Origin of the sequence: Streptomyces spinoverrucosus, from assembly GCF_006539505.1 — a bacterium.
Taxonomy (GTDB): domain Bacteria; phylum Actinomycetota; class Actinomycetes; order Streptomycetales; family Streptomycetaceae; genus Streptomyces; species Streptomyces spinoverrucosus.
This window is the reverse complement of the sequence record NZ_BJND01000047.1, coordinates 1-81,395: the sequence shown is the minus strand read 5'-3', so window position 1 is coordinate 81,395 and position 81,395 is coordinate 1. Positions and strand designations below refer to the sequence as shown.

The window sequence follows — 81,395 nt, the reverse complement described above, 5'->3', positions numbered from 1 at the left end:
GTCATCCGCTCCTGGCTGCTGGACCTCGCGGTCAACGCCCTCGACGAGGACGAGCACCTGGAGAAGCTGCGCGGTTATGCACAGGACTCCGGCGAGGGCCGCTGGACTGTGGAAGCCGCCATCGACAACGCCGTGCCGCTGCCCGCGATCACGGCCTCCCTCTTCGCGCGGTTCGCCTCGCGCCAGGAGGACTCGCCGCAGATGAAGATGATCGCGGCGCTGCGGAACCAGTTCGGCGGCCACGCGGTCGAGAAGAAGTAATCCACACCCTGGGGAAACCCAGGACCACGTTGGGGGAGGTCGGCGCACCACCATGCACGTCACGCATCTGTCGCTCGCCGACTTCCGCTCGTACGCCCGGGTCGAAGTCCCGTTCGACCCGGGCGTCACCGCCTTCGTCGGCCCCAACGGCCAGGGCAAGACGAACCTGGTCGAGGCCATCGGCTACCTCGCCACCCTCGGCAGCCACCGCGTCTCCTCCGACGCCCCGCTCGTCCGGGTGGGCGCCGAGCGGGCGATCATCCGTGCCCAGGTCCGGCAGGGCGAGCGGCAGCAACTGGTCGAGCTGGAGCTGAACCCGGGCAGGGCCAACCGCGCCCGCATCAATCGGTCCTCGCAGGTCAGGCCCCGTGACGTGCTCGGCATCGTACGGACGGTGCTGTTCGCCCCCGAGGATCTCGCCCTGGTCAAGGGCGACCCTGGCGAGCGGCGCCGCTTCCTCGACGAGCTGATCACCGCCCGCTCCCCGCGCATGGCCGGTGTGCGCTCCGACTACGACCGGGTCCTCAAGCAGCGCAACACCCTGCTGAAGACGGCCGCACTGGCCCGGCGGCACGGCGGCCGGACCATGGACCTGTCCACACTCGACGTCTGGGACCAGCACCTCGCGCGCGCGGGCGCCGAGCTGCTCGCCCAGCGTCTCGAACTGATCGCCGCGCTTCAGCCGCTCGCCGACAAGGCGTACGAACAACTGGCCCCCGGCGGCGGTCCGGTCGCCCTGGAGTACAAGCCGTCCTCCCCGGGCGACGCCCATACGCGCGAGGCCCTCTACGAGCAGCTCATGGCCGCCCTCGCGGACGCCCGCAAGCAGGAGATCGAGCGAGGCGTCACCCTTGTGGGGCCTCATCGGGACGATTTGCATCTCAAACTCGGTGAGATGCCCGCCAAGGGATACGCCTCCCACGGCGAGTCCTGGTCCTACGCGTTGGCGCTGCGCCTCGCCTCGTACGACCTGCTGCGCGCCGAGGGCAACGAGCCCGTGCTGATCCTCGACGACGTCTTCGCCGAGCTGGACACCCGTCGCCGGGAGCGGCTCGCCGAGCTGGTCGCGCCCGGCGAGCAGGTGCTGGTGACGGCCGCGGTCGACGACGACGTACCGCATGTGCTGGTGGGGGCGCGGTACACCGTGGCGGACGGGACGGTCGAGCGCGCATGACCACGGACGAACCGGGCCCGAAGAAGACCCCTCAGCCCTCGGGCGTCGACCTCGCGCGTGTGGCGCTGCGGGCGGCGAAGGAGGCCGCACGCGCGCGTGGGGACGCGGTGCAGCAGAAGAAGCAGGCGCGTCGCGGCGGTCTGCGCTCCGGCGCGCGCGCCGACGGCCGCGACCCCATGGCGCTCGGCGCCGCCATCAACCGACTGATCAGCGAGCGCGGCTGGGAGGCTCCGGCCGCGGTGGGCGGTGTGATGGGCCGCTGGCCGGAGATCGTCGGCGACGACGTGGCCAAGCACTGCGTCCCGGAGAAGTACGACGAGGACGAGCGGGTGCTCGTCGTGCGCTGCGACTCCACCGCCTGGGCCACCAACCTGCGGCTGCTCGCCCCCACGCTGGTGGCCCGCCTCAACGAGGACCTCGGCCATGGCGCGGTCAAGGCGATCAAGGTGTACGGCCCTGGCGGCCCCGTCCGTCGCTACGGCCCTCTGCGCGCCCCGGGGAGCACCGGGCCCGGCGACACCTACGGGTGAGCCACGACAGGTGCAGGGTGAGCTGCATCACATGCCACGGGTGACTCACGTCACCTTGGCGGCGGCCGACGGTCGCCGTTGTCCACAGGCGCGCACTGATCGTCGTACAACCGCACGCGGTTGCGAATCCTGACCTGACCCCGGAGTAGCGATGGGTTGACACCCGGAAGCGCTGAGTGCCTCTGTGAGCCTCTTGGAGCCCCCATCCGCATATCGGGACCCGGCCGAGGATGGTTCAGGGCGGCACATGCGGACTCAGGTACCGGCAAACCCCCATCACTGTCGGCGCTACCGGTAGACTGGGAGACAATCCCGCCCCGATCGTGGGGACCGTCCGGGAAAAGCTGAGCAACGCTGAACAAGGCTTACCAACGCAACATGCCGCAGCCGCTCCGGCAACCCGCCGACGAGCCCGGCTCGTGCTGTGCCAGAAAGGGCGCTTCGTGGCCGATTCCGGCAACCCCAACGAGAACATCCCGTCCACCGAAGCCGGCGTGAACGCCGTGGCCAACGCCTCGAACGGCGAGGTCACGGCTTCGTACGACGCCAGCGCCATTACCGTCCTCGAGGGTCTGGACGCGGTCCGCAAGCGACCCGGCATGTACATCGGCTCGACCGGTGAGCGCGGCCTGCACCACCTCGTGTACGAGGTCGTCGACAACTCCGTCGACGAGGCGCTGGCCGGGCACGCGGACACCATCGACGTCACGATCCTCGCCGACGGCGGGGTCCGGGTCGTGGACAACGGCCGAGGCATCCCGGTCGGCATCGTCCCGTCCGAGAACAAGCCGGCCCTCGAGGTCGTGCTGACCGTGCTGCACGCGGGCGGCAAGTTCGGCGGTGGCGGCTATGCGGTCTCCGGCGGTCTGCACGGCGTCGGCGTCTCCGTCGTGAACGCCCTGTCCTCCAAGGTCGCCGTCGAGGTCAGGACCGACGGCCACCGCTGGACGCAGGACTACAAGATGGGCGTCCCGACGGCCCCGCTCGCCAAGCACGAGGCCACCGAGGAGACCGGCACGTCGGTCACCTTCTGGGCCGACGGCGACATCTTCGAGACCACCGACTACTCCTTCGAGACGCTCTCGCGGCGCTTCCAGGAGATGGCGTTCCTCAACAAGGGTTTGACGATCAAACTCACTGACGAGCGCGAGTCGGCCAAGGCCACGGCGGGCGCGGACGAGGCGGGCGCGGACGAGAAGCAGGAGCCCAAGACCGTCACGTACCACTACGAGGGCGGCATCGTCGACTTCGTGACGTACCTCAACTCCCGCAAGGGAGACGTGGTGCACCCCTCGGTCATCGACCTGCAGGCGGAGGACAAGGAGAAGAACCTCTCCCTCGAGGTCGCCATGCAGTGGAACAACGGCTACACCGAGGGTGTCTACTCCTTCGCGAACATCATCCACACCCATGAGGGCGGTACGCACGAGGAGGGCTTCCGCGCCGCGCTGACGTCGCTGATCAACAAGTACGCGCGCGACAAGAAGCTGCTGCGTGAGAAGGACGACAACCTCACGGGTGACGACATCCGTGAGGGCCTGACGGCGATCATCTCGGTCAAGCTGAGCGAGCCGCAGTTCGAGGGCCAGACCAAGACCAAGCTGGGCAACACGGAGGCGAAGACCTTCGTGCAGAAGGTGGTCTACGAGCACCTCAACGACTGGCTGGACCGCAACCCGAACGAGGCCGCGGACATCGTCCGCAAGGGCATCCAGGCGGCCACCGCGCGCGTGGCGGCCCGCAAGGCGCGCGACCTGACCCGCCGCAAGGGCCTGCTGGAGAGCGCGTCGCTGCCGGGCAAGCTGTCCGACTGCCAGTCGAACGACCCCATCAAGTGCGAGATCTTCATCGTCGAGGGTGACTCCGCCGGTGGCTCGGCCAAGTCCGGCCGCAACCCGGAGTACCAGGCGATCCTCCCGATCCGCGGCAAGATCCTCAACGTCGAGAAGGCGCGGATCGACAAGATCCTCCAGAACCAGGAGATCCAGGCGCTGATCTCCGCCTTCGGCACCGGGGTGCACGAGGACTTCGACATCGAGAAGCTCCGCTATCACAAGATCATCCTGATGGCGGACGCCGACGTCGACGGCCAGCACATCAACACCCTGCTGCTGACCTTCCTGTTCCGCTTCATGCGGCCGCTGGTCGAGGCGGGCCATGTGTTCCTGTCCCGTCCCCCGCTGTACAAGATCAAGTGGGGCCGGGAGGACGTCGACTACGCGTACTCCGACCGCGAGCGTGACGCGCTGATCGAGATGGGCCGTCAGCGCGGCAAGCGGATCAAGGAGGACTCGATCCAGCGCTTCAAGGGTCTCGGTGAGATGAACGCCGAGGAGCTGCGCATCACCACGATGGACCAGGAGCACCGCGTCCTCGGCCAGGTCACCCTCGACGACGCCGCGCAGGCCGACGAGCTGTTCTCGGTCCTGATGGGCGAGGACGTCGAGGCCCGCCGCCAGTTCATCCAGCGCAACGCCAAGGACGTCCGCTTCCTCGACATCTGAGTCGGTCTCGGCTGACCGCACCAGGAAGGATCTTCACCAGCTATGGCCGACGAGAACACTCCTGTCACGCCTGAGGACGAGGGCCAGACCCTCCGCGTCGAGCCCGTCGGGCTCGAGACGGAGATGCAGCGCTCGTACCTCGACTACGCGATGTCCGTCATCGTCTCCCGCGCGCTGCCGGACGTCCGGGACGGCCTCAAGCCCGTCCACCGCCGCGTCCTGTACGCGATGTACGACGGCGGCTACCGCCCCGAGCGCGGCTTCTACAAGTGCGCGCGTGTCGTGGGCGACGTCATGGGTAACTACCACCCCCACGGCGACAGCTCCATCTACGACGCCCTGGTCCGCCTCGCCCAGCCCTGGGCGATGCGCATGCCGCTCGTCGACTCCAACGGCAACTTCGGCTCCCCGGGCAACGACCCGGCGGCGGCCATGCGGTACACCGAGTGCAAGATGGCGCCGCTGTCGATGGAGATGGTCCGGGACATCGACGAGGAGACCGTCGACTTCACGGACAACTACGACGGCCGCTCCCAGGAGCCGACCGTCCTGCCCGCCCGCTTCCCGAACCTGCTGATCAACGGCTCGGCCGGGATCGCGGTCGGCATGGCGACCAACATCCCGCCGCACAATCTGCGCGAGGTCGCGGCCGGCGCCCAGTGGTACCTGGAGCACCCCGAGGCCAGCCACGAGGAGCTGCTGGACGCGCTCATCGAGCGCATCAAGGGCCCCGACTTCCCGACCGGCGCCCTGGCGGTGGGCCGCAAGGGCATCGAGGAGGCGTACCGCACCGGCCGCGGTTCGATCACCATGCGCGCGGTGGTCGAGGTCGAGGAGATCCAGGGCCGCCAGTGCCTGGTGGTCACCGAGCTGCCGTACCAGGTGAACCCGGACAACCTCGCGCAGAAGATCGCCGACCTGGTGAAGGACGGCAAGATCGGCGGCATCGCGGACGTCCGGGACGAGACCAGCTCCCGCACCGGTCAGCGTCTGGTCATCGTGCTGAAGAGGGACGCGGTCGCCAAGGTCGTACTGAACAACCTCTACAAGCACACCGATCTGCAGACGAACTTCGGCGCCAACATGCTGGCGCTGGTGGACGGTGTGCCCAGGACGTTGTCGCTCGACGCGTTCATCCGGCACTGGGTGACGCACCAGATCGAGGTCATCGTCCGCCGTACGCGCTTCCGGCTGCGCAAGGCCGAGGAGCGGGCGCACATCCTGCGCGGCCTGCTGAAGGCGCTGGACGCCATCGACGAGGTCATCGCGCTGATCCGGGCCAGCGACACGGTCGAGATCGCGCGTACGGGCCTGATGGAGCTGCTGGAGATCGACGAGATTCAGGCCAACGCGATCCTCGAGATGCAGCTGCGGCGCCTGGCCGCCCTGGAGCGCCAGAAGATCGTCCAGGAGCACGACGAGCTCCAGGCGAAGATCACCGAGTACAACGAGATCCTGGCCTCGCCGGTCCGCCAGCGCGGCATCGTCAGCGAGGAACTCGCCGCGCTCGTCGAGAAGTACGGCGACGACCGCAAGACCCAGCTGATCCCCTACGACGGTGACATGTCCATCGAGGACCTCATCGCCGAGGAGGACATCGTCGTCACCGTCACCCGCGGCGGTTACGTCAAGCGCACCAAGACGGACGACTACCGGGCGCAGAAGCGCGGCGGCAAGGGCGTACGCGGTACGAAGCTGAAGGAAGACGACATCGTCGACCACTTCTTCGTGTCGACCACGCACCACTGGCTGCTGTTCTTCACCAACAAGGGCCGTGTCTACCGGGCGAAGGCGTACGAGCTTCCCGACGCCGGCCGCGACGCGCGCGGGCAGCACGTGGCGAACCTGCTGGCCTTCCAGCCGGACGAGGCGATCGCCGAGATCCTCGCGATCCGCGACTACGAGGCGGCGCCGTACCTGGTCCTGGCCACCAAGGGCGGCCTGGTGAAGAAGACCTCGCTGAAGGATTACGACTCCCCGCGGTCGGGCGGTGTCATCGCGATCAACCTGCGGGAGCGGGAGGACGGTTCCGACGACGAACTGATCGGAGCCGAACTCGTATCGCCGGACGACGATCTTCTGCTGATCAGTAAGAAGGCACAGTCGATCAGGTTCACCGCGACGGACGAGTCCCTTCGCCCAATGGGACGTGCGACATCAGGCGTGAAGGGCATGAGTTTCCGCGAGGGAGACCAACTGCTCTCGATGAATGTTGTTCGACCCGGTACGTTCGTGTTCACTGCCACCGACGGCGGGTACGCGAAGCGGACCGCCGTCGACGAGTACCGCGTCCAGGGTCGCGGCGGCCTCGGCATCAAGGCCGCCAAGATCGTCGAGGACCGTGGTTCGCTCGTCGGCGCGCTGGTGGTCGAGGAGACCGACGAGATCCTCGCCATCACGCTGTCCGGCGGTGTGATTCGTACGCGAGTCAACGAGGTCAGGGAGACGGGCCGTGACACCATGGGCGTCCAACTGATCAATCTGGGCAAGCGCGATGCCGTGGTCGGTATCGCTCGAAACGCCGAGGCGGGACGCGAGGCGGAGGAGGTCGACGGCGATCTGGCCGCCGACGAGACCGCCGAGGGTGCCGTCACGACCGGCACGGACGAGGGTGAGGCGCCCTCGGCCGAGTAGCACGAGGAGTGAGTCAGCGTGAGCGGAGCCACGGGCGCCGGATCGACCGGTACCCCGGCCGGTACTTCGACCGGCACGGAGACGGACGGCGGCGGCCGTGGCTCCGCCGCGCCTGCGCCGGACCCGCACACCACCCAGCTGCGGGCCATCAAGTCACCCGCGAAGGACGCCAAGACGTCCTCCAAGTCGCCTGACACTCATGGATCCCAGGGGGGAACTGTGACGGACACCCGAGGCCCGCAGGCCCAGCAGTACGCGGCTGGAGCGGGCTCGGCCGCTCCGGGCGCCCAGCCGCAGCCGGCGGGGGCGCAGCAGACGGCTTCCCCGCTGCCCGGTGAGCGACAGCCCGAGCAGCAGCCCTCCGGGCCGTACCACCCGCCGCAGGCCTACCAGACGCCCGCTGCGCCCGCCTCCGGCGGCGCGGTACGCCGGCCGCGCACCGGGGCGCGCACCACGCCGCGGGTGCGCAAGGCGCGGCTGCGGGTGGCCAAGGCCGACCCGTGGTCGGTGATGAAGGTCAGCTTCCTGCTCTCCATCGCGCTCGGCATCTGCACGATCGTGGCGTCGGCGGTGCTGTGGATGGTCATGGACGCGATGGGCGTCTTCTCCACGGTCGGCGGCACCATCTCCGAGGCGACCGGTTCGAACGAGTCGAACGGCTTCGACCTGCAGGCGTTCCTGTCGCTGCCCAACGTCCTGATGTTCACGGCGATCATCGCGGTCATCGACGTCGTCCTGGCGACGGCGCTGGCGACGCTCGGCGCGTTCATCTACAACCTCTCCGCGGGCTTCGTCGGCGGGGTGGAGCTGACGCTGGCCGAGGACGAGTGACGGGGTCCTTTAAACATCCAGCGACTATCGATTTTGGGACTGCCCCAGTCGTGCGCTAATCTTCAGGAGTCAGCGCGCGGGACACGCACCGCAGAGCGCGGCGGGGCTATAGCTCAGTTGGTTAGAGCGCATCCCTGATAAGGATGAGGCCACAGGTTCAAATCCTGTTAGCCCCACCAGCGAAAAGACCCCCAGTCCAATAGGGCTGGGGGTCTTTGCATCGTAGGGGACTTCGCGTCGCTGGGGCCCTGACATCCACGGATGACATCAAGGGCTAGCGGCTTCCTGTGGTCAGGCGTTTCACGCGGGCGGCCGCCGCTTTCGCCCGGCGGCGGGCCTCGGTCACGCGGCGGTCGACGAAGCGGGCGCGCTCCCGGGCCTGGCGTTCGGCGGCGACGGCCTGGCGGTGCTCCTCCTCGGCCCGTTCCAGCTCCTCGGCCAGGCTGCCGACGCGCTGTCGCAGCTGGTCCGCCTGCTTCTTGGCGCCTTCCGCGTCGTGGGCGGCCGCCGTCGCCTCCTCCTCAGCGGCGCGCAGTTCGCTCTCGGCGCTCTCGGCTTCCTCCCGCGCCTTCGCCAGGCGCTCGCGCCGGGTCTCGTCCGCCGCGCTCTCACGGCGGGCAGCCGGAGGTGGCGCCGCGGATACGGCAGGAGCGCGTCGTACGGCATCCTGTGCGATCGCGGGGAAGCCCACCGCGGCGTCGAGCGGCTTGACCAGCCGCCCCGCTGCCCAGTGCTCCGCCGCGTCGGGGTCGGCGAGTACGGCCTGCAGGGTGCTCTCGACCTCCCGCTGGGCCTCCGGGGTGATCGGGCGACCCGCCTGTGCGGCGAGTTGTCCGGCCTGCCGCGACAGGGCGCTGATCAGGACGCGTTGCTGACGGATGAGTTCGCGCAGTTGAGCGCCGTCCAGGTCGTGGTGTGCCTGGCGCAGGCCCTCTCCGAGCCTCAGCAGTGGTTCGACCTGGTCGGGCTGTTCGCGGACCAGGAGGTTGCTCGCCCACGCCGACAGGCTCGGGCGGCGCAGCTTGCCGATCTTCTCGGCGAGGGCGCGGTCGCCGGCCTTGCGAGCTGCCGCCGCGTGTGTGTCGCGGGCGGTGGTGAAGTGCTCCGGCCGCAGCCTGTACAGCTCGTCGGCGACAGCGTCGAAGTCCACGGGGGTGCCTCTCCGCGCAGCGGGGCGTCGTATGGGGCGGGGTTCCGATTTTCTCAGAGATGGCCTGGAACGGCGCCCTCGATCAGAGATGGCCTGGAATGGCGCTCGATCGCGACGAGCCGCCCTCCGCCCGTCCTGCCCGTCGCCGCGAGCGGGGCATTGTCAGTGGCGTCTGCGATGGTGTGGTTACGAGGCGGTGCGAGCCGTCACGGTCAGTGCTGGAGGGGGCATGGTGACAGGTCGGAGTGACGGGCGGGTCGGTGAGGGGTGGGCCAGGGTCCGCTGGGAGGACTGGCGGGACTATGACGCCATCCGGCGGCGTCTTGACCAGGGCGCCGATCCCGAAAAGTGGGGCGGAGGGCGTCCGCTGCACAAAGCGGCGGTGTTCGGTTCACCGGAGGTCGTCGCGGAGCTGGCCCGGCGCGTCGCGGACGTGGACGCGTTGGAGGAGGGGGTGAGCGCGTTGTGGGCGGCCGTCCTGGCCGGGCGAGCGGACAATGCCCGCGCGCTGGCCGCCGCCGGTGCCGATCCCTGGCGGGTGTTCATGGGCGGATGGTCGCCGGGGCGGCTCAGTCTGGCGGGGCCGACGCCGGACCTGTTCGACGTGCCCGAAGAGGGGCCAGGCCTGACAGAGACGGAGCGTGCGGCGGCCGAGGAAGGCAGACGGCTCATCGCGGCGCTGGGGAACTTCTACTACGACGGCACGGGTCTGGCCTGCGTGGCCGGGATCGACGCCGAGGAGGCGATACGCCGCCTGGAGGCGACGCCGGTCGACGGGGCGAAGGTGGACACGCTGCTGGAGGACCCCTACTCCTACGACATGGACGAGAGTCTGCAGGTCATCGGCGTGACCACCGTGCCGGGCGGCTGCGTGGTCACCCAGCCGTGGGGGTACGCGCCGCAGATGCCCGGCGTGCTGAAGCTGCTCTCCGCCGGGACCCTCTGCTACGGCCTGTACGCCAACCCCAAGAGCGGCAACCAGGGCAGCATCGCCCGCGACGGGGTCATAGAGGGCTGGGATCTCCACCCGGGCGGTGGGCCGAACCCGGAGGACCCGCCGGAGGAGGTGCTGGCGTCCTACCTCTACCGCTCCAACGCGGTGGCGTATTCGTGTGCGTACGCGGGACTGCGGCTTACGGACGCGCGGGCGGTCGTCGGGCCGGTCGCCGCGTGGGTGGAGCTGCCTCGGCGGGACTACTGGGGCCACCACTGAGGCGTGGCAGTACGCACGTGATGATGGCCGCATGCGCAGACATCGCGACGACAGCCGTTTGAGTAGACGTATCAGTGTGTGGGTTTCGGCCTTGGGGCTCCTGCCTGCCTTGTTGCTCGCCGTTGGAGGCGTGCAGGAGTACCGGGCGGGTGGGTCGGTGCTCTGGGCCGCAGCGGGGGTCGGGCTGGTGCTGGTGGCGGTATGGGTCCTCGTCCGGGACGTACGGGCGCTGCGGGCGGCCAGGGACGGGGCACGGTAGCGGACGTCTGCGGCCCTGCGGTGCCTCGGGGGGATTCACGTACCGGGAGCTCGAACAGCGGGGCGATGCGCTGGCGGGCAGCCCTCTGGCCAACGCCCTCGCGTCGGATGCGCTGCCGGGACGGAGCTGGTGGCCGCGTTCGTGGCCTGCTGGAACTGTGGGAGATGTGCGCCGTGGCGACAAGAGAACCGGGGCGACCGTCCGGCCCCTGCGACGGTGGCCGTGGCCGGGGAACGCGGAGACCCGGCCACTGTGGGAGTGGCCGGGTCTCAAGGTGAGGGCGTTGTACGCAAGTCCGCCGTGACGACAGGGATGAAGAGGGACGAAGAGAGGTAAAGGGACGAAGAGAGGTAAAGGGAGGAGACGCAAGGCTGGGATTCAGCGCTGGAGAGGCAGTGATACATGGCCGGCGGCGGTGACGGGCGGCTCCGTGTCGCAGTCGTCGGTTCGCGCAGCAGCGGTCTGGCTGGTCTCGGCGAGCGGGTGGTGCCGGCAGCTCGGGGACTTTCCGTGCGCCTCGGCTCGGATGCGCTGTTTCATCGTGGGGGGCAGGGTCCGGGCGTGAGCCCAGGCCCAGGGGGACATCGTCGGCACCGTGAGGCGCGGGCTGGTGCTGTTGCGGGCCGGCTCGGTCTGAGGTACCGCCGCGGAGGCAGACGTGGCGATGAATCCGAGCGCCGTGAGCAATGCGAGGAAGGCGGTGACGATGACGTTCCACAGGTTCATGACCTTGTTCCGGGCCATGGCCCCTCACTTTCGGGTTGGGCGATTTGCGTACTTTCCTCATGATGTGTATGGGGCTCGCGAAGTGGTGGACCAACGCCCATGGCGCGGCGATCTTCAGATGAACACCACCCGGATGGACGCAAGAAGTCCGAAAACCTCGGAAGGAGGGAGGAGAGTGGCGAAGGCTGGCAAATCTCACCCTCCGTAGGGGTGTGATCACCCTCGGATCGGAGTGGTGCCGTCCGCTGTGGGTTCGCTGCCGGTGCCGCTTCTAGTGCGGGATGCCGGTGGGGAGTTGGGGCAGCGCGCAGGTCACCGATCGATATCGGTCGGTGTGTATAGTCGGGCGGCAGAGGTCCCCTACGTCAAGGAAAGACGAGGTCGCGCGGTGAAGAAGCTTCTCCTGGTCGCACTGGCCGCCATCGGCGGGCTCCTCGTGTACCGCCAGATCCAGGCGGATCGCGCCGAGCAGGATCTGTGGACGGAGGCGACTGACTCCGTGCCCACGGGTTCGTGAGTACCGACAACCGAATCTGAACAGACCCCGGCCGCGTCGCGGTCGGGGTTTTGCGTGTATGCGGGTGCCGGCCGAGGGGCCCGCGGGGCAGGATGAGCCAGGGCACGGACGGTTCGAGGTCGGAACTCCCGGGGGTGGGGACGCATGATCGGGCGGCGGCGTACGGCGCGGGAGCGTGCGGTGGCTGTGCTGTTGCCAGGGGCTTTGGTACTGGCGGGGCCCGTGGTGCTGTCGGGGGTTGCCGTGGCCGCGCCCGTGTCGGCTTCGGCGGCGTCCTCCTCTTCCTTCGCCTTAGCCGAGGACGCCCAGCCCATCCCCGCCGCCGCGGGTACCACCGACGCCGTACGCCTGGAGCCCGGACGGACGTACCGAAGCACCCTCCCGGCCGGTGGAAAGGCGTACTATCGCCTCCTCCTCGACGCCACCTCGAACGGGTACGTCTCCGCCACCGCCGTACCCGACCCGGACACCACCGTCACCGCGGTCGAGGGCATCAAGGTGTCCGTGCAAGACGCCGACGGCAGGTCCTGCTCGTTCGACACCACGACCTTCGGCGCCGCCCGCAGCCCGCATCCGATCGCGGCAGCGGCCGCGCGCGAGGCGGGCGGGAACCGCTGCCAGGGCGCGGGCACGTATTACGTCGTCGTCGAACGCGCCGGTACGACGGACCCCGCGCCGGCCGCCTGGGAACTGGAGCTGGCCACGGTCGAGGAGCCAGGACTGACACGGGCCGAAGCCACGAAGGCACCGGAGGCCTGGGACTCCGCCACGCCCGCACCGCCCACGGACGAGCCCGAACAGCGCCCGGGCGGCGCCGGTTTCGCGAGCGCGACCTCCGTGGGGCAGGGCGTCTGGACGGACGACATCGCACCCGGGCAGACGCTCTTCTACAAGGTCCCGGTCGACTGGGGCCGGCAACTGTCCGCCACCGCCGAACTCGGCACGGCCACGACCGGCTCCGGCTACGCCAGCAGCGCCTTGGACGTCTCCCTCTACAACCCCGTGCGTGCTTTCGTCACGGACAAGGGCGTCGGCTATGACGGCAAACAGCGGACGGCCGCGCTCGCCCCGCTCCCGCCGGTCGACCACGCCAACCGTCACTCCTTCACCGACCGGGTGAGCGGGATGCGCTTCGCCGGGTCCTATTACCTCGTCGTACACCTCTCCGCGGAGGTGGCCGAGGAGTTCGGCGACGGGCCGTTCGGGCTGACGTTGCGGGTGGGGGTGAAGGGGGCGGCGCAGGAGGGGCCCGCCTACGCCGGGGAGTCCGTGCCGGAGGGCGTCTTCCACGTGCGGGGAGGGGGCCTGGGTGGAGGCTTGGGGGCGGTTGCCGGTGGTGCGGGGGAGGCCGGGGGCGACGGGGCGATGACCGCGGTGGCTGTGGGCGGGATCGGCGCGGGCAGTGTGATTCTCGTGGGGCTCGGTGTGTGGACGGCCGTGGCGCGGCGGAGGGCCGGGCTCGTCGGGTAGGGGTTCCCGCGCACGGCTTCGACCCCGCGGCGGCTCAGATGCGGGTCAGTGCCCAGAACCCGACTGCGTAGCAGACCAGCGCCAGCAGGAGCAGCGGCATGACTGCCTTGGTGGGTGGGCCTGGTCGGTGGGTGGAGCGTCGGCCGGTACGGCGATGCTGCCCGGCGGGTGGCCGTGAAATGGGGGGCGGCGAGGGTGGAACTTGCGGGTCCTGAGCGGTGTACGAAGCAGTGGAGGCATCCGCGCGCTGGGGCATCGCCGGGGCCGCCTGTGCCGACGGCGGGGTGGGGTAGAGCGGTGCTTGCGGCCGGGGGGTGGCAAGGAACGGTTGGTGTGGTTGCGGGGGGTGGTGGGGGCTGAGGTGGTGCTGTGAGATAGGTGGCTTATGCGGCTGTGGAGTGTCTGAAAGCCGCCGGGGCTCTGTGGGGGAGCGCCGTGTGGTGACCGTGGGCTGTGGTGGCGGTAGGTGGAAACTGCCGGTGTCGGACATGTTGGCCGCCTGCGGGGGCCGGGCGGGCTGATGTCGTGGATCGGGGGTTACGTCCGTGGCGTCGGGCCCTGCGGCTACGGAACCCGTGCTCGCTGCTGACGGGTCCTCGGGCGGTATCCCGCCGCTTCCCAGTCGCGCGGCGTCGGGCAACATCCCACCGCCCCCTGCCGGCGAGGCCTCGGGCAACAGCTCATTACCCCCGACCCGGGGCGCCTTGGACAGCGCGCCGTCTCCCTCCACCCGCGAGGCCTCGGGCGGCACCCCACCACCCCCGACCCGGGACGCCTCGGACACCGCGCCGTCTCTCCCGACCCGTGACGCCAGGGACGGCCCGCTGCTCCCGCCCCCCGACGCCTCGTCCGACCCCGCCTCCCGAGTCCCGGCACCCCGCGTGAGCGGCCCGTCCGGACCGAACCCCGATGGCAGCGGCCCGAGTTGATCGAAGATCTCGATCTGCTCGTCATCCGGCCCGGGCTCCGGCAGCAGCTCCGCCGCAGCGGCAAGCGCCTTGCGCGCCCCCGTGGCCGTGCGGAACCGGGCCACCGGATCCGGCTGCAACAGCGTGGCCACGACCTGCCACAGCGGTTCGGGGATGCCCTTGGGCGCACCCGGAGTGCCGTGCTCGGCGAAGTACTGAATGAGCGCCTTGGCGTCCGGCTTGGCACCCTCCAGCAGATACAGCGCGACCAGCCCCACGGCGAACAGGTCCGCCGGGAAGTCCGGTTCCGCACCCATCATCTGCTCGGGCGCCAGATACCCGGGCGTTCCCACCACGAGGTTGGTCTCGGTCAGGCGCGGCTCGCCCAGCCGCATGGCGATCCCGAAGTCGGACAGCCGCAGCCGCGGCCGCCCGGTACCGGTGGCCTCCAGCAGCACGTTGGCGGGCTTGACGTCACGGTGCACGACGTCCTCCGCGTGCACCGCGGCGAGGCCCGACAGGAGCTGGTCGAGGAGAGTGCAGACGAAAGACGGCGGCAGGGGACCGTAGTCCCCGACGAGGTGGGCCAGCGAACCGCCGGCCACCAGGTCCATGGTGAACAGGACCTTGTCATCGTCGGCCGCCCAGCTGGCCGGTGCGAGCACATGCGGGTGATCGATCCGCAGCGCCTGTTCGCGGACGAAGCGCAGCAGGGAGTGCGCGTCGCGCTGTTGCAGCACCTTGGCGGCCACATAGCGGCGCCGGCGGTGGTCCCAGGCGCGCCAGACGGCGCCCACTCCTCCGCGTCCGATCGGGTCGACCAGCTCGTACCGCCCGGCGAAGACCTCACCCATCGCTGTACGCCGCTCCTCCCCCCTCGGTCCCTTCAGTCCCCCTCAGTTCCAGGGCATCCCCCGTTGCTTGCCCCGGTTCAGCTCTGGTGCGACTGGTAATGCGCGACGGCGTCGGACGTGCGCCCGGCGCCGTACACCCGGAGGAACTCTGCCAGCTCCGGGTGGGTCGGGGCGAGGGTGTCCGCGGCGTCGATGATGTCTCCCGCGGCGGCCACCGAACGCAGCAGGGACTGGATCTCACGGACCACCCGCTTGACCGTCGGCGCTCCCGAACTGTTCGTCGTCTGCGTGGTGTTGCTGAGCACCGATCCCCCCTGCGACTTCTTGATCTCCTCCATCCGGTCGGTGGCCTCGGCCGCGCTCACACTGCCGTCCGCCACCTGCGCGGCCAGCTCCTGCAGCAGCTGAACCCGCTGGACCACGGCCGGATTGCCGATCTTCGCCCGCTGGCCGCTCATCAGCTGCGACAGCATCGGTGCGGACAGTCCCAGAACCCCCGCGAGACGAGCCTGGTTGAGACCAAGATCGTCTATGAGCTTACGGAAGAGCGCCCCCAACGGCTCCCCGTACCAGTTCCGCTGCAGTTCCCGCGCTCTTGCGGTGGCTTCCTGCTGTGCGGCGTCCATTGCGTCTCCCCATCGCTTCCCCAAACGGCGGTTCGCTGTAGCGAACCACGCCGAGCATCTTACGGAGAGTGGTCGTTCACGGGGACCCCCCAATCTTTTTGCGAGATACCGGGGGTGACCCGCTACTCTGGTCTGCGGCGCCTGCCGGTACGCGATTCTTCCGGCGGACGTCCCTCTTCCCGGGGCCTTAGCTCAGTTGGTAGAGCGCTGTCTTTGCATGGCAGATGTCAGGGGTTCGACTCCCCTAGGCTCCACACCCCGAGAGCCCCTCTCACCTGCGGAAACGCGGGTCAGAGGGGCTCTTCGCGTGCAACAGGTGGTGGCCTGGCACCCCCTGGCCGGACACTCGTAACAGGACCAGATTCACACGTCCCGGTATGCGTGGAGGCAGCCGTGGAGTCGGATTCGGATCGCCCCATGCTGCTGCGTGACCTGTGGCAGCGGCTGCCCAGCAAAACGCGCTCGGAATTCCTGCGCCGCGTCGCCGAGGGCGACTGGTGGACCTTGCGGGTAGGAGAGACCGGGGCGGGCCGCTGGGAGGCCATGCGCCCGCTGGTCTTCGCCGAAGCGGGCTACTACCGGTTCGCCGAGCTTGCGGCAGGCGTGCTGCGATGCGCTCTGCTCTCCTGCCGTCGCCGGGCGGACACGGCGGGCGAGCTGTACCGCGCCCTGAACGACGACCGTGACTTCCGCCTTCTGGAGCCGTCGCAGCGCCTGTCTGCCTCCACGCTGCTACGGATGGCTCGGCCCGACGCGCTCCTGGTCGGCGGGACACCCTGGTTCATCGAACTGAACATCGGGCCCAACATCTATGGAGTTCCTGACCTGGAACAGCGGGGAGCGGCCTTCGCCCGCTGCTGGCCCGACGGCCGCCTCACAGAGCCCCCCTCGACACTTCACGCTCGGGCGGCTGCCCTGGCCGACGCCGCACCGGCGTCCCGCGGTGCGCGCCGCAGGGCCCTCATCCCGGCATGGCAGGCGACCTCGGGCATAGCAGCGAGACTGGGCAGCATCTGCGCACTCCACCGCTACCTGCAGCCGGCCGCCGAAGCCGCCAAGGCAGCGGGACTGGATGCCCGCGTCGCGGACCTGTCCCAGGTGCGCGGCGACGCGGGCGGCCTGTGGGTGGGCGGTGACCACATCGACGTGGTCTTCAACCAGTTCAGCAGCCTCGTCGTGGCGGACAGCAGATCTCTGGACGCCCTGCGTGATGCAGCCTTGAGCGGCACCGTCCAGCTGTTCATACCGGAGGCATCCTGCCTGGTGAGCGCCAAGCAGGTGCTGGCCTGGATGCATGAGGATCTTGAACTGTTCGACCCAGCGGAACGCCGCCTGATCCTCGGCCACGTGCCCTGGACCGCCTGGCTGGGCCCGCAGCAATCCCCAAGGCGGCGACAGCACCTCTTGAACCAGGCCGTGCGGCACCAGGCCCATCTGGTCGCCAAACCCTCCTGCGGTCACGGAGGTGCCGGCTTCGTCGCCGGTCACCAGGTTGACGACGAGCAATGGCTCGAGCTGCTGACGAACCAATCGAGCGAGCACACAGTTGTCCTGCAACGCCGTCTCGTGCCCGACAGCACCTGGATGCCCTTCCGACGCTCCGACGGCGTCTGCAAAGAGGCCCGCGTGCCCTTCGTCGTCTCACCGTTCCTCCTGAACAGACGCGCCGCCGGTGCACATGTCCGCCACCCCGGTCCCGAAACCGACCAGCACATCGCACCCGTGAACGCCGCCGCAGGAGCCGTTTCGAACACCATCCTGCTCCTCCCACACGGGGAGCCACTCTCGAAACGTTAGGGGCAGCGCCCGTGCGGCCACCGCCAAGTCACCGGCCCCTCAGCCCAGTTGGTTTCACGTGAAACACCGCTGTGGGGCGGATGACCCCAAGTCACCCGCCCCACAGTCGCGTAGCCCGGCCTCAGTCGCGGTCGTCGCGGTCCGCGGCCTCCTCCTCGGCCTCCTTGGCCTGCACCTCGGGGTCGAGTACGGACTGACCGCTGCCGTCCACCGACGTGAGCCGACCGGACTCGGGAACCTCCGTCGCGGCGGGAGGCTCGACCAGCCAGTCGGGGTTGGCCTGCTTGTCCCACCACTTCCAGGCGGCGAAGGCACCGCCCGCGAGGACGCCCAGGACAGCCAGCACCTTCACGGCCCGGCCGGCCTTCGCCCGGCGCTCATGCTTACGGACGAGCTTCTGGATCTCCTCGGACGAGACCTGGCCACGCAACGCGGCCAGCACGGCGGCGCCCCGAGCCGCGGCCTCGTCCTTGACGGGCCCGGCCACGGCCACGGCGTGCTCGATCCTCGGCCGGGAGTAATCAGCGGCCTGCCGTGCGGCCTCGCGGGCGCGAGCAGCGGCCTCCTGGGCTCGGGCAGCGGCCTCGTGGGCGGCGTGGTCGACCTTCGGCGGCACATGGGTGCGGGCCTGGTAGCGAGCCTGCTCCAGGCGCGGCGCGAGATGCGACGCGTACTGGACGCGGGCCTGCCCGGTGGCCTGCGACACCTTGGGCGCGAGCCGTACGCGTGCCTCGTGTGCGTAGTGCGCGGCCCGGTCCTTGGCCGTGTCGGCGTAGGGCGCCACCACTTCCGCGGCGTGCAGCACGCTGTCCTTCGCCGAGCCGGTCGCGGCGCGCACGCTGTCGATGCGGGTCACGGGATCCTCCTCCTCGGTGGCGTACGGTATTTCGACTTTCCACCCTTTTACGGATCATGCCTGCCAGAGAGCGATGCGGCATGTGAGGGCGGGCATCCGGGTCACGATTGCGGTGGAACAGCGGATGAATACGGGGCAACAGGAGCCTGTCGTCGACAATGCCACGGATCGGCGCCCCGCGCCTGCGACCCAGGACGACTCATCCGGATTTCCGCAAGCGATACGCCCGGAAACGCGCCTGTCAGTGGGCGTCGGGCGACGCCGCGCGTGGACCGTGCGAGGATCGTGGAGTCACAGGAAGACAACGGAAGGCAGATCGTGGCTGAGCAGCTCTACGCCACCCTGAAGACCAACCACGGCGACATCCAGGTTCGGCTGTTCCCGAACCAGGCGCCGAACACGGTCAAGAACTTCGTCGAGCTCGCCAAGGGCGAGCGTGAGTGGACCAACCCCGCCACGGGTGAGAAGTCCACGGCCAAGCTGTACGACGGCACGGTCTTCCACCGGGTCATCAGCGGCTTCATGATCCAGGGCGGTGACCCGCTGGGCAACGGCACGGGCGGCCCCGGTTACCAGTTCGGCGACGAGTTCCACCCGGACCTGCGGTTCGACAAGCCGTACCTGCTGGCCATGGCGAACGCCGGCCCGGGCACCAACGGCTCGCAGTTCTTCATCACCGTCTCCCCGACGGCATGGCTGAACCGCAAGCACACCATCTTCGGCGAGGTCACCGACGCGGCCAGCCAGAAGGTCGTGGACTCCATCGCGACCACCCAGACCAACCCGCGCACCGACCGCCCGCTCAACGACGTCGTCATCGAGACGGTCGTCGTCGAGTCCCGCGAGGCCTGAGCCCCGCAAGCCCCAAGCGGGGTCCGAGACCTCCCCGTGGGAACCAAACGCCCCGCTCGTCCGTAAAGATGAGCGGGGCGTTGGAGTACCACGACGACTGAGGGGACCGCATGGACCAGGCGCAGGGCAGTCACCAGGACGCGCAGAGCGCGCCCGTCTGCTATCGCCACCCCGGCCGCGAGACCGGCGTGCGCTGCACCCGCTGCGAGCGCCCGATCTGCCCCGAATGCATGGTCAGCGCCTCCGTCGGCTTCCAGTGCCCCGAATGCGTCCGCGGCGCCGTCGGCACCGGCCACGCACCGACCGCCTCACGCCCCCGCACCATCGCGGGCGGCACGGTCACCGCCGACCCCCGGCTGCTCACCAAGATCCTGGTCGGGCTCAACCTCGCGGTGTTCCTCCTGGTCCAGATCCGCCCGTCGGTGCTGAGCGACCTGGTGTTGATCGGCGGGTGGCCGCCGGCGCCCTGGGGGCCGACGGAAGGGGTGGCGGAGGGCGAGTGGTACCGCCTCGTCACCTCGATGTTCACGCACGAGGCGATCTGGCACATCGGCTTCAACATGCTGAGCCTGTGGTGGCTCGGCGGCCCCCTGGAAGCGGCCCTCGGCCGAGCCCGCTACCTGGCGCTCTATCTCATCTCCGGTCTGGCGGGCAGCGCACTGGCCTATCTGCTGACGCCGCCGACCACCGCCACCCTCGGCGCCTCCGGCGCGATCTTCGGACTGTTCGGCGCGACAGCCGTCCTCATGCGCCGGCTCAACTACGACATGCGGCCGGTCATCGCCCTGCTGGTGATCAACCTGATCTTCACCTTCAACCCGGGGTTCAACATCTCCTGGCAAGCCCACATCGGCGGCCTCGTCGGCGGCCTGGTGATCGGCTACGCCATGGTGCACGCCCCGCGCGAGCGACGCGCCCTGGTGCAGTACGGCGTCTGTGCGCTGATGCTGGCCGTGGTAGTCGGTGTGACGCTGCTGCGAACGGCCCAGCTCAGCTGAGCCGAGGGGTTATCCACTGAGCTCGTGAGTTGTCCACAGCGTGTGGCGGATCTTGTGCACGCTGTGCGGGAACGCATGTGCCCCCTGTCATCGACCCACGTTTCCGCTGGTCAGACAGGGGGCGAACAAGGTATCGAGGGTTCTTGTGACGGTCGTATCGGCGTCAACGCTCGATGGGTTATCCACAGATCGTAGTCTTTTCCCCAGGTCAGGTGTGGAAATTGGACCAGGCTGTGGATAACTCAGCGGACAGCCATGGGCAGAACTCGGTTCACCGCCCGGTGGCTTGCCGTTCGGCCGGCTACTTCCACTGCGTGGAGACGCCGAACCCGGCCGCGATGAAGCCGAAGCCGACCACGATGTTCCAGTTGCCCAGGGATTCGATGGGCAGCGAACTGTTGGTCACGTAAAACACGACGATCCAGGCCAGACCGATCAGGAAGAGGGCGAGCATGACCGGTGCGACCCAGGCGCGGTTGGTCAGCTTGATGCTGGTCGCCTGCTTCGACGGCGGCGGCGTGTAGTCGGCCTTCTTGCGGATACGTGACTTCGGCACGAGGGTCTCTCCTGTCGATGCGCTGCGTGGCCGCGCAGGGAACTGGGTCGGGCTCGGGGCAGCGTACAAGGGGACACTGAGCGCTCCCCCGGGCGTCCGTTAGCGTAGTGCTTCCGTGGCGCCGAAGGAGATAAGGGTACGTTGAGCAATTCTGCCGACTCCCCCGGGGCGGGATCCAGTGCCGGCCGCCGGTGGGCCTTCCGGCCCGTGCGGCTGCTCACGGTGGCCGTCTTCGCTCTCGCGGGTCTCATTTTCGTCACCAGTTTCCATACGGCCAAAGGCACCAATATCCGTACGGACGACTCCTTGCTGAAGCTCTCGGACCTGATCCACGAGCGCAGCCGCAGCAACGGCGAGCTGGACGAGGCCAACGCGGCCCTGCGTGAGGACGTCGAGTCGCTGGCCGAGCGGGACGACGGCAGCACCAAGGCGGAGGACGACAAGCTCGCCGCACTGGAGAAGAAGGCCGGCACCCAGAAGGTCACCGGCGAGGCGATCACGGTGACTCTCGACGACGCCCCGCCGAACGCCACCGCCAAGCTCCCCGGGTACCCCGAGCCCCAGCCCGACTACCTGGTCATCCACCAGCAGGACCTCCAGGCCGTGGTGAACGCCCTCTGGCAGGGTGGGGCCCAGGGAATCAAGGTCATGGACCAGCGGTTGATCTCCACCAGCGCCGTGCGCTGCGTCGGCAACACGCTGATCCTTCAGGGCCGTGTCTACTCACCGCCGTACAAGATCACGGCGGTTGGTGATCCCGAGAAGCTCCAGCAGGCGCTGACCGCGTCTCCGGCGATCCAGAACTACATGGTGTACGTCAATGTGTACGGGCTCGGTTGGAAAGTCGAGGAGGACGGGACGGTGACTCTGCCCGGTTACTCGGGCACAGTGGATCTGCGGTACGCCCAGCCCGTGGAGTGAGCGCCTTCTCAGGAGCCGCCGGTGCGCTTAGTCGTCAGGACCGTCAGCGAACTGTGCATCACCGTCGGCACCGTGATCGTGCTTTTCGTCGTCTACGTGCTGTTCTGGACGGGCGTGCAGGCCGACTCCGTCATGGGCGACCAGATCGACCGGCTCCAGGAGCAGTGGGCCCAGGGTGGCGTGCGCCCGACGGGTACCGCGGACCCGGGTGCCTCGGTCGCGCCCCCGAAGCCGCCGCCGTACGAGAACGGCAAGCCCTTCGCGATCATGTATATCCCGCGTCTTGGTTTCACGTGGAACAAGCCCGTCCTCGAGGGCACCGACACCGGCACTCTGAAGAAGGGCCTCGGCCACTATTCCGGTACCGCGCAGCTGGGGCAGCAGGGCAACTTCTCCGTCGCCGGGCACCGGCGTACGTACGGCGATCCCTTCAAGGATTTCCCGCGGTTGCGGCCCGGTGATGCGGTGGTGTTGACGGACGGGACGACCTGGTTCACGTACCGGATCGACAAGGGGCCGTACAAAACCGTGCCGACGGACGTCGAGGTGATCGACCCGCTGCCACGTAAGTCCGGGTACACGCGTGCGGGCCGTTATCTGACCCTGACCACCTGCGAACCGGAGTGGGGGCACAGCCACCGCCTCATCGTCTGGGCGCATCTGGATTCCACACAGCCGGTGGAGGCCGGGAAACCAGCCGCCCTGCGCCGTTAGTCTGGTGCAGTACGGCGTGAGTTTCTGGTGCCGTGGTGCGACGGAAGGGACGGCATGTACGGCTGGATCTGGCGGCATCTGCCGGGGAACGCGTGGGTCAAGGCGCTGATCTCACTGGTACTGATCCTGGCCGTGGTCTACGTCCTGTTCCAGTACGTCTTCCCATGGGCCGAACCGCTGCTGCCCTTCAACGATGTGACGGTGGACAACCAGTGAGCGCGCGCATTCTCGTCGTCGACAACTACGACAGTTTCGTCTTCAACCTGGTCCAGTACCTGTATCAGCTGGGCGCCGAGTGCGAGGTCCTGCGCAACGACGAGGTCTCGACCGCGCATGCCAACGACGGTTTCGACGGCGTGCTGCTGTCGCCCGGCCCCGGTGCGCCCGAGCAGGCCGGCGTCTGTATCGACATGGTCCGGCACTGCGCCGCCACCGGGGTGCCCGTCTTCGGGGTCTGCCTGGGCATGCAGTCGATGCAGGTGGCGTACGGCGGTGTCGTGGACCGTGCGCCGGAGCTGCTGCACGGCAAGACCTCGCTGGTCGAGCACGAGGGCAAGGGCGTCTTCGCGGGCCTGCCCTCGCCGTTCACGGCGACCCGCTACCATTCCCTGGCTGCCGAGCCGCCCACCGTGCCGGCCGAGCTGGAGGTCACAGCGCGCACGCACGACGGCATCATCATGGGCCTGCGGCACCGCGAACTCCCGGTCGAAGGCGTGCAGTTCCATCCCGAGTCGGTGCTGACCGAGCACGGTCATCGGATGCTGGCCAACTGGCTGGTGGAGTGCGGCGACGAGGGTGCGGTGGCGAGGTCGGCGGGGCTCGCCCCGGTGGTGGGCAGGGCCACGGCGTGACCGCGCTGCGCCCCGAGCGCGAGTCCGGCGCGGCCGGGTACGGCGACGCCGGCGACCAGGGCACCTCGTACGGGCAGCCGTACGAGGTGCCGGATGCGCTCGGGGAGTGGTACGGGCAGCAGGCGTACGACGCGGCGGTGGGCGAGGCGCCGCTGGGCGGGGGCCCGGTGGACGAGGAGACGATGGCCCTGCGGGTTCCGGCTCCGCCGGGTGAGTCACTGGCAGCGGGGGCCGCGGCAGGCACAGGAACCGCAGGGACCACAAGGGCCACAGAGGCCACAACAGGCAATGGAGCCACCGGGACCACCCCGGGTGGCCGTGCGGCCCGCAGAAAGGCCGCCAAGCGCCGCCACCGGCGCCATGCGGGCCACGTGGGCCACGGAGACCATGGTGCACACGCCGGTCCGCCCGCCGAGCCGTCGAAGGACGACGACCAGCGCCGTCCGCTCTCCCGTGTCGAGGCCCGTCGGCTCGCACGGGCCCGCAAGCCCAGCCCCGCGGTCGTCGCCAGTCGGCTGATCGGCGAGGTGTTCATCACCACCGGCGTGCTGATGCTCCTCTTCGTCACCTACCAGCTGTGGTGGACGAACGTGCGGGCGCACGCGCAGGCCGGCAATGAGGCCAGCCAGCTCCAGAACGACTGGGCGAGTGGCAAGCGCAACCCCGGCGCCTTCCAGCCCGGGCAGGGCTTCGCGTTGCTGCACATCCCGAAGCTGGACGTGGTCGTGCCGATCGCCGAGGGCATCAGCAACGACAAGGTGCTCGACCGGGGCATGGTCGGTCACTACGCCGAGGGCGCGCTGAAGACGGCGATGCCCGACGCCAAGACCGGCAACTTCGGGCTCGCCGGTCACCGCAACACGCACGGCGAGCCGTTCCGGTACATCAACAGGCTTCAGCCCGGCGATCCGATCGTCGTCGAGACGCAGGACATGTACTACGTCTACGACATGGCGTCGATTCTGCCGGTGACCTCGCCGAGCAACGTGGGCGTCCTCAACCCGATCCCCAAGGGGTCGGGGTTCACCGAGCCCGGCCGGTACATCACCCTGACGACGTGCACGCCGGAGTTCACCAGCAAGTACCGGATGATCGTCTGGGGCAAGATGGTCGAGGAACGGCCGCGCAGCAAGGGCAAGCCGGATGCGCTCGTCAGTTAAGGGCAGATGACACGTGGCAGCGACCACCGATCGTGAAGAGCACACCGACGCCGCCCCCGAGGCGCCCGAGCCACGGCGCCGCGGACCCGGCCCGATCGCCATGGCGGTCAGTGTCTTCGGTGAACTCCTCATCACCGCGGGCCTCGTCCTCGGCCTGTTCGTCGTCTACTCGCTGTGGTGGACGAACGTCCTCGCCGACCGCAAGGCGGACCAGGAGGGCGACAAGGTCCGTGACAACTGGGCCACTTCGGAGTCCTCCGGTCCCGGCGCGCTGGACACCAAGGACGGCATCGGCTTCCTGCATGTGCCCGCGATGAACAAGGACGAGATCCTGATCAAGAAGGGCACGTCGACGGAGCTCCTCAACGACGGCGTCGCCGGCTACTACACCGACCCCGTCAAGGCGACGCTCCCCACCAGCGGCAAGGACGGCAACTTCTCGCTCGCGGCCCACCGCGACGGCCACGGCGCGAAGTTCCACGACATCCACAAGCTGAAGAAGGGCGACCCGATCGTCTTCGAGACGAAGGACAAGTGGTACGTCTACAAGGTCTACGCCGTCCTTCCCGAGACCTCGAAGTACAACGTCAAGGTCCTCGACGCGATCCCCAAGGAGTCCGGCAAGAAGAAGGCCGGCAAGTACATCACGCTGACGACGTGCACGCCGGTGTTCACCAGCCGGTATCGGTATGTGGTGTGGGGGGAGTTGGAGCGGGTGGAGAAGGTGGATGGGGAGCGGACGGTGCCGGAGGAGTTGCGGTGAGCTAACTGGCCCTCTTTAGGAGGGGCAGTCACCTAACATGGCGGAGGCCCGAAGCCGCAACCTTCTCTTGCGACTTCGGGCCTCTTTGCGTCAGGCCATGCCTACTCCAGGACCTTCAGCGGTGGCGGTGGTCGTCCCGTACTCCTTCGAGCCGCTTCAGCCGGGCGTGGTGCTGGTGGAGCCGTTGCTCGATGCGCTGGACGCCTGCGCGGAGCGCGATCAGCTCCCTGCGGTGCTCGCCCGACGTTTCGATCAGGGCGTTGAACATCGGCACGACCGTCTTGCCGAGGACGTGGGCGATGCGCTGGTCGATGCGGTCGTCGAGAGATACGACGTCTGTGGGGTCAGTGGGGGCTGGGTTTTCCACAGGCTGTGTACGCGCGAGGGACCGGGAGCGTGACTGAATCCCACTGACCTCCTTGAAGGAGGTCAGTTCTGTACCTGTCAATGCGCGGTACTTGCTGGCCGTCAGTTCGTCTCGCCGTCGTCACATGCATCCCGTCCGGCAGTAGCGACAGCGCCTTCACCCTGTCGAGTACGTCGGTGCGGTCCAGCACGCTGTCGCGCAGGGTCTTCGACTCCAGCAGCGCCGATTCGTTGATCACGTTCTGCCCTTCTGCTTGCTGTGGGGCCCGGTTGTGGTGCTGCGGCATGAGAGAGCCCCGGCACCCTGAGAGGGGAGCCGGGGCTCAGTCACTCGTGCGGTGTAGGGCGGTCAGTCGCCGTTGCCGCCGCTGAGGAAGCCGCCGTTGCCGTTGCCTCCGTTGTTGTTGCCGCCGAGGCCCACGGTGCGCAGTGTGATCTGCGTCGCGGCGGGGTCGTCGACCTCTGTCTGGTCCCCCGGCGGGTTTTGGGCGGTGACGAACGCCGAGTCGCTCTGGTCGCTGCCGCCTTCGAACTGGATGTTGGTGAAACCGGCCGCGTTCAGGGTCTGCTTGGCCTGGCCCACCGTCTGTCCGACGACGTTCGGGACCTTGGTCTTCTGCTGGAGCTTGCCGACCTTCATGTTCACCGTCGAGTTCTTGTCGACCTGCGAGCCCACCGGCGGCGTGGTCTCGATGACCTTGCCGTCCTGGCTGGGGTCGGTGACCGGCGTGTCGGTGCAGGTGCCCGCTGTGAGGTTGTTGTCCTGCAGCTGCTTCTGCGCGGCCTCACAGGTCTGGCCGACGACGTTCGGGACAGGCACCTTCTCCTCGGCCTTGGCGACGATCAGGGTGATCGTGGAGCCCTTCTCGACCTCCTTGCCGGTGGTCGGGTTCTGCTCCAGGACGGTGTCCGGCTCCTCCGAGGAGACCCTTGTCTCCGTTTCGACCTTGAGCTGGTAGTCGTCGCCCTCCAGCTTCGACTTGGCCTCGTCGAGGGGGAGACCGACCACGCTCGGCACGGCCACCTTGGGCGCGCCCGTCGACACCACGAGGTTGACGGTGGTGTTCTTTTCGACCTCCGTCTTGGGCTGCGGGTCCTGCGAGCAGACGTTGCCCTTCTTCTGGTCCTCGCAGGGCTTGTTCTCGATCTGGAGGACCAGGTCGGTGTTTTCCGCCTGCTTCTGTGCGTCCTCCTGCGTCAGGCCCACGAAGTTCGGTACGGGCACCTTGTCGTTGCTCACCCCCCCGCCGCTGAACGCGAACCGTCCGATCAGGATCGCGCCGACGAGGACCAGGACGGCGGCGACGACCAGCAGGATCGTGGAGGTGTTGGACTTCTTCTGGCGTCGCCGGTCCGGGCGGTCGTCGTAGCCGAAGCCGCCGTCGTCCGGGTTGGCCGGGGGAAGCAGGGTCGTGGCGCCGGCGTGGCCGTCGGCGCGCAGGGCCGTCGTGGGCTGGTCGTCGGGGTAGCCGCCGTAGCCGACGGAGCCCATCGCCGCCGTGGCCGCGACGGGCTGGCCGTCGAGGCAGGCCTCGATGTCGGCGCGCATTTCGTCGGCCGACTGGTAGCGGTAGTTCGGGTCCTTGACCAGGGCCTTCAGTACGATCGCGTCCATTTCGGGCGTGATCTCGGGGTCGAAGACCGAGGGGGGCTGGGCTTCTTCCCGTACGTGCTGGTACGCGACGGCGACCGGGGAGTCGCCGACGAATGGCGGGCGGACCGTCAGCAGTTCGTACAGCAGGCAGCCGGTTGAATACAGGTCGGATCGCGCGTCGACCTGCTCGCCCTTGGCCTGCTCGGGCGAGAGGTACTGGGCGGTGCCGATGACGGCCGCGGTCTGCGTCATCGTCATGCCGGAGTCGCCCATGGCGCGGGCGATGCCGAAGTCCATCACCTTGACCTGGCCGTTGCGCGTCAGCATGACGTTGGCCGGCTTGATGTCGCGGTGGACGATGCCGTTGCGGTGGGCGTACTCCAGGCCCTGGAGGATGCCGATGGTCATTTCCATCGCGCGTTCGGGCAGGAGCTTGCGGCCGGAGTGCAGCAGCTCGCGAAGCGTGGAGCCGTCGACGTACTCCATGACGATGTACGGGATCGAGACCCCGTCGATGTAGTCCTCGCCCGTGTCGTAGACCGCCACGATCGCGGGGTGGTTGAGCGAGGCGGCCGACTGGGCCTCCCGGCGGAAGCGGGCCTGGAACGACGGGTCGCGTGCGAGGTCCGCGCGCAGCGTCTTCACCGCCACGGTGCGGCCGAGGCGGGTGTCATGCGCGAGGTAGACCTCCGCCATGCCACCACGGCCGAGCACCTGACCCAGCTCGTACCGGCCGCCGAGGCGACGCGGCTCTTCCATAAGCTACCTACCAGCCCTCTCCGTCGGTCCCGGCCGGCATGTCGTGCGGCCGGAGACTGCCGTCCGGGCCTACCGTACCCGGCTCGCAATGTGTGACCTGGCCAAGCCCGTCAGCCGATACAGGACCGGTATCGCAACGTGCGTCGATGTGAAGACGACGTGACGGGGCTCTCACTTCTTGCTCTCGATGACCGCCTCCATCACGCTCTTCGCGATGGGCGCCGCGAGGCCGCCGCCGGAGATGTCGCCGCGGTCCGCTTCCTCGTCCTCGACGACCACGGCCACGGCGACCGGCGAGCTGCCGTCGTCGAGCTTGGCGTAGGAGATGAACCACGCGTACGGCTTCTCGCTGTTGTCGACGCCGTGCTGGGCGGTACCGGTCTTACCGCCCACGGTGACGCCGACGATCTTCGCGTTGGTTCCCGTGCCCTTGTCGACGACCGTTTCCATCATCGACTGCAGGATCTGGGCGTTGTCCGAGGACAGCGGCTTGCTGAGCTCCTCGGGTTCGGTCTGCTCGATGGTGTCGACGTTGGACGCCTGGAGCTTGTCGACCATGTACGGCTTCATGAGCGTGCCGTCGTTGGCGACCGCGGAGGCGACCATGGCCATCTGCAGCGGGGTCGCGGCGGTGTTGAACTGGCCGATCGAGGACAGCGCCACCTCGGAGGGGGCCATGTCGTCCGAGAACACGGACGCGTTGGCGCGGACCGGCGTGAACTGTTCCTCGGCGAAGCCGAACTGCTTCGCCGTCTCCAGCATCTTGTCGTTGCCGAGGTCGGAGCCGACCTTGCCGAAGACGGTGTTGCAGGACCACTGCAGGGCGACCCTGAGGGTGGCGTTCTTGCAGGGGATGGTCCCCTCGTTCTTCAGCTCGGTGGTGGTGCCGGGCATGGTCCACGGCAGTGGCGTCTTGGTGGGCGAGTCCGCGTCGGTGTACAGGCCGTGCTCCAGGGCCGCCGCGGCGGTGACGACCTTGAAGGTCGAGCCCGGCGGGTAGGTCTCGCGCAGCGCCCGGTTGAGCATCGGGTCGTTGGGGTTGGCCTTCTTCTGGAGCTTGTTCCAGGCCTTCTGGTCGTCGTCGGAGTATCCGGCGATCGTCGAGGGGTCGTACGACGGGTAGGAGGCCAGCGCGAGGATCGCGCCGGTCTCCGGGTCGAGGGCCACCACGGCGCCCTTGCCGCGCTTGGCCAGGCCCTCGTACGCCGCCTTCTGCGCGGCCGCGTTGAGGGTGGTGACGACGTTGCCGCCCGCCTTCTTCTTGCCGGTGAGCATGTCGAGGGTGTTGCGGAAGAACAGCCGGTCGTCGTTGCCGGTGAGGATGCCGTCCTCCAGGTTCTCCAGCTGGTTGGTGCCGAAGGCCTGGGAGGCGTATCCGGTGACGGGCGCCCACATGGGGCCGTCCTTGTAGGTGCGGACGTACTCGAAGTCGCCGCTGGCGGCCTGTTTGGAGCCGGTGATGGCCTTGCCGTCGACGATGATGTCGCCGCGCGGGGTGGCGTACCGCTCGATGGCGACGCGGCGGTTGTTGGTGTCGGTGGCCAGCTCGTCCGCCCGGACGTACTGGAGCCAGTTGTCGCGGATCAGCAGCGTCAGCACGAGCAGGCCGCAGAAGATCGCGATCCGGCGCAGGGGCTTGTTCATGACGGGCGGACCACCTGGGTCATCTCGGCGTCGGGGTTGGGGGCGGGGGACGGTGCCGGGCGGCGCGCGGTGTCGCTGATCCTCAGCAGGATGCCGATCAGGGCCCAGTTGGCGATCACGGAGGATCCGCCGTAGGCCAGGAACGGCATGGTCATACCGGTCAGCGGGATGAGCCCCATCACACCGCCGGCGACGACGAACACCTGGAGGGCGAAGGCGCCGGACAGGCCGATGGCGAGCAGCTTGCCGAAGGGGTCGCGGGCGGCGAGGGCGGTGCGCACGCCGCGTTCCACGATCAGGGCGTACAGCAGCAGTAGCGCCATCACGCCGGCCAGGCCCAGTTCCTCGCCGAAGGTGGCGAGGATGAAGTCGGAGTTGGCGGCGAACCGGATGAGCTCGGAGTGGCCCTGGCCCCATCCGGTGCCGAGGGTGCCGCCGGAGCCGAACGCCCACAGCGCCTGCATGGCCTGCTCGGAGTGGCCGCCGACGCCCTGGCGGGAGAGCGTGTACTCGCGCATGGGGTCGAGCCAGGCGTCGACGCGCTGCTGGATGTGCGGTTCGAAGGAGGCCACGCCGACGGCGCCGACCGCGGACATCAGCAGACCGAAGACGATCCAGCTGGTCCGCTCGGTGGCGACGTACAGCATGATGACGAACATTCCGAAGAACAGCAGTGACGTGCCGAGGTCGGTCTCGAAGACCAGGATCAGGATCGACATCGCCCAGACCACGAGGATCGGGCCGAGGTCGCGGCCGCGCGGCAGGTACAGGCCCATGAAGCGGCGGCTGGCGAGGGCGAGCGCGTCCCGCTTGACCATCAGGTAGCCGGCGAAGAAGACCGCGAGGACGATCTTCGCGAACTCGCCGGGCTGGATGGAGAATCCGGCGACCGAGATCCAGATCTTGGCGCCGTAGATGTTCTGGCCGAGGCCCGGCACCAGCGGCAGCAGCAGGAGGAACAGCGCGCCGACCATCGAGATGTAGGTGTAGCGCTGCAGGGCGCGGTGGTCCTTGAGGAAGATCAGTACCACGATGAACAGTGCGATGCCCATCGCCGTGTACAGCAGCTGGCGCGGGGCGGCGGTGCCGGCCTGGCCGATGTCCTGCAGCAGTTCGGACTGGTCCAGCCGCCAGATGGCGACCAGGCCGAGGCCGTTGAGGAGGGTGGCCAGCGGCAGCAGCAGTGGGTCGGCGTACGGCGCGAACTTGCGGACGACGAGATGGCCGACGCCGGCCAGCAGTCCGAGGCCGAGGCCGTAGCTCAGCAGGCCTGCGGGTACCTCGTCGTTGATGGCGAGGCCGACGTTGGCGTAGGCGAAGACCGGGATGACGACGGCGAACACCAGGAGCCCGAGCTCGGTGTTGCGCCGGCTCGGCGTGCCGATCGAGCCGATCGTGGACGTGTGCTGCGTCGACGGGTTGGTAGTACTGCTCATCGTGTGACGGGGCCTCTCACGCCGTGCTCACTGCGTACCGCAATTGGAGACGACCTTCTGCTCTTCCTCCGAGAGGCTGGGGCCGGGGGTGGGAGTGGGCGCGGTCGCGGACTGGGTCGGGGTCGGGGATCCGGTGGCCGTCGGGGTCGGCGTGGCCTTGGACGTGAAGGAGGCGGGGGTGGTTCCCGTGGTACCGCCGGCCTCGCCCTGGCCGGTCTGCGCGTTGTTCTCGTTCTCGGCGGCGCGCCGCTCGGCCTCCTTCTTGCACGCGGAGGCCTGCGTGGCCAGCTCGTCGATCTTCGCCTGGGCGTTCTTCAGTCCGCCCTCGGCGATCGTCGCCTCGACCAGCTTCTGCTGGTACGGCGGCAGGTACTTGAGTTCGATCTCGGGGTGGTCCTTCTCGACCTGCGACAGCGACACCCAGGCCAGGTCCTGGCTGATGCCCCGGTACAGCGCGACGTGTTCGCCGTTGGTGCCGACGTAGTACTGGGTCTGCGTCCAGCGGTAGCCGCCGTACAGGCCGCCGCCGATGACGGCCAGCGCGAGGACGCCGTAGATGGATCTCTTCAGCCAGCGGCGCCGGGACCGCGGTTTGACGAAGTCCTCGTCGCTGTAGCCGCCGAAGCCGTCGGTCGGGACGTAGCCGGTGGTGTCGCCGGAGCCGGGCGGGCCGAACTCGCCGCCGCCGCCCTGTCCGGGCACCTGGCGGCCGAGGCCCGCGGCGCGGCCGGCCGGGGTCTGCATGATGCCGTTGTCGTGCAGGTGGTGCTGGTTCTCGGCGACCGCGCCGACCACGACCGGGGTGTCGGACAGCTGCCCGGCGAGGGTGTCGCCGGTGTCGAGGTCGAGGACGTCGGCGACGATCACGGTGATGTTGTCGGGGCCGCCGCCGCGCAGCGCCAGCTCGATCAGCTGCTGCACGGTCTCCTGCGGGCCCTGGTAGCTGGCGAGGGTCTCCTCCATCGTCTGGTGGGAGACGACTCCGGACAGCCCGTCGGAGCAGATCAGATAGCGGTCGCCGGCCCGGACCTCGCGGATCGACAGGTCGGGTTCGACGTGGTCGCCGCTGCCGAGGGCGCGCATCAGCAGGGAGCGCTGCGGGTGGGTGGTGGCTTCTTCCTCGGTGATCCGGCCCTCGTCGACGAGGCGCTGCACCCAGGTGTGGTCCTGGGTGATCTGCGTGAGGACACCGTCGCGCAGCAGGTACGCGCGCGAGTCGCCGACGTGGACGAGGCCGAGGCGCTGGCCGGTCCACAGCAGGGCGGTGAGGGTGGTGCCCATGCCTTCCAGCGACGGGTCTTCCTCGACCATCTGGCGCAGCTGGTCGTTGGCGCGCTGGACGGCGGCACCGAGTGAGGTGAGGACGTCGGAGCCGGGGATGTCGTCGTCGAGCTGGACGATGGTGGAGATCGCCTCGGAGGAGGCGACCTCGCCGGCCGCGGCGCCGCCCATGCCGTCGGCGATGGCGAGCAGGCGCGGACCGGCGTATCCGGAGTCCTCGTTGCCCTCGCGGATCATGCCTTTGTGCGAACCGGCGGCGAAGCGCAGTGACAGACTCATGCGCACCTCGCCCGTCGGCTCCGGGTACAGCCGATCGTGTCGAGCCACACTGCCCACCCTCCGGTCGGGAGCGCGCCGGGGCCCCGGGTGTGGACCGCCGCTGCGTGCTCGCTCCGCTCGCGCTCATTCATGATGTAGCACTACTTCCGCAGCTCGATGACGGTCTTGCCGATGCGGATCGGTGCACCCAGCGGAATCGGCGTGGGGGTCGTGAGGCGGGTCCGGTCGAGATAGGTGCCATTGGTGGACCCGAGGTCCTCGACGATCCACTGGCCGTCCCGGTCCGGGTAGATCCTGGCATGCCGGCTGGAGGCGTAGTCGTCGTCCAGCACGATCGTGCTGTCGTGCGCCCGGCCCAGGGTGATGGTCTGGGACTGCAGCGCGACGGTGGTGCCGGTGAGTGTGCCCTCGGTCACCACCAGTTTGGTGGGGGCGTTGCGCCGCGCCCGGCCGCCCGTGGGCTGCTGGCGCTGCTGCGGGGGCGCCTGGCGCTGGGCCTGCTGGGCCCGGCCCGCGTCCCGTCGGGACCCGCGCTGGGTGACGCGCGTTCCGAACAGGTCGCTGCGGATGACCTGCACGGCCACGATCACGAACAGCCACAGTACGGCCAGGAAACCCAGCCGCATGACCGTGAGGGTCAGCTCTGACATTGCCCCCGGATCACCCTTCGGCTTGCCTATAGATAACGGTGGTGCTGCCCACGACGATCCGCGAGCCGTCGCGGAGCGTAGCGCGGGTGGTGTGCTGCCCGTCCACCACGATGCCGTTGGTGGACCCGAGATCCTGGATCGTCGAGGGCGTTCCGGTCCGGATCTCACAGTGCCGGCGGGATACGCCGGGGTCGTCGATCCGCACGTCGGCGTCGGTGCTGCGGCCCAGCACCAGCGTCTGGCGGGAGATCTGGTGGCGGGTGCCGTTGATCTCGATCCAGTACCTGGTGCGCGCGCCCGGTGCGGCACCGGCCGGTGCGGCGGCGGGGCGCTGCGGGGCGGCGGGCTGCGGGGGACCCGGCTGGGGATAGCCGTAGCCGCCGGGGCGGGCGCCGGGCGGGGGCGCGGCGGGCATGGGGGGAGCGCCGGCGGGCTGCGCGGGGGCGCCCGGGGGCGGGTAGCCGTAGCCGCCGGCGGCGGGGCGGGCGCCGCCGGCCGCGGGGGCGGCGGGGGCCTGCTGGTTGCTGGAGGAGGCGAGCGTACGGCTGCGTACCCGGTACAGACCGGTGTCCAGGTCGTCGGCCTTCTCCAGGTGGACCTTGATCGGGCCCATGAAGGTGTAGCGCTGCTGCTTGGCGTAGTCGCGGACCATGCCGGCGAGCTCGTCGCCGAGCTGGCCCGAGTAGGGGCTGAGGCGTTCGAAGTCCGGGGCGCTCAGCTCCACGATGAAGTCGTTGGGTACGACGGTCCGGTCGCGGTTCCAGATGGTCGCGTTGTTGTCGCACTCGCGCTGGAGCGCTCCCGCGATCTCCACGGGCTGCACCTCGGACTTGAACACCTTGGCGAAGGTGCCGTTGACCAGACCTTCGAGGCGCTGCTCGAACTTCTTCAGGACTCCCATGGGGCACCTCCTCCGGTGTTGCTGTCCTGTGTACTGCCTACCCGGTACTGCTTACTGATCGTATCCACGCGCCGGTTAATCGGCTGGTTCCCCCTGTCAGCCCGGTCGACGGGTGTCGACGCCTGACGAAGTTCCCTGCGGCGCTCCCCCTCGAACTTCTGGCATGGATCGTAGAGGGGGTTGCAAACAAGTGTCCCGCACCGGACTGTGGACTCGGCCCGGCTCCTGGGCAGACGGCCAGGACCGGTACGAGGTTGATACGTGCGCGGGCCTCCTGGCCTGTCGATGTGCCGGTGCGGGCGTGTCCCTGCCCGGGATAAGCGATGTGAACCCACCCTGGCCGGCGTGCTAATGTTCTGGGTGTCGGCAGGCGCCAGCCCCAAGGGGGCGGGGCCAAAGACACACCCAATGCGCGGGTGGCGGAATAGGCAGACGCGCTGGATTCAGGTTCCAGTGCCCGCAAGGGCGTGGGGGTTCAACTCCCCCCTCGCGCACCGACGAAACGGTCGGCATCGTGATCGCGATGCCGACCGTTTCTGTTTCTCCCGGCGTCTGTCCGCGTGGGCGTCTGACTCTGTGCGGATCTGTCGGGGTGTGAGGAACCTCTCAGGTTGTGGCGCTGATGCGCAGGGCTCGTGCCGTCGCGGTGACGGACGACACCACCGCCAGGACCGCGCACGCGCCGACCGTCGCACCGAGGGCCTGCCAAGGGAGTTCCGGTGTGGGGCGCACCGACAGCAGGCCAAGGGCCGTCCACATGCCGGTCAGGTTGAGCACGGCGACCAGCGCGCCCAGCACGCCGCCGACCGCTACGACCATCAGCGCCTCCGCGCCGACCAGCCGCAGCACCTGCGCGTGCGTCGCCCCGGCCAGCCGCAGCGCGGCCAGGTCACGGACGCGGTCGGAGGCCGCCATGACCATGGTGCCCGCCACCGAGATGCCGGTGTAGAGCAGGGCGATGCCGAGGACGAGCAGCAGGCCGAGGCGGGTCGTCCGGTCGGTGCCGGGGTGGGCGGCCCGCACCCACTGGTCCCCGGTGAGGACCCGGGCACCCGGTCCCGCCGCCTGCCGCAGCCCCGCGGCCACGGCGGTCCGGTCGGCACCGGTCACCTTGACGTCCACCCGGTCGACCCGCGCGCCGGGCGCGTTGGCCGGGGTGACGTACACGCCGTTGTCGCCGGTCCCGGTGGACATCACCGCGGCGATCCGCAGCGACGTCCGCGTACCGTCGCCGAGCCAGACGTCCACCCGCTGCCCCACCGTGTGCCGCTCCCACTCCTCGTTCACGATGATCGAGTCGTCGTCGAGGTCGGCCGTGCGTCCCGCGGTGAGGGGCAGGCGGGCGGTGGCGGCGAGCGGGCCGGGCTCGGCGGCGCGGGCGACGGACCGGACCAGGGACACGCCCTCCTCCAGCACGTACACCGCGCTCGACGAGGTCGCCGACACCTCGGCACCCGGCACGCCGCGCAGCCTCCGCAGCGTCGCCGCGTCGAAGGCCGTACCGCCCGCCGCAGTCACCACGAAGTCGGCCACCGTGCGCTCCCGCAGCTCCGTGGCCTTCGCCTCGTTCAGGGTCGCGGTGGCGCCCAGCAGTGAGCCCGCGAGAGCGACCGTGACCAGCACGGGCGCCGCGATCGCGGCGGTACGCCGGACGCCCGCGGCGGCGTTCTCCCGCACCAGCAGGCCGCCCGCCCCCGGAAGTTGGGCCGGGAGCCAAGCAAGCAGCCGGGTCAGCGGGCGCACCAGCACCGGCGCGAGCAGCGCGACCCCGGTGATCAGCAGCATGGGGCGGCCGACGTACGTCTTGCGGTGCAGCAGGTCCCCCGGCTCGGTGAGCAGGGTCAGGGCCAGGGTCACGGCGGCGGTCAGCAGCAGCCCCAGGCCGAACAGCCAACGGCCCCACGTCATCGCCTCGGTGTCCACGGACGCCTCGCGCAGCGCCTGCGTGGGGCTGATGCGGCCGGCCCGCCAGGACGCGGCCAGCACACCGCACAGCGCGACCGTCAGACCGGTCCAGAAGGCCACGTGGTACGGCCAGTTGTGATCGCCGATGGTGAACCAGGCGGGCGCCAGGCCGCCGTCGACGGTCCACTCGGCCAGCCACGGGGCACCGTACGCGCCGAGCGCGCAGCCGGTCGCCGAGGCGAGGACGCCGACCAGCAGCGCCTCCACGAACACCAGCCGCCGCAGCTGGCCCGGGGTCGCACCGGCGGTGCGCAGCAGGCCGAACTCCCGGCGGCGCTGGGCGACCGCGAAGGCGAAGGTGGACGCCACGACGAACACCGAGACGAAAGCGGCGACTCCACCGGCCGTGCCGAAGAGGGCGTTCAGGGCCGTGAGCGCCTCGGTGTCACGGTCGGGGTCGTGGTCGGCGTACCGGCGGTCGTTTCCGGTGAGGACGGCGACGCCTGGGATGTCGGACACGGCATTCCGGACGGCTCTCGCGTCGGCCTCGACGATCAGTTGCGTGCTTGGTGGGGAGAGTTCGGCGGCTCGTGCGTCGGTGAAGAAGATGGCGTTTTCGATGTCTCGGCCGGTGACTGTGCCGACGATGCGGAGGGTGCCGTGGTCGGTGTGTAGGCGCGTGCCGGTCCTGGCCCAGTCGCCGTTGGCGACCACCTCGTCGGCGGTGTGCGGGGCGCGTCCCGTGGTGAGTTCGTACGGGGTGAAGCGCGCCGTCGACCAGGAGTGGCCGACCAGGTCACCGGGTCCTCCCTGCGCCCGTACGGCGAAGGAACGGTCCTCGGTGACCGGGCCCAGCTTCCTCAGCTCGGCCACGGTCTCGGCGGGTACCGGGCGTGGGTGCGCCAGTTTCTGGGTGCGGTCGCCGTTCGGGGTGGGCACCCGGAGGGTGTCCTGGCCCTGGACCACCACCGGGGCGGCGGCGAAACGTTCCGGGGTGCGTTCGGGCGCGTCGCGGGAGGAGGCGAGGGCCAGGCCCATCACGGTGAGCAGGGCGACGCCGAGCGAGAGGGCGACGAAGCTGCCCGCGAAGGTGGCCCAGCGGGTGCGCAGGGTGCTCAGGGCGACGCTCAGCACGGCACGGCCTCCAGGCCGGTCAGGCCCGTCAGGCCCGTCAGGTCGGTCAGGCGGGTGGCGATGACGTCGGCGCTCGCGCCGGTCAGCTCGCCGCCCACCCTGCCGTCGACCAGAAAGACCACGCGGTCGGCGTAGGAGGCGGCCACCGGGTCGTGCGTGACCATGATGATCGTCCGGCCGTCGTCGTCGACCATGCCACGCAACAACGCCAGCACCTCACGGCCGGTCCGCGAGTCGAGCGCGCCGGTCGGCTCGTCGCCGAAGAGCACCTCGGGGCGGGTGACCAGCGCGCGGGCGAGGGCGACGCGCTGCTGCTGGCCGCCGGACAGTTCGGTGGGCCGGTGCTTGGCGCGGTCGCCGAGCCCGACCTGCTGGAGCACCTCGCGGATCCGCGCCCTGGGCACGCGCCGGCCGGCCAGACGCAGCGGCAGGGCGACGTTCTGCTCGGCGGTGAGCGAGGGCAGCAGGTTGAACGCCTGGAAGACGAAGCCGATGCGCTCACGGCGGAGCCGGGTCAGCTTGGTCTCGCTGAGTCTCGTCAGCTCGGTCCCGCCCACCGTGACCGAGCCGGACGTGGGGCGGTCCAGGCCCGCCGCGCACTGCAGCAGGGTGGACTTGCCGGAGCCGGAGGGGCCCATGACGGCGGTGAAGGTGCCGGTGGGGAAGGCGAGGGAGACGTGGTCGAGCGCCGGCACGCCGCCGTCGCCGGTTCCGTATCGCCTGCTGACTGCGCGCAGTTCTACCGCGTTGGGTTTCATGTCTCCCCTGGTGACTGGTGGTTGATGGCGATGGGGCCACGAAATCGCCTGGGGGTGGGGCGGCGCAGTGCGGCGAGGCGGAGACTTGGGGTAGGGCCAGGCATACCCCCGACCCGCTCCCTGGACGGATGGCCGGGCGCGCCCGCTGCTTCTACGGTGATCCGCATGCAGCCTCCCCGGAATGTGTGGCAGGCCATGTCCAGGCCCGGCTTCCTGCTGTCGGCGTGGCCGTGGCGGGCGGTCGGCTACTTGGTGACCGGTGTGGTCGTCGGTGCGGTCACCCTTGTGGCGATCGTGGTCCTGGCCGCGCTCGGCGGGGTGCTCGCCGTGGTGCTGGTCGGGCTGCCGCTGCTCGTGCTTGTCGCGCTCGCCGGGATTCCGGTGGCGCGGGTGGAGCGGCGCAGGCTGCGGCTGGTCGACCTGGACCCGGTGAGCGATCAGCGTCGGGCGCCCGCGCGCGGGGGGCTGTGGGCCTGGCTGTCGACGCGGTTCGGGGAGCGGGCGACCTGGCGGGAACTGGGCCATGCGCTGCTGTTCGCGGGCCTGTTGTGGCCGGTCGACGCCCTGGTGGTCGTATGCGCGCTGCTGTGCCCGCTGTCGCTGGTCGGTACGCCGTTGCTGGTGGCCGGTTTCGGCGAGGTGAAGGTGCTCAAGCTGTGGGCGGTCACGACCTGGCCGGTTGCCGTCGCCTTCGCGGTCCTGGGGGTGGTTCTGCTGTGCCTGGGTGCTTACGTCCTCGGGGTCGCCGCCGGTGCGCGGGGCGCGCTGACCCGGTTGCTGATCGCCCCGCAGGAGGCCGAGTTGGGGGCGAGGGTCGTCGAACTGGCGCGGTCCCGGGTGCGGTTGGTGGACGCCTTCGAGGCGGAGCGGCGGCGGATCGAGCGGGACCTGCACGACGGGGCCCAACAGCGGCTGGTGGCGTTGACGATGACGCTGGGGCTGGCCCGTCTCGACGCACCGCCCGGCCCGCTCGCCGACCAGCTCGCGCAGGCGCACGAGGAGGCGGGGCGGGCGCTCGCGGAGCTGCGCGAGCTCATCCACGGCATCCATCCCAAGGTGCTCTCCGACTTCGGCCTCGAAGCGGCGGTCGCCGACGCCGCCGACCGCTGCACGGTCCCCGTCGACGTCGACCTTCAACTGCCGGGGCGGCTGCCGCGGGCGGTCGAGTCGGCCGCGTACTTCGTGGTGTGCGAGGCGCTCGCGAACGTAGCCCGGCACAGTGGGGCGAAACGGGCGGAGGTGGTGGGTGGGCACCGCGACGGGCGGCTGGTCCTGCGGATACGGGACGACGGCAGGGGCGGCGCGGACGCGGCGGCCGGGACCGGGCTGACCGGACTCGCGGACCGGGTGTCAGTGCTCGATGGCAGACTCTCCGTGTCCAGTCCGCCGGGTGGGCCCACCCTGTTGCGTGTGGAGTTGCCTTGCGAGCCGTCGGATCGCTGCGCGTAGTTCTGGCCGAGGACAGCGTGTTGCTGCGCGAGGGGCTCATCGGGCTGCTCGGCCGGTGCGGGCACGAGGTCGTCGCGGCCGTCGGGGACGCGCGGGCGCTCATCGCGGCAGTCGACGAGCACGAGCCCGACGTCGTGGTCACGGACGTACGGATGCCGCCGGATTTCCAGGACGAGGGCCTGCACGCGGCGGTGCGGCTGCGGGAGCGGAGGCCCGGGCTGCCAGTGCTCGTGCTGAGTCAGTACGTGCAGCGGGCGTACGCGGCCGAGCTGTTGGACTCCGGCGACGGGACCGGGGTCGGGTATCTGCTCAAGGACCGGGTCGGGCAGGTCGAGGACTTCGTGGCCGCGCTCGGTGAGGTGGCGGCGGGCGGCACGGTGGTGGATCCCGAGGTGGTAAGGCAGTTGCTGCGCCGGCGCCGGGATCCGCTGGAGCGGCTCACGCCGCGCGAACGGGAGGTGCTCGCGCTGGTCGCGGAGGGGAAGTCCAACGGGGCGATCGCTCGGGAGCTCGTGGTGTCCGAGGCGGCGGTGGGCAAGCACATCGGGAGCATTTTGACGAAGCTGGATTTGCCGCCGGGGGAGGGGACGCATCGGCGGGTGTTGGCGGTGTTGGCTTATTTGCGGGGGTGAGGGGGTGAGGGGGTGAGGGGGCTGTCTGCCGGGTTGGTTGGGGCTGGGTGCTGTCTGCTGGGGGCGGTTGCTGTGTGCCGGGTTTTCCACAGGTGGGGAGTTATCCACAGGGTCTGACGCGATGTGGCGGCCGGTTGTACGGTCGGCACGAGTTGATGTTCGTGCGAGTCACGGGGGAGGCGGTCGCGGTGACCGAGGTCGGTGTGCAGAGTGCGGATGCCGGGACGGTGCGGATTCCGCGGGTGCGGGGCTTCGCCGAGTGGTCGGGCCAGGGCGCGCACTCGCCCAAGGCGGAGGGGAAGGCCCTGCGCGAGCGGGTCCCGCGGCGCGCCCACGCCACCCTCGACCTCGACGGCGCCCGGCCCGACGCGGTGGCCGCGGTCGAGGAGTCGAACCGGGGCCGTATCCCCGAGCTCACGCCGATACGGGTGGGACGGATGGCGGCCACCCCGTTCGCCTTCCTGCGCGGTTCGGCGGGCCTCATGGCGTACGACCTCGCCCGCACCCCCATGACCCGCATCCGCGCCCAGATCTGCGGCGACGCGCACGCGGCGAACTTCGGTCTGTACGGCGACGCGCGCGGCGGCCTGATCATCGACCTGAACGACTTCGACGAGACGTTGTACGGCCCCTGGGAGTGGGACCTCAAGCGGCTCGCCGCCTCGCTGGTGCTCGCGGGCCGGGAGACGGGGGCCGACGAGGACACCTGCCGGTCGGCCGCCCATGACGCCGCCGGCGCCTACCGCCGCACCATGCGGCTGCTGGCCAAGCTCCCGGTGCTGGACGCGTGGAACGCCATCGCGGACGAGGAGCTGGTCTCCCACACCGACGCCCATGACCTGCTGGGCACCCTGGAGCGGGTCTCGGAGAAGGCGCGGGCCAACACCAGCGGGCGGTTCGCGGCGCGGTCGACCGAGGCGGCCGAGGAGGGGGGACGCCGGTTCGTGGACGCGCCGCCGGTGCTGCGCCGGGTCCCGGACGCGGAGGCGGCGGCGGTGGCGGTGTCGCTGGAGGCCTACCTGACGACGCTGTCGGAGGACCGGCTGCCGCTGCTGTCCCGGCACGCGGTGCACGACGTGGCGTTCCGGGTCGTGGGCACGGGCAGCGTGGGCCTGCGTTCGTATGTCGTCCTGCTCCTGGACCACCGCGGTGAGGCGCTGATACTCCAGGTGAAGGAGGCCCGCGGCTCGGCCCTGCTGCCGCATCTGCTGACCGCCGGTTTCGAGGCGCCGTCCGCCGACCACGAGGGCCGTCGGGTGGTCCTCGGCCAGAAGCGGATGCAGGTCGTCAGCGACATCCTGCTCGGCTGGACGACCGTCGACGGCCGCCCCTTCCAGGTCCGCCAGTTCCGCAACCGCAAGGGCAGCGTGGACCCGGCGGCGCTCTCCACGGACCAGCTCGACGACTACGCCCGCATGACCGGCGCACTCCTCGCCCGCGCCCACTCCCACAGCGCCGACCCGCGCCTGATCTCCGGCTACTGCGGCAAGAACGAGGAGCTGGACGAGGCGGTGGCCACGTTCGCCGTCAGCTACGCCGACCGCACCGAGGCGGATCACGCGGGGCTGGTGGCGGCGGTTCGGGCGGGGAGGGTTGCTGCGGAGGCGGGTGTGTGAGGGGGCGTGTGTCCGGGGCGGGTACGGGGGGTGGCCGTCTCATGAGGAGCGCACGGTGAAGTACGTCGACCTCGACGGACGGGGCGGCGAGATGAGGGGGGTGATCGATCCGGGGCCCTACCTGGAGCAGCTGCCCGCGTTCGCGGGCCGCCTCCCGGCGGGCGCCCGAGCGCTCGCCACCGATCCTGGACACTACGACTTCTCGGGCAGGCGGTGCATGAAGGATCTGCGGCCGCACCAGACCCGTCGAATCGGCGAGGACGCGATCGAGGTCCGGTTCCGGCACAACTGCTGGAAGCACGACGAGGACCTGGTCATCCGGTACGAGGGCGTCTCGCGCTTCCAGGCGGACGTGCTGGACGTCTGCGACCTGGGCGAGCTCGGGGAGGTGATCGTCGACGAGGTGCTCCCGCACGCCGACGGCTGTTCCCATGAGATCGCCTGCCGCCCCGGCACCCTCGTGGTGGTCTGCCGCGATCTTTCGGCCGAGTGGGTGGCGGCGGAGTGCTCGGAGTGATCGGGAGGGCCTGCGACCGGTGAGGCCGGTGCTCGGAGGCACGGTCCCGGTGTGGCCTACGCTGGTCGGGTGACGACCCCGGATGCTGAGCAGGGTGGTGTCGCCGGTGAGACCGAGGCGACGCCCGAGGACGGCGCGCCCCGGCCCGAGGAGCGGCTGGAGCGGGCCGTGCGGGCGGCCGAGCAGGCGCTGATCGAGTACGAGATCGCGGTGGAGACCTTCCGCGTCGAGATCGAGAACTTCTCCCGGCTGCACCACCAGAAGCTCGGCCCGATGTACGCCCGCCTCGAAGAGCTGGACGCGCAGATCGCCGAGGCGAAGGCGGCCCGGACCGGTGACCCGGAGGATCTGCGCCGGGCGCAGGAGCTGCGGGCCCGGGTGCTGCCGATGCCCTCCGTGGAGGAGCTGTTCCACGGCTGGATGGACGGCGACGGCCTGTTCCCGGAGGCCGCCGCGATGCTCACGGACCAGCCGGTCCGGCCCCCGCAGCGGGTGCGCCCCAGCGAGCAGGCCCGCCGCCTCTACCGCGACCTGGCCCGCAAGGCCCACCCCGACCTCGCGCAGGAGGAGGGCGAGCGCAAGCGCCGTGAGGAGTTCCTCACCCGCGTGAACACCGCCTACGCCCGTGGTGACGAGTCGGAGCTGCGCGAGCTGTCCGCGGAGTGGGCCGCGGGACCGGTTCCCGAGGAGCGCCGCCCGAGCCGCAGCGAGGAGCTGTACGCCCGCCTGGAATGGCTCGCCCAGCGCAAGGAACTGCTCACGGTCGTCGCCCGGGAGCTGGAGGAGGGCGCCATCGGCTCCATGCTCAAGCTGGCGCCGGACGACCCGGACCGCCTCCTCGACGAGATCGCCGAGCAGCTGCTGGCGGAGGTCGCGGGGCGCGAGGCGGAGCTGGCGGCGCTGATCGGTCAGTGAGCGGTCGCGGGCTTGGCCGGTAGTCGGCCGGTAGTCGGTCGGTCATCGGCAGTGAGCGGGCGGCGAACGGCCGGTGCGTGGTCGGGGAGCCCTCGGGTCCGGCCATCCGCGCGGGCGCTTCAGGTAGCGTCGGGAGCATGACTTTCGGAGCTGTTCCCACGGTCGGGGTCACGGACCTCAAGGACGACGACTTCCTGCTGGACGTCCGCGAGGACGAGGAGTGGCAGGCGGGCCACGCCGCAGGGGCGCTGCACATCCCCATGAGCGAGTTCGTCGCCCGGTACGGCGAGCTGACCGAGGCCGCCCCGCAGGACGGCCGCGTCCACGTCATCTGCCGCTCCGGCGCCCGCTCGGCCCAGGTCGCGATGTACCTCAACCAGCGAGGCATCGACGCCGTGAACGTCTCCGGCGGCATGGAGGCCTGGGAGGCGACCGGGCGCCCGGTGGTCACGGACGCGGGCGAGCCGGGGGCCGTCGTCTGACCGAGGGGCTCGGCGGGGACGCCACAGGCATGACTTACGGCTCGGCGTCCCCGCGCCACCCTCGTGCACCCGGGCCTCACCCCGGCGCATGCGCCGCCAGCAGATCCCCCAGCGCCTCCTCGTGCGCCGCCGCCGGTCCCAGCGACAGTTCAAGGTGCTTCGCCCAGGCGTGGTACCGGTGCAGCGGATAGTCGACGTCCGCCCCGAACCCCCCGTGCAGATGCTGCGCCGTCTGCACCACCCGCCGTACCCCCTCCGCCGCCCAGATCTTCGCGACGGCCACATCCCCGGCGGCCGGCAACACCCCCGCTGCCCCCGAACCGATCCGCCACGCCGCCTGCCACAGCGTGGCCTCCATCGCCCGCAGGTCGATATAGCGGTCGGCGGCCTGCACGGCGACGGCCTGGAACGTCGCGACCGGGTACCCGAACTGCTCCCGTTTCCCGGTGTACTCGCTGGTCATCCGCAGCACCCGCTCCCCGAGCCCGAGCGCCAGCGCACACGTCCCGGTGGCCAGCAACTCCCGCAGCCACTCCCAGGCCCCCTCGCCCTCGATGACGTACCGCTCCGGCACCTGCACCGACTCCAGCCGCAACTCCCCGAGCCGCTCCCCGGTCGTCGCGAACTGCTCGGCGAGTTCGGCCCCTTCCTGCCCCCGCGGGACGAGGGCGAGGACGCTCCGGTCGGCGTCGGTGTGCGCCGGTACGACGGTGAAGTCGGCGTCATACGCCCATGGAACCGCCGTCTGCACCCCGTCCAGGACCCAGCCGTCCCCGTCCCGCCGCGCGGTCACCGCCCGTTCGGCGGCGTCGTGACCGCCGGTACGTCCCTGCGCGGCGACGGTCAGTACGACCTCACCCCGCCCGGCCGGTTCGAGCACGGCGGACTTCAACTCCGCACCGCCGTACGCCTGGACTGCCGCCAGTGCCGCGCTGTTCTCCAGCAGTGGCACTCGCGCCAGGACCTTCCCCGCCTCCCGAAGCACCAGGCACAGAGCGATGGAGTCGAGGCCCGCCCCGCCGTGCTCCGGATCGAGCAGCAGGCTCAGCAGATCCGCGTCGGCGAGCCTGCCCCACAGCGCGCGGTCGAAGTCGTCGGCCACGGCGCCCCGGGTCAGCGTGGGGCTCGGCACGGCGTCCGGCGCGACATCGGCGAACACACCTCGCGCCGCCTCGGCCGCCGCCTGCTGCTCCTCGGTGAAGGTGAAGTCCACGGTCCTGTCCTCCCGACGGATCCGCCCATCTGACGGAGCGTCAAGATAGAACAGGTTCTAGGAGAAGGGAACGCCTGAGGGAGCGCCTCACAAGGCCCTAGCGGTCGAAGTCCAGCTCCACCTTCTCCGTCACCGGATGCGACTGGCACGCCAGCACATATCCCGCCTCCGTCTCCTCCCGCTCCAGCGCGAAGTTGCGGTCCATGCGTACCTCCCCGGAGACCAGGAACGCCCGGCACGTGCCGCAGACTCCGCCCTTGCAGGCGTAGGGGGCGTCAGGACGGTTGCGCAGCACCGTCTCCAGCAGCGACTCACCGTCCTGGACCGGCCAGGTCCCCCCGCGGCCGTCGAGCCGCGCGGTCACCGTGCTGTGGGCGGGAGCCGTCGACGGGGCGGCGGGCGGAGCGGCGTCCACATGGAAGATCTCCTCGTGGATCCGGCCGCGCGGCACCTCAAGGCCGCGCAGCGCCCGCTCGGCCTCCTGCACCAGCCCGTACGGCCCGCACAGGAACCAACCCGCCACGTCGGCCACCGGCAGCAGCGCCGGCAGCAGGCCCGTCAGCCGCTCCCGGTCCAGCCGACCGGACGGCAGCCCCGCCTGCTGCTCCTCCCGGGACAGCACGGTCACCAGCTGGAACCGCTCGGGGAAGCGGTCCTTCAGATCGGCGACCTCCTCCAGGAACATCGTCGAGGCGGACGTACGGTCGCTGCGTATCAGGCAGAACCGGGCCTCGGGCTCGCGCGCCAGCAGCGTCGCCGCGATCGACAGCACCGGCGTGATCCCACTGCCGCCGACGATCGCGGCGTACAGCCCGGGCGCGGGGTCGAGGGTGAAGCGGCCGGCCGGGGTCATCACCTCCAGCTCGTCGCCGATGTTGATCTCCTTCAGCGCGTACGTCGAGAAGGCGCCGCCCTCCACCAGCCGCACCCCCACCCGCAGGGCGCGCGGTCCCTCGCCGTCCTGTGCTGCCGGGGAGCAGATCGAGTACGTCCGCCGGATCTCGACCCCGTCGACGGTGCGCCGCAGGGCGATGTGCTGCCCGGGCGCGTACCGGTACTCCTCGCGCAACTCCTCGGGGACCGCGAGCGTGACGGCGACGGAGTCGTCGGTGAGCCGGTCGACCGCGGTCACCGGGAGCGTGTGGAAGCGGGCCATCACAACTCCTTGAAGTGGTCGAACGGTTCACGGCACGCCAGGCAGCGCCGCAGCGCCTTGCACGCGGTGGAGGAAAAACGGCTCAGCAGTTCGGTGTCGGAGGAGCCGCAGTGCGGGCAGCGGACGGGGTCCTGTTCCTCGGTACGCGTGCGCGTCGGGCCCAGCTCCAGTGGCACCGGCCCGGACTGCGCGCGCGTGCGGGGCGGTGCGATGCCGAACTCCCGCAGTTTGCGGCGCCCTTCGGGCGTGATGTCGTCTGTCGACCAGGCCGGCGTAAGCACCGTGCGGACGGTGACCTCCCGTATGCCGTGCTCGTGCAGCGCCCGCTCTATGTCCAGGGACATGGCCTCTATGGCGGGGCAACCGGTGTACGTCGGGGTCAGCTCGACGTCGACCGCGTCCGCGCCGCGCAGATGCACCGCGCGCAGCACGCCCAGTTCCCGCAGGGTGAGGACCGGCAGCTCGGGGTCGGGCACCGAGCCTGCGATCGCGATGAGCTCCTCTTCCAGAGCGGTGGTGGTCACCATGACGCCCCCGGGTGGCTGCGGTGCAGATGCTGCATCTCGGCGAGCATCCGCCCGAAGGGCTCGGTGTGCAGGCCCTGCCGGCCCGCGCCCGCGCTCCACGCCCCGGACTGCGGCCCCTCGGGGAGCGTGAGCGTGGCCCGGCGCAGGACCTCGCCGACCGACTCCAGCCAGGCCGACCTCAGCTGCTCCCCGTCCACGTCCAGGCCCTGCACCGGCTGGAACATCTCGCCGGTGAACCGCCACAACGCCTCGCACGCCCGCCGCATCCGCTCATGGCTCTCGTCCGTGCCGTCGCCGAGCCGCAGGGTCCACTGCTCGGCGTGGTCGCGGTGGTAGGCGACCTCCTTGACGGCCTTCGCGGCGAGCGGGGCGAAGGGGCCGTCGCCGGTGGCCAGGCGGTCGTAGAGGAGGTGCTGATAGGTCGAGAAGTACAGCTGGCGGGCGATGGTGTGGGCGAAGTCGCCGTTCGGCTGTTCCACCAGCTGGACGTTGCGGAAGGCGCGCTCCTCGCGCAGATACGCCAGCTCGTCCTCGTCACCGACCAGCGACAGCAATACCCGGGCCTGGCCGAGCAGGTCCAGCGCGATGTTGGCGAGGGCGACCTCCTCCTCCAGCACGGGGGCGTGACCGGCCCACTCCCCCAGGCGGTGGGAGAGCACCAGGGCGTCGTCGCCCAGGGCGAGGGCGGCCGTCGTGGGAACCGTGGTCGTCACAGGTGCTTCACCCCCTCGGGGATCTCGTAGAACGTCGGGTGGCGGTAGGGCTTGTCCGCGGCCGGTTCGAAGAACGGGTCCTTCTCGTCGGGGGAGGACGCCGTGATGGCGGAGGACGGCACGACCCAGATGGAGACGCCCTCGCCGCGCCGGGTGTACAGATCGCGCGCGTTGCGCAGCGCGAACTCCGCGTCCGGGGCGTGCAGGCTGCCGGCGTGGGTGTGGGACAGGCCCCGGCGTGAGCGCACGAAGACCTCCCACAGAGGCCAGTCGGTGTTCGTCATGCGCGCGTCGCTCCCGTCTCGCTGTGCTTGGCTGCGTACGCCGCGGCCGCCTCCCGTACCCAGGCGCCCTCTTCGTGGGCCCGCCTGCGCTGTGTGATGCGCTGCTCGTTGCACGGCCCGTTGCCCTTGAGGACCTCCCAGAACTCCGTCCAGTCGATCGCCCCGAAGTCGTAGTGCCCCTGCTCCTCGTTCCACTTGAGATCCGGGTCGGGGAGGGTGAGGCCGAGGGACTCGGCCTGGGGGACGCAGATGTCGACGAAGCGCTGGCGCAGCTCGTCGTTGGAGTGCCGCTTGATCTTCCAGGCCATGGACTGCGCGGAGTGCTGCGACTCGTCGTCGGGCGGGCCGAACATCATCAGCGACGGCCACCACCAGCGGTCCACCGCGTCCTGCGCCATCGCGTGCTGCTCGGGGGTGCCGCGGCTGAGGGCCAGCAGCAGCTCGTACCCCTGGCGCTGGTGGAAGGACTCCTCCTTGCAGATGCGGACCATCGCGCGCGCGTACGGGCCGTAGGAGCAGCGGCACAGCGGCACCTGGTTGGTGATCGCGGCGCCGTCCACCAGCCAGCCGATCGCGCCGACGTCCGCCCAGGTCAGCGTGGGGTAGTTGAAGATCGAGGAGTACTTCTGGCGGCCGCTGTGCAGCTTGTCGAGCAGCTCGTCGCGGCCGGTGCCGAGCGTCTCCGCCGCGCTGTACAGATACAGCCCGTGGCCGGCCTCGTCCTGGACCTTGGCCATCAGGATGGCCTTGCGGCGCAGCGAGGGAGCGCGGGTGATCCAGTTGGCCTCCGGCTGCATGCCGATGATCTCGGAGTGCGCGTGCTGGGCGATCTGACGGACCAGCGTCGCCCGGTAGGCGTCGGGCATCCAGTCGCGGGGCTCGATGCGCTCGTCGGCGGCCACGGCGGCGTCGAAGGCGCGCTCGTACCCAGCGGTGGCGGCGGTGCCGTCCCCGTCGTACGGCGCTGTGTGGTCCGTCTTCTGCGCGGCTGCTGTCGCCATGAGGCCCCCTCGACCTTTGGGTCCGCCCGGAGCATGCTCCCGACCGATCGTTCGGTTCGTGCGATTCCATGGTCGGTCGGGCGCCGTAAGGTGTCAACCGCTGTGGATAACCCGTCGGCGCGGCTGTGGACGAGCTGATCGAAAGAGCTGTGCCCGGTGGGTCGGCCTGAGTACCGTTCGCCTGCGAGGGGGGCTGCCGGGCGGCGCAGAAGGACCGGAACGCGATCGGGATCGGGGCGGAATGGACGCGCAGGGCGCGAACGACACGGACGACAGGGGTGCGAGCGCTCCGCACGCGCGGGACCAGCAGGGCGCACCTCACGGCGTGAGCGAGCCCCCGCCGGGACCCCGCACCGGCGTCGCCGCCCTCTCCCCGCGCTACCAGGTCGGCGTCGCGCTGGCCCTCGCCGTCGTCGCGGTCGCCGTCTGTGTGCACATCGGGATGGTCTTTCTGCACGTCGCGCCGTCGAACACGGTCACCAAGCAGCACGGCAAGGCGATAGACGAATGGATCTACCCGGAGTTCGAACAGAACTGGAAGCTGTTCGCGCCGAACCCGCTGCAGCAGAACATCTCCGTTCAGGTCCGCGCCCAGATCCGAACGGGTGACGGCAGCAGCCGCACCACCGGCTGGTACGACCTGTCCGCGCGGGACGGCGAGGCCATCGACGGCAATCTGCTCCCGAGCCACACCCAGCAGAACGAGCTGCGCCGCGCCTGGGACTTCTTCACCGCCACGCACGACGGAAGCAACCGCCCCTCGGGCCTGCGCGGCGCGCTCAGCGAGACGTATCTGCGCCGGATCGTGGTGCTGCGCCTGGACCGCGCGGACGCGAGCGGGCCGGGCGGTGTCGTCGAGCGGGTCCAGGTCCGCTCACGAACCACCAACGTCCGCCCGCCCGAGTGGAGCGAGGAGCGGATATCGCTCAAGCCGGTGTACCGGGTGCTGCCCTGGTGGTCGGTGCCCGGCGACGAGGCCGAGGGAGGCGTCCGGTGAGCCGCCTCGCCCTGGCCGTCTCCCGTGGCATCGCCCGGGTCACCGAGTCCGCCCTCGGCCCCTACCAGACCGCCGTGATCCGCATCGGTTTCGCCGCGACCTGGCTGCTGTTCCTGCTGCGCGAGATCCCGCACCGCCATGAGCTGTACGGCCCCGACGGCCCGTGGAGCTGGGACCTCGCCGAGCAGCTGATCGGCGCGAACGGCGCCTTCTCCGCCCTGATGTGGTCCGACGGGCAGCTGTGGTTCGAGACCGTCTACGCGCTCGGCGTGCTCACCAGCCTGCTGCTGATGCTGGGCTGGCGTACCCGCACCATGTCCGTGCTCTTCATGGTCGGCGTGCTCTCGCTGCAGAACCGCAGCGTCTTCATGGGTGACGGCGGCGACAACGTCCTGCACCTGATGTGCATCTACCTGGTCTTCACGCGGTGCGGCCAGGTGTGGTCCCTGGACGCGCGGCGCGCCCGGCGCGCATCCGAGGCACGCGCGCGTGGGGAGCGGGTCACCGACCGCACCGGCCCCGCGCTGTGGGGCGTGCTCGGGCTGGCGCTGCTCGCCGTTACCGCGCTGGGCCGGCTGGACGGCGACTGGCCGGTACCGGCGCTCCTGTGGGGCGTGTGGGTGGCGCAGGCCCTGTGGTGGCTCGCCGGGCGCCTCACGCGCACCGGCCAGCCGCGGATCCTGCTCGACCTGATCGCCAACATCCTGCACAACGGCGCCCTGCTCGTGATCATGGCCGAGGCCTGTCTGATCTACGCCACGGCCGGCTGGTACAAGATCCAGGGCTCCCGCTGGCAGGACGGCACCGCCGTCTACTACCCCCTGCACCTGGACTCCTTCTCGCCCTGGCCCGCCCTCGCCGACCTGCTCTCCGCCAGCGGCACCATGGTCATGCTCATCACCTACGGGACCGTGATCGTCCAGGTCGCCTTCCCGTTCACGCTGTTCAACCGGCGGGTCAAGAACGCCCTGCTGGCCGTCATGATCACCGAGCATGCCGTGATCGCCGTGGTGCTCGGGCTGCCCTTCTTCTCGCTGGCGATGATCGCGGCCGACGCTGTCTTCCTGCCGACGTCGTTCCTGCGCCGCCTGGGCGACTGGGCGGCACGCGCGCGTGGGCGCCTGTTCCGGCGCGGTCGCCCCAAGGTCCCGGCGCAGCGGACGCCGGACGCCACCGAGCGCACCGGGGACGCCGAGCAGACCCACGTAGGCTTCAGGGCATGAACGACCCCGCGGGCAGGGACACCGGCGGCTCCGCACAGCAGCAGGTGAGCGCCTGGCGCCGCCTCGCCGACACCTGCGTACTGCTCGACGGCTTCCACGCCCTCAAGCACGCCCTGCGCTTCGGCGCCGAGGTGCCCCTCGCGGTCACCGCCGACCGCGAGGCAGCGCTCGCCCTCGCCGACGAGCTCGCTGCGGACGTACGGCAGACGCTGGCCGCGCTGCTCACCGAGGTCCCGGAGTCGACGTACGCCTCCCTGGTGCCGCGCCCGCACCCCACCGCCGTGGCCGCCCTGGCGGTACGGCCGTCCCGTGCGGCCAATCTGCGGGCGCTGGCCCGCACGCCCCGCAGCGCGCCCGTCGTGGTCCTCGACCAGCCGCGCAACCTCGGCAACGCCGGGGCTGTGATCCGGCTGGCGGCCGGCTTCGGGGCGACCGGCGTGGTCACGACCGGCACGCTCGACCCCTGGCATCCCACCGTCGTACGCGGCGGTGCCGGGCTGCACTTCGCGACCGCCGTGGAGCGGCTGGACGTCGGCGAACTGCCGCCCGGGCCGCTGTTCGCCCTCGACCCGGAGGGCGAGGACATCCGGGGCCTGAAGCTGCCCGACGACGCGCTGCTCGCGTTCGGCTCGGAGCGCAGCGGCCTGTCCGCGGCCGTACGCGCGCGTGCCGACCATCTGGTGGCGCTGCCGATGCGCCCCCAGGTCTCCAGCTACAACCTCGCGACCAGCGTGGCCATGACGCTGTACCACTGGAGCGCCACCGGGGGCGCGGCGGCCTGACGGGTCACGCCTCCCGGCGTACCTCCACCACCCGGAAGCGGTTCGCCACGAACGCACCGTCGGTCAGCGCCGAGTTGGCCGCCGGGTTGCCGCCCGAGCCGTGGAAGTCGGAGAAGGCGGCGGTCTGGTTGACGTACACCCCACCGGTCAGGTTCAGCGAGAGCTGGGCGGACTCCTCCAGGCAGGCCTCCTCGATCGCCTGCTCGACCTCCTCGTCGGTCGTGTACGCGCCGACCGTCATCGCGCCCTTCTCCCGGACCGTCCGGCGCAGCAACTCCACCGCGTCGGTGGCCGAGTCGACGGCGACGGCGAAGGAGACCGGGCCGAAGCACTCGCTCATGTAGGCGGCCTCGTCGTCCGGCTTGGCGCCGTCCAGCTTGACGATGACGGGCGTGCGGACCACCGCGGCCGGGAAGTCGGGGTTGCTGATCTCCCGGGAGGCGAGGGCGACTTCGCCGAGCCCGGCCGCGGCCTCCAGGCGGGCCTTGACGTCCGGGTTCACGATGGCGCCGAGCAGCGCGTTCGCGCGCGCGTCGTCGCCGAGCAGCCCGTCGACCGCCTTGGCGAGGTCGGTGATCACCTCGTCGTAGGACTTCGGGCCCTGGTCGGTGCGGATGCCGTCGCGGGGGACGAGCAGGTTCTGCGGGGTCGTGCACATCTGGCCGCTGTACAGCGACAGCGAGAAGGCCAGGTTGGACAGCATCCCCTTGTAGTCGCCGGTCGACTCCACGATCACCGTGTTGACGCCGGCCTTCTCCGTGTGGACCTGGGCCTGGCGGGCGTTGGCCTCCAGCCAGTCGCCGAACGCCGTCGAGCCGGTGTAGTCGATGATCCGGATCTCGGGGCGGACGGCGAGGGTCTTGGCGATGCCCTCACCGGGGCGCTCGGCGGCCAGCGCGACCAGGTTCGCGTCGAAGCCGGCCTCGGTGAGCACCTGGCGCGCGACCTGCACGGTGAGCGCGAGCGGCAGCACCGCGCGCGGGTGGGGCTTGACCAGGACCGCGTTGCCGGTGGCGAGGGAGGCGAACAGGCCCGGGTAGCCGTTCCACGTCGGGAAGGTGTTGCAGCCGATCACCAGGCCGATCCCGCGCGGGACCGCGGTGAACTGCTTGGTCAGCGCCAGCGGGTCCCGCTTGCCCTGCGGCTTGGTCCACTCCGCGGTGTCGGGGGTGCGGACCTGCTCCACGTACGCGTACGCCACCGCTTCCAGGCCGCGGTCCTGCGCGTGCGGGCCGCCCGCCTGGAACGCCATCATGAAGGCCTGGCCGGAGGTGTGCATGACCGCGTGCGCGAACTCGTGCGTGCGGTCGCTGATCCGCTTGAGGATCTCCAGGCAGACCATGGCCCGGGCCTCCGGACCCGCGTCGCGCCAGGCGCGCTGGCCGGCCCGCATGGCGGGCAGCAGCACGTCGATGTCCGCGTGCGGATAGCTGACGCCCAATTCGATGCCGTACGGGGAGACTTCGCCGTCCACCCAGCCGTCCGTGCCGGGCTGGCCGAGGTCGAGGCGGGTGCCGAGCAGGGCGTCGAAGGCGGCCTTGCCCGCGGCCGCGTCCAGGCTGCCGTTCTCCCCGTAGGCCTTCGGATGCTCGGGGTGCGGGGACCAGTACGCGCGCGTGCGGATCGCTTCCAGCGCCTGGTCGAGGGTCGGCCGGTGCTGGGTGATCAGCTCGTGGGCGGTGAGTTCGGCGGCCATGCGGGACCAACTCCTCGTCTTGTGAGCTCTTCGTCGAGCTCATGACCTGGTGAGAAACATGGGCAGGAACACGCAGTCAGAGTTAGAGTAACCGAACGATCGGTCGGTTCAAGGGGGTCCGCCGCATCTGTGGAAAACCCCGTGCGGGAGGATCGCGTCCATGACAGCACTCGACCTCAGCAGCCCCGTGGCCGTCGTCGGTACCGGCACCATGGGGCAGGGCATCGCCCAGGTGGCGCTGGTCGCGGGCCACGTCGTACGGCTGTACGACGCCGTACCCGGGCGTGCCCGCGAAGCCGCCGCCGCGATCGGTGCCCGGCTCGACCGGCTCGTCGAGAAGGAGCGGCTCACCGGCGCCGACCGGGACGCCGCGCGCGCCCGCCTGCTGCCCGCCGAGAGCCTCACCGAGCTCGCCGACTCCGCCCTTGTCGTCGAGGCCGTCCTGGAGCGGCTGGACGTCAAACAGGAGCTGCTGCGCGAGCTGGAGGACGTGGTCGCCGAGGACTGTCTGCTCGCCACCAACACGTCCTCCCTGTCGGTGACCGCCATCGGCGGCGCCCTGCGCGCCCCGGGCCGCTTCGTCGGCCTGCACTTCTTCAACCCCGCCCCGCTGCTGCCGCTGGTCGAGGTGGTCTCCGGGTTCGCCACCGACGTCACGTCGGCCACGCGCGCGTACGAGATGGCCCGCGCCTGGGGCAAGACGCCGGTCGCCTGCGCCGACACCCCCGGCTTCATCGTCAACCGCATCGCCCGGCCCTTCTACGCCGAGGCCTTCGCCGTCTACGAGGCGCACGGCGCCGACCCCGCCACCATCGACGCCGTGCTGCGCGAGTGCGGCGGCTTCCGGATGGGCGCCTTCGAGCTGACCGACCTCATCGGGCAGGACGTCAACGAGTCCGTGACGCACTCCGTGTGGCAGTCCTTCTTCCAGGACGTGCGCTTCACGCCGTCGCTCGCCCAGCGCCGCCTGGTCGAGTCCGGCCGGCTCGGCCGCAAGTCCGGACAGGGCTGGTACGACTACCGGGACGGCGCCGAGCGCGCCGAGCCGCACACCGCGGAACCCGGCCGGCCGCCCGCGTACGTCGTCGCCGAGGGCGACCTGGGCCCCGCGTCCGAGCTGCTCGCGCTGATCCGCGAGGCGGGCATCCAGGTCCGTGAGGAGGACGAGGACCACGGCACCCGGCTCGTGCTGCCCGGCGGCGGCCAGCTGGCGCTCGCCGACGGCCAGACCTCGGTCGAGTTCCGGGACGTCGTCTACTTCGACCTCGCCCTCGACTACCGCCGGGCCACCCGCATCGCGCTGTCCGCCTCCCAGGACACCTCGCCGCAGAGCCTCAGCGAGGCCACCGGACTGTTCCAGGCGCTGGGCAAGAAGGTCAGTGTCATCGGTGACGTGCCCGGCATGATCGTCGCCCGCACCGTCGCGCGGATCGTCGACCTTGCCCACGACGCCGTCGCCAAGGGCGTCGCCACCGAGGAGGACATCGACACCGCGATGCGCCTCGGCGTCAACTACCCGCTCGGCCCGTTCGAATGGAGCCGCCGCCTGGGCCGCAACTGGGCGTACGCCCTCCTCGACGACCTGCACCTGCGCGACCCCTCCGGGCGCTACGCGCCGTCCCTCGCGCTCTACCGCCACGCGTACGCCACCGACAAGCGGGAGGGCAGCACGTCATGACCACCGCCAAGCGCGACACGTACACCCCGGAGACGCTGCTGTCGGTCGCCGTCCAGGTCTTCAACGAGCGCGGCTACGACGGCACCTCCATGGAGCACCTCTCCAAGGCGGCCGGCATCTCCAAGTCCTCGATCTACCACCACGTCACGGGCAAGGAGGAACTGCTGCGCCGGGCCGTGAGCCGGGCGCTGGACGAACTCTTCGGGATCCTCGACGAGGAGCACGCGCGCGTGGGGCGCGCCGCCGAGCGGCTGGAGTACGTCGTGCGGCGCATGGTCGAGGTGCTCATCACCGAACTGCCCTATGTGACGCTGCTGCTGCGGGTGCGCGGCAACACGGACACCGAGCGGTGGGCGCTGGAGCGGCGCCGCGACTTCGACCACCGGGTCGCCGAGCTGCTGAAGGCGGCCGCCGCGGACGGAGACGTGCGCGGCGACGTGGAGGTGCGGCTGGCCACCCGGCTGGTCTTCGGCATGATCAACTCGATCGCCGAGTGGTACCGGCCCGACGGGCGCGGCATGGGGGAGCGCGAAGTGGCCGACGCGGTGGTGTGCCTGGTCTTCGGCGGTCTGCGGCAGGAGGGCTGAACGGGGAGCGGTGGCCTGAAGTCGCGCGCATGGATGGGGATTTCGCCACGAGACTCTCCAGGGCCTGACTGCGAGGCCTGAGTACGCGCGCGTGGCGGGGATTGAGTACGCCTCCCCATGCCCCGGCCGGACGGCGGTGATGGGGTGGGCGCATGCCTCAGAACGACGTGCGGCCCCGCGCCGTCCACCGGACATGGTGGAGGGCGCCTCTCGTGGCCTCCTCGCTCGGCCTGCCGTTCCTTGTGTTGGAGTACAACTGGTTCGCGGCCCACGACGGCCCCGGCGCCTTCGGGGGCGTGCTCTACTGGTCGCTCGCCCTGCTCGCACTGGCCTGGGCGCTGCCGCACCGCCCGGCACTGCGGACCACGCGCGTGGTGGCCGCCGGCGCCGGGCTGGGATGCGCTCTTCTTCCCGTGCTGTTCGCGCTGGCCCTGGGAGCAGCCCTGGCCTCGGGATGACGGCTGCTCAGATGCTCAGCCCTGCGGCTCCAGGTCCTCCTCCTCGAACACCAGCAACGTGCGCGAGCTGAGCACCTCCGGGATCGCCTGGAGCCGGGTGAGGACCAGCTCGCGCAGCGCCCGGTTGTCGGAGGTGTGCACCAGCAGCAGCACATCGAAATCGCCCCCGACGAGGGCGATGTGCGAGGCGCCGGGCAGCTGTCTGAGCTGCTCGCGCACGGTGCGCCAGGAGTTCTGGACGATCTTCAGGGTGATGTACGCCGACGTTCCCTGGCCCGCACGTTCGTGGTCGACGCGGGCTCCGAAACCGCGGATGACACCGTCCTCGACGAGCCGGTTGATGCGCGCGTAGGCGTTGGCGCGCGAGACGTGGACCCGTTCGGCGACCGACCGTATCGACGCCCGGCCGTCGGCCTGGAGCATCCGCAGGATGTCCTGATCGATGGCGTCCAGAGGCCGCGGGGGCGGCAGGGTCGTCTCCCTGCTCGTGGAACTCGCGGAACTCGGGGAAGGTGCGCCGGCCTCCGGGCCCTCGGCCATTTGTTCAGATGCCACGCGCCCCCGCCTCCTTACCATGGACGTACTGCGTACATCTCAGGCTGTGGAGAACCGTTTGTCCACAGCCCGAGGGGGCCTGTAGCCAAAATGTGCCGTCGACCGAACAATCGGTAGGTGAGGCGCATCACAGATGCCGCGCCTCCCCGAAGCCGCTCCCACGAGGAGGTGCCGTCATGACGGTCATGGAGCAGCGTGGCGCGTATCGGCCGTCGCCGCCGCCCGCCTGGCAGCCCCGCACCGACCCCACGCCGCTGCTGCCCGACGCGGCTCCGTACCGCGTGCTCGGCACCGAGGCGGCCGCCAAGGCCGACCCCGAGCTGCTGCGCCGGCTGTACGCCCAGCTGGTGCGCGGCCGCCGGTACAACGCGCAGGCCACCGCCCTCACCAAACAGGGCCGCCTCGCCGTCTACCCGTCCAGCACCGGCCAGGAGGCCTGCGAGGTCGCCGCCGCGCTGGCCCTCGCCGACCGCGACTGGCTCTTCCCCAGCTACCGCGACACCCTCGCCGCCGTCGTCCGGGGCGTGGACCCCGTCGAGGCCCTCACCCTGCTGCGCGGCGACTGGCACACCGGCTACGACCCGTACGCCCACCGCGTCGCCCCTCTGTGCACCCCGCTCGCCACCCAGCTCCCGCACGCCGTCGGCCTCGCGCACGCCGCCCGCCTCAAGGGCGACGACGTGGTCGCGCTGGCGATCGTCGGTGACGGCGGCACCAGCGAGGGCGACTTCCACGAGGCGCTGAACTTCGCCGCCGTATGGCAGGCCCCGGTCGTCTTCCTGGTCCAGAACAACGGCTTCGCGATTTCCGTCCCGCTCGCCAAGCAGACCGCCGCGCCGTCCCTGGCCCACAAGGCCGTCGGGTACGGCATGCCGGGCCGCCTGGTCGACGGCAACGACGCCGCCGCCGTGCACGAGGTCCTCACCGACGCCGTGCAGCACGCGCGCGTGGGGGGCGGTCCGACGCTCGTGGAGGCGGTGACGTACCGCGTGGAGGCGCACACGAACGCGGACGACGACAAGCGCTACCGCGCGGACTCCGAGGTCGACGCCTGGCGGGACCACGACCCGATCGCGCTTATGGAGCGGGAGTTGACCGAGCGCGGCTGGCTCGACGAGGCCGGCGTCCGGGCCGCGCGCGAGGACGCCGAGGCGCTCGCCGCCGACCTGCGCGCCCGCCTGAACCAGGACCCCGAGCTCGACCCCATGGACCTGTTCGCCCACGTCTACGCCCAGCCCATGCCGCAACTGCGCGAGCAGCGGGCCCAGTTGCGGGCCGAGCTGGAGGCCGGGCAGGAAGGGGAGCCGCGATGACGACGGTCGCCGTCAAGCCCGCCACCATGGCCCAGGCCCTCACCCGCGCGCTGCGCGACGCCATGGCCGCCGACCCGTCCGTGCACGTCATGGGTGAGGACGTCGGCACCCTCGGCGGCGTCTTCCGCGTCACCGACGGGCTCGCCAAGGAGTTCGGCGAGGACCGCTGCACGGACACCCCGCTCGCCGAGGCCGGCATCCTCGGCACGGCCGTCGGCATGGCGATGTACGGGCTCAGGCCGGTCGTCGAGATGCAGTTCGACGCGTTCGCCTACCCGTCGTTCGAACAGCTCATCAGCCATGTGGCGCGCATGCGCAACCGCACGCGCGGGAAGATGCCCCTGCCGATCACCATCCGCGTCCCCTACGGCGGCGGCATCGGCGGCGTCGAACACCACAGCGACTCCTCCGAGGCGTACTACATGGCGACTCCGGGGCTCCATGTCGTCACGCCCGCGACCGTCCCCGACGCCTACGGCCTGCTGCGCGCCGCCATCGCCTCCGACGACCCGGTCGTCTTCCTGGAGCCCAAGCGGCTGTACTGGTCGAAGGACGCCTGGAACCCGGACGACCCGCAGACCGTTGAACCCATTGGCCGCGCGGTGGTGCGGCGCTCCGGCCGGAGCGCCACGCTCATCACCTACGGGCCGTCGGTACCCGTCTGCCTCGAAGCCGCCGAGGCGGCCCGGGCCGAGGGGTGGGACCTCGAAGTCGTCGACCTGCGCTCCCTGGTGCCGTTCGACGACGAGACGGTCTGCGCCTCGGTACGACGGACCGGGCGAGCGGTCGTCGTCCATGAGTCGGGCGGGTTCGGCGGACCGGGCGGGGAGATCGCGGCCCGGGTCACGGAGCGCTGCTTCCACCACCTGGAAGCGCCGGTGCTGCGCGTGGCCGGGTTCGACATCCCCTACCCGCCGCCGATGCTGGAGAGGCACCATCTTCCTGGCGTCGACCGCATCCTGGACGCCGTGGCGCGTCTGCAATGGGAGGCCGAGAGCTGATGGCACAGGTGCTGGAGTTCAAGCTCCCCGACCTCGGAGAAGGGCTCACCGAGGCGGAGATCGTGCGCTGGCTGGTGCAGGTCGGCGACGTCGTCGCCGTCGACCAGCCGGTCGTCGAGGTCGAGACGGCCAAGGCGATGGTCGAGGTCCCCTGCCCCTACGGCGGCGTGGTCACGGCCCGCTTCGGCGAGGAGGGCACGGAACTCCCGGTGGGAGCACCGCTGCTGACGGTGGCGGTGGGGGCGGTGGCTTCCGGGGATGCCGGTGAGGGAGCGGACGCGGGTTCGGCGTCGGGCTCCGGGGCGGCCCGGGGCACGGGCGTCGGTTCGGGGTCGGGTCCGGTCGCTGGTGCCGGTTCGGGATCGGGTCCGGCCGAGGGCTCCGGTGCTGCTTCGGCCAACGGCTCGGGTACTGCGCGGACCGGCGGCGGCTCCGACACCGGATCCGGGAACGTCCTCGTGGGCTACGGCACGGGTGCGCCGCCCGCGCGGCGCCGACGGGTGCGGCCCCAGGCCCCCATAGCTCCTACGAGGGCTTCGACCGCTCCGGGCGTTCAGGCCGCGCCAGCCCCCGGGACCCCGACCGCCCCCGGTGACGCCCACGCCAACGGCGACGCCTCCCGCGGCGAAGGACCCGTGCCGGTGATCTCGCCCCTCGTACGGCGGCTCGCCCGGGAGAACGGGCTGGATCTGCGGGAGCTGACGGGCTCCGGTCCCGACGGGCTGATCCTGCGCGCGGACGTGGAGTACGCACTGCGGGCCGCCGCCGCGCAGGGCCGTTCCGCCCAGCCGCAGGCCGAGCCGCACCCGCGCGTGGCCGCCGCACCGGCGCACACCGAGCCCCACACGCGCGTGCCTGCCACTCCAGCCGGTGTCCCCGCACCGACGGCCGTCCCGATCACCTCCGCGGCCCACACGCCCGGCACCCGCGTCCCCCTCAAGGGCGTCCGAGGTGCCGTCGCCGACAAGCTCTCCCGCAGTCGGCGGGAGATCCCGGACGCGACCTGCTGGGTCGACGCCGACGCGACGGAGCTGATGCGGGCGCGCACCGCGATGAACGCGGCCGGTGGCCCCAAGATCTCCCTGCTCGCCCTGCTGGCCCGGATCTGCACCGCCGCGCTCGCCCGTTTCCCCGAGCTGAACTCCACCGTGGACATGGCGGCCAGGGAGGTCGTCCAGCTGGACCATGTGCACCTGGGCTTCGCAGCGCAGACCGAGCGGGGACTGGTCGTGCCGGTCGTCCGGGACGCGCACGCCCGAGACGCCGAGGGCCTCACCGCGGAGTTCGCCCGGCTGACCGAGGCGGCCCGGGCCGGGACGCTCACCCCAGCGGACCTGACCGGCGGCACCTTCACGCTGAACAACTACGGCGTGTTCGGCGTCGACGGCTCCACGCCGATCATCAACCACCCCGAGGCGGCCATGCTCGGCGTCGGCCGGATCGTCCCCAAGCCCTGGGTGTACGAGGGCGAGCTGGCGGTGCGGCAGGTCGTGCAGCTCTCGCTCACCTTCGACCACCGGGTCTGCGACGGCGGCACGGCGGGCGGCTTCCTGCGCTATGTCGCGGACTGCGTGGAACAGCCGGCGGTGCTGCTGCGCACCCTGTGATCGGGCGGCCCGCCCGCGTTCCGCGAGACGGTGGGCGGCACGCATACTCAATGGGTGAGCGACATCCAACGCCCCGCATCGGGCGACGCCGGTGACTACGACGCCGTCGTGCTCGCCGGCGGGGCCGCGCGGCGGCTCGGCGGAGCCGACAAGCCCGGCGTGCGCGTGGGCGGACGCCCGCTGCTGGACCGGGTGCTCGCCGCCTGCGCCGACGCCCGGACCACCGTCGTCGTCGCCGACCCGAGGCCGACGGCACGGCCCGTGACCTGGGCGCGCGAGGAACCGCCGGGCGGCGGACCGCTCGCCGCCCTCGCCGCCGGTCTGCCGCTCACCGGCGCCGACCGGGTGGTGGTCCTCTCCGCGGACCTGCCCTTCCTCAGCGAGCCCACCGTGAAGGGACTGCTCGCCGAGCTGGACGCGGGCCCGGCCGACGGCGCGCTGCTCACCGACCCCGGCGGCCGCGACCAGCCACTCGTGGCCGCCTACCGCGCACAGTGCCTGCGCGAGAGGCTCGCGCACCTCCGAGCCGAGCACGGCGGCCTCACCGGCCTGCCCCTGCGGCTCCTCACCGCCGGACTGAACCTCACCCGCGTCCTCGACCCCGTCGCATCCTTCGACTGCGACACCTGGGACGACATCGCCACTGCCAGGGCACGCATCAGGGAGCATGGGCTCGTGTTGGATGAATGGATCTCCGCAGTCAAGGACGAGCTGGGCATCGACCTCGACGTCGACACCGGTGTTCTGCTCGACCTCGCCCGTGACGCGGCCCACGGGGTGGCACGCCCCGCGGCCCCGCTGACCACCTTCCTCGTCGGCTACGCCGCGGCCCGGGCGGGCGGCGGCCCCGAAGCCGTCGCCGAGGCCTCCCGCAAGGCCACCGCCCTGGCACTGCGCTGGGCGGAGGAGGACGCCTCCACCAAGGGCGGCGCGACCCCCGCCACGGACACGGCAGGCGCCGCCACGGGCACCTCAGACGCCGCCACCGACACCAAGTCCGCCCCCGAGCCCCGCCCGGACGCCGGATGACCGCCCCCGGTATCCGTGACGGCGAGGCGGTCGAGGACCGGGACGTCGAGGAGGCACTGGCACTCGTGAAGGAGGACCGGGGCAACGCCCCTCACCAGGCCCGCGCCCCCCAGGACCGCCACCACAAGGCCACCCCCTGGCCCGAGGCCCGCGAGATCGCCGCCCGGGCCGCCCGAGGCGGTGCCCGCCGCGCCCCCGTCTCACTCCCCCTCGACTCCTCCCTCGGCCACACCCTGGCCGCCCCCCTCACCGCCCTCACCGACCTCCCCTCCTTCGACACCTCCGCGATGGACGGCTGGGCGGTCGCCGGGCCCGGCCCCTGGGACGTACGGGACAAGGGCGTGCTCGCGGGCCACGCGGAGCACGCGCCGCTCGATGACGGCGAGGCCGTCCGGATCGCCACCGGCGCCCGGATCCCGCCCGACACCACCGCGGTGCTGCGCAGCGAACACGGCCGGATGGACGACCGGGGCAGACTGCACGCCACGCGCGACGTCGGCCACGGCCAGGACATCCGCCCGCGCGGCCAGGAGTGCCGCAGCGGCGACCAGCTGCTGCCGCCCGGCACCCTCGTCACCCCCGCCGTGCTGGGCCTCGCCGCAGCCGCCGGATACGACACCCTGACCGCCGTCCCCCGCCCCCGCGCCGACGTCCTGGTGCTCGGCGACGAACTGCTCACCGAGGGCCTCCCGCACGACGGCCTGATCCGCGACGCCCTCGGCCCCATGCTGCCGCCCTGGCTGCGTGCGCTCGGCGCCGAGGTGACGGACGTGCGGCGGATCGGCGACGACGCCGACGCCCTGCACGAGGCGATCACGGCCAGCGAGGCCGACCTCGTCGTCACCACCGGCGGCACTGCATCGGGCCCCGTCGACCATGTGCACCCCACCCTGCGCCGTATCGGCGCGGAGCTGCTGGTCGACGGCGTCAAGGTGCGCCCGGGCCACCCCATGCTGCTGGCCCGCACCAAGGAGAACCAGCACCTCGTCGGCCTGCCCGGCAACCCCCTGGCCGCCGTCTCCGGGCTGCTCACCCTCGCCGAGCCCCTGCTGCGCACGCTCGCGGCACGCCCGGCGCAGGAGCCGTACGCGCTGCCCTTGCAGGAGGCGGTGCACGGGCACCCGTACGACACCCGGCTCGTCCCCGTCGTCCTGCGCACCGACCGTGCGGTGCCGCTGCACTACAACGGACCGGCCATGCTGCGTGGCGTCGCGGCCGCCGATGCCCTCGCGGTCGTACCGCCGGGCGGGGCGCGGCCCGGTCAGGCGGCGGAGATCCTGGAGCTGCCGTGGGCCACGGCCGGGATCGGCGTGTGTTTCACGTGAAACATTGACCACCCGGCGTAGTCACGATGCGACCGGCCGGCTGATCGTGATGACCCGGTCCCCCGCCCGCAGCTCCGTCCGCCACCCGTCGGTGTAGTCCAGCATCTCCTTGTCCCGTACGACCGCCACGACCAGGTCCGCGCACTCGCGGGGCGTCCGGCCCTCCTCCTCCGGGGTCACCGGCCGCTCGATGAGGTCCATGCCGCTGCCGAGGGTCATGAGGTCCTCCAGTGTCCGGGCCACGGGCGGGCTGGCCATGAACGTGCCGAGCAGCCGGCCGGCCGAGCTGGAGCTGGTCACGACGGTGTCCGCGCCGCTCTGCTTGAGCAGCGGCACGTTCTCGTCCTCGCGGACGGCGGCGACGATCGTGGCGTGCTTGTTCAGCTGGCGTGCGGTGAGGGTGATCAGTGTGGCCGTCTCGTCGCGCTGCGGGGCGATGATCACGCGGTTGGCGCGGTGGATCTCGGCCTTGAGCAGGGTCTCCGAGCGGGTGGCGTCGCCGGTCACCGCCACCAGGCCGGCGTCGCCGGCCGCTTCGGCCGTCTTGCGCTGGGCGTCCACGACGACGATCCGGTCCTTGCCGATGCCCTGCCCGACCAGGGTCTGCACGGCGTGCCGCCCCTTGGTGCCGTATCCGATGACCACGACGTGGTCCCGGGTACGGGCGCGCCAGCGGTGGATGCGGACCTGCTGGCGGGTGCGCTCGGTGAGCACCTCCAGGGTCGTGCCGACCAGGATGATCAGGAACAGCACGCGCAGCGGTGTGATGACGAAGATGTTGGTGAGCCGGGCGGCCTCACTGACCGGGGCGATGTCGCCGTATCCGGTGGTGGAGAGGGTGACGGTGGCGTAGTACGCGGCGTCGAGCAGGTCGACCTTGCCGTCGGAGCTGTCGTTGTAGCCCTCGCTGTCGATGTACACGATCAGGATGGTGACGACGAGGACCAGCAGCGCCATGGACAGGCGCTTGAGCACCTGCTGGAGCGGCGGTACGACGTTCAGCACCGGCATCGTGATGGCGCGGCCCGCCTCGGCGTCGGCGCGGGCCTCCTTGCGTGAGCGGCTCCAGAGGGACCGCAGCAGTGCGGACCTCGCCCCTCGCGTGGATGGGTGCTCGTCGTCCCTCATCGCTGGCCCCCTGCGGCGTCGGTACGGACAGTCGGCTCCATCGTTCCGCACCGGGTCCGGCGCCGTCGCCGTGCCCCCCGGCCCGACACGCCGACCGGGGTGGGCTCGCGCCGGGGCGCTGGGTAGCGTCGGACCCGACGTCCGGGAGCCGTACCCCGGTCCGAAGGCCCGCATACCCCGCTGGAGGTCCTCCTTGCGCGACCACACTGTCGTCGTCGGCTTCGGTACGAAGGGCCGGGCCGCGACCCAGGCCGCCTGTGCCACGGGGCTGAAGAAGGAACAGGTCGTCGTGATCGACCCGAGCGCCAAGGCGGTCGACGCCGCGACGGCCGAGGGCTACGCCGCCGTGCTCGGGGACGCGACCCGCAGCGAGATCCTGAAGCGGGCCGAGGTGCAGCGGGCGAAGCGGATCATCATCGCCACCCAGCGCGACGACACGGCCGTCCTGGTGGTGCTGACGGCCCGGCAGCTCAACCGTGGCGCGACGATCGTGGCGGCGGTGCGCGAGGAGGAGAACGCGCCGCTGCTCAAGCAGTCCGGCGCCGACGAGGTCATCACCAGCGCGGGCGCGGCGGGGCGACTGCTGGGCCTGTCCGTGCTCAGTCCGGCCGCGGGACTGGTCATGGAGGACCTCATCCGCCGGGGCAGCGGGCTCGACGTGGTCGACCGGCCGGTGACCAGGGCCGAGGTGGGCCGGAGCCCGCGCGACATCGAAGACCTGGTGATCAGCGTCGTACGCGGGCACCGGGTGCTGCACTACGACGATCCGGCCGTTCGGACGCTGGAGCTGACGGACCGGGTGATCACCGTCGTGCCGCGGGCCGCACCGGAGAACCGGCGCGACCCGCAGCGATGAGCCGGACACCCCAGGGCTACTTGCGGTTGTACAGCCGCATCGTGATCGGACCGAAGACCAGCACGAACACGCCCGCCCAGCCCAGCGACCAGGCGATCTCGGCGGTGGGCCACTCACCGGCCATCAGCTCCCGAACCGCGGAGGCCAGATGGGTGACCGGGCTGTTGTTGACGAACGCCTGGAGCCAGCCCGGCATGGTCCGCGGGTCGACGAAGACGTTGGACAGGAAGGTGAGCGGGAAGATCACCATCATGCTGACGCCCATCACCGACTTCTCGGTGCGCAGCAGCAGCCCGAACATCGTCCAGATCCACGAGAACGCGAACGAGAACACCACCAGCAGCAGGATCCCTGCGATCACCCCACCGGGCCCGCCGTCCGGCCGGTAGCCGAGGATGATGCCGACGGTCAGCATGACCACGGACGCGATGGTGTAGCGCAGCGCGTCGCCGAGCAGATAGCCGACCATCGTCGACGGCCGCCAGATCGGCAGGCTGCGGAACCGGTCGAAGACACCCTTCTCGATGTCCGTGTTGACCGAGACACCCGTGTACATCGTGATCATCACGACCGACATCACCAGGATGCCCGGCAGCAGGAACTGGATGTACTCCCTCGGCGAACCGGCCAGCGCCCCGCCGAACAGGTACGTGTACATCAGCACCATCATGATCGGGAAGGCGGTGACGTCGAAGAGCTGCTCCGGGACGTGCTTGATCTTCAGGATCGCGCGCCAGCCGAAGGTCAGCGACGCCGACCACGCGCTCGGCCGCGGCGGCCGCTCCTTGGCCACGAGCAGCGCGGCCAGCGACTCGGTGCTGACGGGGGCCAGTTCCTTGGTCTCGGTGGTGGTCGCTGTGCTCATGCGGCTGCCCCGTCCTTCGCGTCGTGAGCCTGCGGCTCGTCGTGCACCTTGGTGTCGTGTCCGGTGAGGGCCAGGAAGACCTCGTCCAGGCTCGGCTGGCCGAGTGAGAAGTTGTCGACGACGACGCCGACGCGGGCCAGTTCGGCGAGCGCGGCGGCGGCCTGCTCGGCGGCGCCCTGGCCGTTCGAAGCACCGGCGCCGACGCGTGCGGTCAGCGCCACCGGGTCCGGCTCCAGCTGCACGTCCGCCTGGAGCACCTGCCGCAGCACCCGCGAGGCCTCCGGCCGCTGTTCCGCCTCGCGCAGCCGCAGATGTACGGAACCGGCGCCGACGGACGCCTTCAGCTCGCCCTTGGTGCCCTCGGCGATCACCTTGCCGCGGTCGATGACGGCGATCCGGGAGGCCAACTGGTCGGCCTCGTCCAGATACTGCGTGGTCAGCAGCACGGTCGTGCCCTGGGAGACGACCGCGCGCACGATGTCCCACACCTGGTTGCGGCTGCGCGGGTCGAGGCCGGTGGTCGGCTCGTCCAGGAACAGCAGGTCCGGCGTGTTCAGGATGGAGGCGGCGATGTCGATACGGCGCCGCATGCCGCCGGAGTAGTTCTTGACCTGCTTTCCGGCCGCCTCGGTCAGTCCGAAGGCCTCCAGCAGTTGGGCGGCGCGCTCCCGCGCGGCCTTCTTGTGGTGGCCGAGGAGGCGACCGAGCAGGACCAGGTTCTCGGTGCCGGTCAGGTCCTCGTCCACGGACGCGTACTGCCCGGTCAGGCTGACCCGGCCGCGTACCTCGTCCGCCTCCCGGACGACGTCGTGGCCGAAGACGTGGGCCTCACCGCCGTCCGGCCTGAGCAGGGTGGCGAGCATCTTCACGGTGGTGGTCTTCCCGGCGCCGTTCGGACCGAGGACGCCGTACACCGTGCCGGTGGGCACGGCCAGGTCGACGCCGTCCACGGCCCTCGTCTCGCCGAACGTCTTCACCAGGCCCGCGGTCTCGATGGCCAGACCGGGCGTCTGCTGGCTCATGTGGGGTGTCCTTCCGCGTACTCGGGTTACGCATGGGGAGACCTCCACCGTCGCGCAAACTCATCGGTCGCGCACAGGGATTTCTCAACGGACCGGACCAACGACGCAGGGGGCCTCCGACCAGAGACGGAGGCCGGAGACGGAGGCAGAGACGGAGGAGTGACACAGGGGCCTGGGACCGGAGACGGGGGAGTAGCGTCCCCCTCATGCATGCGATCACGATTCCCGAACCTGGTGGGCCCGAGGCGCTGGTGTGGGACGAGGTCCCGGATCCGGTCGCCGGGGAGGGCGAGGTGCTGGTCGAGGTGGCGGCCAGTGCCGTCAACCGGGCCGACATCCTGCAGCGGCAGGGTTACTACAACCCGCCGCCCGGCGCTTCCCCCTACCCCGGCCTGGAATGCTCCGGCCGTATCGCCGCGCTCGGCGCAGGCGTCGCCGGCTGGGCCGTGGGCGACGAGGTGTGCGCGCTGCTCTCCGGTGGCGGCTACGCCGAGAAGGTCGCCGTTCCGGCCGGCCAGCTGCTGCCCGTGCCCCGCGGCCTCGACGTCCGGCAGGCCGCCGCGCTGCCCGAGGTGACCTGCACGGTCTGGTCGAACGTCTTCATGGTCGCCCATCTGCGCCCCGGCGAGACCCTCCTCGTGCACGGCGGTTCCAGCGGCATCGGCACCATGGCGATCCAGCTCGCCAAGGCCGTCGGCGCCAAGGTCGCCGTCACCGCGGGCACCAAGGAGAAGCTGGAGCGCTGCGCCGAACTGGGCGCCGACATCCTGATCAACTACCGCGAGCAGGACTTCGTCGAGGAGATCAGGCAGGTCACGGCCGGCGCGGGCGCCGACGTCATCCTCGACAACATGGGCGCCAAGTACCTCGACCGCAACGTCCAGGCGCTCGCCGTCAACGGCCGACTGGCGATCATCGGCATGCAGGGCGGCGTCAAGGGCGAGCTGAACATCGGCGCCCTCCTCAACAAGCGCGCCGCGATCAGCGCGACCTCGCTGCGCGCCCGCCCGCTCGACGAGAAGGCGGCCATCGTCGCCGCCGTACGCGAACACGTCTGGCCGCTGCTCGACGCCGGTCACGTCCGCCCGGTCATCGACCGCGAGCTGCCCATGCGGGACGCCGCCGACGCCCACCGCCTGCTGGAGGAGAGCGGCCACGTCGGGAAGGTCCTGCTCACGACGTAGCGCGCGAAGAGGTCACTCCTGCGCCCGGCGGACCCGCAGCGCCACGAACGCGAGCCCGAGCCCGAGGCCGATGAGTACCAGCCCACTGCCGAGCGGCAGGATCCGCAGTACCGGTTCGGACCCGGCGGGGTCCGTGACGGCCTGATCCAGGGGCTCCTCCTCGTGCGTGGCCCCGGGACCGGACGCCGGTGGCGACGCGGGTACGTCGTCGGCGGCGCCGGTCCCGCTCGGGCGCGCCGGCGGCGTCTCGGGCCACGGCTCCTCCGGCCGCCCCGGCCGCATCCGCCCCTCCCCGGCCCGGCTCCCGGCCCAGCTCGGCTCGACAGAGGGGGAGGCGGAGGCGGAGCCGGAGGGCTCCCCGCTCGCCCACGGCTCCTTCGCGTCGTACGACGCCACGGCCCCGCACCCGAGCACGGCCGTACTCAGCGCCACCCCCAGCACCACCACCCCCGCCGCACGCCGCACGCGCCGCCTTGGAGTCACGTCGGTGACCCCCTCCCGGAAACAGGTCGCCAAACAATCGACGCGACGAGCCTCACATCAACTGACGAACGCGGCATTCCGGGCGCCGCCAAGTGGTCGTAATCGGTGGATCACCCTGCACGGGGGGCGCCTCAGTGGTGGGGTGGACGTGTGCGAGAGAATGACGGCATGGAGATGCCGAGGAACGAACGGTCGTCGGAGAACGCCCAGAGGATCCTGGTCGTGGGCCAGGACGGCATGGCACTCGGCGGTGGTGGGGACGACGACTCCCACGAGACCCCGTTGACCGAGCAGGTCGAGCAGCCGGCCAAGGTGATGCGGATCGGCAGCATGATCAAGCAGCTCCTGGAGGAGGTGCGCGCGGCTCCTCTCGACGAGGCCAGCCGGGTCCGGCTCAAGGAGATCCACGCGAGCTCGGTGAAGGAGCTGGAGGACGGCCTGGCGCCGGAGCTGGTGGAGGAACTGGAGCGGCTCTCCCTGCCGTTCACCGACGAGGCCACCCCCAGCGACGCCGAACTGCGGATCGCGCAGGCCCAGTTGGTCGGCTGGCTGGAGGGTCTCTTCCACGGGATCCAGACCACACTGTTCGCCCAGCAGATGGCCGCGCGGGCCCAGCTGGAGCAGATGCGCCGCGCCCTGCCGCCGGGCATCGGCCAGGAGGGCCACGACGACCCGCGCACGGGCGGCCGCTCGGGCGGACCGTACCTGTAGGGACACCACAAAGGGCCCGGCACACGCCGGGCCCCTTTTTCAGGAAGCCGGACTTCAGGAAGCCGGATGTATCAGGAAGCCGGGTGCCCCGTCGACACCGCGAGCTCGATCTCCGGCACGTCATCCGGATCCACATCCGTGCCCGCGGACGGGAACTGGTCCATGACCGTGCCGTCGCCGTAGGTGTTCTCGTCGACGTCCTTGATCTTCAGCTGCCAGCCCGCGGCCTGGAGGCACTCCCTGACCGACGAGATGTTCTTGAACTGGAAGTCCGGGATCCGGATCTTCTCGGGGTCGTTGTACGACTCGTCCGGCTCCGTGCACTCCTCCTTCTCGATCGTCTTCGACGTGTCCGGCCCGCGGTAGCCGGGCACCTCGGTCGACGATGCGGAGGTGCTCGCCCCGCCGCCCCCACCGTTGTTCTCGGTGCCGCCGCCGTTCAGCGCCAGGGCCATGACCAGGCCGCCGACCGCGACGAGGGCGACGACGATCGAGCCGATGATGACCGGCTTGTTGCTCTTGCCGCCACTCGCGGGCGGCGGGGTGTGCGGCGTGAGGTTGTACGCGGGCGGCGTGTTCGGCGTCGGCTGCGCCCCGTACGCGGCGTGCGGCGTCGGGTAGCCGCCCTGCTGCGGGTAGCCGTACGACGGGGAGGGTGTGGGCGTGCCGTACGGGTTCGGGTTCGGCGTCGGGTGCGGCTGGTACGGCGTCTGTACGTTGCTCTGCGGCGGCGGCGGAGTCGCCTGGTCGACCGGCGGGAACACCGCGGAGCCGACGCCCGCGCCGCTCTGCGTCGCCGCGCCCGGCACGATGCTCGGCGGGGCCGCCTGGAAGGACGCCGCCACCCGAAGGCACTCGTCGCGCATGGACTCGGCCGTCGGGAAACGCTCGTTCGGGTTCTTCTTCAGCGCACGGGCGATCAGCGCGTCCACGGCCGGCGGCAGCGAGCGGTTGATCGAGGACGGAACCGGCGGTTCCTCCTGCACGTGCGCGTACGCGATGGCCAGCGGCGAGTCCGCGTCGAACGGCAGCCGCCCGGTGACCAGTTGGAACAGCATGATGCCGACCGAATACAGGTCGGAGCGCGCGTCCACGCCCCGGCCCAGCGCCTGCTCCGGCGAGAGGTACTGCGGGGTGCCGACGACCATGCCGGTCTGCGTCATCGACGTGACACCGGACTGCATGGCGCGGGCGATGCCGAAGTCCATGACCTTGACCACACCGCGCTTGGTCACCATCACGTTGCCCGGCTTGATGTCCCGGTGGACCAGGCCCATCTCGTGGCTGATCTCCAGCGCCGCGAGCACGTCCGCGGTGACCTTCAGCGCTTTGTCGGCGGGCATCGCGCCGTACTGCCGTAGGTCCTCGTCGAGCACGGAGCCGAGCGGGCGGCCCTCGACGTACTCCATGACGATGTACGGAGTTGTCATCCCGTCGAGGTTGTCCTCGCCGGTGTCGAAGACCGAGACGATGTTGGTGTGCGTGAGCTTCGCCACGGCCTGCGCCTCGCGGCGGAAGCGTTCGCGGAACGCCTGTTCGCGGCCCAGCTCGGTGTGCAGTGTCTTGATCGCGACCTGGCGGTCGAGCACGGCGTCGTACGCGAGGTGCACCGAGGCCATGCCGCCCTGGCCGAGCAAGTCACGCAGCTGATACCGGCCGCCGGCGAGTGCCCGCCCCGCGTACCGGCCCTGTGCGCCGTCCTGGCTCATGTTCCCGTATCCCCCGTAGACCGTCAGGCGCCGTTGATCGAAAGTGCCATTCCCGGCCAAGTCTGCCCCAGGGCACTGACACGTCAAGCTCGGTGCCCGTTCCGTGACCGTACGCGAAAGAAGCGTCGCGGAAGCGTTACAGCGGCCGTACGGCCGGTACACAGGATTTGCACGACGCGACGGCACAAGGGTTGGATGACCGGTTCGACGGCCCGTCCGTCCCGGACCGGTCCCGGTATCCATCTCGGAATCCATCTCGGACCGGCGGCTTGCCCGAAGGCTGTAGCGTGGCCGACGGAGACCGTAACAACACCGCGCGCACCGCGGGCAGAAACGACGGCGAGGACTGATGGCACAGCAGCAGCGCGCTCAGGGCCCGTCCGACCCCGAGGCGACTGGCGGCGGGATGTCAGATGCGCCGGAAATGTGGGGTAACGGCGGGCTTGTCGGGGACGGCCGGTACCGGCTGACCCGCAGACTCGGCCGGGGCGGCATGGCCGAGGTGTTCGCCGCCGAGGACGTCCGTCTCGGGCGCACCGTGGCGGTCAAGCTGCTGCGCTCCGACCTCGCCGAGGACCCGGTGTCCAAGGCGCGCTTCACGCGCGAGGCCCAGTCGGTGGCCGGTCTCAACCACCACGCGATCGTCGCCGTGTACGACTCCGGCGAGGACTTCGTGGGCGGCCAGTCGGTGCCGTACATCGTGATGGAGCTGGTCGAGGGCCGCACCATCCGCGATCTGCTGCACAACGCCGAGGCGCCCGGCCCGGAGCAGGCCCTGATCATCGTCTCCGGCGTCCTGGAGGCGCTCGCCTACTCGCACCAGCACGGCATCGTGCACCGCGACATCAAGCCGGCGAACGTCATCATCACGCACAACGGCGCCGTGAAGGTGATGGACTTCGGCATCGCCCGCGCCCTGCACGGGGCGTCCACGACGATGACGCAGACCGGCATGGTGATGGGCACCCCGCAGTACCTCTCCCCGGAGCAGGCGCTCGGCAAGGCCGTCGACCACCGCTCCGACTCCTGGCGCTGCGCCCGCCGTTCGTCGGCGAGACTCCGCTGTCGGTGGTCTACCAGCACGTCCAGGACATGCCCACCCCGCCGTCAGAGGTCTACGAAGCCTCGCCGCCGGAGCTGGACGGCCTCGTCATGCGCTCGCTGGCCAAGGAGCCCGACGACCGTTTCCAGACCGCCGAGGAGATGCGCGGGCTGGTCCAGTACGGCTTGCAGATGCTGTACGACCAGGGCGGCCACACCGGCACCTGGAACACCGGCCCCGTCACCGCGCACGACGGCGGGCAGACCCCGACGAGGGGCATGGCGGGCACCGCCGTGCTGCCGAACACGGGCGAGGGCACCGCGCAGATCCCGCAGCCGATCATCCCCGGCTACGGCGGCCGCGACGACGGCGGTTTCGAGGGGCACGGCAACAAGGGCAGCGGCCGCGGCAAGCTGTGGATCCTCGCCGTGCTCGCGGTGATCGCCATCACGGCCGGTGTCGCGCTGGCGCTGAACAACGGCGGCGGCGGCGAGGGCGGCGGCACCGACACCACGCCGACTCCGACCAGCTCGCAGACCACCGGGGACGAGACGCCCAGCGCGTCGCCGAGCGACGAGGCGACCGAGGAGTCCACGGACACGTCCACCGAGGACAGCGACGACTCGGGTTCGGGTTGGGGGGACTACACGCCGTCGTACACCCCGTCGTACACGCCGTCACCCTCCGACAGCCAAGGTACGACGGACCAGCCGACGAACCCCACGCCGACGGAGACCGGGGGCACGGACACCGGCGGGACCGACACCGGCGGCACGGACACGGGCGGCACGGACACCGGTGGCACGAACACCGGCGGGACCGACACGGGCGGCACGAACACCGGGGGCACGGACACCGGCGGAGCCAACACGGGCGGCACGGACACCGGGGGCACCAACATCGGGGGCGTGGACGGCGGCGTTTGAGCCGCCCCCGGGCGAGCCTCAGTCCACGAACGCCCCGCACACCGCGTCGTACTCCCGCGTCCACCACACGGCCAGTGCCGAGGCGGCCGGGAACTGGGGGTCGGCGCGGGTGTCGCCGCGTTCGTAGTGCCAGCGCAGCATCCAGAAGTCGTTCAGCCGCTCCCACCACACCCGGTGCACGGCCGCCGCGAGCTCCGAGGGCGTGGCCTTGGCCGCACGCCGGTACGCGCGCGCGTACGCGTGCACCTTCGGCAGGTCGAGGGTCCCGGCGGCCCGGACGAAGAAGATCGCGGCGGCGCGTACGGCCTCCTCCGCGCGCGGCTGGACGCCGAGCCGGTCCCAGTCGACGATCGCGGCCGGCGCGTCCCCTTGGTAGAGCAGGTTGAACGGGTGGAAGTCGCCGTGCACCCAACCCACCGAGCCGCCGCGCGGGGGACGCCGGTCCGCGTGCCGTTCCAGCAGGGCGCGCCGTTCCAGGAGGCGGTGGCGGGCCAGTTCGTCGAAGGAGTCGGCGGGGCGGTGCCGGCGTACGCGCGCGAGGAGGTCGTCGATGAGGTCGAACGTGTCGGCGGGGTCGGCGCTCTCCACGGGGTGGGGGCTCGTGGCTGGGGGCGTGCGCCCCTTGGGCGGCATCACGCGCTCCAGGGTGGCGTGGACGGCGCCCAGCAGCGCCCCCAGGCGCGCGCACTGACCGGTGCTGAGCTGCCCGCCGTGCCGGTGCCGGCCGTCGATCCACGGGTGCAGGGCGTAGGCGTGGCCGCCCACCACCGCGACCGTACGGCCGTCCCGCCCGGCCAGCGGCGGGGCCACCGGGACGCCGAGGTCGGCCAGCCGCTGGGTGGCCCGGTGCCGGCGCTCGATGGCGGCGGGGTCGGCGGTGTCCGGGTCGAAGTGGTGCTTGAGGAAGTAGCGGCCGCGGGTGGTGCGGAGCCGGTAGCCCCGGTTGAGCAGGCCCTGGTCGACGGGGTCGCAGGTGAGGGCGGAACCGGCGGCGTACTGGCGCAGAAGGGCGCTCAGTGGGGGCGCGTGGGGCACGGGGGGTGGTACACAAGGGCGCGGCACGCGCCAGATGCTAGGGCACGAATCAGGCGTGTGAGCTGGGCGTTGTCACAGGAAGTCGTCGACGATCGCTTTCGGTCACAAGTGTGGCCGTACGTGTGGTCACTGTTTCTCGGCCTGCATTCGCGCCACATATGCGGCAGCCTGGGAACGCCGCTGCATGCCGAGTTTGGAAAGCAGACTCGACACGTAATTCTTGATCGTCTTTTCCGCGAGGTGCAGCCGCTCGCCGATCTGCCGATTGGTGAGCCCTTCCCCGATCAGATCGAGAATCCGGCGCTCCTGCCCGGTGAGCCCGGTGAGCCGGTCGTCGCCCTTCGGCTCACCGCCGTCGCGCAACCGCTCCAGCACCCGGGCCGTCGCCGCGGGGTCGAGCAGGGATTTCCCGGCCGCGACGTTCCGTACGGCCCACGGCAGCTCGCCGCCGCGGATGGCCTTCAGGATGTACCCGGAGGCGCCCGCCATGATCGCGTCGAAGAGGGCCTCGTCGTCGTCGAACGACGTCAGCATCAGGCACCTGACGGTGTCGTCCCGGGAGCGGACCTCGCGGCACACCTCGACGCCGTTGCCGTCCGGGAGGCGTACGTCGAGCACCGCGACGTCCGGACGCGTGGCGGGAATCCGTACCAGCGCCTCGGCCGCCGTACCGGCCTCGCCGACCACCTCGATGTCGTCCTCGACGGAGAGCAGCTCATGCACGCCACGCCGGACGATCTCGTGATCGTCGAGCAGAAATACCCGGATTTTTCGGTTTTCGCGCACGACGTCAGTCTCACACACCGACTCTTCCCGTGACCTGGGTGAGCGGGATAACGTGCCGGTGTTCCGGCCCCCTGCAGGGCTGTGACCAGTGCCTCTTCCCGGCTTTGCGATTTACTTGGATTTCCAAGCAAAAACGCAGGTCAGGAGGGGTTACACAGAATTGTGGAGCACTGGGTAACGTGACTGTTGCAGGGCGCTCGCCGGGGCACCTGTCACGCCTGTTCCGGCCGAGCGGCACCCACCCCGTGCACGGGACGGAACAGGTGAGCCGCACTGGCTTTCCCGGCAATCCCGGGGGCCGGACCGACGGAGGAGCACACGTGACCGTGGAGAGCACTGCCGCGCGCAAGCCGCGACGCAGCGCCGGAGGCAAGGCCGGCACCAAGCGCACCACCCGCAACACCGCCCAGGACACCGACCCCGAACTCGTCCAGCTGCTGACGCCCGAGGGCGAGCGCGTCAAGAACGCCGAGTACGAGCAGTACGTCGCCGGTGTCACCCCCGAAGAGCTCCGCGGCCTCTACCGCGACATGGTGCTCACCCGGCGCTTCGACGCCGAGGCCACCGCCCTGCAGCGGCAGGGCGAGCTGGGACTGTGGGCCTCGCTGCTCGGCCAGGAGGCCGCCCAGATCGGCTCCGGCCGCGCCCTCCGCGACGACGACTACGTCTTCCCGACCTACCGCGAGCACGGCGTCGCCTGGTGCCGCGGCGTCGACCCGACCAACCTGCTCGGCATGTTCCGCGGCGTGAACAACGGCGGCTGGGACCCGAACAGCAACAACTTCCACCTCTACACGATCGTCATCGGCTCCCAGACCCTGCACGCCACCGGCTACGCGATGGGCGTCGCCAAGGACGGCGCGGACTCGGCGGTCATCGCCTACTTCGGCGACGGCGCCTCCAGCCAGGGCGACGTGGCCGAATCGTTCACCTTCTCGGCGGTCTACAACGCCCCCGTGGTGTTCTTCTGCCAGAACAACCAGTGGGCGATCTCCGAGCCGACCGAGCGCCAGACGCGCGTGCCGCTCTACCAGCGGGCCCGCGGCTACGGCTTCCCCGGCGTCCGCGTCGACGGCAACGACGTGCTGGCCTGCCTCGCGGTCACCAAGTGGGCCCTGGAGCGGGCCCGCAACGGCGAGGGACCGACGCTGGTCGAGGCGTACACGTACCGCATGGGCGCGCACACCACCTCCGACGACCCCACCCGCTACCGGCACGACGACGAGCGCGCCGCCTGGGAGGCGAAGGACCCGATCCTGCGCCTTCGCCGCTATCTGGAGGCCTCAAACCACGCGGACGAGGGATTCTTCGCGGAACTCGAGGCGGAGAGCGAGGCGTTGGGCAGGCGAGTGCGCGAAGCGGTCCGTGCGATGCCGGACCCGGACCACTTCGCCATCTTCGAGAACGTGTACGCGGACGGGCATGCGCTCGTCGACGAGGAGCGAGCGCAGTTCGCCGCCTACCAGGCGTCGTTCGCGGACGTAGAGGGGGTCTGAACATGGCCGTGGAGAAGATGGCCCTGGCCAAGGCGATCAACGAGTCGCTGCGCCGCGCCCTGGACGCCGACCCCAAGGTCGTCATCATGGGCGAGGACGTCGGCAAGCTCGGCGGCGTGTTCCGTGTGACCGACGGCCTGCAGAAGGACTTCGGCGAGAGCCGCGTCATCGACACCCCGCTCGCCGAGTCCGGCATCGTCGGTACGGCGATCGGTCTGGCCCTGCGTGGCTACCGTCCCGTCGTCGAAATCCAGTTCGACGGCTTCGTCTTCCCGGCGTACGACCAGATCGTCACGCAGCTCGCGAAGATGCACGCGCGCTCGCTCGGCAAGGTCAAGCTCCCGGTCGTCGTCCGCATCCCCTACGGTGGCGGCATCGGCGCGGTCGAACACCACTCGGAGTCCCCCGAGGCGCTCTTCGCGCACGTGTCCGGCCTGAAGATCGTCTCTCCGTCCAACGCCTCGGACGCCTACTGGATGATGCAGCAGGCCATCCAGAGCGACGACCCGGTGATCTTCTTCGAGCCCAAGCGGCGCTACTGGGACAAGGGCGAGGTCAGCACGGAGGCGATCCCCGGCCCGCTGCACAAGGCGCGGGTGACCCGCGAGGGCACCGACCTGACGCTCGCCGCGTACGGCCCGATGGTGAAGCTCTGCCACGAGGTCGCGGAGGCGGCCGCCGAGGAGGGCAAGTCGCTGGAGGTCCTGGACCTGCGCTCGGTGTCCCCCCTCGACTTCGACTCCATCCAGGCGTCGGTCGAGAAGACGCGCCGCCTGGTGGTCGTCCACGAGGCGCCGGTGTTCTTCGGCTCCGGCGCGGAGATCGCCGCCCGGATCACCGAGCGCTGCTTCTACCACCTGGAGGCCCCGGTGCTCAGGGTCGGCGGCTACCACGCCCCCTACCCGCCGGCCCGCCTGGAGGAGGAGTACCTGCCCGACCTGGACCGCGTGCTCGACGCCGTCGACCGCTCGCTGGCGTACTGAGGAGAGGGTCGTGACGACGATGACGGAAGCTTCCGTACGCGAGTTCAAAATGCCCGACGTGGGCGAGGGCCTGACCGAGGCCGAGATCCTCAAGTGGTACGTCAAGCCCGGCGACACGGTCACCGACGGCCAGGTGGTGTGCGAGGTCGAGACGGCCAAGGCGGCGGTGGAGCTGCCCATCCCGTACGACGGCGTGGTCCGCGAGCTGCACTTCCCCGAGGGCACCACGGTCGACGTCGGCACGTCGATCATCGCGGTGGACGTCAGCGGCGGCGCGGCACCCGCGCAGGAGGCGCCCGCCGAGCCGAAGGAGCAGCCGAAGCAGGAGGGCCGCCAGCCGGTGCTCGTCGGCTACGGCGTGTCCACCTCCTCCACCAAGCGCCGCCCGCGCAAGGGCCCGGAGGTCCCGGTCCAGCAGGCCTCGGCGGCGCTGCAGTCCGAGCTGAACGGCCATGGCGGCCGGGAGGGGACGGCACCGCCCGCCCAGGCGCCCACCGCTGCCGCACCCGCGACGGCGCCCACCGCCGCGCCTTCGCAGGAGCGCCCCCTCGCCAAGCCCCCGGTGCGCAAGCTCGCCAAGGACCTAGGCGTCGACCTGGCGACGGTCACCCCGACCGGCCCGGACGGCATCATCACGCGCGAGGACGTCCACGCGGCGGCGGCCCCGGCTCCCGAGGTGGCGGCACCGACGCCGGCCGCGGCACCCGCGGCTCCCGCTGCGGTGGCATACGACACCACCCGGGAAACCCGCATCCCGGTCAAGGGCGTCCGCAAGGCCACCGCCGCCGCGATGGTCGGCTCGGCCTTCACCGCGCCGCACGTCACGGAGTTCGTGACGGTCGACGTGACGCGCACGATGAAGCTGGTCGAGGAGCTGAAGGCGGACAAGGAGTTCGCGGGCCTGCGCGTGAACCCCCTGCTCCTCATCGCCAAGGCGCTCCTGGTCGCGATCAAGCGCAACCCGGACATCAACGCGTCCTGGGACGAGGCCAACCAGGAGATCGTGGTCAAGCACTACGTCAACCTGGGCATCGCGGCGGCGACCCCGCGCGGTCTGATCGTGCCGAACATCAAGGACGCGCACGACAAGACCCTCCCGCAGCTGGCGGAGGCGCTGGGCGAGCTGGTGACCACGGCCCGCGAGGGCAAGACGTCCCCGGCGGCGATGCAGGGCGGCACGGTGACGATCACCAACGTCGGCGTCTTCGGCGTCGACACCGGCACGCCGATCCTCAACCCCGGCGAGTCCGCGATCCTCGCGATGGGCGCGATCAAGCTCCAGCCGTGGGTCCACAAGGGCAAGGTCAAGCCCCGCCAGGTCACGACTCTGGCCCTCAGCTTCGACCACCGGCTGGTGGACGGCGAGTTGGGCTCCAAGGTCCTGGCGGACGTGGCAGCGATCCTGGAACAGCCGAAGCGGCTGATCACCTGGGCGTAACGCCGGCAGAGACAAGGGGCCAACCGCGCAACGGCGGTCGGCCCCTTCAGGCGTTCGTGGGCGTCAGCCCAGGCGGGCGAAGCCGTAGTTGAGGAGTTTCTTTGCGTCCGTTTCGCGCTGGGCGGCGGACGTGGAGGTGAGGACCGTGCCGATGACGGTCTTGCCGTTGCGGGTGGCGGCGAAGACCAGGCAGTACTTGGCCTGGCTGCCGGAGCCGGTCTTCACGCCGATGGTGCCGCTGTACTTGCTCAGCAGCGTGTTGGTGTTGGTCCACGTGTAGTAGCGGTAGCCGCCGTTCTTCGTGGTGACCTTCTGCTTCGTGGACTTCGTCTTCACCAGCGCGCGGAAGGTGGAGTTCTTCATCGCGTTGCTGGCGAGTTTCGTCAGGTCGCGCGGCGTCGAGTAGTTCGAGCCGTTGCTGATGCCGTCGAACGAGTCGAACTTCGTGTTCTTCATGCCGAGTTGCCGGGCCGTGGTGTTCATCTTGCCGATGAACGACTTCACGCGCGCGGCCCGCGTCGAACCGGTGCCGAACTTGTCGGCGAGCGCGTAGGCGGCGTCACAGCCGGACGGCAGCATCAGCCCGTAGAGCAGCTGACGGACGGTGACCTTGTCGCCGACGATCAGGCGGGCGGAGGAGGCGTTCTTCGACACGATGTAGTCGCTGTACGCCTTCTGCACCGTGACCTTGGCGTTGAGGTTCAGGTTCGGCTGGGACAGCACGACCTTCGCCGTCATGATCTTGGTCGTCGAACCGGTGGCGCGCTTGGTGTCGGCCGCCTTGGTGTACAGCGTCTTGCCGTTCGCGTTGTTCATGATGTAGCCGCCCTTGGCGGCGATGGACGGCGCGGTGACGGCCTGCGCGGGTGCCGCGGTGAGGGCTCCGGTGGCGAACACGGCGCCGGCGGTCGCGGTGACGGCGACGGCTCTGCGGATACGGATGCCCTTGATGCCGGTTATCAACTGAGATACCCCGAATACGTCGAATGCCCCTGTGGCGCGGCCGGGTTGGACGGGAGTACAGCAGGCCGCATGTGTGTGACACGTACCTAGCACGAATAGTTGTGCGGGAATTGTGTCGGGGTGGTCAGTCAGGTGTGGTCCGCATGGTGGACGGTCCCGGCCATGCGTACGTGTTGTATCTATCCTGTCGGCATGACCCTGGCCGCCGTGAAGCAACCCCCTGCCGCCGACCGCGTCTACACCCACGTCAAACAAGGCGTCCTGGACCGCCGTTACGAGGGCGGCACCCTCCTCACCGAGGGCGAGCTGGCCGACGCCGTGGGGGTGTCGAGGACCCCGGTGCGTGAGGCGCTGCTGCGGCTGGAAGTCGAAGGGCTCATCAAGCTCTACCCGAAGAAGGGCGCGCTCGTCCTGCCCGTCTCCGCCCAGGAGATCGCGGACGTCGTCGAGACCCGCCTGCTGGTGGAGGAGCACGCGGCGCGCAAGGCCGTACCCGCGCCCTCCGGGCTCATCGAGCGCCTCGAAGAGCTCCTGGCGCGGCAGAAGGAGCAGGCCGCCGCCGGGGACCTGGCCGCCGCCGCCGTCACCGACCGCTGCTTCCACGCCGAGATCGTGCGCAGCGGCGGGAACGAAATCCTCTCCCGGCTCTACGACCAGCTGCGCGACCGGCAGTTGCGGATGGGCGTCGCCGTGATGCACTCCCACCCCGACCGGATCGCCAAGACGCTCGCGGAGCACCAGGAGATCCTGGAGGCGCTGCGCTCCGGGGACGCCGACCAGGCCGTCGACGTGGTCCACCGGCACATCGGCTGGTTCTCGCACCTCGCGCGGGGTGAGGTCCGATGAGCTCGGCGTCGGTGTCCCTGCCCGGCGATCCGCCCGGCGGCCGGCGCGCGGTCGCCGTCTGGGGGATAGGCGTCTCGGTCTACTTCGTCGCCGTCATCTTCCGTACGTCGCTGGGGGTCGCCGGCCTCGACGCCGCCGACCGGTTCGACGTCAATGCGTCCGCGCTGTCGACGTTCTCGATCCTCCAGCTCCTGGTCTACGCCGGGATGCAGATCCCCGTCGGCCTGCTGGTCGACCGGCTCGGCACCAAGAAGGTGCTGGGGCTGGGCGTCGTGCTGTTCACGGCCGGGCAGCTGGGCTTCGCGTTCTCCCCCTCGTACGGCATGGCGCTCGCCTCGCGCGCGCTGCTCGGCTGCGGTGACGCGATGACGTTCATCAGCGTGCTGCGGCTCGGCAGCCGCTGGTTCCCGGCCCGCCGCGGCCCGCTGATCGCGCAGCTCGCCGGGCTGGTCGGCATGGCGGGCAACCTGGTCTCCACGCTGGTCATCGCCCGGCTGCTGCACGGCATCGGCTGGACGGCCGCGTTCGCGGGCAGCGCCGTCGCGGGGGTCGTCGTCCTCGTACTGCTCGTGCTGTTCCTGAAGGACCACCCCGAGGGGCACGAGCCGGAGCCCCTGCCCCACATGGGGGCCGCGTACGTACGACGGCAGATCGCCGCGTCCTGGCGGGAGCCGGGGACCCGGCTCGGGCTGTGGGTGCACTTCACGACCCAGTTCCCGGCGATGGTGTTCCTGCTGCTGTGGGGGCTGCCGTTCCTGGTCGAGGCGCAGGGGCTGTCCCGGGCCACGGCCGGGGAGCTGCTGACCCTGGTCGTGCTGTCGAACATGGCGGTCGGACTGGTCTACGGCCAGATCGTCGCCCGGCACCATGGGGCGCGGCTGCCGCTGGCGCTCGGAACGGTGGGGGCGACGTCGCTGCTGTGGGCCGTGACGGTGTTCTGGCCGGCCGATCGGGCGCCGATGTGGCTGCTGGTGGTGCTGTGCACGGTGCTGGGCGCGTGCGGGCCCGCCTCGATGATCGGGTTCGACTTCGCCCGTCCCGCGAATCCGCCGGAACGTCAGGGGACGGCGTCCGGGATCACCAACATGGGTGGTTTCGTCGCCTCGATGACCACGTTGTTCGCGGTGGGCGCGCTGCTGGACGCCACCGGCGACGACTACACGATGGCCTTCTCGTCGGTGTTCGTGCTCCAGGCGGTGGGGGTCTCGCAGATCCTACGGCTGCGGAGGCGGGCGGCGCGGCGGGAGCGGGAGCGGTTGGTGGCGAGCAGGGTGGAGACGGTGCACGTCCCTGCGTAGGCGCGCGGCGTTGGGGTGGGCGTCCCGGGGGCTGCG

The 81,395-nt window shown here is 70.7% G+C and carries 73 protein-coding genes, 3 tRNA genes and 3 pseudogenes; 48 read left to right on the top strand and 31 right to left on the bottom strand.

Features of this window, described 5'->3' with window-relative positions; translation table 11 throughout:
• The 7 genes and pseudogenes from SSP24_RS29105 to SSP24_RS29075 all read left to right on the top strand — a co-directional run.
• A pseudogene (locus tag SSP24_RS29105) lies at window positions 1-261 on the top strand (6-phosphogluconate dehydrogenase); the annotation flags it as partial.
• Between the two features lie 52 nt (window positions 262-313).
• Entirely contained in the window at window positions 314-1,435 is a 1,122-nt protein-coding gene (gene recF, locus SSP24_RS29100) for a DNA replication/repair protein RecF (RefSeq protein ID WP_141312734.1), read from the top strand.
• The gene (locus SSP24_RS29095; protein WP_141312732.1) at window positions 1,432-1,965 is read left to right on the top strand and encodes a DciA family protein; all 534 of its coding nucleotides are present in this window, start codon (window positions 1,432-1,434) and stop codon (window positions 1,963-1,965) included. Before recF ends, SSP24_RS29095 begins: the two co-directional genes overlap by 4 nt.
• Window positions 1,966-2,408: 443 nt before the next feature.
• A complete protein-coding gene (gene gyrB, locus SSP24_RS29090) occupies window positions 2,409-4,469 on the top strand; it encodes a DNA topoisomerase (ATP-hydrolyzing) subunit B (RefSeq protein WP_189986265.1) in 2,061 nt (686 codons plus the stop codon).
• Window positions 4,470-4,511: 42 nt separating this feature from the next.
• Window positions 4,512-7,103 (top strand): DNA gyrase subunit A, encoded by a 2,592-nt coding sequence (gyrA, locus tag SSP24_RS29085; RefSeq protein ID WP_141312729.1) that lies wholly within the window; start codon window positions 4,512-4,514, stop codon window positions 7,101-7,103.
• An 18-nt stretch (window positions 7,104-7,121) separates the two neighbouring features.
• Window positions 7,122-7,934: a DUF3566 domain-containing protein gene (locus tag SSP24_RS29080; protein WP_141312727.1), complete on the top strand. Its 813-nt coding sequence runs from the start codon at window positions 7,122-7,124 to the stop codon at window positions 7,932-7,934.
• A 102-nt stretch (window positions 7,935-8,036) separates the two neighbouring features.
• Window positions 8,037-8,113: transfer RNA gene (locus tag SSP24_RS29075), tRNA-Ile, on the top strand.
• Window positions 8,114-8,208: 95 nt separating this feature from the next.
• On the opposite strand, the gene SSP24_RS29070 is transcribed toward SSP24_RS29075, so the two are convergent.
• A complete protein-coding gene (locus tag SSP24_RS29070) occupies window positions 8,209-9,084 on the bottom strand; it encodes a hypothetical protein (RefSeq protein WP_141312725.1) in 876 nt (291 codons plus the stop codon).
• A gap of 229 nt (window positions 9,085-9,313) precedes the next feature.
• Between SSP24_RS29070 and SSP24_RS29065 the strand changes: the two genes are divergently transcribed.
• Both SSP24_RS29065 and SSP24_RS44975 read left to right on the top strand, forming a co-directional pair.
• Window positions 9,314-10,297 (top strand): ankyrin repeat domain-containing protein, encoded by a 984-nt coding sequence (locus SSP24_RS29065; protein WP_141312724.1) that lies wholly within the window; start codon window positions 9,314-9,316, stop codon window positions 10,295-10,297.
• A 130-nt stretch (window positions 10,298-10,427) separates the two neighbouring features.
• Window positions 10,428-10,556, top strand: a complete 129-nt coding sequence (locus SSP24_RS44975) for a hypothetical protein (RefSeq protein ID WP_268255082.1) — start codon at window positions 10,428-10,430, stop codon at window positions 10,554-10,556.
• Between the two features lie 378 nt (window positions 10,557-10,934).
• On the opposite strand, the gene SSP24_RS29055 is transcribed toward SSP24_RS44975, so the two are convergent.
• Window positions 10,935-11,300: a DUF6344 domain-containing protein gene (locus SSP24_RS29055; protein WP_141312721.1), complete on the bottom strand. Its 366-nt coding sequence runs from the start codon at window positions 11,298-11,300 to the stop codon at window positions 10,935-10,937.
• Window positions 11,301-11,670: 370 nt separating this feature from the next.
• On the opposite strand from SSP24_RS29055, the gene SSP24_RS43585 reads away from it, so the two are divergent.
• Complete coding sequence (locus tag SSP24_RS43585; protein ID WP_003999697.1) at window positions 11,671-11,799, top strand: DLW-39 family protein; 129 nt, start codon at window positions 11,671-11,673, stop codon at window positions 11,797-11,799.
• A gap of 144 nt (window positions 11,800-11,943) precedes the next feature.
• Window positions 11,944-13,269 carry a hypothetical protein gene (locus SSP24_RS29045; RefSeq protein ID WP_141312720.1) on the top strand — a complete coding sequence of 442 codons (1,326 nt, stop codon included), beginning with the start codon at window positions 11,944-11,946 and terminating at the stop codon, window positions 13,267-13,269.
• Window positions 13,270-13,303: 34 nt separating this feature from the next.
• Here SSP24_RS29045 and SSP24_RS29040 read toward each other — a convergent pair whose 3' ends face one another.
• Window positions 13,304-15,031, bottom strand: coding sequence for a serine/threonine-protein kinase (locus tag SSP24_RS29040; RefSeq protein WP_141312718.1), 1,728 nt, complete (start codon window positions 15,029-15,031; stop codon window positions 13,304-13,306).
• Window positions 15,032-15,108: 77 nt separating this feature from the next.
• Window positions 15,109-15,657, bottom strand: a complete 549-nt coding sequence (locus tag SSP24_RS29035; protein WP_141312716.1) for a helix-turn-helix domain-containing protein — start codon at window positions 15,655-15,657, stop codon at window positions 15,109-15,111.
• 181 nt (window positions 15,658-15,838) lie between these two features.
• On the opposite strand from SSP24_RS29035, the gene SSP24_RS29030 reads away from it, so the two are divergent.
• A tRNA-Ala gene (locus tag SSP24_RS29030) sits at window positions 15,839-15,911 on the top strand.
• Window positions 15,912-16,074: 163 nt separating this feature from the next.
• Entirely contained in the window at window positions 16,075-17,454 is a 1,380-nt protein-coding gene (locus SSP24_RS29025; RefSeq protein ID WP_141312714.1) for a hypothetical protein, read from the top strand.
• Window positions 17,455-17,575: 121 nt separating this feature from the next.
• Here the strand turns inward: SSP24_RS29025 and SSP24_RS29020 are convergent, their stop codons facing one another.
• Window positions 17,576-18,310 (bottom strand): DUF5324 family protein, encoded by a 735-nt coding sequence (locus tag SSP24_RS29020; protein WP_141312713.1) that lies wholly within the window; start codon window positions 18,308-18,310, stop codon window positions 17,576-17,578.
• 318 nt (window positions 18,311-18,628) lie between these two features.
• On the opposite strand from SSP24_RS29020, the gene SSP24_RS29015 reads away from it, so the two are divergent.
• Both SSP24_RS29015 and SSP24_RS29010 read left to right on the top strand, forming a co-directional pair.
• Window positions 18,629-19,162, top strand: a complete 534-nt coding sequence (locus tag SSP24_RS29015; RefSeq protein WP_141312711.1) for a peptidylprolyl isomerase — start codon at window positions 18,629-18,631, stop codon at window positions 19,160-19,162.
• A gap of 110 nt (window positions 19,163-19,272) precedes the next feature.
• Window positions 19,273-20,160, top strand: coding sequence for a rhomboid family intramembrane serine protease (locus SSP24_RS29010; protein ID WP_141312709.1), 888 nt, complete (start codon window positions 19,273-19,275; stop codon window positions 20,158-20,160).
• A gap of 301 nt (window positions 20,161-20,461) precedes the next feature.
• On the opposite strand, the gene crgA is transcribed toward SSP24_RS29010, so the two are convergent.
• Window positions 20,462-20,716 carry a cell division protein CrgA gene (crgA, locus tag SSP24_RS29005; RefSeq protein WP_141312707.1) on the bottom strand — a complete coding sequence of 85 codons (255 nt, stop codon included), beginning with the start codon at window positions 20,714-20,716 and terminating at the stop codon, window positions 20,462-20,464.
• A gap of 141 nt (window positions 20,717-20,857) precedes the next feature.
• Here crgA and SSP24_RS29000 point away from each other — a divergent pair, with 141 nt between their 5' ends.
• Genes SSP24_RS29000 through SSP24_RS28975 form a run of 6 tightly spaced genes read left to right on the top strand, consistent with a single transcriptional unit; the run spans window position 20,858 to window position 25,125 of the window.
• Window positions 20,858-21,637 carry a DUF881 domain-containing protein gene (locus tag SSP24_RS29000; RefSeq protein ID WP_141312705.1) on the top strand — a complete coding sequence of 260 codons (780 nt, stop codon included), beginning with the start codon at window positions 20,858-20,860 and terminating at the stop codon, window positions 21,635-21,637.
• A 21-nt stretch (window positions 21,638-21,658) separates the two neighbouring features.
• Window positions 21,659-22,351, top strand: coding sequence for a class E sortase (locus SSP24_RS28995; protein ID WP_141312703.1), 693 nt, complete (start codon window positions 21,659-21,661; stop codon window positions 22,349-22,351).
• Window positions 22,352-22,405: 54 nt separating this feature from the next.
• Entirely contained in the window at window positions 22,406-22,567 is a 162-nt protein-coding gene (locus tag SSP24_RS28990; RefSeq protein ID WP_030609287.1) for a hypothetical protein, read from the top strand.
• The gene (locus SSP24_RS28985; protein WP_141312701.1) at window positions 22,564-23,202 is read left to right on the top strand and encodes an aminodeoxychorismate/anthranilate synthase component II; all 639 of its coding nucleotides are present in this window, start codon (window positions 22,564-22,566) and stop codon (window positions 23,200-23,202) included. The genes SSP24_RS28990 and SSP24_RS28985 overlap by 4 nt, the downstream gene beginning before the upstream one ends.
• Window positions 23,199-24,362: a class E sortase gene (locus SSP24_RS28980; RefSeq protein ID WP_141312699.1), complete on the top strand. Its 1,164-nt coding sequence runs from the start codon at window positions 23,199-23,201 to the stop codon at window positions 24,360-24,362. Before SSP24_RS28985 ends, SSP24_RS28980 begins: the two co-directional genes overlap by 4 nt.
• Before the next feature lie 13 nt (window positions 24,363-24,375).
• Entirely contained in the window at window positions 24,376-25,125 is a 750-nt protein-coding gene (locus tag SSP24_RS28975) for a class E sortase (RefSeq protein ID WP_141312697.1), read from the top strand.
• 115 nt (window positions 25,126-25,240) lie between these two features.
• On the opposite strand, the gene SSP24_RS44385 is transcribed toward SSP24_RS28975, so the two are convergent.
• The 7 genes from SSP24_RS44385 to SSP24_RS28935 all read right to left on the bottom strand — a co-directional run bounded on the left by SSP24_RS44385 (window position 25,241) and on the right by SSP24_RS28935 (window position 34,035).
• Window positions 25,241-25,492 (bottom strand): hypothetical protein, encoded by a 252-nt coding sequence (locus SSP24_RS44385; RefSeq protein ID WP_229865037.1) that lies wholly within the window; start codon window positions 25,490-25,492, stop codon window positions 25,241-25,243.
• Between the two features lie 348 nt (window positions 25,493-25,840).
• Window positions 25,841-27,844, bottom strand: a complete 2,004-nt coding sequence (pknB, locus tag SSP24_RS28965) for a Stk1 family PASTA domain-containing Ser/Thr kinase (RefSeq protein ID WP_141312695.1) — start codon at window positions 27,842-27,844, stop codon at window positions 25,841-25,843.
• Between the two features lie 171 nt (window positions 27,845-28,015).
• Window positions 28,016-29,488, bottom strand: coding sequence for a peptidoglycan D,D-transpeptidase FtsI family protein (locus SSP24_RS28955; protein ID WP_141312694.1), 1,473 nt, complete (start codon window positions 29,486-29,488; stop codon window positions 28,016-28,018).
• On the bottom strand, window positions 29,485-30,924 hold the full coding sequence (locus SSP24_RS28950) for an FtsW/RodA/SpoVE family cell cycle protein (protein ID WP_141312693.1): 1,440 nt from the start codon (window positions 30,922-30,924) through the stop codon (window positions 29,485-29,487). Before SSP24_RS28950 ends, SSP24_RS28955 begins: the two co-directional genes overlap by 4 nt.
• 27 nt (window positions 30,925-30,951) lie before the next feature.
• Complete coding sequence (locus SSP24_RS28945) at window positions 30,952-32,484, bottom strand: Stp1/IreP family PP2C-type Ser/Thr phosphatase (protein WP_141312752.1); 1,533 nt, start codon at window positions 32,482-32,484, stop codon at window positions 30,952-30,954.
• Between the two features lie 140 nt (window positions 32,485-32,624).
• Window positions 32,625-33,134 carry an FHA domain-containing protein FhaB/FipA gene (locus SSP24_RS28940; RefSeq protein ID WP_141312691.1) on the bottom strand — a complete coding sequence of 170 codons (510 nt, stop codon included), beginning with the start codon at window positions 33,132-33,134 and terminating at the stop codon, window positions 32,625-32,627.
• Window positions 33,135-33,144: 10 nt separating this feature from the next.
• Window positions 33,145-34,035, bottom strand: coding sequence for an FHA domain-containing protein (locus SSP24_RS28935; RefSeq protein WP_141312689.1), 891 nt, complete (start codon window positions 34,033-34,035; stop codon window positions 33,145-33,147).
• Window positions 34,036-34,445: 410 nt separating this feature from the next.
• On the opposite strand from SSP24_RS28935, the gene SSP24_RS28930 reads away from it, so the two are divergent.
• Window positions 34,446-34,529: transfer RNA gene (locus tag SSP24_RS28930), tRNA-Leu, on the top strand.
• A 112-nt stretch (window positions 34,530-34,641) separates the two neighbouring features.
• Here SSP24_RS28930 and SSP24_RS28925 read toward each other — a convergent pair.
• Window positions 34,642-37,074 carry an ABC transporter permease gene (locus tag SSP24_RS28925; protein ID WP_141312687.1) on the bottom strand — a complete coding sequence of 811 codons (2,433 nt, stop codon included), beginning with the start codon at window positions 37,072-37,074 and terminating at the stop codon, window positions 34,642-34,644.
• Window positions 37,068-37,832 carry an ABC transporter ATP-binding protein gene (locus SSP24_RS28920; protein WP_141312685.1) on the bottom strand — a complete coding sequence of 255 codons (765 nt, stop codon included), beginning with the start codon at window positions 37,830-37,832 and terminating at the stop codon, window positions 37,068-37,070. Before SSP24_RS28920 ends, SSP24_RS28925 begins: the two co-directional genes overlap by 7 nt.
• A gap of 195 nt (window positions 37,833-38,027) precedes the next feature.
• On the opposite strand from SSP24_RS28920, the gene SSP24_RS28915 reads away from it, so the two are divergent.
• The 6 genes from SSP24_RS28915 (at window position 38,028) to SSP24_RS28890 (ending at window position 43,443) form a co-directional block, all read left to right on the top strand.
• Entirely contained in the window at window positions 38,028-39,281 is a 1,254-nt protein-coding gene (locus SSP24_RS28915; protein ID WP_141312742.1) for a sensor histidine kinase, read from the top strand.
• On the top strand, window positions 39,254-39,913 hold the full coding sequence (locus SSP24_RS28910; protein ID WP_141312683.1) for a response regulator: 660 nt from the start codon (window positions 39,254-39,256) through the stop codon (window positions 39,911-39,913). Before SSP24_RS28915 ends, SSP24_RS28910 begins: the two co-directional genes overlap by 28 nt.
• Window positions 39,914-40,068: 155 nt before the next feature.
• Complete coding sequence (locus SSP24_RS28905; protein WP_141312682.1) at window positions 40,069-41,529, top strand: DUF2252 domain-containing protein; 1,461 nt, start codon at window positions 40,069-40,071, stop codon at window positions 41,527-41,529.
• Between the two features lie 55 nt (window positions 41,530-41,584).
• Window positions 41,585-42,046, top strand: a complete 462-nt coding sequence (locus SSP24_RS28900; RefSeq protein WP_141312680.1) for a hypothetical protein — start codon at window positions 41,585-41,587, stop codon at window positions 42,044-42,046.
• Between the two features lie 69 nt (window positions 42,047-42,115).
• Window positions 42,116-42,961 carry a hypothetical protein gene (locus SSP24_RS28895; RefSeq protein ID WP_141312678.1) on the top strand — a complete coding sequence of 282 codons (846 nt, stop codon included), beginning with the start codon at window positions 42,116-42,118 and terminating at the stop codon, window positions 42,959-42,961.
• Window positions 42,962-43,098: 137 nt separating this feature from the next.
• A complete protein-coding gene (locus SSP24_RS28890) occupies window positions 43,099-43,443 on the top strand; it encodes a rhodanese-like domain-containing protein (RefSeq protein WP_141312676.1) in 345 nt (114 codons plus the stop codon).
• Window positions 43,444-43,519: 76 nt separating this feature from the next.
• Here SSP24_RS28890 and SSP24_RS28885 read toward each other — a convergent pair whose 3' ends face one another.
• The 6 genes from SSP24_RS28885 to paaA form a co-directional block, all read right to left on the bottom strand.
• Window positions 43,520-44,656 (bottom strand): acyl-CoA dehydrogenase family protein, encoded by a 1,137-nt coding sequence (locus tag SSP24_RS28885; protein ID WP_141312674.1) that lies wholly within the window; start codon window positions 44,654-44,656, stop codon window positions 43,520-43,522.
• A gap of 97 nt (window positions 44,657-44,753) precedes the next feature.
• Window positions 44,754-45,812 carry a 2Fe-2S iron-sulfur cluster-binding protein gene (locus SSP24_RS28880; protein WP_141312672.1) on the bottom strand — a complete coding sequence of 353 codons (1,059 nt, stop codon included), beginning with the start codon at window positions 45,810-45,812 and terminating at the stop codon, window positions 44,754-44,756.
• The gene (gene paaD / locus SSP24_RS28875; protein ID WP_141312670.1) at window positions 45,812-46,339 is read right to left on the bottom strand and encodes a 1,2-phenylacetyl-CoA epoxidase subunit PaaD; all 528 of its coding nucleotides are present in this window, start codon (window positions 46,337-46,339) and stop codon (window positions 45,812-45,814) included. Before paaD ends, SSP24_RS28880 begins: the two co-directional genes overlap by 1 nt.
• Window positions 46,333-47,052, bottom strand: a complete 720-nt coding sequence (gene paaC / locus SSP24_RS28870) for a 1,2-phenylacetyl-CoA epoxidase subunit PaaC (protein ID WP_141312668.1) — start codon at window positions 47,050-47,052, stop codon at window positions 46,333-46,335. Before paaC ends, paaD begins: the two co-directional genes overlap by 7 nt.
• On the bottom strand, window positions 47,049-47,336 hold the full coding sequence (gene paaB, locus SSP24_RS28865; protein ID WP_057606276.1) for a 1,2-phenylacetyl-CoA epoxidase subunit PaaB: 288 nt from the start codon (window positions 47,334-47,336) through the stop codon (window positions 47,049-47,051). Before paaB ends, paaC begins: the two co-directional genes overlap by 4 nt.
• Window positions 47,333-48,337: a 1,2-phenylacetyl-CoA epoxidase subunit PaaA gene (gene paaA / locus SSP24_RS28860; protein ID WP_141312666.1), complete on the bottom strand. Its 1,005-nt coding sequence runs from the start codon at window positions 48,335-48,337 to the stop codon at window positions 47,333-47,335. Before paaA ends, paaB begins: the two co-directional genes overlap by 4 nt.
• 325 nt (window positions 48,338-48,662) lie before the next feature.
• On the opposite strand from paaA, the gene SSP24_RS28855 reads away from it, so the two are divergent.
• From SSP24_RS28855 to SSP24_RS28845, 3 genes are read left to right on the top strand one after another with little or no spacing between them, the layout of a single operon-like run.
• A complete protein-coding gene (locus tag SSP24_RS28855) occupies window positions 48,663-49,334 on the top strand; it encodes a DUF5819 family protein (RefSeq protein WP_373306683.1) in 672 nt (223 codons plus the stop codon).
• Window positions 49,331-50,557, top strand: a complete 1,227-nt coding sequence (locus SSP24_RS28850; RefSeq protein WP_141312663.1) for an HTTM domain-containing protein — start codon at window positions 49,331-49,333, stop codon at window positions 50,555-50,557. The genes SSP24_RS28855 and SSP24_RS28850 overlap by 4 nt, the downstream gene beginning before the upstream one ends.
• Window positions 50,554-51,339 carry a TrmH family RNA methyltransferase gene (locus SSP24_RS28845; protein WP_141312661.1) on the top strand — a complete coding sequence of 262 codons (786 nt, stop codon included), beginning with the start codon at window positions 50,554-50,556 and terminating at the stop codon, window positions 51,337-51,339. Before SSP24_RS28850 ends, SSP24_RS28845 begins: the two co-directional genes overlap by 4 nt.
• Before the next feature lie 4 nt (window positions 51,340-51,343).
• Here the strand turns inward: SSP24_RS28845 and paaN are convergent, their stop codons facing one another.
• Window positions 51,344-53,035: a phenylacetic acid degradation protein PaaN gene (gene paaN, locus SSP24_RS28840; RefSeq protein WP_141312660.1), complete on the bottom strand. Its 1,692-nt coding sequence runs from the start codon at window positions 53,033-53,035 to the stop codon at window positions 51,344-51,346.
• A gap of 160 nt (window positions 53,036-53,195) precedes the next feature.
• On the opposite strand from paaN, the gene SSP24_RS28835 reads away from it, so the two are divergent.
• The 3 genes from SSP24_RS28835 (at window position 53,196) to SSP24_RS28825 (ending at window position 55,758) form a co-directional block, all read left to right on the top strand.
• Window positions 53,196-54,713 carry a 3-hydroxyacyl-CoA dehydrogenase gene (locus SSP24_RS28835; RefSeq protein WP_141312658.1) on the top strand — a complete coding sequence of 506 codons (1,518 nt, stop codon included), beginning with the start codon at window positions 53,196-53,198 and terminating at the stop codon, window positions 54,711-54,713.
• Complete coding sequence (locus SSP24_RS28830) at window positions 54,710-55,300, top strand: TetR/AcrR family transcriptional regulator (RefSeq protein WP_141312656.1); 591 nt, start codon at window positions 54,710-54,712, stop codon at window positions 55,298-55,300. The genes SSP24_RS28835 and SSP24_RS28830 overlap by 4 nt, the downstream gene beginning before the upstream one ends.
• A 152-nt stretch (window positions 55,301-55,452) precedes the next feature.
• The gene (locus SSP24_RS28825; protein WP_141312654.1) at window positions 55,453-55,758 is read left to right on the top strand and encodes a hypothetical protein; all 306 of its coding nucleotides are present in this window, start codon (window positions 55,453-55,455) and stop codon (window positions 55,756-55,758) included.
• Between the two features lie 15 nt (window positions 55,759-55,773).
• Here the strand turns inward: SSP24_RS28825 and SSP24_RS28820 are convergent, their stop codons facing one another.
• Complete coding sequence (locus SSP24_RS28820) at window positions 55,774-56,298, bottom strand: Lrp/AsnC family transcriptional regulator (RefSeq protein ID WP_174864734.1); 525 nt, start codon at window positions 56,296-56,298, stop codon at window positions 55,774-55,776.
• Between the two features lie 191 nt (window positions 56,299-56,489).
• Here SSP24_RS28820 and pdhA (SSP24_RS28815) point away from each other — a divergent pair, with 191 nt between their 5' ends.
• The 5 genes from pdhA (SSP24_RS28815) to SSP24_RS28795 are packed head-to-tail and all read left to right on the top strand — an operon-like array spanning window position 56,490 to window position 62,588.
• On the top strand, window positions 56,490-57,626 hold the full coding sequence (gene pdhA, locus SSP24_RS28815) for a pyruvate dehydrogenase (acetyl-transferring) E1 component subunit alpha (protein ID WP_141312652.1): 1,137 nt from the start codon (window positions 56,490-56,492) through the stop codon (window positions 57,624-57,626).
• A complete protein-coding gene (locus tag SSP24_RS28810; protein WP_141312650.1) occupies window positions 57,623-58,627 on the top strand; it encodes an alpha-ketoacid dehydrogenase subunit beta in 1,005 nt (334 codons plus the stop codon). Before pdhA (SSP24_RS28815) ends, SSP24_RS28810 begins: the two co-directional genes overlap by 4 nt.
• Window positions 58,627-60,234, top strand: a complete 1,608-nt coding sequence (locus SSP24_RS28805) for a dihydrolipoamide acetyltransferase family protein (RefSeq protein WP_141312648.1) — start codon at window positions 58,627-58,629, stop codon at window positions 60,232-60,234. The genes SSP24_RS28810 and SSP24_RS28805 overlap by 1 nt, the downstream gene beginning before the upstream one ends.
• Window positions 60,235-60,288: 54 nt before the next feature.
• Entirely contained in the window at window positions 60,289-61,263 is a 975-nt protein-coding gene (locus SSP24_RS28800) for an NTP transferase domain-containing protein (RefSeq protein WP_141312646.1), read from the top strand.
• Window positions 61,260-62,588 carry a molybdopterin molybdotransferase MoeA gene (locus SSP24_RS28795; RefSeq protein ID WP_141312645.1) on the top strand — a complete coding sequence of 443 codons (1,329 nt, stop codon included), beginning with the start codon at window positions 61,260-61,262 and terminating at the stop codon, window positions 62,586-62,588. Before SSP24_RS28800 ends, SSP24_RS28795 begins: the two co-directional genes overlap by 4 nt.
• A gap of 21 nt (window positions 62,589-62,609) precedes the next feature.
• Here the strand turns inward: SSP24_RS28795 and SSP24_RS28790 are convergent, their stop codons facing one another.
• A complete protein-coding gene (locus SSP24_RS28790) occupies window positions 62,610-63,716 on the bottom strand; it encodes a potassium channel family protein (protein WP_167529737.1) in 1,107 nt (368 codons plus the stop codon).
• A 169-nt stretch (window positions 63,717-63,885) separates the two neighbouring features.
• On the opposite strand from SSP24_RS28790, the pseudogene SSP24_RS28785 reads away from it, so the two are divergent.
• A pseudogene (locus tag SSP24_RS28785) lies at window positions 63,886-64,572 on the top strand (potassium channel family protein); the annotation flags it as partial.
• A gap of 16 nt (window positions 64,573-64,588) precedes the next feature.
• On the opposite strand, the gene SSP24_RS28780 reads toward SSP24_RS28785, so the two are convergent.
• Both SSP24_RS28780 and SSP24_RS28775 read right to left on the bottom strand, forming a co-directional pair.
• Window positions 64,589-65,437: an ABC transporter permease gene (locus tag SSP24_RS28780; protein WP_141312643.1), complete on the bottom strand. Its 849-nt coding sequence runs from the start codon at window positions 65,435-65,437 to the stop codon at window positions 64,589-64,591.
• Window positions 65,434-66,459, bottom strand: a complete 1,026-nt coding sequence (locus tag SSP24_RS28775) for an ATP-binding cassette domain-containing protein (RefSeq protein ID WP_141312641.1) — start codon at window positions 66,457-66,459, stop codon at window positions 65,434-65,436. The genes SSP24_RS28780 and SSP24_RS28775 overlap by 4 nt, the downstream gene beginning before the upstream one ends.
• Window positions 66,460-66,665: 206 nt before the next feature.
• Between SSP24_RS28775 and SSP24_RS28770 the strand changes: the two genes are divergently transcribed.
• Window positions 66,666-67,643 (top strand): NAD(P)H-quinone oxidoreductase, encoded by a 978-nt coding sequence (locus SSP24_RS28770; protein WP_141312639.1) that lies wholly within the window; start codon window positions 66,666-66,668, stop codon window positions 67,641-67,643.
• Window positions 67,644-67,655: 12 nt separating this feature from the next.
• On the opposite strand, the gene SSP24_RS28765 is transcribed toward SSP24_RS28770, so the two are convergent.
• Window positions 67,656-68,126, bottom strand: a complete 471-nt coding sequence (locus SSP24_RS28765) for a hypothetical protein (RefSeq protein WP_141312638.1) — start codon at window positions 68,124-68,126, stop codon at window positions 67,656-67,658.
• A 168-nt stretch (window positions 68,127-68,294) separates the two neighbouring features.
• Here SSP24_RS28765 and SSP24_RS28760 point away from each other — a divergent pair, with 168 nt between their 5' ends.
• On the top strand, window positions 68,295-68,837 hold the full coding sequence (locus SSP24_RS28760) for a bacterial proteasome activator family protein (RefSeq protein WP_141312636.1): 543 nt from the start codon (window positions 68,295-68,297) through the stop codon (window positions 68,835-68,837).
• 71 nt (window positions 68,838-68,908) lie between these two features.
• Here the strand turns inward: SSP24_RS28760 and SSP24_RS28755 are convergent, their stop codons facing one another.
• On the bottom strand, window positions 68,909-70,546 hold the full coding sequence (locus SSP24_RS28755; protein ID WP_141312634.1) for a protein kinase domain-containing protein: 1,638 nt from the start codon (window positions 70,544-70,546) through the stop codon (window positions 68,909-68,911).
• 349 nt (window positions 70,547-70,895) lie between these two features.
• Here SSP24_RS28755 and SSP24_RS28750 point away from each other — a divergent pair.
• A pseudogene (locus SSP24_RS28750) lies at window positions 70,896-72,514 on the top strand (protein kinase domain-containing protein).
• A gap of 18 nt (window positions 72,515-72,532) precedes the next feature.
• On the opposite strand, the gene SSP24_RS28745 reads toward SSP24_RS28750, so the two are convergent.
• Entirely contained in the window at window positions 72,533-73,549 is a 1,017-nt protein-coding gene (locus SSP24_RS28745) for a phosphotransferase (RefSeq protein WP_174864733.1), read from the bottom strand.
• A gap of 126 nt (window positions 73,550-73,675) precedes the next feature.
• A complete protein-coding gene (locus SSP24_RS28740; protein ID WP_141312632.1) occupies window positions 73,676-74,335 on the bottom strand; it encodes a response regulator in 660 nt (219 codons plus the stop codon).
• A gap of 320 nt (window positions 74,336-74,655) precedes the next feature.
• Between SSP24_RS28740 and pdhA (SSP24_RS28735) the strand changes: the two genes are divergently transcribed.
• The 3 genes from pdhA (SSP24_RS28735) to SSP24_RS28725 are packed head-to-tail and all read left to right on the top strand — an operon-like array spanning window position 74,656 to window position 78,252.
• A complete protein-coding gene (gene pdhA / locus SSP24_RS28735) occupies window positions 74,656-75,831 on the top strand; it encodes a pyruvate dehydrogenase (acetyl-transferring) E1 component subunit alpha (RefSeq protein WP_141312630.1) in 1,176 nt (391 codons plus the stop codon).
• Window positions 75,832-75,833: 2 nt separating this feature from the next.
• Complete coding sequence (locus SSP24_RS28730; RefSeq protein WP_141312628.1) at window positions 75,834-76,814, top strand: alpha-ketoacid dehydrogenase subunit beta; 981 nt, start codon at window positions 75,834-75,836, stop codon at window positions 76,812-76,814.
• 10 nt (window positions 76,815-76,824) lie between these two features.
• A complete protein-coding gene (locus tag SSP24_RS28725; RefSeq protein ID WP_141312627.1) occupies window positions 76,825-78,252 on the top strand; it encodes a dihydrolipoamide acetyltransferase family protein in 1,428 nt (475 codons plus the stop codon).
• 63 nt (window positions 78,253-78,315) lie between these two features.
• Here the strand turns inward: SSP24_RS28725 and SSP24_RS28720 are convergent, their stop codons facing one another.
• Window positions 78,316-79,215, bottom strand: coding sequence for a D-alanyl-D-alanine carboxypeptidase family protein (locus SSP24_RS28720; protein WP_141312626.1), 900 nt, complete (start codon window positions 79,213-79,215; stop codon window positions 78,316-78,318).
• 192 nt (window positions 79,216-79,407) lie between these two features.
• On the opposite strand from SSP24_RS28720, the gene SSP24_RS28715 reads away from it, so the two are divergent.
• A complete protein-coding gene (locus SSP24_RS28715) occupies window positions 79,408-80,061 on the top strand; it encodes a GntR family transcriptional regulator (RefSeq protein WP_141312625.1) in 654 nt (217 codons plus the stop codon).
• Window positions 80,058-81,359 (top strand): MFS transporter, encoded by a 1,302-nt coding sequence (locus tag SSP24_RS28710; protein WP_141312624.1) that lies wholly within the window; start codon window positions 80,058-80,060, stop codon window positions 81,357-81,359. The genes SSP24_RS28715 and SSP24_RS28710 overlap by 4 nt, the downstream gene beginning before the upstream one ends.
• Window positions 81,360-81,395 lie beyond the last annotated feature (36 nt).

What these genes read in the sequence shown, in the direction of transcription:
- recF (WP_141312734.1), top strand. Translation starts at nt 314, where the DNA reads ATGCACGTCACGCATCTGTCGCTCGCCGACTTCCGCTCGTACGCCCGG.
- SSP24_RS29095 (WP_141312732.1), top strand. Translation starts at nt 1,432, where the DNA reads ATGACCACGGACGAACCGGGCCCGAAGAAGACCCCTCAGCCCTCGGGC.
- gyrA (WP_141312729.1), top strand. Translation starts at nt 4,512, where the DNA reads ATGGCCGACGAGAACACTCCTGTCACGCCTGAGGACGAGGGCCAGACC.
- SSP24_RS29065 (WP_141312724.1), top strand. Translation starts at nt 9,314, where the DNA reads ATGGTGACAGGTCGGAGTGACGGGCGGGTCGGTGAGGGGTGGGCCAGG.
- SSP24_RS29055 (WP_141312721.1), bottom strand. Translation starts at nt 11,300, where the DNA reads ATGGCCCGGAACAAGGTCATGAACCTGTGGAACGTCATCGTCACCGCC.
- SSP24_RS29045 (WP_141312720.1), top strand. Translation starts at nt 11,944, where the DNA reads ATGATCGGGCGGCGGCGTACGGCGCGGGAGCGTGCGGTGGCTGTGCTG.
- SSP24_RS29040 (WP_141312718.1), bottom strand. Translation starts at nt 15,031, where the DNA reads ATGGGTGAGGTCTTCGCCGGGCGGTACGAGCTGGTCGACCCGATCGGA.
- SSP24_RS29035 (WP_141312716.1), bottom strand. Translation starts at nt 15,657, where the DNA reads ATGGACGCCGCACAGCAGGAAGCCACCGCAAGAGCGCGGGAACTGCAG.
- SSP24_RS29025 (WP_141312714.1), top strand. Translation starts at nt 16,075, where the DNA reads ATGCTGCTGCGTGACCTGTGGCAGCGGCTGCCCAGCAAAACGCGCTCG.
- SSP24_RS29010 (WP_141312709.1), top strand. Translation starts at nt 19,273, where the DNA reads ATGGACCAGGCGCAGGGCAGTCACCAGGACGCGCAGAGCGCGCCCGTC.
- SSP24_RS28990 (WP_030609287.1), top strand. Translation starts at nt 22,406, where the DNA reads ATGTACGGCTGGATCTGGCGGCATCTGCCGGGGAACGCGTGGGTCAAG.
- pknB (WP_141312695.1), bottom strand. Translation starts at nt 27,844, where the DNA reads ATGGAAGAGCCGCGTCGCCTCGGCGGCCGGTACGAGCTGGGTCAGGTG.
- SSP24_RS28955 (WP_141312694.1), bottom strand. Translation starts at nt 29,488, where the DNA reads ATGAACAAGCCCCTGCGCCGGATCGCGATCTTCTGCGGCCTGCTCGTG.
- SSP24_RS28950 (WP_141312693.1), bottom strand. Translation starts at nt 30,924, where the DNA reads ATGAGCAGTACTACCAACCCGTCGACGCAGCACACGTCCACGATCGGC.
- SSP24_RS28945 (WP_141312752.1), bottom strand. Translation starts at nt 32,484, where the DNA reads ATGAGTCTGTCACTGCGCTTCGCCGCCGGTTCGCACAAAGGCATGATC.
- SSP24_RS28940 (WP_141312691.1), bottom strand. Translation starts at nt 33,134, where the DNA reads ATGTCAGAGCTGACCCTCACGGTCATGCGGCTGGGTTTCCTGGCCGTA.
- SSP24_RS28935 (WP_141312689.1), bottom strand. Translation starts at nt 34,035, where the DNA reads ATGGGAGTCCTGAAGAAGTTCGAGCAGCGCCTCGAAGGTCTGGTCAAC.
- SSP24_RS28920 (WP_141312685.1), bottom strand. Translation starts at nt 37,832, where the DNA reads ATGAAACCCAACGCGGTAGAACTGCGCGCAGTCAGCAGGCGATACGGA.
- SSP24_RS28915 (WP_141312742.1), top strand. Translation starts at nt 38,028, where the DNA reads ATGTCCAGGCCCGGCTTCCTGCTGTCGGCGTGGCCGTGGCGGGCGGTC.
- SSP24_RS28905 (WP_141312682.1), top strand. Translation starts at nt 40,069, where the DNA reads ATGTTCGTGCGAGTCACGGGGGAGGCGGTCGCGGTGACCGAGGTCGGT.
- SSP24_RS28890 (WP_141312676.1), top strand. Translation starts at nt 43,099, where the DNA reads ATGACTTTCGGAGCTGTTCCCACGGTCGGGGTCACGGACCTCAAGGAC.
- SSP24_RS28880 (WP_141312672.1), bottom strand. Translation starts at nt 45,812, where the DNA reads ATGGCCCGCTTCCACACGCTCCCGGTGACCGCGGTCGACCGGCTCACC.
- paaD (WP_141312670.1), bottom strand. Translation starts at nt 46,339, where the DNA reads ATGGTGACCACCACCGCTCTGGAAGAGGAGCTCATCGCGATCGCAGGC.
- paaB (WP_057606276.1), bottom strand. Translation starts at nt 47,336, where the DNA reads ATGACGAACACCGACTGGCCTCTGTGGGAGGTCTTCGTGCGCTCACGC.
- paaA (WP_141312666.1), bottom strand. Translation starts at nt 48,337, where the DNA reads ATGGCGACAGCAGCCGCGCAGAAGACGGACCACACAGCGCCGTACGAC.
- SSP24_RS28845 (WP_141312661.1), top strand. Translation starts at nt 50,554, where the DNA reads ATGAACGACCCCGCGGGCAGGGACACCGGCGGCTCCGCACAGCAGCAG.
- paaN (WP_141312660.1), bottom strand. Translation starts at nt 53,035, where the DNA reads ATGGCCGCCGAACTCACCGCCCACGAGCTGATCACCCAGCACCGGCCG.
- SSP24_RS28835 (WP_141312658.1), top strand. Translation starts at nt 53,196, where the DNA reads ATGACAGCACTCGACCTCAGCAGCCCCGTGGCCGTCGTCGGTACCGGC.
- SSP24_RS28830 (WP_141312656.1), top strand. Translation starts at nt 54,710, where the DNA reads ATGACCACCGCCAAGCGCGACACGTACACCCCGGAGACGCTGCTGTCG.
- SSP24_RS28825 (WP_141312654.1), top strand. Translation starts at nt 55,453, where the DNA reads ATGCCTCAGAACGACGTGCGGCCCCGCGCCGTCCACCGGACATGGTGG.
- SSP24_RS28820 (WP_174864734.1), bottom strand. Translation starts at nt 56,298, where the DNA reads ATGGCCGAGGGCCCGGAGGCCGGCGCACCTTCCCCGAGTTCCGCGAGT.
- pdhA (WP_141312652.1), top strand. Translation starts at nt 56,490, where the DNA reads ATGACGGTCATGGAGCAGCGTGGCGCGTATCGGCCGTCGCCGCCGCCC.
- SSP24_RS28810 (WP_141312650.1), top strand. Translation starts at nt 57,623, where the DNA reads ATGACGACGGTCGCCGTCAAGCCCGCCACCATGGCCCAGGCCCTCACC.
- SSP24_RS28805 (WP_141312648.1), top strand. Translation starts at nt 58,627, where the DNA reads ATGGCACAGGTGCTGGAGTTCAAGCTCCCCGACCTCGGAGAAGGGCTC.
- SSP24_RS28795 (WP_141312645.1), top strand. Translation starts at nt 61,260, where the DNA reads ATGACCGCCCCCGGTATCCGTGACGGCGAGGCGGTCGAGGACCGGGAC.
- SSP24_RS28790 (WP_167529737.1), bottom strand. Translation starts at nt 63,716, where the DNA reads ATGAGGGACGACGAGCACCCATCCACGCGAGGGGCGAGGTCCGCACTG.
- SSP24_RS28780 (WP_141312643.1), bottom strand. Translation starts at nt 65,437, where the DNA reads ATGAGCACAGCGACCACCACCGAGACCAAGGAACTGGCCCCCGTCAGC.
- SSP24_RS28775 (WP_141312641.1), bottom strand. Translation starts at nt 66,459, where the DNA reads ATGAGCCAGCAGACGCCCGGTCTGGCCATCGAGACCGCGGGCCTGGTG.
- SSP24_RS28770 (WP_141312639.1), top strand. Translation starts at nt 66,666, where the DNA reads ATGCATGCGATCACGATTCCCGAACCTGGTGGGCCCGAGGCGCTGGTG.
- SSP24_RS28760 (WP_141312636.1), top strand. Translation starts at nt 68,295, where the DNA reads ATGGAGATGCCGAGGAACGAACGGTCGTCGGAGAACGCCCAGAGGATC.
- SSP24_RS28755 (WP_141312634.1), bottom strand. Translation starts at nt 70,546, where the DNA reads ATGAGCCAGGACGGCGCACAGGGCCGGTACGCGGGGCGGGCACTCGCC.
- SSP24_RS28730 (WP_141312628.1), top strand. Translation starts at nt 75,834, where the DNA reads ATGGCCGTGGAGAAGATGGCCCTGGCCAAGGCGATCAACGAGTCGCTG.
- SSP24_RS28715 (WP_141312625.1), top strand. Translation starts at nt 79,408, where the DNA reads ATGACCCTGGCCGCCGTGAAGCAACCCCCTGCCGCCGACCGCGTCTAC.
- SSP24_RS28710 (WP_141312624.1), top strand. Translation starts at nt 80,058, where the DNA reads ATGAGCTCGGCGTCGGTGTCCCTGCCCGGCGATCCGCCCGGCGGCCGG.